Annotated in this window: 107 protein-coding genes and 1 pseudogene (1 of these 108 only partly in view); 66 read left to right on the top strand and 42 right to left on the bottom strand. The window is 66.7% G+C overall.

Features of this window, described 5'->3' with window-relative positions:
- Positions 1–194, bottom strand: a 194-nt coding sequence (locus MKP05_RS07185; RefSeq protein ID WP_240567687.1) for a transposase family protein, incomplete at its 3' end; no start/stop codon positions are given.
- Positions 195–752: 558 nt separating this feature from the next.
- Between MKP05_RS07185 and MKP05_RS07190 the strand changes: the two genes are divergently transcribed.
- Positions 753–1,127, top strand: a complete 375-nt coding sequence (locus MKP05_RS07190; protein WP_240567688.1) for a hypothetical protein — start codon at positions 753–755, stop codon at positions 1,125–1,127.
- 352 nt (positions 1,128–1,479) lie between these two features.
- Here the strand turns inward: MKP05_RS07190 and MKP05_RS07195 are convergent, their stop codons facing one another.
- Positions 1,480–2,859 carry a hypothetical protein gene (locus MKP05_RS07195; RefSeq protein WP_240567689.1) on the bottom strand — a complete coding sequence of 460 codons (1,380 nt, stop codon included), beginning with the start codon at positions 2,857–2,859 and terminating at the stop codon, positions 1,480–1,482.
- A 482-nt stretch (positions 2,860–3,341) separates the two neighbouring features.
- On the opposite strand from MKP05_RS07195, the pseudogene MKP05_RS07200 reads away from it, so the two are divergent.
- Positions 3,342–3,779: pseudogene (locus tag MKP05_RS07200) on the top strand (transposase); the annotation flags it as partial.
- A gap of 60 nt (positions 3,780–3,839) precedes the next feature.
- On the opposite strand, the gene MKP05_RS07205 reads toward MKP05_RS07200, so the two are convergent.
- From MKP05_RS07205 to MKP05_RS07215, 4 genes are all read right to left on the bottom strand, one after another.
- Positions 3,840–5,003 carry a YncE family protein gene (locus tag MKP05_RS07205; protein ID WP_240567690.1) on the bottom strand — a complete coding sequence of 388 codons (1,164 nt, stop codon included), beginning with the start codon at positions 5,001–5,003 and terminating at the stop codon, positions 3,840–3,842.
- Positions 5,004–7,354: 2,351 nt separating this feature from the next.
- Positions 7,355–7,756 carry a 2Fe-2S iron-sulfur cluster-binding protein gene (locus tag MKP05_RS07210; RefSeq protein ID WP_240567691.1) on the bottom strand — a complete coding sequence of 134 codons (402 nt, stop codon included), beginning with the start codon at positions 7,754–7,756 and terminating at the stop codon, positions 7,355–7,357.
- A 60-nt stretch (positions 7,757–7,816) separates the two neighbouring features.
- Entirely contained in the window at positions 7,817–8,182 is a 366-nt protein-coding gene (locus MKP05_RS22115) for an HAD family hydrolase (RefSeq protein WP_439108969.1), read from the bottom strand.
- Positions 8,109–8,630 carry an HAD-IC family P-type ATPase gene (locus tag MKP05_RS07215; RefSeq protein ID WP_439108970.1) on the bottom strand — a complete coding sequence of 174 codons (522 nt, stop codon included), beginning with the start codon at positions 8,628–8,630 and terminating at the stop codon, positions 8,109–8,111. The genes MKP05_RS22115 and MKP05_RS07215 overlap by 74 nt, the downstream gene beginning before the upstream one ends.
- A gap of 65 nt (positions 8,631–8,695) precedes the next feature.
- Here MKP05_RS07215 and MKP05_RS07220 point away from each other — a divergent pair, with 65 nt between their 5' ends.
- From MKP05_RS07220 to MKP05_RS07245, 6 genes are all read left to right on the top strand, one after another.
- Entirely contained in the window at positions 8,696–9,103 is a 408-nt protein-coding gene (locus MKP05_RS07220) for a MerR family DNA-binding protein (protein ID WP_240567692.1), read from the top strand.
- An 84-nt stretch (positions 9,104–9,187) separates the two neighbouring features.
- Complete coding sequence (locus tag MKP05_RS07225) at positions 9,188–9,682, top strand: cupredoxin domain-containing protein (RefSeq protein ID WP_110284318.1); 495 nt, start codon at positions 9,188–9,190, stop codon at positions 9,680–9,682.
- Positions 9,683–9,685: 3 nt separating this feature from the next.
- The gene (locus MKP05_RS07230) at positions 9,686–10,351 is read left to right on the top strand and encodes a response regulator transcription factor (protein ID WP_240567693.1); all 666 of its coding nucleotides are present in this window, start codon (positions 9,686–9,688) and stop codon (positions 10,349–10,351) included.
- Complete coding sequence (locus MKP05_RS07235) at positions 10,338–11,666, top strand: ATP-binding protein (RefSeq protein WP_240567694.1); 1,329 nt, start codon at positions 10,338–10,340, stop codon at positions 11,664–11,666. The genes MKP05_RS07230 and MKP05_RS07235 overlap by 14 nt, the downstream gene beginning before the upstream one ends.
- A gap of 74 nt (positions 11,667–11,740) precedes the next feature.
- Positions 11,741–13,588 carry a copper resistance system multicopper oxidase gene (locus MKP05_RS07240; protein ID WP_240567695.1) on the top strand — a complete coding sequence of 616 codons (1,848 nt, stop codon included), beginning with the start codon at positions 11,741–11,743 and terminating at the stop codon, positions 13,586–13,588.
- A gap of 9 nt (positions 13,589–13,597) precedes the next feature.
- Positions 13,598–14,368, top strand: a complete 771-nt coding sequence (locus MKP05_RS07245) for a copper resistance protein B (protein ID WP_240567696.1) — start codon at positions 13,598–13,600, stop codon at positions 14,366–14,368.
- A 108-nt stretch (positions 14,369–14,476) separates the two neighbouring features.
- Here MKP05_RS07245 and MKP05_RS07250 read toward each other — a convergent pair whose 3' ends face one another.
- From MKP05_RS07250 to MKP05_RS07270, 5 genes are all read right to left on the bottom strand, one after another.
- On the bottom strand, positions 14,477–15,430 hold the full coding sequence (locus MKP05_RS07250) for an NAD-dependent epimerase/dehydratase family protein (RefSeq protein WP_240567697.1): 954 nt from the start codon (positions 15,428–15,430) through the stop codon (positions 14,477–14,479).
- 42 nt (positions 15,431–15,472) lie between these two features.
- A complete protein-coding gene (locus MKP05_RS07255) occupies positions 15,473–16,765 on the bottom strand; it encodes a TRAP transporter large permease (protein WP_240567698.1) in 1,293 nt (430 codons plus the stop codon).
- A gap of 2 nt (positions 16,766–16,767) precedes the next feature.
- Positions 16,768–17,280, bottom strand: coding sequence for a TRAP transporter small permease (locus MKP05_RS07260; RefSeq protein WP_240567699.1), 513 nt, complete (start codon positions 17,278–17,280; stop codon positions 16,768–16,770).
- Positions 17,281–17,352: 72 nt separating this feature from the next.
- A complete protein-coding gene (locus MKP05_RS07265; RefSeq protein ID WP_240567700.1) occupies positions 17,353–18,327 on the bottom strand; it encodes a TRAP transporter substrate-binding protein in 975 nt (324 codons plus the stop codon).
- A 49-nt stretch (positions 18,328–18,376) separates the two neighbouring features.
- The gene (locus MKP05_RS07270) at positions 18,377–19,666 is read right to left on the bottom strand and encodes a ribulose-bisphosphate carboxylase large subunit family protein (protein WP_240567701.1); all 1,290 of its coding nucleotides are present in this window, start codon (positions 19,664–19,666) and stop codon (positions 18,377–18,379) included.
- Between the two features lie 135 nt (positions 19,667–19,801).
- Between MKP05_RS07270 and MKP05_RS07275 the strand changes: the two genes are divergently transcribed.
- The 5 genes from MKP05_RS07275 to MKP05_RS07295 all read left to right on the top strand — a co-directional run bounded on the left by MKP05_RS07275 (position 19,802) and on the right by MKP05_RS07295 (position 26,762).
- Entirely contained in the window at positions 19,802–20,848 is a 1,047-nt protein-coding gene (locus tag MKP05_RS07275; protein ID WP_240567702.1) for a LacI family DNA-binding transcriptional regulator, read from the top strand.
- Between the two features lie 24 nt (positions 20,849–20,872).
- Positions 20,873–22,198 (top strand): four-carbon acid sugar kinase family protein, encoded by a 1,326-nt coding sequence (locus MKP05_RS07280; protein ID WP_240567703.1) that lies wholly within the window; start codon positions 20,873–20,875, stop codon positions 22,196–22,198.
- A gap of 402 nt (positions 22,199–22,600) precedes the next feature.
- A complete protein-coding gene (ahpC, locus tag MKP05_RS07285; RefSeq protein WP_240567704.1) occupies positions 22,601–23,164 on the top strand; it encodes an alkyl hydroperoxide reductase subunit C in 564 nt (187 codons plus the stop codon).
- A 170-nt stretch (positions 23,165–23,334) separates the two neighbouring features.
- A complete protein-coding gene (gene ahpF, locus MKP05_RS07290; protein ID WP_240567705.1) occupies positions 23,335–24,891 on the top strand; it encodes an alkyl hydroperoxide reductase subunit F in 1,557 nt (518 codons plus the stop codon).
- A gap of 176 nt (positions 24,892–25,067) precedes the next feature.
- A complete protein-coding gene (locus MKP05_RS07295; protein ID WP_240567706.1) occupies positions 25,068–26,762 on the top strand; it encodes an EAL domain-containing protein in 1,695 nt (564 codons plus the stop codon).
- Between the two features lie 47 nt (positions 26,763–26,809).
- Here the strand turns inward: MKP05_RS07295 and MKP05_RS07300 are convergent, their stop codons facing one another.
- The 3 genes from MKP05_RS07300 to flgA all read right to left on the bottom strand — a co-directional run bounded on the left by MKP05_RS07300 (position 26,810) and on the right by flgA (position 28,399).
- Positions 26,810–27,259, bottom strand: a complete 450-nt coding sequence (locus MKP05_RS07300; RefSeq protein ID WP_240567707.1) for a flagella synthesis protein FlgN — start codon at positions 27,257–27,259, stop codon at positions 26,810–26,812.
- Entirely contained in the window at positions 27,256–27,543 is a 288-nt protein-coding gene (gene flgM, locus MKP05_RS07305; RefSeq protein WP_110284303.1) for a flagellar biosynthesis anti-sigma factor FlgM, read from the bottom strand. Before flgM ends, MKP05_RS07300 begins: the two co-directional genes overlap by 4 nt.
- 154 nt (positions 27,544–27,697) lie before the next feature.
- Entirely contained in the window at positions 27,698–28,399 is a 702-nt protein-coding gene (flgA, locus tag MKP05_RS07310; RefSeq protein WP_240567708.1) for a flagellar basal body P-ring formation chaperone FlgA, read from the bottom strand.
- 167 nt (positions 28,400–28,566) lie between these two features.
- Between flgA and flgB the strand changes: the two genes are divergently transcribed.
- From flgB to flgL, 11 genes are all read left to right on the top strand, one after another.
- On the top strand, positions 28,567–28,980 hold the full coding sequence (gene flgB / locus MKP05_RS07315) for a flagellar basal body rod protein FlgB (RefSeq protein ID WP_240567709.1): 414 nt from the start codon (positions 28,567–28,569) through the stop codon (positions 28,978–28,980).
- 12 nt (positions 28,981–28,992) lie between these two features.
- Positions 28,993–29,397 (top strand): flagellar basal body rod protein FlgC, encoded by a 405-nt coding sequence (gene flgC / locus MKP05_RS07320; protein ID WP_110284300.1) that lies wholly within the window; start codon positions 28,993–28,995, stop codon positions 29,395–29,397.
- 5 nt (positions 29,398–29,402) lie between these two features.
- Positions 29,403–30,095 carry a flagellar hook assembly protein FlgD gene (gene flgD, locus MKP05_RS07325; protein WP_240567710.1) on the top strand — a complete coding sequence of 231 codons (693 nt, stop codon included), beginning with the start codon at positions 29,403–29,405 and terminating at the stop codon, positions 30,093–30,095.
- A gap of 62 nt (positions 30,096–30,157) precedes the next feature.
- Positions 30,158–31,414 carry a flagellar hook protein FlgE gene (gene flgE, locus MKP05_RS07330; RefSeq protein ID WP_240567711.1) on the top strand — a complete coding sequence of 419 codons (1,257 nt, stop codon included), beginning with the start codon at positions 30,158–30,160 and terminating at the stop codon, positions 31,412–31,414.
- Positions 31,415–31,438: 24 nt separating this feature from the next.
- Positions 31,439–32,194: a flagellar basal body rod protein FlgF gene (locus tag MKP05_RS07335; RefSeq protein WP_240567712.1), complete on the top strand. Its 756-nt coding sequence runs from the start codon at positions 31,439–31,441 to the stop codon at positions 32,192–32,194.
- Between the two features lie 28 nt (positions 32,195–32,222).
- On the top strand, positions 32,223–33,005 hold the full coding sequence (flgG, locus tag MKP05_RS07340) for a flagellar basal-body rod protein FlgG (protein WP_240567713.1): 783 nt from the start codon (positions 32,223–32,225) through the stop codon (positions 33,003–33,005).
- A gap of 25 nt (positions 33,006–33,030) precedes the next feature.
- Positions 33,031–33,714 (top strand): flagellar basal body L-ring protein FlgH, encoded by a 684-nt coding sequence (locus MKP05_RS07345; protein WP_240567714.1) that lies wholly within the window; start codon positions 33,031–33,033, stop codon positions 33,712–33,714.
- Positions 33,715–33,725: 11 nt separating this feature from the next.
- Complete coding sequence (locus MKP05_RS07350; protein WP_240567715.1) at positions 33,726–34,865, top strand: flagellar basal body P-ring protein FlgI; 1,140 nt, start codon at positions 33,726–33,728, stop codon at positions 34,863–34,865.
- The gene (gene flgJ / locus MKP05_RS07355) at positions 34,865–35,989 is read left to right on the top strand and encodes a flagellar assembly peptidoglycan hydrolase FlgJ (protein ID WP_240567716.1); all 1,125 of its coding nucleotides are present in this window, start codon (positions 34,865–34,867) and stop codon (positions 35,987–35,989) included. Before MKP05_RS07350 ends, flgJ begins: the two co-directional genes overlap by 1 nt.
- Positions 35,990–36,072: 83 nt before the next feature.
- Entirely contained in the window at positions 36,073–37,761 is a 1,689-nt protein-coding gene (gene flgK / locus MKP05_RS07360; RefSeq protein ID WP_240567717.1) for a flagellar hook-associated protein FlgK, read from the top strand.
- Between the two features lie 18 nt (positions 37,762–37,779).
- Positions 37,780–38,997, top strand: coding sequence for a flagellar hook-associated protein FlgL (gene flgL / locus MKP05_RS07365; RefSeq protein WP_240567718.1), 1,218 nt, complete (start codon positions 37,780–37,782; stop codon positions 38,995–38,997).
- Positions 38,998–39,090: 93 nt separating this feature from the next.
- On the opposite strand, the gene fliR is transcribed toward flgL, so the two are convergent.
- The 13 genes from fliR to fliF form a co-directional block, all read right to left on the bottom strand.
- Positions 39,091–39,891 carry a flagellar biosynthetic protein FliR gene (gene fliR / locus MKP05_RS07370; RefSeq protein WP_240567719.1) on the bottom strand — a complete coding sequence of 267 codons (801 nt, stop codon included), beginning with the start codon at positions 39,889–39,891 and terminating at the stop codon, positions 39,091–39,093.
- 16 nt (positions 39,892–39,907) lie between these two features.
- Positions 39,908–40,177 carry a flagellar biosynthesis protein FliQ gene (gene fliQ, locus MKP05_RS07375; protein ID WP_240567720.1) on the bottom strand — a complete coding sequence of 90 codons (270 nt, stop codon included), beginning with the start codon at positions 40,175–40,177 and terminating at the stop codon, positions 39,908–39,910.
- A 13-nt stretch (positions 40,178–40,190) separates the two neighbouring features.
- Entirely contained in the window at positions 40,191–40,922 is a 732-nt protein-coding gene (gene fliP / locus MKP05_RS07380; RefSeq protein ID WP_276316557.1) for a flagellar type III secretion system pore protein FliP, read from the bottom strand.
- Between the two features lie 17 nt (positions 40,923–40,939).
- Entirely contained in the window at positions 40,940–41,374 is a 435-nt protein-coding gene (gene fliO / locus MKP05_RS07385; protein WP_240567722.1) for a flagellar biosynthetic protein FliO, read from the bottom strand.
- A 5-nt stretch (positions 41,375–41,379) separates the two neighbouring features.
- A complete protein-coding gene (gene fliN / locus MKP05_RS07390) occupies positions 41,380–41,898 on the bottom strand; it encodes a flagellar motor switch protein FliN (RefSeq protein ID WP_240567723.1) in 519 nt (172 codons plus the stop codon).
- Entirely contained in the window at positions 41,891–42,937 is a 1,047-nt protein-coding gene (gene fliM / locus MKP05_RS07395) for a flagellar motor switch protein FliM (protein WP_240567724.1), read from the bottom strand. The genes fliN and fliM overlap by 8 nt, the downstream gene beginning before the upstream one ends.
- A gap of 21 nt (positions 42,938–42,958) precedes the next feature.
- Positions 42,959–43,432: a flagellar basal body-associated protein FliL gene (gene fliL, locus MKP05_RS07400; RefSeq protein ID WP_240567725.1), complete on the bottom strand. Its 474-nt coding sequence runs from the start codon at positions 43,430–43,432 to the stop codon at positions 42,959–42,961.
- Positions 43,433–43,573: 141 nt separating this feature from the next.
- Entirely contained in the window at positions 43,574–44,881 is a 1,308-nt protein-coding gene (locus MKP05_RS07405; protein ID WP_240567726.1) for a flagellar hook-length control protein FliK, read from the bottom strand.
- An 18-nt stretch (positions 44,882–44,899) separates the two neighbouring features.
- Complete coding sequence (fliJ, locus tag MKP05_RS07410; protein ID WP_240567727.1) at positions 44,900–45,361, bottom strand: flagellar export protein FliJ; 462 nt, start codon at positions 45,359–45,361, stop codon at positions 44,900–44,902.
- Positions 45,358–46,758 carry a flagellar protein export ATPase FliI gene (gene fliI, locus MKP05_RS07415; protein WP_338072342.1) on the bottom strand — a complete coding sequence of 467 codons (1,401 nt, stop codon included), beginning with the start codon at positions 46,756–46,758 and terminating at the stop codon, positions 45,358–45,360. Before fliI ends, fliJ begins: the two co-directional genes overlap by 4 nt.
- Positions 46,755–47,513, bottom strand: coding sequence for a flagellar assembly protein FliH (fliH, locus tag MKP05_RS07420; protein WP_110284280.1), 759 nt, complete (start codon positions 47,511–47,513; stop codon positions 46,755–46,757). Before fliH ends, fliI begins: the two co-directional genes overlap by 4 nt.
- Complete coding sequence (gene fliG, locus MKP05_RS07425; protein WP_240567728.1) at positions 47,506–48,507, bottom strand: flagellar motor switch protein FliG; 1,002 nt, start codon at positions 48,505–48,507, stop codon at positions 47,506–47,508. Before fliG ends, fliH begins: the two co-directional genes overlap by 8 nt.
- Positions 48,500–50,224: a flagellar basal-body MS-ring/collar protein FliF gene (gene fliF / locus MKP05_RS07430; RefSeq protein ID WP_240567729.1), complete on the bottom strand. Its 1,725-nt coding sequence runs from the start codon at positions 50,222–50,224 to the stop codon at positions 48,500–48,502. Before fliF ends, fliG begins: the two co-directional genes overlap by 8 nt.
- A 277-nt stretch (positions 50,225–50,501) precedes the next feature.
- On the opposite strand from fliF, the gene fliE reads away from it, so the two are divergent.
- On the top strand, positions 50,502–50,831 hold the full coding sequence (gene fliE / locus MKP05_RS07435) for a flagellar hook-basal body complex protein FliE (protein WP_110284278.1): 330 nt from the start codon (positions 50,502–50,504) through the stop codon (positions 50,829–50,831).
- 57 nt (positions 50,832–50,888) lie between these two features.
- On the opposite strand, the gene MKP05_RS07440 is transcribed toward fliE, so the two are convergent.
- Entirely contained in the window at positions 50,889–51,257 is a 369-nt protein-coding gene (locus MKP05_RS07440; protein ID WP_110284277.1) for a flagellar protein FlaG, read from the bottom strand.
- A gap of 90 nt (positions 51,258–51,347) precedes the next feature.
- The gene (locus MKP05_RS07445) at positions 51,348–51,872 is read right to left on the bottom strand and encodes a hypothetical protein (protein ID WP_240567730.1); all 525 of its coding nucleotides are present in this window, start codon (positions 51,870–51,872) and stop codon (positions 51,348–51,350) included.
- A 272-nt stretch (positions 51,873–52,144) separates the two neighbouring features.
- Here MKP05_RS07445 and MKP05_RS07450 point away from each other — a divergent pair, with 272 nt between their 5' ends.
- The 33 genes from MKP05_RS07450 to MKP05_RS07610 all read left to right on the top strand — a co-directional run bounded on the left by MKP05_RS07450 (position 52,145) and on the right by MKP05_RS07610 (position 90,304).
- Positions 52,145–53,971 carry an EAL domain-containing protein gene (locus tag MKP05_RS07450; protein WP_240567731.1) on the top strand — a complete coding sequence of 609 codons (1,827 nt, stop codon included), beginning with the start codon at positions 52,145–52,147 and terminating at the stop codon, positions 53,969–53,971.
- A 349-nt stretch (positions 53,972–54,320) separates the two neighbouring features.
- A complete protein-coding gene (gene fliD, locus MKP05_RS07455) occupies positions 54,321–55,679 on the top strand; it encodes a flagellar filament capping protein FliD (RefSeq protein ID WP_240567732.1) in 1,359 nt (452 codons plus the stop codon).
- Between the two features lie 267 nt (positions 55,680–55,946).
- Positions 55,947–56,768, top strand: coding sequence for a flagellin N-terminal helical domain-containing protein (locus tag MKP05_RS07460; protein WP_240567733.1), 822 nt, complete (start codon positions 55,947–55,949; stop codon positions 56,766–56,768).
- A 216-nt stretch (positions 56,769–56,984) separates the two neighbouring features.
- A complete protein-coding gene (locus tag MKP05_RS07465; RefSeq protein WP_240567734.1) occupies positions 56,985–59,888 on the top strand; it encodes an O-linked N-acetylglucosamine transferase family protein in 2,904 nt (967 codons plus the stop codon).
- Positions 59,889–59,910: 22 nt separating this feature from the next.
- A complete protein-coding gene (locus tag MKP05_RS07470) occupies positions 59,911–60,483 on the top strand; it encodes an acyltransferase (protein WP_240567735.1) in 573 nt (190 codons plus the stop codon).
- Entirely contained in the window at positions 60,480–61,301 is an 822-nt protein-coding gene (locus MKP05_RS07475) for a hypothetical protein (RefSeq protein WP_240567736.1), read from the top strand. Before MKP05_RS07470 ends, MKP05_RS07475 begins: the two co-directional genes overlap by 4 nt.
- Positions 61,302–61,336: 35 nt before the next feature.
- Positions 61,337–61,636: a hypothetical protein gene (locus MKP05_RS07480; RefSeq protein ID WP_240567737.1), complete on the top strand. Its 300-nt coding sequence runs from the start codon at positions 61,337–61,339 to the stop codon at positions 61,634–61,636.
- A complete protein-coding gene (cysC, locus tag MKP05_RS07485) occupies positions 61,633–62,259 on the top strand; it encodes an adenylyl-sulfate kinase (protein WP_240567738.1) in 627 nt (208 codons plus the stop codon). The genes MKP05_RS07480 and cysC overlap by 4 nt, the downstream gene beginning before the upstream one ends.
- Positions 62,260–62,435: 176 nt before the next feature.
- Entirely contained in the window at positions 62,436–64,118 is a 1,683-nt protein-coding gene (locus MKP05_RS07490) for an HD domain-containing phosphohydrolase (protein WP_240567739.1), read from the top strand.
- Between the two features lie 285 nt (positions 64,119–64,403).
- A complete protein-coding gene (gene fliS / locus MKP05_RS07495; RefSeq protein WP_110284587.1) occupies positions 64,404–64,823 on the top strand; it encodes a flagellar export chaperone FliS in 420 nt (139 codons plus the stop codon).
- A 2-nt stretch (positions 64,824–64,825) separates the two neighbouring features.
- Positions 64,826–65,224 carry a flagellar protein FliT gene (locus MKP05_RS07500; protein WP_240567740.1) on the top strand — a complete coding sequence of 133 codons (399 nt, stop codon included), beginning with the start codon at positions 64,826–64,828 and terminating at the stop codon, positions 65,222–65,224.
- The gene (fliK, locus tag MKP05_RS21870) at positions 65,221–66,378 is read left to right on the top strand and encodes a flagellar hook-length control protein FliK (RefSeq protein ID WP_240567741.1); all 1,158 of its coding nucleotides are present in this window, start codon (positions 65,221–65,223) and stop codon (positions 66,376–66,378) included. The genes MKP05_RS07500 and fliK overlap by 4 nt, the downstream gene beginning before the upstream one ends.
- Positions 66,375–66,662 (top strand): EscU/YscU/HrcU family type III secretion system export apparatus switch protein, encoded by a 288-nt coding sequence (locus tag MKP05_RS07510; RefSeq protein ID WP_110284586.1) that lies wholly within the window; start codon positions 66,375–66,377, stop codon positions 66,660–66,662. The genes fliK and MKP05_RS07510 overlap by 4 nt, the downstream gene beginning before the upstream one ends.
- A gap of 327 nt (positions 66,663–66,989) precedes the next feature.
- Positions 66,990–67,307 carry a flagellar transcriptional regulator FlhD gene (gene flhD, locus MKP05_RS07515; RefSeq protein ID WP_240567742.1) on the top strand — a complete coding sequence of 106 codons (318 nt, stop codon included), beginning with the start codon at positions 66,990–66,992 and terminating at the stop codon, positions 67,305–67,307.
- 3 nt (positions 67,308–67,310) lie between these two features.
- The gene (gene flhC, locus MKP05_RS07520; RefSeq protein ID WP_110284265.1) at positions 67,311–67,889 is read left to right on the top strand and encodes a flagellar transcriptional regulator FlhC; all 579 of its coding nucleotides are present in this window, start codon (positions 67,311–67,313) and stop codon (positions 67,887–67,889) included.
- 216 nt (positions 67,890–68,105) lie between these two features.
- Positions 68,106–68,978, top strand: coding sequence for a flagellar motor stator protein MotA (gene motA / locus MKP05_RS07525; protein WP_240567743.1), 873 nt, complete (start codon positions 68,106–68,108; stop codon positions 68,976–68,978).
- Complete coding sequence (gene motB / locus MKP05_RS07530; protein ID WP_240567744.1) at positions 68,975–69,934, top strand: flagellar motor protein MotB; 960 nt, start codon at positions 68,975–68,977, stop codon at positions 69,932–69,934. The genes motA and motB overlap by 4 nt, the downstream gene beginning before the upstream one ends.
- A 33-nt stretch (positions 69,935–69,967) precedes the next feature.
- Entirely contained in the window at positions 69,968–72,061 is a 2,094-nt protein-coding gene (cheA, locus tag MKP05_RS07535; protein ID WP_240567745.1) for a chemotaxis protein CheA, read from the top strand.
- Positions 72,058–72,552 (top strand): chemotaxis protein CheW, encoded by a 495-nt coding sequence (locus tag MKP05_RS07540; RefSeq protein WP_240567746.1) that lies wholly within the window; start codon positions 72,058–72,060, stop codon positions 72,550–72,552. Before cheA ends, MKP05_RS07540 begins: the two co-directional genes overlap by 4 nt.
- A 98-nt stretch (positions 72,553–72,650) precedes the next feature.
- Positions 72,651–74,318 (top strand): methyl-accepting chemotaxis protein, encoded by a 1,668-nt coding sequence (locus tag MKP05_RS07545; protein ID WP_240567747.1) that lies wholly within the window; start codon positions 72,651–72,653, stop codon positions 74,316–74,318.
- Positions 74,319–74,451: 133 nt separating this feature from the next.
- On the top strand, positions 74,452–75,825 hold the full coding sequence (locus MKP05_RS07550) for a methyl-accepting chemotaxis protein (RefSeq protein WP_439108971.1): 1,374 nt from the start codon (positions 74,452–74,454) through the stop codon (positions 75,823–75,825).
- Positions 75,815–77,998, top strand: coding sequence for a methyl-accepting chemotaxis protein (locus tag MKP05_RS07555; protein ID WP_240567748.1), 2,184 nt, complete (start codon positions 75,815–75,817; stop codon positions 77,996–77,998). The genes MKP05_RS07550 and MKP05_RS07555 overlap by 11 nt, the downstream gene beginning before the upstream one ends.
- Positions 77,995–78,864 (top strand): CheR family methyltransferase, encoded by an 870-nt coding sequence (locus MKP05_RS07560; protein ID WP_276316548.1) that lies wholly within the window; start codon positions 77,995–77,997, stop codon positions 78,862–78,864. The genes MKP05_RS07555 and MKP05_RS07560 overlap by 4 nt, the downstream gene beginning before the upstream one ends.
- A 122-nt stretch (positions 78,865–78,986) precedes the next feature.
- On the top strand, positions 78,987–80,048 hold the full coding sequence (locus MKP05_RS07565) for a protein-glutamate methylesterase/protein-glutamine glutaminase (RefSeq protein WP_276316549.1): 1,062 nt from the start codon (positions 78,987–78,989) through the stop codon (positions 80,046–80,048).
- 110 nt (positions 80,049–80,158) lie between these two features.
- The gene (locus tag MKP05_RS07570) at positions 80,159–81,862 is read left to right on the top strand and encodes a methyl-accepting chemotaxis protein (RefSeq protein ID WP_240567750.1); all 1,704 of its coding nucleotides are present in this window, start codon (positions 80,159–80,161) and stop codon (positions 81,860–81,862) included.
- A gap of 76 nt (positions 81,863–81,938) precedes the next feature.
- The gene (gene cheY / locus MKP05_RS07575; RefSeq protein ID WP_110284255.1) at positions 81,939–82,328 is read left to right on the top strand and encodes a chemotaxis response regulator CheY; all 390 of its coding nucleotides are present in this window, start codon (positions 81,939–81,941) and stop codon (positions 82,326–82,328) included.
- A gap of 37 nt (positions 82,329–82,365) precedes the next feature.
- Complete coding sequence (gene cheZ / locus MKP05_RS07580; RefSeq protein ID WP_240567751.1) at positions 82,366–83,055, top strand: protein phosphatase CheZ; 690 nt, start codon at positions 82,366–82,368, stop codon at positions 83,053–83,055.
- A 125-nt stretch (positions 83,056–83,180) separates the two neighbouring features.
- Positions 83,181–84,338: a flagellar biosynthesis protein FlhB gene (gene flhB / locus MKP05_RS07585; protein ID WP_240567752.1), complete on the top strand. Its 1,158-nt coding sequence runs from the start codon at positions 83,181–83,183 to the stop codon at positions 84,336–84,338.
- Positions 84,335–86,416: a flagellar biosynthesis protein FlhA gene (gene flhA / locus MKP05_RS07590; RefSeq protein WP_240567753.1), complete on the top strand. Its 2,082-nt coding sequence runs from the start codon at positions 84,335–84,337 to the stop codon at positions 86,414–86,416. Before flhB ends, flhA begins: the two co-directional genes overlap by 4 nt.
- A 22-nt stretch (positions 86,417–86,438) precedes the next feature.
- On the top strand, positions 86,439–88,607 hold the full coding sequence (gene flhF / locus MKP05_RS07595) for a flagellar biosynthesis GTPase FlhF (protein ID WP_240567754.1): 2,169 nt from the start codon (positions 86,439–86,441) through the stop codon (positions 88,605–88,607).
- Positions 88,604–89,152 carry a hypothetical protein gene (locus tag MKP05_RS07600; RefSeq protein ID WP_240567755.1) on the top strand — a complete coding sequence of 183 codons (549 nt, stop codon included), beginning with the start codon at positions 88,604–88,606 and terminating at the stop codon, positions 89,150–89,152. The genes flhF and MKP05_RS07600 overlap by 4 nt, the downstream gene beginning before the upstream one ends.
- A complete protein-coding gene (locus tag MKP05_RS07605; RefSeq protein ID WP_240567756.1) occupies positions 89,149–89,574 on the top strand; it encodes a flagellar protein FlhE in 426 nt (141 codons plus the stop codon). Before MKP05_RS07600 ends, MKP05_RS07605 begins: the two co-directional genes overlap by 4 nt.
- 31 nt (positions 89,575–89,605) lie before the next feature.
- Positions 89,606–90,304 carry an RNA polymerase sigma factor FliA gene (locus MKP05_RS07610; protein WP_240567757.1) on the top strand — a complete coding sequence of 233 codons (699 nt, stop codon included), beginning with the start codon at positions 89,606–89,608 and terminating at the stop codon, positions 90,302–90,304.
- Between the two features lie 59 nt (positions 90,305–90,363).
- On the opposite strand, the gene MKP05_RS07615 is transcribed toward MKP05_RS07610, so the two are convergent.
- A complete protein-coding gene (locus MKP05_RS07615; protein WP_240567758.1) occupies positions 90,364–91,563 on the bottom strand; it encodes an EAL and HDOD domain-containing protein in 1,200 nt (399 codons plus the stop codon).
- A 194-nt stretch (positions 91,564–91,757) separates the two neighbouring features.
- Between MKP05_RS07615 and MKP05_RS07620 the strand changes: the two genes are divergently transcribed.
- Entirely contained in the window at positions 91,758–92,573 is an 816-nt protein-coding gene (locus tag MKP05_RS07620) for a motility protein A (RefSeq protein WP_240567759.1), read from the top strand.
- Positions 92,566–93,270 (top strand): OmpA/MotB family protein, encoded by a 705-nt coding sequence (locus MKP05_RS07625; RefSeq protein ID WP_240567760.1) that lies wholly within the window; start codon positions 92,566–92,568, stop codon positions 93,268–93,270. Before MKP05_RS07620 ends, MKP05_RS07625 begins: the two co-directional genes overlap by 8 nt.
- A 56-nt stretch (positions 93,271–93,326) precedes the next feature.
- Here MKP05_RS07625 and MKP05_RS07630 read toward each other — a convergent pair whose 3' ends face one another.
- Positions 93,327–93,692 carry a DUF6164 family protein gene (locus MKP05_RS07630; protein ID WP_110284244.1) on the bottom strand — a complete coding sequence of 122 codons (366 nt, stop codon included), beginning with the start codon at positions 93,690–93,692 and terminating at the stop codon, positions 93,327–93,329.
- Between the two features lie 37 nt (positions 93,693–93,729).
- On the bottom strand, positions 93,730–94,335 hold the full coding sequence (locus tag MKP05_RS07635) for a histidine phosphatase family protein (RefSeq protein WP_240567761.1): 606 nt from the start codon (positions 94,333–94,335) through the stop codon (positions 93,730–93,732).
- Between the two features lie 385 nt (positions 94,336–94,720).
- On the opposite strand from MKP05_RS07635, the gene MKP05_RS07640 reads away from it, so the two are divergent.
- Positions 94,721–96,541 (top strand): putative bifunctional diguanylate cyclase/phosphodiesterase, encoded by a 1,821-nt coding sequence (locus tag MKP05_RS07640; protein WP_110284243.1) that lies wholly within the window; start codon positions 94,721–94,723, stop codon positions 96,539–96,541.
- Between the two features lie 41 nt (positions 96,542–96,582).
- Here the strand turns inward: MKP05_RS07640 and MKP05_RS07645 are convergent, their stop codons facing one another.
- The 8 genes from MKP05_RS07645 to MKP05_RS07680 all read right to left on the bottom strand — a co-directional run bounded on the left by MKP05_RS07645 (position 96,583) and on the right by MKP05_RS07680 (position 105,710).
- Entirely contained in the window at positions 96,583–97,167 is a 585-nt protein-coding gene (locus tag MKP05_RS07645; RefSeq protein ID WP_240567762.1) for a hypothetical protein, read from the bottom strand.
- Between the two features lie 174 nt (positions 97,168–97,341).
- Positions 97,342–98,166: an ABC transporter permease gene (locus tag MKP05_RS07650; protein WP_240567763.1), complete on the bottom strand. Its 825-nt coding sequence runs from the start codon at positions 98,164–98,166 to the stop codon at positions 97,342–97,344.
- Positions 98,163–99,098 carry an ABC transporter ATP-binding protein gene (locus MKP05_RS07655; protein ID WP_240567764.1) on the bottom strand — a complete coding sequence of 312 codons (936 nt, stop codon included), beginning with the start codon at positions 99,096–99,098 and terminating at the stop codon, positions 98,163–98,165. The genes MKP05_RS07650 and MKP05_RS07655 overlap by 4 nt, the downstream gene beginning before the upstream one ends.
- Positions 99,095–100,408 carry a nitrous oxide reductase family maturation protein NosD gene (locus tag MKP05_RS07660; RefSeq protein ID WP_240567765.1) on the bottom strand — a complete coding sequence of 438 codons (1,314 nt, stop codon included), beginning with the start codon at positions 100,406–100,408 and terminating at the stop codon, positions 99,095–99,097. The genes MKP05_RS07655 and MKP05_RS07660 overlap by 4 nt, the downstream gene beginning before the upstream one ends.
- A gap of 50 nt (positions 100,409–100,458) precedes the next feature.
- Positions 100,459–102,336: a TAT-dependent nitrous-oxide reductase gene (nosZ, locus tag MKP05_RS07665; protein WP_240567766.1), complete on the bottom strand. Its 1,878-nt coding sequence runs from the start codon at positions 102,334–102,336 to the stop codon at positions 100,459–100,461.
- A gap of 3 nt (positions 102,337–102,339) precedes the next feature.
- Entirely contained in the window at positions 102,340–104,484 is a 2,145-nt protein-coding gene (nosR, locus tag MKP05_RS07670; RefSeq protein WP_240567767.1) for a transcriptional regulator NosR, read from the bottom strand.
- Positions 104,485–104,817: 333 nt separating this feature from the next.
- Positions 104,818–105,129, bottom strand: coding sequence for a c-type cytochrome (locus MKP05_RS07675; RefSeq protein ID WP_240567768.1), 312 nt, complete (start codon positions 105,127–105,129; stop codon positions 104,818–104,820).
- A 137-nt stretch (positions 105,130–105,266) separates the two neighbouring features.
- Positions 105,267–105,710 carry an Rrf2 family transcriptional regulator gene (locus tag MKP05_RS07680; RefSeq protein ID WP_240567769.1) on the bottom strand — a complete coding sequence of 148 codons (444 nt, stop codon included), beginning with the start codon at positions 105,708–105,710 and terminating at the stop codon, positions 105,267–105,269.
- Positions 105,711–106,144: 434 nt separating this feature from the next.
- Here MKP05_RS07680 and hemN point away from each other — a divergent pair, with 434 nt between their 5' ends.
- The 5 genes from hemN to MKP05_RS07705 all read left to right on the top strand — a co-directional run bounded on the left by hemN (position 106,145) and on the right by MKP05_RS07705 (position 112,427).
- Positions 106,145–107,530 (top strand): oxygen-independent coproporphyrinogen III oxidase, encoded by a 1,386-nt coding sequence (hemN, locus tag MKP05_RS07685; protein ID WP_240567770.1) that lies wholly within the window; start codon positions 106,145–106,147, stop codon positions 107,528–107,530.
- Positions 107,484–107,651 carry a helix-turn-helix domain-containing protein gene (locus MKP05_RS07690; RefSeq protein ID WP_240567771.1) on the top strand — a complete coding sequence of 56 codons (168 nt, stop codon included), beginning with the start codon at positions 107,484–107,486 and terminating at the stop codon, positions 107,649–107,651. Before hemN ends, MKP05_RS07690 begins: the two co-directional genes overlap by 47 nt.
- A 207-nt stretch (positions 107,652–107,858) precedes the next feature.
- Positions 107,859–108,344, top strand: coding sequence for a ubiquinone anaerobic biosynthesis accessory factor UbiT (gene ubiT / locus MKP05_RS07695; protein WP_240567772.1), 486 nt, complete (start codon positions 107,859–107,861; stop codon positions 108,342–108,344).
- 33 nt (positions 108,345–108,377) lie between these two features.
- Positions 108,378–111,611, top strand: a complete 3,234-nt coding sequence (locus tag MKP05_RS07700; RefSeq protein WP_240567773.1) for a ribonucleotide reductase barrel domain-containing protein — start codon at positions 108,378–108,380, stop codon at positions 111,609–111,611.
- Between the two features lie 75 nt (positions 111,612–111,686).
- Positions 111,687–112,427, top strand: a complete 741-nt coding sequence (locus tag MKP05_RS07705) for a ribonucleoside-diphosphate reductase (protein ID WP_240567774.1) — start codon at positions 111,687–111,689, stop codon at positions 112,425–112,427.
- 21 nt (positions 112,428–112,448) lie between these two features.
- On the opposite strand, the gene MKP05_RS07710 is transcribed toward MKP05_RS07705, so the two are convergent.
- Positions 112,449–113,204 (bottom strand): glutathione S-transferase family protein, encoded by a 756-nt coding sequence (locus MKP05_RS07710; RefSeq protein WP_240567775.1) that lies wholly within the window; start codon positions 113,202–113,204, stop codon positions 112,449–112,451.
- A 27-nt stretch (positions 113,205–113,231) separates the two neighbouring features.
- A protein-coding gene (locus MKP05_RS07715) for a hypothetical protein (RefSeq protein ID WP_240567776.1) crosses the window boundary here: on the bottom strand, positions 113,232–113,418 show its final stretch. The gene runs 296 nt beyond the window's last position; only the last 187 of its 483 coding nucleotides appear in the window; its start codon lies beyond the right edge, outside the window — the gene reads right to left on this strand; its stop codon occupies positions 113,232–113,234.

Consider the following 113,418-nt stretch of genomic DNA (forward strand, 5'->3'; position numbering starts at 1 on the left):
TCAAAATCGCCATACTGACGGAGAAAATCCAGCTTTGCGTGGCCAAAGTCCTCGATCTCGTCCCAACCCTCGGCACCACAGATCACCGCGCAGACGGTCAGAAACAGGATATCCGACAGCTGATGCTGCACTTTCCAGGCCTGGCGGAAGTCGGGAACGATCGATAAATGGTGCATAAGGGACGGTGTCAGCATGAGTCATCCATGAGCAAAAGCCGTTAGATGACCACATTAGCTCCTACTGGTAAAGTGCTACGAAGCCCGTCATAGCGCGGTTTTTCATGCGTTTTCCCTGGCCGCGGAACTGGACAGCACCGTCGAAAAACCCACGGTCACCCCGGGCGCCCTGCTGCCGCCCTACGAGGCGCTGGGCGACCTGCTTCTCGACCTCGACCGCCCGGCGGAGGCCTTGGAAGCGTATCAAGCTTCCGACGCGGTGTGGCCCAGGCGCTACAACACCCTGCTCGGCGCTGCCCGTGCCGCCGCCGCTGCAGGCAAAGCCCAGACCGCGGGCGACCCTACGCTACCTTGCTTGACATCGCTGGAGGCTCGGCGAGGCCAGGTGCCATCGAGGCGCAAGCGTATTTGAAGCGATAGGCTCGCAGTTCCCTGGCCGGCGTCCGGGGGAGCGCCGGGACTGCGCTACCCCTCCGTGCGCGCTCCCGGGGCGACCTGCTGGGGCCTCATGACCCCGGGGCGGGTCGCTTCCATCGTGCTCTCCACAGTCATTGACTCCGTGCGGGGTAAGCAGCGATGCAGGAGTACCAGGACCAGCGTCGGGCGATGGTGTCGTCTTCGCGTGGCCGCGGCATACCGCCGGCCACCGCCGGCGCTGTCATCGCGCTGGTGCTGGCGTTACTGTCGCCGGTGGCCGAGTCCGGGGAAAGCACCGACATCGTCTGGCACGCTGCCCTGGAGGTGGCCACCGGAGAGGCCCACAGGGGCCCCTGGCGCATGAACGAGTCGGATTTCCGCTACGTGGACGACGCTTCGGTAGCATTGCACGAGGACGGCATGGCAGCGGTCGTCTGGGCCGACCAGGCGCCGCAGGAGGAACACAAGTTAATAAAGAAATCACTAAAAGTCAGAAACCGGCCAGGAGCCGACCTTCAGGGTATTCTGATATAGTGCCAGGCATGAGCCGCGCCGCGGCGGTTGCCGTCAAGAACTGCGACCGCGTACCTATGTCGATCGGGCGGGCAAAATCATCCAGCGACATCTCGGTGAGCGGGATTCCCTGAACGTCGTCCATGCTGATGGCGTTGAAGTCCGATTTCAAGCTTACCTCCCGCGCAACGGAGCGCGATGCGTTTTGACGGCTTCTGGTTAACAGGGCCGCCGGGCGTATTTCGCTTCCTGACCCTGGCCGGTTGCGAGAGCGTAGCGGCGCATCCGCGCCGAAGCGTCGCTGAAGGAGACTCACCGAAACAGTCCCGATACTGCTCGGAGAATCATCCTGGAATCGGGGACAGACCACGGTTCAGGACTGTCGCGAGAAACTGTGGCCTGCCCCCTGTTTGGCTATGCGGAACTTGTAAATGCCGGCGGCCACGACGAACGTGATGGCCACAGCTGTCATACTCACGAGATCAAGGCCGCCCCTGTCTGTCCATTTCGCGAGTTGCCAGCTCACGACGCTGATCCACGCGATAGACAGCGCGACCGACCCGAGCGCGTAACCCAGTGGCCACGCCGAACTCTGCGCGGTTAGCAGATCTTCGTCGCCTCGAGTTATCAGATCTGCTCGGCGCGCGAGTGCCGCCGCGCGGAGCAACTCGCGGTGACGTCGTGCGGGCCAGCCGATCGCGGTGCCGAGCAGAATCGCAAGGACGAGCGGGAAGTTACCGACGACGATAGAGAGGTCCAGCGCGACGCCGCTGATCGGCACGAGTAGATTCGCCAGGCGATCTTGCTGTTCGTCAAAGCGTTGTTGCAGACTCTGCAGTTGAGCATTGAGCCCTGCAAGCATCGTGTCTCGATCGCTCAACCAACTTTGCAGCGCTTCGTTCGCCGCATGGAACGATGGCGGGCTGATCAGCGCGACTTCGAGTTCCTTCATTTGGAGCACTGCATCGTCTTTGCCGACGACGGTATGCCACCATTGCGGATCGTCGGGTGGACCGAACTCGACTGCGCGCAAATCGTCGAGGTAGCTATCGGCCTTCTCGCGCATCTCTGCCCAGAGTGGGGCGTTTGGAAACGTGTTGGCCAACTTGGCAAACTGCTCCTTGATCCGCAGAGCCCCTGTTTCCAGTTGCGGAACCTTGGATTGCCAGTTCTCGTTGACGTGCGCGAATTGCGGAGCGATGACGTGACGGTCTATGAGTGGCGTCAGTATCGTTCGCAGATCGGCGCCCGTGGAGGCGGCTCGTACGCGCTCGCTCAACCCTTCCTGCTCGATGCGCTTTGCAAAGAAACGGACCCGAGCCGAATCCTGAAGTCGCGGTGCGGGCTCTTGTACGGCTATCGGAGCCTGAACGGCAAAGTTGGCGCCGCGCTCGCTGCCTGCTTCGTCCTGTTCACCGCTGGTCGATTCACGAATGAATTCAACTGCGCGCTGTAGGGCATCGAAGTCCGCTTTCTTACGAACGAGCATCGCGTCGAGGTCGTCTCGCACCTCCTGCATGGCGGTCTGCTGCGACCTGAGATTGGCGCGGAGCTCGTCTGAGGTCTGTTTCAACGCCTTCGACTCCGCCGCAACCTTGGCACGCTCGACCTGCGCAGCGACGAAGGGGCCGAAAGTCATCACATGGAAGACGAGCATGACCAGGACCGTGACCAATCCCCAACGGCAGGCGCTCTCGTAGCGCGTCACCGCGCTCGTCAAGAGCGATCTTGCCAAATCTTTATCGATGGCCATAAAGGGATTCTCGCAGCAGCTAAATCACTACCGGTAATGACCGATTTGGGTCGTCAACTGCCTCGACCATCTCATCAACATAGCCTAAAGTTCCACATTCGGCCTAGGCTGTGTGAAAACGTTTGAAGCGTCTGCCAGTGGTCAAAAACTGGCCAACATTGGTGCTCTCTCGCAAATTCCGAGGAGGTTGCATGGCAAAACCACTCCAGATTTCGCGTACGAACGCCATCTTCAGTAGGGCCCACGAGTTTTCACACAGCCTCGGCCAGAAGCTGACATTCAACTTAATCTGACATAACGCGCTAGCGCAGCTGCGGCGAAGTCATCGGTGCAGCGCCTCGTTAAGTTATTGGTGAGCGAAAGCCTCTAGAAGCTCCTCGTTTTCATCCTGCAGCTCCTTAATCTTCTCCTGAAGACGTAAGCACTCGTCCGGAGAAAAGCATCTGACAACAGCGGCATCGCGGTGCTTGGTAACCTTTCTCCCCATTGGAAAGTCGCTGGAGATGACTGCCTACTCGCGCAGTCGCCGACTAAACGTACTGAGTTTCCTGAGCCGCCGAGGTAAGCTGGTCTATCAGACCACCACCGAATTGGTGACGACAGAGACGGTCATCGCCGCCTTCGACCACTTCATTACCCAGAAGTCCCCGGACACCTTCGCGATCGTGGTGCTGGACAATGCCAGCATGCATCGTTCTGCGTCATTCAAGCGCAAGCGCCTGGAGTGGCTGGACCAGCGGATCCACGTGGTACATCTGTCGGCCTACTCGCCAGAGTTGAACATGATCGAGATCCTCTGGCGCCAGGTCAAGTATGCCTGGCTGCCGCTGACCGTCTATGAAAGCTTTGCGACGTTGCGCAGCGAGGTAGAACAAATCCTGTCAGGCTACGGAACGGAATACGCAGTTTCATTTGCATAGGAACTTATGACCACGCTCGTTTCAGTGGCCGATTGTCAGATGATTGGCATCACCACACACTCAGCTCTTCCGGGCAGCGTCGGCCGACACCGCCCATACTCCGTGCGGGCCCGGCCCGACCTCAATCGTGGCGACTTTCTCGCGGGTGGCGACGTCGAAGACTACGAGGGTTCCGTTCGTGTGGTCGGCGACCGCGGCGAGCTCCCCATCAGGGGTGAAGTTGACGTGGTGGGGACTCCCCGGGATCCCGAGACGGGCCAGGACCTCGTAGGTGGCGGTGTCAATGACGATCGCCTCGCGGGTGTGATGATCGGTGACCCAGACCTCGCCCCCTTCAGGCGTGAACGCGAGGTGGTGGGCCTCTTCCCCAACCGGCATGGTCTCCAGAAGCTCACCCTCCGCACTGAAGGCGTGCACGAGACCACGCCAGTCCGTAACCCAGAAACGTCCGTCGGGGCCAAACAGGATGTTGTGCGGGGACTGGCCGGTCGGGACGTAGTCGACGACCTCATGCGCGTCGAGGTCGACGATGGCGAGCTCGCCGGTGTGGTTCAGCGTTACCCAGGCGGTCATCCCGCCGGGGGCGATCGCCGTGTCGTGTGGCTGGCCCCGGAGGGGGATGCTGGTAATGTGCTCTCCGTCGAGGGTGACAAGGTCGAGTCGCTCGGCCATCTCGTTCGCGACGACGAACAGGTCGCCGGTTGCTTTCACGTCGTGGGGGGTGTCACCGAGCTCGACGAAGGTGAGTTCCCCGTCACGGACGATAGCGAGCTCGGTTCCCCGGTACAACGTCCCGGCGGCGGTCCCATCCTCAGCGACAGTGACGTTATGCGGACCACTCGGCGTGTTGTACCCTTCTATCACCTCCCGCGCATCGAGGTCGACAAGAACAAACCGCTCGGCGTCCTCGACCCCGACCCAGACTAGCCGCACGCCCGGCTCAGGGGTGGGCGTTGAGGCAGGGGCCAGTTGCCAGCCCGCAAGCACCGCCGCTACGAACGTGACGAAAAGCCACCGCAGGATGCGATACCCTTCCGCAGCCGTGCCCGCCCGACGGTAACCAACTGCTGAGCAGCTACCGTTACCGCCCCTTCTGCAGGTGCGCAGGTGTGCGCCCAGGCTGATCAGCCATTCGCCTCCAGCCCTGGTCTGCTGGGTGGGGGACTCGGTGCCCGAGTCCATGTTGCCAACGATAGGAAGATGGAGGAAAAGTAAAATTGACATGGACGTTCCTGATACCGGTGAACAAGCAGGTTTACGCCGTTTCAATGACTCTCTAGGGTTCCGCTCTTACTACACTAAAGCTACTGCAGGTCCTGGCTGAGGTCCAGCCAGGTTAGGGCAGACTTAACAGTCATGCACCAGCCGCCATTTGGTTCACTTCATGGTTCCCCACACACGAGACCGCAACGGTCAATGTAAACTGCTCGCCATTCAATTCGACATTCAATGCCCGGGTCTTATACTTTAGTTCGATGGACAATTCGCTGACCCGAGACCACGCGAGAAGATCGAGGTGAATGGAGCCGGCAGCTGTCCGAAGCGGGATCGCAAGGCGAAGATCCCAGTTTAGCTCTGACAGATGCAGCTCCCACGCGAACGCATGCTGAAAATCAGCCTCGGAGTGAAACACTGCCCTCTTTCAAGCCAAGGCTTCCATGATTCTCGTTGGTTCCACGAATTTGTCACCGCGCTACCTGGTCCATGAGCTGCATAACTGAGATTAGACAGCATGCTCTATTATTAGGTCATCGTGCCGGCGCGTTCAAGTCAACAAATGCTCTTGCTCAGTCAACATTAACCCACTAGACCTCACTAAAAATTAATAATAACTCGTCAGTATGACACGGACAATCGTCCCCTTAACATTTTCCGGAACGTCCGCATTGGCTAGTAAGTTGCCTTGCCTTTCCATCAGATTATACTAAACCCCCCCCCCCACTTTGCCAGAAGCTGACCCCAACGGACAGCGCCTTTGACGCGTCCGCTGGATAGTTGTTTAGCCTATTATGAATCCGAAAGACTTGTTACAAAGTTGACAGCTTTATTTAGGTGCTCGGCTCCACGAACCCAGCGAGGATGGCTCGTACGCAAGCAGTGAATATTGCCAATCTTGAAGTGCCATAGACGGCGCGGCTCGAACACTTCAACCGTCTTATAGCCAGGGAAGCACTCCTTAAGGTACCTGTCTCGTGTCGGACCAGTTGTAAAGATGACTACCTGCGGTTGGAGGATATCGATCTGTGCTCTCAGCAGATCATATGAAAGCTGCTTGGCAGCACGGAAGACGTCATCTGGGAGTCGGAGGGGACTTCCCGACTCAAAGCTTACGCAAAACTGGTTTGACCAAACCGCTGCATCTCGCGAGCCTGGCGCAACCTGAGACGAAACGTGCCTGTAGAACTGCAAGAACTTGCTTCGCCTAGCTCCATAGGACGCAAACTCCCGGGCACACTGCATTGAAGCATCAACTCCTGCGTCATTCACCAGCCTTGTATTGCGGAGTTCACATGATTCATTCCGCCATCCTCGGGTCTCTTGTCCCACGACTATGACTCGCGGATTGCTGGCGAAGTAGCTCTCAACTGGGCATGGGAGAAAGACACCGGACAGAGCATCCGGGGCAGAAAATAGAGTTTCCAGATCTGCGCGCTTTAGCGCTTCTATATAAGCCGACCTCAGCTCTTCTACCGCTTCAGAGTGCTGTGACAAGCGTTTTACCCTTTCGGCCTCCTCGCGCGCCACCCAGCAAACAGATACATCTCCGTGCTCTATGCGTAGCAGTGCTCCGTCCGCGGGTTCAGCGCAATGGGACCGCCTGTGGGACATTTCCTCATCAACTCGCAGCAGCAGTTTGTGGTGGTACTTCTCTGCGAAAAGCGCATCAGCAACTACATCATCGAAAACGAATCTGGAGTGCCCAACACCGTGCTCATCAGGCCAGCTACAGAAAACGGCCGAGCCGTTCACCTGCGTGCGGGAGACCGATAAGGGGAGCTCTACGGGTAGCGCGGAGTAACCTCGGCTTTGGTCGTCAAAAAGCTTATTCATCAATTATCCTCGTGCTAGCCATATAACACTGACTGACATGCCAGAAGAACTTTCCAGCATGTCAGCTTTGGGGCGAGGCTGTGTGAAAACGCTTGGAGCGTCTCGGGCCGGTCAAAAATTGATCAAAAATGGTGCTCTCTCGCGCATTCTGAGGTAGTTGCAAGGCAAATTCTCTCCAGATTTCGCGTACAAGCACCATCTTCAGGAGAGCCGAGGAGTTTTCACACAGCCTGGGTCGATTGCTGCCCTTTAATCGCGCAGATAATCTTTGCTCCTACGAAATCCGTTACACTGCCAAGCGCGGGTCGCAATTTTCGACCAGGCACGCTACCGCCGGGAAGTACAGCTTACCGCCCCCCTTCCTTGGCGGTCGCAGGCCGCCGGCGTGCCTCCATCGGGATAACATTGGAATCCGATTGGAAACATTCATTAACACTCAGCTTACTAAATGATGCTTCGGCTTGCGTAGCCGAATCCTGAGAAAAAAGTCGTAGGAGGCTGGCACCTTTGGCTGGCTCCACCGCTCAGGGCTTGAAGTGCTCCTCGCCGTTGATGCGCTGGCGCACCCGCTTGATGTCATGGGTGAGATCCTCGAGCTCCTCCACGGTGCAGGTCATTTTCCGCACCGTATGAGCGGCGAGTTCCTCGTCGTCGCCGAGCCAGGCGATGGTGCAGTCGCTGCGTGGCAGGGCGCGACAGGCGAGCACCAGGCCGGCGTCACGCTCCTCCTCGCTAAGGGAGAAGCGAGTTTGGGGGAGCATCTCGATCTCGCCGTCCACCAGCCGCGACTTGCAGGCGCCGCAACGGCCTGCCTGGCAGCTGTGGGGGTAGGCGATGCCCGCCGCCAGGGCGGCATCGAGTACGGTCTCTCCCGCTTCCACGGTGACGGCCGTGCCCGCTGTCTTTATTTGTACGCTGTGGCTCATTTTCTTGTTCTCCGAACGTCATTGGTACGCTTCCTGACCCGGACAGGAGGCGAGTTTCATTCAGGCGGCCTGCGAGACCCGAGGGATTGCCGGGGTGGCCTCATCCGCTTCGATCGCGACCGGTGGCCGGAAGCCCTTGAGGCGCAACGCATTGCTGAGCACACAGATGCTCGAGGCGGCCATGGCCACGGCGGCGAAGATCGGCGAGAGCAGGATCCCGATGGCGGGAAACAGCGCGCCGGCGGCCACCACCTTGTCGGTGCCGAGGCGACGGGCGATGGCCTCGGCGATGGGATGTTCCGACTGGCGCTCCACCGACGCCACCAGGTGCAGGGTGTCGAGTTCGTCGAAGTCAACGGCCACCACCAGGTCGGTGAGCTCGGGCCGGCCCTTGGTCAGGGTGCCGGTCTTGTCCAGCACGATCACAATAGTTGGTGACCTTGTCCACCATGGCCTGGATGAGCAGTTTCGAGCCCTGGGCCTGCTCGACCATGCGTACGATCTGCGCGAGCAGGGTATCGGCGCCGACCTTGGTGGCCTCGAAGGTGAAGCTGCCCACCTTGTTGATGGTGCCGCCCACCACGTCCACACCGGCCTCCTTGCGCACCGGCACGGGTTCGCCGGTGATCATGGACTCGTCCACGAAGGAACTGCCCTCGATGACCGTGCCGTCCACCGGGATCTTCTCGCCGGGACGCACCAGGACGATGTCGCCCTGGCGCACCTCATCGATGCCGATCTCCATTTCCTGGCCGTCGCGGACCACGCGGGCGGTCTTGGCCTGGAGTTTCATCAGGGCCTTGATCGCCTCGAAATAGCGGCCGACAAGAATCAGCGTGATGATCACCGCCGACGCCTCGAAATACACGTTCACCGTGCCGGCCGGCAACACCTGGGGCAGGTAAGGTGGCCACCACCGAATAGCCCCAGGCGGCGGAGGTGCCCAGCATTACCAGGGAGTTCATCTCCGGGTCGCCGCGCATCAGCGCGGGCCTCGCCTTCGCGGTCGCTATAACGCTGCGCTTCATCTTTCGGGCACGCAGCCTGGGGTTCTCAGTGGACCAGGTGGCTGACCTGCTCGCCCTGTGGCAGGATCGCAACCGTGCCAGTTCGGACGTGAAGGCCGTCGCTTACGCCCATATCGAAGAACTGGACAACAAGATCGAGAAGCTGATGTCCATGCGGCGGACCTTGCAGCACCTGGCCGAGCACTGCCAGGGAGACCATCGCCCGGATTGCCCGATCCTCGGGGATCTGGCCGGAGCCACGGATCCGGTCGATGCCTCCCTGTCACTGGATCACCCGGCAATGTCGGTCTCGGTGCGAGACACGGTCAGTCACTCATGACCGATGCGGTGGCAGACATTCAGCTCCTTTTCAGGATCATCGGTTACAACGGGGACTCCCCTGATCGAATCAAGAGGTAGTGACATGCGTAAGAGACTGTTGGTAATGGCCTTTGGAATGTTCTCGACCGCCGCCATGGCAGCAGGCGAACACGCTGGCCAGCACGCTGAGCAAGGCGATGCCCGGGTAGATCGGACCATCAGCTTCGAGGCCGGCGACATGTGGTTCACCCCCGGCAAGCTGGATATCGAGCCGGGCGAGACGGTGAAGTTCGAGATCGCCAACACCGGCAATCTCGAGCACGAGTTCGTGATCGGCGATGCCCAGGCCCAGGAAGCGCACCGCAAGATGATGCAGGAGATGGGGGCGGCCGGGCATGGTGGGCACGGCGACCATCATGGCCACGACATGGCCGAAGGCGAGCACGGTGGCCAGATGCCTTCGGTGACCATCGCGCCGGGTGAAACCACCACCCTGGTATGGACCGCGCCCGCGGAGGTCGATAGCCTGGAGTTCGCCTGCAACCTTCCCGGCCACTACGAGTCGGGCATGTCGGGAATGATCGATATCCAGGGCTGACGCATGAAGCTGTTGCTTCTCGAAGACGATGACCTGCTGGCCGAGAGCCTGGCAGAGACCCTTGAAGACAACGGCTATCGCATCGACTCGGCCACGAGCATCCGTGAGGCCGAGTCCTTGATGGCGACCGAAGACTACGCGCTGGCGATCCTCGACCTCGGCCTGCCCGATGGTTCGGGGCTCGACCTGCTGGAGCGCTGGCGGCATCAGGGGCATGACTTGCCCGTTCTCGTCCTCACGGCCCGGGATACCTGGGAGGACAAGGTCGTCGGGCTGCGGCGTGGCGCGGATGACTATCTGACCAAGCCGTTCCACGAAGCCGAGTTGCTGGCCAGGCTGCACGCGCTGCTGCGGCGCCGCTCCGGCGGCGGGGTCCATGGCCTGACCCTCCACGGCATCCGGCTCGATGAGGACACGCAGCGTGTCAGTACCGATGGGTCGACCTGGCAGGCCCTGACGGCCACCGAGTTCCGGCTGCTGCGGTATCTGATGCATCACCCCGACCGGCTTCACTCCAAGTCGCAACTCCTCGACCAGCTTTATGCGCTTGAGCAGGATGCCGCCGCCCCGAACCTGGTCGAGGTCTATATCGGCCGCTTGCGACGTCGGCTCGGCAAGGATGTCATCCAGACCCGGCGTGGCCAGGGGTACATCTTTGTTTCGCATTGATCGGCGCAGCCTGCGCTTCCACCTGTTCACCTGGTTGTGTGGTGTCGCCCTGGTCGTCGTCGGGACGACCTGGCTGCTGCACGGCTTCCTGTTGCAGGATCTGGCACGGGACTTTCTCGGCGAGCGTCTGCGTCAGGAGGCCAGCCATACCCTGCAGCAGCTTCGCCAGGACCGCTCCTCGGCACCTTCCCTGCTTGATTCGGCGAGCCAGGGGTACCAGGTGTTCCATCACCTCTATGTGCTGCAGCTGAATGGCGAGGTCACCACGTCCCATCCGCGCTGGTTGGCGCCACTCGAGCCCCACCTGGAGGGGGAGGACGATGCCCTCGTCGATGTCGTGTGGCAGGACCGCCAGCTACTGATCCATCGCCGCGCCTTCACGCTGGAGGGGGGGCGGGGGGTGTTGCTGATCGGTGAGGATTTCGCCCCAGTGAAGGCGGGGCTGGCGACGCTGCACTGGTGGGTCGGGGGCATTGCCGGCCTGCTGCTGGTGTTGCTGTTCGCCCTCAACCTGATGGCGGTCAACCGTGGCTTGCGTCCGCTGTCCCGGCTGCAGCGTCAGCTCCACGAGCTGCAGTCGGGCAGTCGGCATCGACTTGACCTCGAGACGCCCTCCGAACTCGATGACCTGGTGGCGCAGCTCAACCGCTTCATGGACGAGATCGACAGGCGCCTCGAGCGCTCCCGCGAATCCGTCGCCAACCTGTCGCATGCGCTGAAGACGCCCCTGGCGGCCGTCACCCAGGTGCTGCGGGGCTCCCGTCCCATCGATGACGAGCGCCGCCACAGGATGCTGCAGCGCCTGGAGGACATGCATGCCCAGCTCGCCGCCGAGTTGCGCCGATCGCAGATCGCCGGGCCCCATGCCGGCCAGGTCACGCATCTGCGACGGGATGGCGAACGACTGATCGAGATGTTCGGCGTCCTCTATCCGGACAAGGACTTCCGCCTCGAGGTCCTTCCCGACGGTGAAGCCTGCGCGCCGATCGAATCCCGGGACTTCTCGGAGATGCTGGGCATCGTGCTCGACAATGCCGGGAAGTGGGCCGAGCGCGCGGTGGTCTGTCGCCTGGAACTGGCGTCATCGCTGAGGATCACCGTCGAGGACGATGGCCCCGGTGTGACGCCGGATGACATTCCGCTGCTGGGCCAGCGGGGGAGGCGTCTCGACGAGAGTCGCCCCGGCCACGGCCTGGGGCTCTCCATCCTTCGGCAGCTGGTCGAGCAGTATGGTGGCCAGCTGCGGTTCGACGTCGGTGCGCGAGGAGGCCTGCGGGTGGTGCTCACCATTGCCCATGGCGAGCCGTGTCCCTGACCGCGCCATTCAGCCTTGTTTCAGCTTGGTGGGTCACTATCGACTCCTGTTTCATCCCCTGACAGGAGACACGCATGGCAAGCTCGAAAGCTGCTGCTTTCCCTCTCTCGCGCCGCCAGATCCTCCAGGGCGGTGCCGCCCTGGGGCTGAGTACGGCGGCTTTGGGCCTGCAGCCGACCTGGGCCAACCCCTGGGGGCAGAGCACGGGCTATCCCAAGGGCGTCGAGGAGGGCCCCGAGGTCGCCCTGGCCATCCGCCGGGAGTCGCTGCCCATCGACGGCAGGGCCACCCGCCCGATCAGCATCAATGGCACCAGCCCCGGCCCCCTGATCCGGCTCAAGGAAGGACAGGATGCCGTCCTCAAGGTCACCAACCTGCTCGAGGAGCCGACGTCCATCCACTGGCACGGCCTGATCCTGCCCGCGGCGATGGACGGCGTGCCGGGGATCAGCTTCGCCGGCATCGAACCGGGCGAGACCTTCACCTACCGTTTTCCGGTCCGCCAGAACGGCACCTACTGGTATCACAGCCACTCGGGGTTGCAGGAGCAGCTCGGCCATGCCGGGCCGCTGATCATCGATGCGGCCGAGCGGGAACCCTTCCGCTACGACCGCGAGCATGTGCTGCTGCTCACCGACTGGACCTTCGAGGATCCGGCCAGGGTGTTCCGTCACTTGAAGATCGGCGAGGGGTACTACAACTTCCAGGAGCGCACCATCGCCGACTTCCTGGCCGATGTACGCGCAGACGGCTTCGCCGACACGGCCAGGAGGCGCGCCATGTGGGCCCGGATGCGCATGAGCTCGCGGGATATCGCCGATGTCACCGGCAGCACCTATACCTACCTGCTCAACGGGCATGCCCCGGGAGAGAACTGGACGGCGCTGTTCAACCCCGGCGAGCGGGTTCGCCTCCGCGTGATCAATGGCTCGGCGATGTCCTACTTCGATGTGCGCATCCCCGGGCTGAAGATGACCGTGGTGGCCGCCGATGGCCAGCCGGTACAGCCGGTGCCCGTCGACGAGTTTCGTATCGGGGTCGCCGAGACCTATGACGTGCTCGTCGCGCCCGAAGCCGATACCGCCTATACCCTGTTCGCCGAGGCCATGGACCGCAGCGGCTACGCCCGCGGCACCCTGGCACCACGCGAGGGCATGACGGCGGCCATCCCGGAGCCTAGAAGGATTGCCGACCGCGGCATGGAAGCGATGGGCGCGCATGGCGGCATGGATCACTCAAGCATGGGCGACATGGATCATTCCACCATGGCGGGCATGGACGACTCCAATATGCCGGGCATGGATCACTCCGATATGCGGGGCATGGACGACGCCACCATGGGCGACATGGAGCCTTCCGCCATGGCGGGCATGGACCACTCCACCATGGGGGGCATGGGCGAAGCCTCGTCGTCGGGAGAGGGGGAGGGCGCCATGCTCCCCGCCGGCGCCGCCCAGCCCGGCTCCCAATACGACCAGGCCGGTATCGGCATCGATCCTGACGAACGCCGCGTGCTGGTATATCGCGACCTCAAGGCCTTCACGCCGTGGCCCGACCGGCGTCCGCCCGGGCGTGAACTGGAGCTCCACCTGACCGGCAACATGGAACGCTATATGTGGTCCTTCGACGGCAAGAAATTCAGCGAGGTCTCTGGCCCCATCCATTTCCGGAAGGACGAGCGCCTGCGCCTGATCCTGGTCAACGACACCATGATGGAGCATCCCATCCACCTCCACGGCATGTGGATGGAACTGGAAAACGGTGCCGGTGAGCTGATCCCCCGCAAGCACACCCTGAACGTCAAGCCGGGGGAGCGGGTGTCCGCCCTGATCACCGCCGATGCCGAAGGCAGTTGGGCGTTCCACTGTCATCTTCTCTACCACATGGATGCCGGCATGTTCCGGGTCGTCAAGGTCTCATAAGGAGCCTGCATGAAAACCAGGACTGCATTGCCCGTTAGCTGCGCCGCCCTTGCCATGCTGACGATGACCGGGGTTCACGCCGAGGATGGCTATGATGCCCCGGCCGACTGGCCATCGCCGATGGAGGAGCACCTCACGGGCGCGGTGCTCGTCGAGCGCCTCGAGTATGTCGTCCCCGACAAGGGAGACGAGGCCTGGGTCTGGGACTTCGATGCCTGGTATGGCGGCGATGTCCATCGCGTCTACCTCAAGGGCGAGGGCGAGAACGTGCAGGGCGATGGCGAGGATGCCGAGTTCGAATCCCTCGACCTGCTCTACAGCCGCCTGATCGACGACTTCTGGGAGCTCCAGGGCGGCATCGGCTATCAAGGCGGCATTGCCTCGGACGATCACCCCGAGCGCTATTTCGGTGTGATCGGCCTGCAGGGCTTGGCCCCCTACCGTATCGAAACCGATCTTGCCCTGAGGGTCAGCGACGAAGGCGATGTTTCGGCGGCCCTCGAGGCCGAGCATGACGTACGCCTGACGCAGCGGCTCTTCCTGCAGCCACGCACCGAGATCGTCGTGGCGGGCAGCGAGGTCGAGGAGTTCGGCGTGGGAGAGGGGCTCAACTCGATACGGGCCGGCCTGCGGTTGCGCTACGAGATCAGCCGCAAGTTCGCCCCTTACCTCGGCGCTTACTGGGAAAAACGCTACGGCGATACCGCCGACCTGGCCCGGGTCCAGGGCGACCCCACGGAAGACACCGGGATCGTGGCCGGTGTCAGGCTGATGTTGTAGCGGTGGTGTCTTCCGGTTCTGATCTGGGGGCTATTCAAGCACCTTGCTGCTTTGAGCTTAAAAAATCGATACACGGACTAGCACTTTTCCCGATGTCAGTACCACCTCTCAAGGAGTGTTGGCCTTCAACCACTGCCAGTAGTCTTGAATACCTGTACGGATATCCGTGTACTGAGGTGTGAAACCGAGCTCTCGTTGGGCCAGCGAGATATCCAGCGGTGCTCCCCTGACCACGAAGGGGCCGGGGCCGAGCTGGACGTTGGACCGCTTGCCGATGATATCCGCCACATGTTCTACGATCTGCAGGTGATCGACGGCGACACCACTGGAGATGTTGAAGTTGCGGTGGGTGACGCTCTCCTTCTCGAACAGCTTGACGATCCCGGCCGCCGTGTCGTGGACATGGGTCCAGTCCAGGGCCTGCTCGGAGCCGTTGGGCGCCTGGATGTCGTCGAGCCCTTCCAGCGGGCCGAACATCGCCTGGTAGACCAGGTGCATGTGCGAGGGGCGCTTGCCCGGGCCGTAGACGAAGAACAGCCGCGCGTTGCGCACGTCCATGCCGTAGGTGTCGCTGTATTGCAGCCCGTAGAGCTCGCCGGCGATCTTGGTGGCGCCGTAGAGATCGGTGGCCTTGTAGGGGGTCGCTTCGCTCTGGGGGCCGGGAGCATCACCGTAGACGGCGCCGGAGCTCATGTTGACGACCTTGTCGATGCCCAGGATCCGGCAGATCTCGAGCACGTTCAGGGTGCCGGTGGCGTTGATCGAGATGTGCTTGAAGGGGCGTTGCTGGAAGTGCGGGCCGGCGATGACCGAGACGCCGTGGATCACCCCTTCGAGGTCGTCGCGATGACGCAGCAGGAGCTCGAACATGCTGTGGTAGTCGAGCACGTCGACGCTTTCCAGCACCAGCTTGTCGCGGACCTCCTCCAGGTAGTCGAGCCCCAGCCGGTCGAAATGGTTCGCGGCCATGTCGCAGAGGATGACCTGCTTGCCTTGCTTGGCCAGTTGGTAGGCCACCCAGGAGCCGACGTGGCCGAGCCCCCCCGTGATCAGAACGGACATGATGTGAATCTCCTTGATTGTCTCGGACAGGCGTTGCCTGCCCTAGTTGAGTACCAGGTCGGGCAGGAACATGACGATTGCCGGAAAACAGATGATGATCAGCAGTACCACGAACAGCGGGATGTAGAACGGCATGGTTTCCCGCACCAGGCCCGCGAAGGACATGCCGGTGATCTTCTGTATCGTGAACAGCACGGTGCCGACCGGCGGCGTGATCAACCCGATCATCAGGGTGAAGATCATCACCACGCCGAAATGCACGGGATCGATACCGTATTGCACCACCACCGGCACCAACAGCGGCGTCAGCAGGAACAGCGCCGGTACCGAATCGATGAACAGCCCGATCAGCAGGATGAAAAGCGCGAGTAGCAGCAGCAGGGCCAGCGGGTCGGTCACGGTGGCCAGCAGGAAGTCGGCCACCAGGGCGGTGACCTGGTAGCGTGCCAGAACCCAGCTGTACAGGGCACTGCCGGCGATGATGAACAGCAGGGCCGCGGTGTCGATGGCGGTGGCACGCAGGATATTCAGGAATTCCCGGAAGCTGATCGAGCGATAGACCAGAAACGAGATGATCATGCAGTAGAGCAGGGCGACCACCGAGGCCTCGGTGGGGGTGAACACGCCCGACAGGATGCCCACGATGATGATCAGGGGCGTCAGCATCGGCAGCAGGCCTCGCGTGATGGCGAGGGTAAACTCGCTCAGGCGCGCCCTGGCTCGGGTGGGGAAGCCGCGGCGATGGGAGATGATGGCGACCATCACCATCAGGCCCAGCCCCATGAACAGCCCGGGAATGATGGAGGCCAGGAAGATCGCGGCAATCGAGGCATTGGCCAGAGCGCCGTAGATGACCGCGGGGATGCTGGGCGGAATGATCGGGCCGATGGTCGCCGAGCTGGCGGTGACCGCGGCACTGAAGCCGGTCGGGTAGCCGTCGTCTTCCATGGCCTTGATCTCGAGCGCCCCCAGCCCCCCGGCATCGGCGACCGCCGAGCCCGACATCCCGGCGAACAGCATGCTGGCGACAACGTTGACGTGCCCCAGGCCCCCCTTGAGGTGGCCGACCATGGTGCGGGCGACGTCGAAGACGCGATCCGAGATGCCGGCGCTGTTCATCAGTCGCCCGATGAACAGGAAGGCGGGAATGGCCAGCAGGGTGAAACTGTTGACCCCGTAGAGGGTGCGCTGGGAGATCATTTCCATGGGAATGGCATCGAAGCCACGGGTGTAGCCCAGCACCAGGGCCGAGGAGGCGATCATGGCGAAGGCCACGGGCACCCCCAGCATCAGCAGGACGATCAGGCCGACGAACATGATGACGAAGACTTCCATGGTCAATCACCCCTGCCTTCTTCGGTGGTTGGGGGGCCGCCAGCGATTCGCCGGTAGAGATCGCCAAGGAGCAGCCCGATCATCAGCAGCGCGGAAATCAGCTGGATGAGGTAGATGTAGGAAAAGCTCATCTGGAATGTGCTGGCCATGATGCCGGCGGTGCGGTCCATCATGTTCCAGGCGCCGACCACCAGCATCAGCAGCACCAGCACGCAGATCACGTCCGCCACGCTGGCGGCGATGTTGCGCAGCGACGGGCTCAGGATGTCGGTGACGATGGTGATGCGGATATGCTCCTGGTAACGCAAGGCGAGCACCGAGCCCAGGAAGATCTCGGCCAGGAACAGGTAGCGCGAGGCTTCGTCGGTCCAGGACACGGCAATGCCCAGGGCGTAGCGCGAGATGACCTGGATGGCCATGATGGCCAGCATCAGGGCGAAGGCGGTCATGACGACACCGGTCAGCAATCGCCAGAACAGGTCGAGGGCACGGGTAATGCGTTCCGCGGTTTTCACGGGCGCCTCCGAGGGATGTGGTTCACAGTGAGGAGGGGGCGATCCGCCGGTGGCGGCGGATCGCCCTGCCGTTCATTCGACCAGTGACAGGACGTAGTCGCGCACCGCGGGGTGGTAGCTTTCGGCGATGTCGCGGATGGCGGGTTCGGCGGCGCTGCGGAAGGCGGCCACGTCCGGCTCGACGACGGTCATGCCGAGTTCCTGGAGCTCCTCATAGAGGTCGGCCTGACCGTTGGCGACCATCTCGTTACCCCAGGTGGTGGCCTCCTCGATGGCGCCGAGGATGATCTCGCGATCGTCGTCGGACAGGCCCTGGTAGAAGTCCTCGTTCATCAGCCAGTGGAAGAAGGAGTAGACGTGCTCGGTGCGATTGATGTGGCTCTGCACCTCGTAGATCTTGCCGGCATGGATCAGGTCGACCGGGTTTTCCTGCATCTCGATCACCCCGGTCTGCAGCGAGGTGTAGACCTCGGGCCAGGCGATGGGGCTGGGCAGGGCGCCGATCTCCTCCCAGATCTGGAGCCAGGGGGCGATCTCGGGAACGCGCATGCGTACGCCCTCGACGTCCTCCGGTGCCTCGACCGCGAAGTTGGAGGTCAGGTTGCGCGGGTTGCGCGCGGAAAGCCCGACCAGGCGCATGTTGCCATTGGTAACCAACTGCTCGTTGAGTAGCTCGCCGGTCTCCCCTTCGTAGACTTCCCTGGCCTCCCCGCTGGAGCCGTAGACGAACGGCAGATCGGCGGCGGAGAACTCCTCGGCATACAGCGTCATGGGCATCGAGCCCCCCAGGGCGATGTCGTATTCGCCGTAGCTGGCGCCTTCGAGGTGGTCGCGTTCGCCACCCACCTCGGTGCCCAGTAGGGTGATCGAGAACTCGCCGTTGGTCTGCTCCTCGATGCTTTCCTTGAGCCGCTCGCCGACCTTGAACATGGCGTGCGAGGGCTCGACGTGGATGGCGATGGCCAGCTCCGCGGCCGAGGCATTCGCCGCGGTGGCGAGGGAGGCGAGGCCGGCGAGGACGATGCCGCTTGCTGTTATTGTCTTCATCTTGAGTACCCCTGTGCGGTTCGAGCTTGGGTGGCGTGTCGTTGCTTCTTCATCCTGAAAACGGGCTTTGATAGGCCCGCAACGCGACGGAGAGGTCGGGTTCCTGTCTGGCATGGTCTTCCAGGGTCACACCGCTGGCGGTGGCCTCCCAGGCGGCGCGAAGGCTGCGGCAGCCGGCGGCCACCCCGTCGGGATGGCCCATGATGCCGCCCCCGCACGTGAAGATGAGGTCGGTCGACTTCAGCGCCGCGAAGGTAGGGGGCGCCTGGTGGACCGTCTGCGCCGAGGAGAACACCGGCAAGGCGCGGTCGTCCCGGCCCGGTGCCTCGAGCAACGGGGTGAGGCAGGCGCGGGCCGAGTCGATCACCGAGGCATCGGCCTCGACGAACTTGCTGCCCAGCCCGTTGACGTGCAGATGGTCGGCCCCCGCTAGGCGCAGCAGGGCCTGGTAGGCGCGATAGTCGATGCCGATCTGCGGATGGCGATAGAACAGCCCCCAGCCGTTGCGGTGGCCATGGATCGGCAGTTCCGCGTGACGACGCAGCGCCACCAGCGAGCTCATGCCGATCCAGTTGACGCTGGCCATGACGCAGGTGCCGCCATGGGCCCGGACCAAGTCGTGGCGCTGGCGCATCTCGTCGATATCACCGGTGATGTTGAAGGCATACATCGGCTTGCGTCCGGTGCGCTGGGCGTGCTCCTCGATGACCCGCATGACCGCCGGGACACGCTCGGCCAGCGGCGAGTAGGGGGGATCGGCGATCAGCTCGTCGTCCTTGATGAAGTCGATGCCTGCCTCGATCAGCTGGCGGACCAGGTCCGCCGTTTCCTCGGGCGACAGGCCCACGCTGGGCTTGATGATGGTGCCGATCAGCGGGCCGTGGTCGACCCCGGCGAGGCGCCGCGTGCCGGCGATGGAGAACTGCGGCCCCGGGAAGGCCTCGATGAAGTCGCGCGGCAGCTCGACGTCCGTCAGGCGGATGCCGGAGAGTTCGCGCAGCTCGGTGAGGTTGCCCAGCACCGTGGCGAGCAGATTGGGCAGGCTGGCGCCGATGTTCTCCTGCGGCCAGGACAGGGTGACATTGGCCCGATGATAGGCATCGCCAGTCAGCGAACCGGGCAGGGATGGCGTGTCCACGGTGGCGAGGAGGGCCACCGACTCGACCCGCGCAGCGTGGCGTTCACGCAATGCATCGGTCTCACCGGCGAGCTTGAGGAAGGTGCCGGAGGACTGCTCGCCGGCCATGGCCGCGGCGGCGCGCTCGGGGTCGAGCGGCGTTTCGATGCGATAGCTGGCGCGGATCCTGGGCAGGCCAGGTCGGGCCTGGGGTGATGCCATTGGTGTGCTCCTGCCGGGTGAAGCCGGTCTGTTGTTGTGGTTAGAAAGCTAGCACGGGTTATTTGGTAGCGCTACCATAAGGTTCATTCTAGGATAGACTGAAAGGAACGCAACCCGGCTGGAGAGGACGAGGGCATGGCGATCGACAAGGCGGGCGTTCGGGAACGTCGCCGTCATCGCGGCGACAACCGCGTGACCATCGAGGACGTGGCCAAACAGGCGGGGGTCGCCCCGATCACGGTGTCGCGCGCCTTGAACACCCCGGAGAAGGTCTCGGCCCGCCTGCGCGAACGCATCGACCAGGCGGTGGAGACGCTGGGCTATGTGCCGAACCTGATCGCCGGCGGGCTGGCCTCGGCGGGCACCCGGGTGATTCCGGTGGTGGTACCGTCGCTGTCGATCCTGACCTTCATCGAGGTGATCCACGGCATCCAGCAGACCCTGGAGGCCGCCGGCTACCAGGTGCTGCTGGGCTCGTCCGATTTCGACCTGGACCGCGAGGCGGCGTTGCTCGACTCGGTGCTGGGCTACTCGCCCTCCGGGGTGATCCTGACCGGGCTTCGACATCACGAGAGCACCGTGCGTCGCCTGAAGGCCTGGGGGCGCCCGGTGGTCGAGATCATGGAACTGGGCGATGCCAGCATCGATATGAACGTGGGTGTGGATAACGCCGAGGTAGGGGCCTGCATGGCGCTGCACCTGTTGGAGCGGGGCTATCGGCGCATCGCCTTCCTGGGGACCGGCATGGTGCGCGACTATCGGGCCCGGGAGCGTTACGAAGGACATCGCGAGGCGCTGGCAGCGGCCGGCGTGGAGAGCGAGCTGTTGTTCCAGCAAGACGAGCCCTCCTCGTATGAAGTGGGCCGGCAGCTGTTCCTCGAGGCGCTGGAGGCGCGTCCCGATCTCGAGGCGATGCACTTCGCCAACGACAACCTGGCCGCCGGGGCGATCCTGGAAGCCAATCGGCGCGGGATGCGGGTACCGGAGGATATCGCCATCGGCGGCTATCTGGGCCTGTCGCTGGGGGAGCACCTGACCCCTCGCCTGACCACCGTGACGGTGCCACGCTTCGAGATGGGCGTCGAAGCGGCCAAGCTGTTGCTGGCCCGCCTGAAGGGCCGGTCGCCCGCCTTGCCGCGGGTCGACATCGGCTATGAACTGACCGTGCGCGAGAGCACCTGAACCCTGGCCGGAAGGAGACAACCAATGACGCGACTGCTGGCGGCCTTCTATGGCGACGATTTCACCGGTTCGACGGAAAACCTGGCACAGTTCAGCCGCCATGGATTGCGGGGCCGGCTGTTCTTCTCCAGTGCCGGGCGCGAGGCGATTCTCGACATGGCGCCGGAGCTGGACGTGGTGGGGCTGGCGGGAACGGCCCGGGGCCTGGCCCCGGAGGCGATGACCCGAGAGGTCGAGCCGGCCCTGGCGCTGATCGAAGCGCTGGATCCCCGGATCAAGCAGTTCAAGGTGTGTTCGACCTTCGATTCGTCGCCGACGGTGGGCAGCATTGGCCATGTCATGGAACTGGCCAGGCGGCGCTGGCCAGGCTGCGCCCTGCCGGTGCTGCCCGCCACCCCGGCCTTCGGGCGTTACACGGCGTTCTCCCACCAATTCACGCGCTACCGGGGCGAGATCTGCCGGCTCGACCAGAACCCGGCCATGGCTCACCACCCCTCGACGCCGATGACCGAGGCAGATCTGCGCCGCCACCTGGCCGCGCAGACGACGATCGCGCCGGCGGCAGTGACGCTGCTCGACTATCGTGCGCCGGACGGTGGCTGGCAGGCGTTGTGGTCGGCCGCCGAGGCGGAGCGCTTCGCGGTCCTCGACGCCACCGACCAGGCCGAACTGCAGCATGCCGCCGAGTTGATCCTGCGCCTGGCCGACCGGCGCCCCACGCTGGCGGTGGCCGCCCAGGGGCTGGCCGATGCCGTGGGGCGCGTGGTGACCCGCGATACGGCGGAGCGGCAGCCGTTGCCGACCACCTACCCCGGCGTGGCCCGGCTGCTGGTGCTGTCCGGTAGTTGTTCGCCGCAGACCCGCGGCCAGTTGACGCACTTCGAGTCCTGGGGCGGGGCGATCCTGTCGCTGCCGCCCGAGGAGGCCCTACGCGATGCCCCGGGCCTGGCCAGGCGGTTGGCCGGCCAGGTGGCGGCGCTGTTCGGCGAGGGCCGTGATGTCGCCGTGGCGACCACGCGCGGTGAGGCGGATGTGGTCGCCGACCTCTCCACCGAGCGCCTGGCGACGGCCGTGGGCGAGGTCTTCGCTCGCCTGACCCGCGAGGTGCGGGATGCCGGCGACCTACACCGGCTGGTCTTCGCCGGTGGCGATACCTCGAGCCATGCCATGCGACAAGTCGGCGCCGAGGCACTGGAGCTGGTGGCCTTCGACGAGGCCCAGGGCGGCCACCTGTGCCGCCTGGTCGCCCCCGGTTCGCCGATCGACGGGCTGGAGGTGGTGCTCAAGGGCGGTCAGATCGGCGGCAAGGATTTCTTTACGCGGGTGAAACGCGGCACACAGGGGCACTGAATAGCTCTCGCTTGCGAGACGCCACTTCCCGTGAATGACACGAGAGGCTGACCTGACGCCCTTGTGGTGGCTGACGATATTGTGCACCAGCCGGTCACGCTGGGTGTTTTCCTTGCCTCCGTCGGGTTGCGGTGTCGCTTGGTTTCTCGAGACGCGGGTCTGGATTTCTGCGCTACCTGCTGATAGCTTCGAGCCCTCCACGAAAGTCGAGAATCCCGGCCCACGCATCTCCAGGGTACCACGATGCGTGCGAGGCCCGTGTGTCGGCTTTTGCCAGGTAATGGCAGCATAGGCGCCTCCTATCGCCCCCATGTCGCCATTCAATTTAGCCAATCGGCCGACAAGGGGTACCATGGCCCCGTATCCAGATTCACCACCCACCCATCAAGGAGTTATCCACGGATGTCCCTGATCAACACCGAAGTCAAGCCGTTCAAAGCCACCGCCTTCCACAATGGCGAGTTCATCGACGTCACCGAAGAGAGCCTGAAGGGCAAGTGGAACGTCTTCTTCTTCTATCCGGCCGACTTCACCTTCGTCTGCCCCACCGAGCTGGGTGACCTGGCAGACAACTACGAGGAGTTCAAGAAGCTGGGCGTCGAGATCTACGGCGTCTCCACCGACACCCACTTCACCCACAAGGCGTGGCACGACAGCTCCGAGACCATCAACAAGATCCAGTACCCGATGCTGGCCGACCCGACCCTGGCCATCTCGCGCAACTTCGAGGTGCTGATCGAGGACGCCGGCCTGGCCGAGCGTGGCACCTTCGTGATCGATCCGGAAGGCAAGATCCAGATCGTCGAGATCAACGCCGGCAACATCGGCCGCAACGCTGAGGAGCTGCTGCGCAAGATCAAGGCCGCCCAGTACGTGGCTGCCAATCCGAACGAAGTCTGCCCCGCCAAGTGGCAGGAAGGCGAAGCCACGCTGGCTCCTTCCCTGGACCTGGTCGGCAAGATCTAAGCGATCGACGCCCGCCGCGAGGCCGTCCCCCGGCCTCGCCCGTCCTTACCCGGGTGGATCCCGCCCGGGTACCCCTTTCGAGTCCCGATGCCGTTTGCGCGACACCCCCGCGGTCGTCGTCATGGGCGGGTCGTGACGCCTGACACCCGAACATGAAGGAACCCGCTGTCATGTTGGACGACAATCTGAAAAGCCAGCTCAAAGGCTATCTGGAAAAGGTCACTCAGCCGTTCGAGATCGTCGCCTCCCTCGATGACGGCGCCAAGTCACAGGAACTGCATGGTCTGCTCACCGACATCGCCGGCCTGTGCGACAAGATCACCCTGCGTACCGACGGCGAGGACGCCCGCAAGCCCTCCTTCGCCCTCAATCGCCCGGGGGAAGATACCGGCCTAGTCTTCGCCGGCCTCCCCATGGGCCACGAGTTCACCTCCCTGGTGCTGGCGCTGCTGCAGGTCGGCGGTCATCCGCCCAAGGCGAGCCGAGAGGTGATCGACCAGATCAAGGGCCTCGAGGGCGAGCTGCGCTTCGAGACCTACTTCTCGCTCTCCTGCCAGAACTGCCCGGACGTGGTGCAGGCGCTGAACCTGATGGCGATCCTCAACCCCAACGTCCACCACGTCGCCATCGACGGCGCCTTGTTCCAGGACGAGGTGGAGGAGCGCCAGGTGATGTCGGTGCCGAGCCTCTACCTCAACGGCGAGCCCTTCGACCAGGGGCGCATGAGTCTCGAGCAGATCCTGGCCAAGGTCGATACCGGTGCCGCCGAGCGCGAGGCGGCCAGGCTCAGCGACAAGGACACCTTCGACGTGCTGGTGGTGGGCGGTGGCCCCGCCGGCGCCGCGTCGGCCATCTACGCCGCCCGCAAGGGCATCCGCACGGGTGTCGCCGCCGAGCGCTTCGGCGGCCAGGTGCTCGACACCCTGGCGATCGAGAACTTCATCTCCGTGCAGGAGACCGAAGGGCCCAAGCTGGCCGCGGCCCTGGAGGAGCACGTCAAGCAGTACGACGTCGACATCATGAACCTGCAGCGGGCCGTCGAGCTGGTCTCGGCCGCCCGGCCCGGCGGCGAGCATGAGGTGCGGTTCGCCTCCGGCGCCAGCCTCAAGAGCAGGACGCTGATCCTGGCCACCGGTGCCCGCTGGCGGCAGATGGGCGTGCCCGGCGAGGAGGAGTACCGCAACCGCGGCGTGGCCTACTGCCCGCACTGCGACGGTCCGCTGTTCAAGGGCAAGCGCGTGGCGGTGATCGGTGGCGGCAACTCCGGCGTCGAGGCGGCCATCGACCTGGCCGGCCTGGTCGCCGAGGTCACCCTGATCGAGTTCATGGACGAGCTGCGTGCCGATGCGGTGCTGCAGAAGAAGTTGGCCAGCCTGCCCAACGTCACCGTGATCAAGGGGGCGAAGACCACCGAGGTCAAGGGCGACGGCACCCGGGTCAACGGCCTGACCTTTGAAGAGCGGGCTACGGGCGAGGCGAGGACGATCGACCTGGAGGGCGTCTTCGTGCAGATCGGCCTGGTGCCCAACACCGAGTGGCTCGAGGGCTCCCCGGTGGAGCTCTCCGGGCGCGGCGAGATCATCACCGACGAGCGCGGCATGACCTCGATACCGGGCGTCTTCGCCGCCGGCGACGTCACCACCGTGCCCTACAAGCAGATCGTCATCGCCATGGGTGAGGGCTCCAGGGCCGCGCTGGGCGCCTTCGACCATCTCATTCGAAGCTGACGCGTCCCGATCCGCTGCCCCGGGGCAGCCAGGCCCCCCGCCGGCCACGCCGGCGGGGGCGCTTGCGTTCCTGGACCGGGCCGAGTCATCAAGAGATGAAATTTACAGTCCAGTTTTCAGTATCGGGGCCAATCTAGGTATAGTTAGGACAAGTCCAGCCGTTTCAGGAGACCACCATGGAGCCGCCATCGGGACCCCCTTCATTCTCTCCCGGCCGGCGCGTGACGGCGCATCCGGCGGGGCAGTCGGCACTGGCCTTCGAACGGGCGCCGGTGGGCCTGGCCGTGGTCGATGGGCGTGGCCTGCTCCAGGCCGCCAACCCGCGGTTCTGCGCCCTGGCCGGCCTGCCGCTGCGGGCTGCCCGCGGGCGGCCGGTGGCCGAGCTGCTGCCGGTGGCCGAGGCACTGGCGGCCGACGAGGCCGATGACGTGGTGCCGACTTGGCATTCGCTCGGGCGCGACGCCCCCGCGGGCGTCTCCCGGGAGCTGCTGGTCGCCGTGCAGCCGGTCGACGAAGGGAATTCGAGATTGCTGACCCTGGTGGCGCTGGACGAGGTCATGGCCGCGGTGCCCGGCCAACATGCCCTCACCGGCCTGGCCAGCGCCTGGCTCTTCCGGGATCGCCTGATCCACGCCATGGAGCGGGCCGACCGCCTCGACCAGGGGCTCGCCCTGCTGTGGATCGAGCTCGATGACCACCAGGCGCTGCCCGGGCGCGTCGGGCCGGCGGTCGCCCGGGAACTGGAGCGCCAGGTGGCCCGTCGCCTCGAGCGGACCTTCCGCAGCGAGGACAGCGTGGCGTTGCTGGGCAGGGCGCTCTGGGGGGTACTGATCGAGCATCCGGTCTCTGTGCTGGGTCTCCAGACCACCGCTCAGCGCTTCCTCGAGGCGATGGATGCCCCCTTCGATGCCGCCGGCCGGCCGCTGCTGCTGACCACCTCCATCGGCATCGCCCGCTACCCCGAGGACGGCGAGAGTGAGGAGGAACTGATGAAGCGGGCCCAGGAGGCGCTATCCCGGGCCGGCAAGGCGGGGCACGGTCGCCACGACTTCGTCGATGCCCGTCTGCGGCGCCGCCTCGAGGAGCAGGAGGCCGTCCGTCGCCAGCTTCAGGAGGCCTTGCTGTCACCGAGCAAGCACTTCCATATCGTCTACCAGCCCCAGGTCGATTCCGTCGATGGAACCTGCCGGGGACTCGAGGCGCTGGTACGCTGGCAGCACCCTCGCTGCGGCCTGCTGGATCCGCGAGACTTCCTGCCCGAGGTCGCCGAGATGGGCCAACTGATCCGGTTGGATCGCTGGGTGCTGGAGCGGGTCATCCTCCAGCATCGGCAGTGGCAGGAGGAGGGCTCGGCGCTGGCGACCCTCGGGATGTCGGTGAACCTCGATGCGGCGATGCTGGAGCAGTCGGTCTTCGACAGCCGCCCCCTGGATCACTTCCTGCGCCAGCAGGCGGAGGATCTCGCCTGGCTCTCGCTGGAGATCGAGGGCGCCGGCCTGGCGGCCAGGGGCAAGGCACATGCCCACCTGCTCAAGCGGCTCGAGCAGTTGGGCGTCGCCCTGGTGGCCGACGAGCTGGGTTGCGACCCCCTCGACCTGCTCCAGCTCTCGGCGCTGCCGGTCACCCGGGCCAAGGTCAGTCGGCGGCTGGTCAGCGGGGTCGGCCGCGGCCCCAATGCCGATCGTACCCTGGCGGCGCTGGCGCCGTGCCTGGCGGCACTGGGGCTGCGGACCGTGGTGGTGGGGGTGGAGACCCACGCTCAGCTGGAAGCGGTTCGCGGGCTGGGCTTCGAGCTGGTGCAGGGCAATCTGTTCTCGCCGCCGCTGGGTGTCGCCGAACTGGCGGCCTGGCACGCAACGTCACAGCAGTGACGGGGCGTGCCGCCGGCCGAGGATGAGTGGTCGGAGGAGCGGGGCGGTCAGGCCGAGGCGTTGAGGCGCCCGGGCTGGCGGCCGGTGCGACCGCGGGGGTCGTAGAGGGTCTTTTCCGACACTTCATGGATGAAGTCGAGCATGCGCTGGTTGTGCGCCAGGCGCATGCCCAGCAGCTGGCCGGCCAGGCGATTGAGGCGGTCGGCCCGCTCGGTCGCGCCCAGGGTGGCCTCCCAGCCCGCCAGGCAATCGGCATCCCGGGCGGCTGCCCGGGCGCCCTCGTGGCCGTCGCGGTAGCCCAGGCGCCGCTGCACCTGGCGGCGCAGCTGCTCCATGCCCTCGAGCTCGACCAGCAGGGCCTGTTTCTCCGTGGCGATCCTCTCGAGCCGGCTGCCGTCGATCTGCCCGGCGGTCAGCGCCTCGAGCTCCTCCTCGAGCAGGGTGACGAGGGCCGCGAGGCGCCCCTGCTGGTCGTTCAGCAGCCGCGCCAGGCTCATGCCTCGTCTTTCCCCAGCATCTCGCGCACATTGGCGATCAGGCCGTCGGCGATCCGGTCGGCGCGGATCTCGAGGCGCCCCTCGCGGATCGCCTCGCGAATCTCCTCGACCCGCGCGGTGTCGATGTCCTGGCTGCCGTCGGCCGCATGCCGGTTCAGGTGGGTCGCTGCCGCCGGACCGGCATCCTGGCCGCTCGCCTGGCTTGCGCTCCTGACCTTCTGGGGCTCGTCGCGCGGCTGGGGCTGGCCGGGGCGGATCAGCGGGTTCTGGTTGTCGATCTTCAAGATGGTTGCCTCGTGACCGGTGCCTTTGTCCAGAAAGTGAGTCCAGAGAGTGAGTCCAGGACGTGAGTGTCTGGGTGCCTGACCGGACTATCGGCCGTCTCGACGGAAACTTTAGGCCTGCCGCGCCGTGGCTGGCAGCCTAGCCAGGGGGGACTCAGAAGTCCACGGCGAGCCGGGCGTCACCGACGACCGTGGCGGTGATCAGGTCGCGGTTGGCGAAGCGCACCCTCACTCGCTCGCCTTCGCCCCCGGGCTCCAGGGCCTCGCCTTCGCGGGTCACGCGAAAACTCGCTCCCTGCGCTTCGACCGTCACCTGCTGGCCGCGTTCGACCAGTGGCCGGGTCTGGAACTGGTGGGCCTGCAGCGGCGAGCCGCTGGCCAGCCGGCGCTGGGCGACCTGGCCGAGGACTTCCGCCTCGTCGAGTACCGCCTGGCGCGGCAGTCGGCTCAGGTCGCCGCGGCGGGTCTCCAGCAGCTCGTCGGTGATCGTGGTGCCCGGCGCGATGTCGCGTGCCGCGACCGGATAGTCGCCGATCACGCCCACTTCCGCCTGCAGGTAGCGCACCTGGCGGCCTTCCTCGCCGCAGCGCACGCCCACCGACACCCGGCCGAGCACCGGCCGGGAGGCATGGGTCAGGAATGGCTGCGGCGCCTCGCAGGGCGGCAGGTGGGCGGACGGCGGATGCACCTCGATGACCACTTCCTCGCCATGCCCCTGCGCCTGCTCATAGAGGAAGGCATGCACTCCGGTCATCAGGGCATCGTCCGCCAGGGTCGGCTGATGGACGAACAGCCACGCCAGCGCCAGGCAGGCGCCGAGGAGCCGGCGTGGGCGGTGGGAAGAGGCATCGGGCATGGCGCGCTCGCGAGGGTCGGATGGGACGCTAGGAGCATTCTAGCGGGGCGGACGAAAGCGAAAGAGTCGAAATGGACGCGGAAAGCGGGACTGTTCGTTCCTTTGGGATGACGCCGGGCTGGCTATTCTCCATCGTCAACGAATTCCGTATTCAGGGGAGCGCCGTCGTGATCGATCAGCTCGAAGCCGCCTTCAACTTCCATCAGCAGGCCCTGGGGCTGCGCCAGCAGCGCCACAAGGTGCTGGCCAGCAACATTGCCAACGCCGACACGCCGGGCTACAAGGCGCGAGGCATGGACTTCGCCAGCGAGCTGAAGAAGGCCGTGGAGCATGGGCGCAGCGGCGGCAAGGGGCTGGCGCTCTCCCGCACCGCCGAGGGGCACATCGCCGGCCAGGGGGTCGCCCCGGCCAGCGGCGGCCTGCTCTACCGCGTGCCCGACCAGCCCAGCCTCGACGGCAACACCGTGGACATGGATCGCGAGCGCACCCAGTTCGCCGACAATGCTGTGCGCTACCAGGCCGGCCTGACCATCCTCAACAGCCGCATCCAGGGCCTCAAGACGGCCATGCAGCCCGAATAAGGAGCCTCACCCATGTCGATGTTTTCCGTGTTCGATATCGCCGGCTCGGCGATGAGCGCCCAGTCGCAGCGCATGAACGTCACCGCCAGCAACCTGGCCAACGCCGACAGCGTGGCCGGGCCGGACGGCGAGGCCTACCGCGCCAAGCAGGTGATGTTCGAGAGCCGTGCCGCCGCCCAGGGGATCGGTGGCGTCGGGGTACGCGAGGTGGTCGAGGATCCCTCGCCGATGCGCATGGAGTACCGCCCCGAGCACCCGCTCGCCGATGACGAGGGCTACGTGGCCATGCCCAATGTCGAGCCGGTGCACGAGATGGTCAACATGATCTCCGCCTCGCGTTCCTACCAGGCCAACGTCGAGGTCATGAACACCAGCAAGCAGATGATGCTGAAGACCCTGACCCTGGGCGAGGGCTGACCGCCATGACCACCACCATCGATTCCAGTGTCATCGGCCGCATGAATGCCGGCGCCTCCGGCAGCGTGGATGCCAGCCAGTCGGCCGAGCTGCGCGACAACTTCATGACCCTGCTGATCACCCAGCTGCAGAACCAGGACCCGCTGAATCCCATGGAGAACAGCGAGATGACCTCCCAGCTGGCCCAGGTCAACACCGTCAGCGGGATCGAGGAGCTCAACGAGACCCTGAGCGGCATCACCAGCCAGATCGATGCCGGCCAGACCCTCCAGGCCACGGGGCTGATCGGCCAGGGCGTGTTGGTGCCGGGCGACCGGGTCCTGCTCGAGACCGATGCCGAAGGGCAGGTGCATACCACGCCCTTCGGCATCGAGCTCGAGGAATCCGCCGACAACGTCCAGGTAACCATCACCAATGCCGATGGTCAGGTGATCAACCGCTACGACATCGGCCCGGCCAAGGCCGGGGTGGAGTCGTTCAGCTGGGACGGCAAGACCAGCGAGGGCGAATCCGCCGTGCCGGGCGCCTACCGGGTCGGCATCGAGGCCACCCGGGGTGACGACAGCCTGGACGTCGAGACCCTCAACTTTGCCGTGGTCAATGGGGTGACGCCGTCCGATGACGACGGCGGCGTGCGCCTCGACCTGGGCGCCGTCTATGGCCAGGTCGCCCTCGACCAGGTCAGGCAGATCCTGTGATTCGCATCCGCCATCGCAACTGCACCACCACCAAGTCAAGCCAGTAGGCAGAGGAACCAGACATGGGCTTTTCACAAGCACTCAGCGGCTTGAATGCCGCGGCGTCGAAACTGGGCGTGTTGGGCAACAACATCGCCAACTCGCAGACCGTTGGCTTCAAGGCCTCCAATTCGCAATTCGCCGATGTCTTCGCCAGCTCCAGGGTTGGTCTAGGCACGCGTGTTTCGGCCACGTTGCAGAACTTCAACGCAGGCAATATCGAGGCCACCAACCGCGAGCTCGATCTGGCGATCAGCGGCCAGGGATTCTATCGCTTCGAGCAGGGCGGCGAGATCGTCTATTCGCGCAACGGCCAGCTCAGCATGACGCCGGATGGCTTCCTCGAGAGCGCCACCGGCGCGCGCATCATGGGCTACGGCCTGAACGCCGCCGGCGAGGTGCAGACCGGCGGCCAGCCCCGGGTGTTGAATGTCTCGGCTGATGAGATGCCGGCGAGTGCCACCACCGACGTGGCGACGGCCCTCAACCTCGATTCCCGCGAGGTAGTGGGGGACGAACTCAGCCAAGTGGAGGTCAATGAGCTAGGTGGTGGTACCCAGACGCTGGACTACCACTATTCCAATAACTTCACCACCTTCGATTCGCTGGGCAATCCGCGCAATATCGCCGTCTATTACGAAAAGACCGGCTCCAATACCTGGGATGCCAAGGTGGTGATGGATGGCGCTTATGACGAAACCCAGGCCAATGACTTTACCGTCGCGTTCAACCAGAACGGTACCTTGGATGCAATAACCGATAGCGGGGGCGCTGCCGTGCCAGGCAATATCCCGCAAATCCTGTTCAACTCCGCCTCCATGGGGGGGGATCCTGAAGACCTGGAGTTCGACCTCGATCTGGCCGGCTCCACCCAGTTCGGCAATGAGTCCACCACCAGTTCCCTGACCCAGAACGGCTACACCTCCGGGGCGTTGGTGGGTATCACCATCCAGGGCGACGGCACCATCATGCGCAACTACGCCAACGAGCAGTCGCGCCCGGCCGGCCAGATCGCCCTGGCCTCCTTCCGCAACCCCGAAGGGCTGAAACCGGCGGGCGACAACGCCTGGACCGCGTCCGCCGCTTCCGGGCAGGAGCTGGTCGGCGCGCCGGGTAGCGGACTGCTGGGTTTGATCGAGTCGAATGCCATCGAGACCTCCAACGTCGACATGGCCAGGGAACTGGTCGACATGATCGTTACCCAACGCGCCTACCAGGCCAATTCCCAGACCATCAAGACCGAGGACGAGGTCCTGCAGACCGCCATCAACCTGCGCTGAGGCGTCTGACCGGGAGCCTGAACCATGGATCGTATTCTCTACACCGCCATGAGCGGCGCCAAGCAGAGCATGGACCAGCAGTCGGTGGTCAGCCACAACCTGGCCAACGTCGACACCGCCGGCTTCCGTGCCCAGCTGCACGCCATGCGCGCGGTGCCGGTGCAGGGCGAGGCGGCGCTGGCCACCCGGACTTCGGTGGTGGCCTCGACCCCGGGGAGCGACTTCACCCCCGGGCCGATGACCACCACCGGTCGCGAGCTCGACGTGGCGCTCGAGGGCAACGGCTGGATCGCCGTGCAGGCGCCGGATGGCGGCGAGGCCTACACCCGCCGTGGCGACCTGCAGGTGGACGGCGATGGCCTGCTGATGATCGCCGGACGCCCGGTGATCGGCGAGGGCGGACCGATCATCGTGCCGCTGGGCTCGAGCGTCTCGGTGGGCGCTGACGGCACCCTCAGCGCCATCGGGCCTGGCGAGGATCCTGACGCCCTGGTGGATGTCGGTCGCCTGAAGCTGGTCACTCCCGACGAGTCGCTGCTGCGCGGCGACGACGGCCTGTTCCGCCCGGCGCCCAACGACGAGGGCGAGGTGGCGGCGCTTCCCGCCGACGAGAATGCCAGGGTCGCCAGTGGCGCCCTGGAGGGCAGCAACGTCAGCGCCATCGAGGCCATGGTGTCGATGATCGACGTGGCCCGCCGCTACGAGATGCAGATGAAGGTCATCGGCACCGCCGACGAGAACGCCCAGCGCGCCAACCACCTGTTGTCGATCCAGGGCTGATGCGCCCCCGGCACGAGGAAATCCCGACATGATCAAGTCACTCTGGACGGCCAAGACCGGCCTGGAATCCCAGCAGGTCAAGCTGGACGTCATCTCCAACAACCTGGCCAACGTCAGCACCAACGGCTTCAAGCGCTCGCGGGCGGTGTTCGAGGACCTGCTCTACCAGAACCTGCGCCAGCCCGGTGCCCAGAACGACGTGCAGAACCGCCTGCCGTCCGGCATGCAGGTCGGCACCGGCGTGCGCCCGGTGGCCACCGAGCGGCTGCATACCCAGGGCGGGCTCGAGCACACCGGCAACTCCCGCGACCTGGCGATCAACGGCAACGGCTTCTTCCAGGTGCTGATGCCCGACGGCTCCACCGCCTACACCCGCGACGGCAGCTTCCAGCTCGACGAGAACGGCCAGATGGTCACCGCCAACGGCTACCCGCTGGAGCCGGCGATCATCATTCCCGACAACGCCCTCTCGGTGTCGGTCGGCGAGGATGGCATCGTCTCGGTGACCCAGCCGGGCACCACCCAGTCGCTGGAGGTGGGGCAGATCTCCATCTCCACCTTCGTCAACCCGACCGGTCTCGAGAGCGTCGGCGGCAACCTCTACCGGGAGACCACCTCCTCGGGCCCGCGCAACGAGACCATGCCGGGCATGAACGGCGCGGGGCGATTGTTCCATGAGTACGCGGAGACCTCCAACGTCAATGTGGTGGAGGAGATGGTCAGCATGATCCAGACCCAGCGGGCCTACGAGATCAACAGCAAGGCGGTGCAGACCAGCGACGAGATGCTGGCACGCCTGGCGCAGCTGTAAGGCCGCCCGGCCGGGAGAGAGTGCGATGAGACGGTGGATTCCCCTGCGTCCGGCGACGCTGCTGCTGGCGCTGGCCATGTTGATGCTGGGCGGCTGCGCCCAGATTCCGCGGGCCTCGGTGGTCGGCGAGCAGGAGCAGATCGCCATCCCCGAGCGCCCGGCATCGCTGGCCAACGGCTCGATCTATCAGGCCCATCGTGGCTACCAGCCACTGTTCGAGGATCGTCGCCCGCGCATGGCCGGTGAAATCCTGACCATCGTGCTCGACGAGCAGGTCAGTGCCAGCAAGAACTCGCAGTCGAACATGAACCGCAACGGCTCGGCCAGTCTCTCCTTCGCCGAGCTGCCCGACGCCATGGAGCGGCTCGCCGAGTTCGGCTTCGACCTCGACGGGGCCAGCGACTTCATCGGCGGCGGTGGTTCCGAGGCCAACAACAGCTTCACCGGCACCATCACCGTCTCGGTGCTCGAGGTGATGCACAACGGCAACCTGCGGGTGCGCGGCGAGAAGCAGATCGCCATCAACCAGGGGGCGGAATTCATCCGCTTCTCCGGGGTGGTTGACCCGCGCACCATTACCGGCCAGAACACCGTGCTCTCCACCTTGGTGGCCGATGCGCGCATCGAGTATGTGGGCGACGGCTACATCAACGAGGCGCAGCACCTGGGCTGGCTGCAACGCTTCTTCCTCAATGTCTCGCCTTTCTGACCGGGGTCAGCATGAGCACGAGTAGAGCCATCAAGACCGCTTCCTCCCTGCGCCTCGTTACGCGGCTGCTCATCCTGCTGCTGGCCGCCCTGCTGGCGCTGCCGGCCCAGGCCGAGCGGATCCGCGAGCTGGCCAACTTCGCCGGCGTGCGCGACAACGTCCTGGTGGGCTACGGCCTGGTGGTGGGGCTCGACGGCACCGGCGACCAGACCATGCAGGCGCCCTTCACCGGCCAGAGCCTGATCAACATGCTCTCCCAGCTCGGCATCACCGTGCCGCCGGGCACCAACATGCAGCTGCGCAACGTGGCGGCGGTGATGGTCACCGCCGACCTGCCGCCCTTCTCGCGGCCCGGCCAGCGGCTCGACGTCAACGTCTCCTCGGTGGGCAACGCCCGCAGCCTGCGCGGCGGCACCCTGCTGATGACCCCGCTGAAGGGCGCCGACAGCGACACCTACGCCATCGCCCAGGGCAACCTGGTGGTGGCCGGTGCGGGGGCCGAGGCTGGCGGCAGCAGCGTGCAGATCAACCAGCAGGCCGGTGGGCGCATCGCCGGCGGTGCCATGGTCGAGCGCGAGGTGCCGGTGGACCTGGGGGCCAACGGCGGCCTGCTCGAGCTGGAGCTCAAGGAGGCCGACTTCGGCACCGCCCAGCGCGTGGTGAGCGCCATCAACAGCGAATTCGGCCGTCCGGTGGCGGCGGCACGCAACGGCCGGGTGATCGCCCTGGACGGGCCGGCCAACGACAATTCGCGGGTCAACTTCATGGCCCGGGTGGAGAACATCCGGGTCACGCCCACCGAGGCGCCGGCCAGGGTGGTGTTCAACTCGCGCACCGGCTCGGTGGTGATGAACAGCGCCGTCACCCTGCATCGCGCCGCGGTGGCCCATGGCAACCTCTCCATCGTCATCGACACCCGCTTCGGCGTCAGCCAGCCGGCGCCCTTCAGCGAGGGCGCGACGGTGGTGATTCCCGACAGCGACATCGAGATCCAGCAGCAGGACGCCTACCTGCGGGTGGTGGAGGGCGCCGACCTGGTCGATGTGGTCAACGCCTTGAATGCGCTCGGCGCCACGCCCGACGACCTGATGGCGATCCTCGAGGCGCTCAAGGCCGCCGGCTCCCTGCGTGCCGACCTGGAGGTCCTGTGATGGGCATGGAGGACGTCGGCAGCCGGTTCGCCCTCGACATGCAGGGCCTGCAGCGGCTCAAGCACAGCGCCCGCCAGGACCCGTCGGCGGGCGTGCGGGGCGCCGCCCAGCAGTTCGAGGCGCTGTTCATCCAGATGATGCTCAAGAGCATGCGCGACGCCGTGCCCACCACCGGGCTGATCGACAGCAAGCAGACCGCATTCTACCAGTCGCTGCTCGACCAGCAGTGGTCCCAGACCATGGCGAGCCGGGGCATCGGCCTGGCCGATAGCCTGGTGGCCCAGCTCGAGGGCAGCGGCATGGTGCCGGCGCGGCAACAGCAGGGCAGCGCCGTCGCCGACTTGATCGCCGGCATCCCCCGTGGTGCGCCGCGACCACTGCAGGACGCCCTGCGCCCCGAGGCGGCCGACGACGAGCCCGAGCCGGTCGAGGCGGCCGATAAGGCCCGGGTGGCCGAGGCGATCGCCAGGCCGGAGAGCTTCCTGGACGAGCTCGAGACGGCCTCCGCCGGCTTTATGGAGCGGCTGGCCGCGGTGCCGTCCGGCGAGCGGGCCGTCGCGGCCGACCGCGACGCCGTCACGGCCACAGGCCAGGCGACCCGTGCCGGCGGCAGCGACGGCACGCCACCCGGCTACGTCCAGGCCTTCCTCGACCGGCTCTCTGGCCCGGCCCGGGCGGCCAGTCGCACCACCGGCGTGCCGGCCGAGCTGATCCTCGCCCAGGCGGCGCTGGAGACCGGCTGGGGGCGCCACGAGATCGCCACCCGCGACGGCCGCAACAGCCACAACCTGTTCGGCATCAAGGCCGGCAGCGGCTGGCGCGGGTCCACCACCGAGGTCACCACCCACGAGTACCTGGATGGCCGGCGCACGAAGGTCACCGACAGCTTCCGCGTCTACGACTCCTTCGAGGCGGCCTTCACCGACCATGCCCGGCTGATCGGCGACAACCCGCGCTACGCCCGGGTGACCACCGCGCCCGATGCCGAGCAGGCGGCCCGGGAACTGCAGGCCGGTGGCTATGCCACCGATCCGGCCTACGCCGACAAGCTGATCGCGGTGATGGACACCCTGGGGGCGGTGGAGCCCCGCGGCGGCGAGTCGCTGGTCTTCTTCAGCTATTGAGCCCGGTCGAGAGGCGCGGCGGTGGCCTCAAGTTCCTCCCGGCATGGCCGATAACGGAAGCATCGGCCTAAGGACACGACAGCATGAGCATCTTTTCCATCGGGCTCAGCGGCCTCAACGCCGCCCAGAACGCCCTGAACACCACCAGCAACAACATCAGCAACGTCTATACGCCGGGCTACAACCGGGAACTGGTGCTCCTGGGGGAGAGCCGTGCCGACGGTGGGGTGCGGGTCAACGACATCCAGCGCCAGTTCAACCGTTACGTGGCCGACCAGCTGAATGCGGCCACCAGCAGCTCCAGTGCGCTGGCCGCCTACCAGGGCCAGGTCAGCCAGATCGACAGCCTGCTGGCCGACCGCGAGGCCGGGCTGGCGCCGCTGATGCAGAACTTCTTCTCGGCGCTGGAGGACCTGGCCGGCGCCCCCTCCGACCCGGCGGCCCGTCAGGGCGTGCTCGGCACCGCCGACACCCTGACCGCCCAGTTCCGGGCCTTCGACGGCTACCTGCAGGACTTGCAGGAAGGCCTCAACGGCCGGATCGCCGACGAGGTCACCCAGATCAACAACACCACCGAGCAGCTCGCCACCCTCAACCGCGAGATCGCCCTGGCGCGTGCCCGTCAGGGCGAGGCGCCCAACGGTCTGCTCAACCAGCGTGACCAGCTGGTCCATGAGCTCAGCGAGCGCATGGACGTGCGGCTCAATATCCAGGACGGCAAGACCTACAACATCAGCCTGCCCAACGGCCAGCCGCTGGTGTCCGGCACCGACCACTACCGCCTCGAGGCGATGGACGCCCCCGGCGATCCGCAGCGCACCGTGCTCGGCTATCGCGACTCGGGCGGCAACCTGGTCGCCCTGCCGGAGAGCACCGTCAAGGGCGGCACCCTGGGCGGGCTGATGGACTTCCGTGCCGAGACCCTGGACAAGACCCAGAGCCAGATCGGCCAGCTGGCGGTGTCGCTGGCGGTGGGGGTCAACGAGCAGCATGCCAGGGGCATGGACCTCAACGGCGAGCAGGGCGGCGACGTCTTCTCCATCGGTACGCCGCGCGCCTACTCCCATGATCGCAATGGCGGCACGGCGGAGATCGGCGCCACCCGCTTCGATACGGGGAATATCGATCGGCTGCGGGCCACCGACTATACGGTGCGTGTGGTCAATGCGCCGGCAGCGGCTCCCGGCGATTTCCAGGTGATCCGCCAGGACAATGGCCAGGCCCTGGATGCCGACGAGGTGAGTTTCGATCCGGCCGAGGGTGAGCTGAGCTTCGGTGGTGTGGTGCTGACCTTCGACGATGCGGCCAACCTGCTGGTCAACGACCGCTTCGAGATCCAGCCGACTCGCCGCGCCGCGGCCGACATGCAGAGCAATATCCGCGACCTGGACAGGATCGCCGCGGCCCAGCCGGCCAATCCCGACGATGATCCGGCGGACTGGGTCTTCACCGGCACCGGCGACAACCGCAATGCCCTGGCGCTTCAGGGCCTCCAGGACGAACTGCTGGTGAGTGGCCGGGCCTCGCTGAGCCAGGCCTATGCCGGCATGGTCAGCGACGTCGGCAATCGGACCAATATCGTGCAGGTCAACCTCGAGGCGCGCCAGGGCCTGACCGACCAGCTCGAGGCCGTTCAGCAGTCCGAGTCCGGGGTCAACCTCGACGAGGAGGCCGCCAACCTGCTGCGTTACCAGCAGTTCTATTCCGCCAATGCCCGGGTGATCGACACCGCCTCCACGGTGTTCGACACCATCCTCGGCCTGCGCAACTGATCCTGAGGGAGTCACACGATGCGTATCAGCACCGTCACCATGTTCGACCAGAGCGTGACCTCCATGAACCGCCAGCAGGGCGACTTCCTCAAGGTGGGCCAGCAGATCGCCAGCGGCCGCCGGGTGGTCAATCCCTCCGACGACCCCCAGGCCGCTTCCCGGGCGGTGGGGGTCTCCCAGGCCCAGGCCGTCACCCAGCAGTACGCCGACGCCCGGGTCAGCGCGCGCAATGCCCTCTCCCAGTCCGAGAGCGTGCTCAACAGCGTCAGCGATGCCATCGCCGGCGGCAAGACGCTGCTGGTCCAGGCCGCCAGCGACACCCTGAGCGACGCCGATCGCCAGTCGGTGGCCTCGGAGCTGCGCGGCATCTACGAGACCCTGATCGGCCAGGCCAATGCCACTGACGGCAACGGCCGCTACCTGTTCGGGGGTTACAAGGACGACAGCCCGCCCTTCATCCGCGATGGCGACGGCAACGTCGAATACATCGGCGACCAGAACACCCGCGCCCAGCGCATCGATGCCTCGCGGCTGATGCCGGTGGCCGACAACGGCGCGAGGATCTTCCAGGGCGTGGCCATCGGAGCGAGGTATATCGCCGAGGCCGGCGACAACGCGGGCAATGTTACCTTCAAGGGGGGGCCCCAGGTCACCGATCCCGCGGATCCCGGCTTCGGTGACACCTATACCCTGGTCTTCGACGAGGACGGCGGCGGCAACCCGATCTTCGAGGTGACGGCCTCCGATGGCAGCGTGGTGGCCGGCGGTGCCTATGTCGACGGCCAGCCGATCGCCTTCGGCGGGCTGAGCATTACCCTGGAAGGCGATCCGGCGGTCGGCGACGAGTTTCGCCTCGGCCAGGCCGAGGCGATGAATACCGACCTGTTCGAGTCCTTCGAGAAGGCCCTGGCGGTGCTGGAGAACCCCGCCGCCACCCCGGCCGAGAAGGCCGAGCTGCGCAATACCCTCAACACCGTGATGCGCGAGCTCGACAACGGCCTCGACAACGTGCTCACCGTGCGCGCCTCGGTGGGGGCACGGCTCAACGAACTCGACGTGGTGGATGCCGTGGGCGGCAACCGCATGATGAACTTCGAGCAGACGCTGTCGGACCTGGTCGACCTGGACTACGCCGAGGCGATCTCCGAGTACAGCCTGCGCCAGGTGGGCCTGCAGGCGGCCCAGAAGGCCTTCGTCGATATCAAGGGGCTGTCGCTCTTCGACTTTCTGCGCTGACCGCGCATTGCTCTCTCCCGGTCGTGGTATCGCTACCTCCCGCCATGACCGCTTGTCCCGCCCTGGTTCCCGTCCCGGGCGGTTTTTTTGCGCTCAGCCGACGCCCGAGAGCGGCGCCAGGGCGTCGAGCAGCTGGTGCAGGAAGTCGATGCCCTGGGCGAACAGCCCCTGCAGGAAGCGGCCGATGTCGATCATCAGCACCATCATCAGCGCCAGGCCGACCGTCAGCGAGGTGGGGAAGCCGATATTGAACACCGTCAACTGGGGCGCCGAGCGGTTGAGGATGCCCAGCGCCAGGTTGATGATCAGCAGCGCGCCCACCAGCGGCAGGGCCAGCAGCATCCCGGAGACGAAGATGGTGCTGCCGTAGCGGGCCAGCATCTCGAAGGCGCCGGGATTGAAGCCACCCAGGCCGATCGGCAGGGTCACGAAGCTGGTCGCCAGGATCTCCAGCACGATCAGGTGGCCGTCGAAGGCCAGGAACATCAGCAGCGTGATCATGTAGAGGAAGCGCGACAGCACCACCATGTTGGTGCCGCTGCCGGGGTCGAAGAAGGTGGCGAAGGCCAGGCCCATCTGCAGGCCGATGAACTCGCCGGTGGCCTGGACCACGGCGAAGGTGACGCGCATCACCAGCCCCATGGCGATGCCGATCAGCACCTGCTCGACCATGATGCCGAGCCCCGCCCAGGAGAGCACCGCGGTGGTGGGCGGCGTCGGCAGGGTGGGGGCGATCACCACGGCCACCAGGGCGGCCAGGCCCACCTTGGCCTGGTTGGGCACGCTGGAGTGCCCCCACAGCGGCGCGGCCGCCAGGAAGGCGGTGAGCCGGGCGAAGGGCCAGAGGAAGGCCACCAGCCAGCCCTGCAGCTGGGCGAAGGTGACGTCCACCATCAGCGGCCCCTCGGCATCACGACACCATCAGCGGGATGTTCAGGAACAGCTCGCGGGTGAAGTCGGTGATCAGCTTGAGCAGCCAGGGGCCGGTGAGCACCAGCACGACGAACACCCCGAGGATCTTGGGGATGAACGACAGGGTCATCTCGTTGATCTGGGTGGCGGCCTGGAACAGGCTGACGATGAGGCCGGTCACCAGGGCGGTGAGCAGCAGCGGGCCGCCGAGGAAGAGGGTCACCTTCATGCCCTGGTAGGCCAGGCCCATCACCGTTTCGGGGGTCATGCGTCGCTCCCGGTCATAGGAAGAAACTCTCCGCCATCGAGCCCACGATCAGCTGCCAGCCGTCGACCAGCACGAACAGCATCAGCTTGAAGGGCAGCGAGATGGTGACCGGGGGCACCATCATCATGCCCAGCGACATCAGGGTGCTGGCCACCACCAGGTCGATGATCAGGAAGGGGATGAAGATGGTGAAGCCGATCTGGAAGGCGGTCTTCAGCTCGCTGGTGACGAAGGCCGGCACCAGGATGCGCAGCGGCACGTCCTCGGGCCCCTGCATCGGGGCGACGTCGGCGAGGCGGGCGAACAGCGCCAGGTCGGGCTCGCGGACCTGGCCCAGCATGAACTCGCGGAAGGGCTCCTGGGCCAGCTGCAGGAACTGCTCGAAATCGATCTGCTCGGCGGTGAGCGGCAGCCAGGCGGTCTCGTACACCAGGTTGAACACCGGCGCCATGACGAAGAAGGTGAGGAACAGCGCCAGCCCCAGCAGCACCTGGTTGGGCGGCGTGGCCTGGGTGCCCATGGCGGTGCGCAGCAGGCTGAGCACGATGATGATGCGGGTGAAGCCGGTCATCATCAGCAGCAGGGCCGGCAGGAAGGCCAGGGAGCTGAGCAGCAGCAGGGTCTGCAGCGAGAGCGACCACTGCTGGCCGCCGTCCACCAGCGGCTGGCTGACGATGCCGGGGAGCTGCTGGGCCAGGGCCGCGTCGGGTAGCGACAGCAGCAGGACCGCGAGTCCCGCCGTCAGGCGAAGAAGGGGGCGGCTCACGATCTGTCTCGCCCCAGCCCGCTGTTGTGTTTCAGCGCCTTGGCGAAGCGCCTGGTGAAGCTGTCGCTCTCGGCGAAGGCCGGCCCGCCGCCGGTCGTCGTCTCGCCGATCGGTCCGGGGGCGGGGAGCTCGTGGAGCTTGCTGACCTGGCCGCCGCCCACGCCGAGCACCAGCCAGGTCTCTTCCACCTGGACGATCACCACCCGCTCGCGATTGCCCACGCTGGTGCCGCCGACCACCCTCAGGCGGCCGCCGTGCGCCTGGCGGTTCACCCCGACGCGCTTCAGCACGGCGCTGGCGACGACAATGATCACCACGATCAGCGCCAAGGCGGCGGCGGTCTTGCCCAGGGTGGCCAGGCCGATCAGGGCGTCGCCGGCGGCCAGGGCGTCGAGGCCGCCGGTGCCGGCGTCGCGGGGGGTATCGTTCATGGCGGTCAACGGTTCAGTTTCTGCACGCGCTCGGAGGGGGTGATGATCTCGGTGATGCGGATGCCGTACTTGTCGTCGACGACCACCACCTCGCCCTGGGCGATCAGGTAGCCGTTGATCAGGATGTCCATGGGCTCGCCGGCCAGGCCGTCGAGCTCGATCACCGAGCCCTGGGCCAGCTCGAGCAGCTGCTTGATGGTGATCCGGGTGCGGCCGAGCTCGACGGCGAGCTTGACCGGAATGTCCATGATCATCTCCAGGTCGCGCGCCGCGGCGCTGCCGCCGCCCTGCTCGAGGGGGCGGAAGACGCTCTCGCCGGCGGCCTTGGCCCTGGCGGGTTCGGGCTCCTCGTCCGGGCCGTCGTCGCCCGACGCCGAGGCGGCCTGTTCGGCCATGGCCGCGGCCCAGGGGTCCTCGTCGTCGCCCTGTCGTTCGGCTTCGTGCTGGTCGGCGTTTTCTTGTTCGAACATGGCATCGGCCCAGGCGTCGTCGATGCTCTGATCGGGCTTCTTGGGATCAGTCATTCTTGGGTTCCTTGGGTGGCGGCGCCGACCCCTTGACGAAGGCGTCGGACGACGCAGCGGTCGGGGCGTGGTCGATCATGCGGATCACCCGCAGGGCCCGTTGATCGTGCTGGCTGCCGTAGTCGCACTCCATCACCGGCACCCCGTCGACCCGGGCGATGATGGCTTCCGGCAGCTCCAGGGGCAGGATGCCCCCCACCTTGAGCGCCATGACGTGGGCGATACGGGTGGGAATGGTGGTGAAGTCGGCGACCAGCTCCACCTCCGAGTGTCGGATCTCGCCGGCCATGCGTTTCGCCCAGTTGCCGTCCGGATCGTGATGGCCGTCGTTGAGCGGGTTGGCCAGCAGGTCGCGCAGCGGCTCGATCATCGAGTAGGGCATGCAGATCTGGAAATTGCTGGCGAGGTTGCCGACTTCCAGGTTGAAGGAGGTGGTCACCACGATCTCGTTGGGCGAGTTGGTGATGTTGGCGAACTTCGACTGCATCTCCGAGCGCAGGTAGCCGATCTCCAGCGGGTAGACCGACTTCCACGACTCGCTGTAGGCGTCGATGGCCAGGTTGAGCAGGCGCATGATGATGCGCTGCTCGGTGTTGGTGAACTCGCGGCCTTCCGACTTGGTCAGGAAGCGACCGTCGCCGCCGAAGAGGTTGTCCACCACCATGAACACCAGGCTCGGCGGAAACACGATCAAGGCCGAGCCGCGTAGTGGCTTCATGGCGATGATGTTGATGTTGGTCGGTACCGGCACGTTGCGCGAGAAGTCGCTGTAACTCTGGTAGCGCACCGCATCCACGGTGATGTCGGCGCTGCGCCGCAGCAGGTTGAACAGCCCCATGCGGAAGTGACGGGCGAAGCGCTCGTTGATGATGTCCAGGGCGTGCAGGCGCTCGCGGATGACCCGGTGCTGGGTGGCCGGGTCATAGGGGCGGATACGCGAGTCGTCGCCGCCGGCGCCGGTGGTGGACTCCTCCTCGCCGCTGACGCCCTTGAGCAGGGCGTCGATCTCTTCCTGCGACAGCAGATCGTCTTGGGACATGAAGGATCGGTTCCCCGAGGGTTATTGCACTATGAACTCGGTAAAGAGCACGTCTTCGATCACCAGTTCGGGCTGATGGTCGGTCATCGGCGGGTCCAGCACCGCCATCACCTGGTCGCCGAGGCGCTGCTTGTTGCCGGGGTCGGTCAGGTCGCCGGCCTGCTTGCCGGCGAACATCATCAGCAGGCGGCTGCGTACCTGGGGCATGTGCTCCTCGAGGATCTCCCGGGTCTCCTCGTCGCCCACCTTCAGCGACAGCCCGGCATAGAGCAGGCGCGAGCCGTAGGCGTCGTCGGCCAGGTTGACCGTGAAGGGGTCGATCTTGACGAAGATCGGCGCCCGCCGTTCCGGGACGGCCTCGGTCGATGCCAGGACGGCGCCATCGCGCTGGTCGAGCACCAGGTAGATCACCGCCGCCGCCACGGAGGAGGAGAGGATCACCAGGATCACCATGAGCCACAGCAGCTTTCTGGAGCCACCCTTCGATGTCGCCATTGCCTTACCTATCCAGAGGGTTGTGGTGCCAGCCTGCCCAGTATGCGGACGCAGGCCGTGGCACCATGAAACGAACAGGCCCCGGGAAAGGGCCTATCTTGGCTTTTTGCGTGGTGCCGGGTGGCGCCGTTCGGGATATCGTCAGGCGTAGAGATCCACCCGGCCGTCGAGAGCGATATCGGCCGCTACGGCCGGGGCTGAGGCGCCGGGGCCCTCGATCTCGTCGCCCGGCTCGACTGCCAGACCGCCGCCGGCCATGCCGCGACCGGCGAAGTCGCGCGCGGCCCCGTCACGCGACTGTTCGCCCACCGACGCCTCGCCGAGGCTGATGCCCTGCTCGGCCAGCGCCTCGCGCAGCTGGGGAATCGCCTGCTCCACGGCGCTCCTCACCGGCGCGTGGGCCGACAGGAACTGGGCCTGGGCGGCCTGCTCGTTCACCTTCAGTGAGACCGTCAGGGGGCCCAGCTCCGCCGGGTTGAGGTGCAGCTCGACGCGCTGCTCGCCGCCGCGTTGGCCGAGCATCACCAGTTGCTGGCCGACCTGCTGCGTGAACTGCTGGGGCCAGGCAGGGCTGGCGAGCGGTGCCGGCAGGGCGACGGGGGCGGCACCGGGCGTGCCGGCAGCGGCGGCGCCGGACGGCTGGCCACCCAGCAGGGCGGCGAAGCTCTCGCCTCTTGGCTCGGCGCTGCGAGACTCGGCGGCCGTCGGCAGGGTGTCACCCCGGGCGGCCTGTGCGGTGGCCTGTGTGGTGGACTGCGCGGAGGGTAACGGCTCGGGACGCGGGGCTGCGCCGCGCTCGCTGGCCGCGCGGATGGTCTCCAGGGCCTGCGGAGCGGCCTGACGTTCGGGACGCGGCGGCTCGCCGGCCATGGGGTCGTGGCGTTCGGTGCGAATCGCCGGCCGCGCTTCGGCCCGGGGGGCGTCGCTCGGCGCGTTCTGCAGGGCCTGGCCGGCCAGGGTCGGCCAGGCGCCGGCGTCGGCCAGAACCGTTTCGGGCGGGTGGCCGGGCGCCGCCTCCGGCGGGACCTCGGCGGCTTCTATGGCGGCTATCCGGACGGCGAGTGCCTCGGTGTCGAGCGCCCGCTCGGCCAGGTCATCGGCCGGCAGCGTTGCGTCGTCGCGGCCGGCACCTTCGATCAGCGCCAGGCGCTCGGCGATCTCGGCCAGCCGGGCATCGCCACCTTCCGCCGGCGTGCCCTCGCCAAGGGCCTGCATCATCACCTCCAGGCTGCCCGGGGCGAGGTCGAATTCGCCGCCGGCCGCCACGCCCAGGTGCCGTTCGGCCGCGGTGGCCGGCTGGTCGCGCGCGGTGAGTGCCTGGGCGTCGGTGCCCGGCTTGCCGGCACGGGTCAGCGCCAGGGCGAAGTCGCCCTTGGCGCCGGGGTTCGACGGACCGGCGGGGGTCGGGCCCTGGCCCGGGGCAGATGCGAGTAACAGCGGAATGTCCATGTCGGTTCTCCGGCGGAATCAGGGGTCGCTCGAGGCGTGGCGTTCGCGGATCAGGCGACCGTTGACCAGGTCGTCGCTGGCGCGCAGCTCCCGGCGCTGCTCCTTCAGGTTCTGCTGCATCGCCCGGCGGGAGACCAGGGTGTCGTAGGAGGAGAGCTTGCGCTGCTCCTGCTGCCACTGGGCCTGGCGCTGGCCGACGCGCTGCTGCTGGGCGGCCAGCGCCTGGCGGGCGCGGGCCAGGGCATCGTCGAGGGAGTCGAGGAAGCGCTGGTAGTTGCGCATGGTGGCCGGGTCGATGCCCTCGCGCATGGCCTGCTGCAGGCGTTGGGCGTACTCCAGCCGATAGCGGCCCAGCGATTCCAGCTGGCCCGCCACCTGCCGTTCGCTTGCGCGTTCGCCGGCGAGCGCCTGGCCGGCCTGGTCGCGGGCCTCCCGGGCCAGGTCGACCAGGGTCTCGAGCGGTGTGGATGCGGTGCTCATCGTGTCCCTCCGAGTGTGCTGGCGAGCCGCCGGTGCGAGGCCTCCAGGGGGGCGCAGTCGTCGATACGCTGTTGCAGGAAGGCCTCCAGCTCCGGGTAGCACTGGACGGCCTCGTCGAGCTGCGGGTCGTGCCCGGGGCTGTAGGCGCCGACGCTGATCAGGTCGCGGTTGCGCTGGTAGCGGGAGAACAGCCGCTTGAAGCGCTGGGCGAGCTGCAACTGACCGTCGTCGACGATGGCGGTCATGGCGCGGCTGATCGAGGTCTCGATGTCGATGGCCGGGTAGTGTCCGGCCTCCGCCAGCTCCCGCGACAGCACGATATGGCCGTCGAGGATCGCGCGGGCGGAATCGGCGATGGGGTCCTGCTGGTCGTCGCCTTCGGTCAGCACGGTGTAGAAGGCGGTGATCGAGCCGCCGCCGCGCTCGGCGTTGCCGGCCCGCTCCACCAGGCTCGGCAGCTTGGCGAACACCGAGGGCGGATAGCCCTTGGTGGCCGGTGGCTCGCCGATGGCCAGGGCGATCTCGCGCTGGGCCATGGCGTAGCGGGTCAGCGAATCCATGATCAGCAGCACGTCTCGGCCCTCGTCGCGGAAGCCTTCCGCCAGCCGCGTGGCATAGGCCGCGCCCTGCAGCCGCTGCAGCGGCGAGGTGTCGGCGGGGGCGGCGACCACCACGGCGCGTCGGCGGCCCTCCGGCCCCAGGATGTTGTCGATGAAGTCCTGTACCTCGCGGCCACGCTCGCCGATCAGCCCCACCACGATGACGTCGGCCCGGGTGAAGCGGGCCATCATGCCGAGCAGCACCGACTTGCCGACGCCGGAGCCGGCGAACAGCCCCATGCGCTGGCCGCGACCGACGGCGAGCAGGGCGTTGATGGCACGGATGCCGACGTCGATCTGGCGCTCGATGGGGGCGCGGGAGAGGGGGTTGAGCGGCGGGGTCTGCAGGGGGGCGTGGGGCACCTCGTCGAGGGGGGGCTGGCCGTCGAGCGGCTCGCCGTTGCCGTCGACCACGCGGCCCAGCAGGGCGTCGCCGAGCGGGAAGCGGCGGGTGCCGTGGCCGTTGCCTCCGCCATCGCCTAGCGGGAAGACCCGGGCGCCGGGCAGCAGGCCGGTGATCTCGGCCAGCGGCATCAGGAACAGGCGCTCGCCGGCGAAACCCACTACCTGGGCCTCGGCATGGCGCGTCGCCTCGTGGCGGTAGGGCGTCGGGAGTTCGATGCGGCAGGCGCTGCCCAGTGGGGCCTGCAGGCCGATGGCTTCGATCACCATGCCGGTGGCGCGCACCACCCGGCCGCTGGCGCGGAAGGGCGGGACCGTCTCGATGCGCGCGCGTACCTTGTGCAGCGACGCCTGCCAGCGCCGATGGTGTGGGTTGGCCGGGGTCGCGGCGCTCACGTGGCGCTCCCGTTGCCGTCGGCGGGACGCCGCCGGCGCACCTGGCCCTTCACCGCCTGCCAGCGGCTCTCCCAGGTGGCGTCGAGCTCGCCGCTGGCGCTGGTGACGCGGCAGCCGCCGCGGCGGAGCTGGTCGTCGGGCTGCAGCGTCCAGCCGGCCGCCTCCAGCTCGTGGCCGAGATGCTCCTCGACCAGCCGGTGGTCCAGCGGGTGCAGCCACAGGCGTGGCTTGCCGGTCATGGCCGGCTCGGAGTGCAGCAGGGCGCGGACGGTCTCCAGGACCTGGCGCGGGCGGGCCTTGAGGGCCTCGCCGGCGAGCTGGCGTCCGGTGGCGAGTGCCAGCTCGACCAGCTCGCCGGCCACCGCCTCGTCGAGCCGGGCCAGGGCCTCGCCGAACTGCTCGGCCAGCGACAGCAGCGGAGCCAGGGTCTCGCGTACCTCGCGCTCGAACTCGGCGCGGGCCTGTTCGCGGCCCTCGGCCAGCCCCTGGGCGAGCCCTTCGGCATGGCCGGCCGTGAAGCCCTCGCGGTGGCCCTGCTCGCGGGCCTCCCGGCTCACCTGCTCGCGCAGGGCGCGCAGTTCGGCCTGTCGCTGGAAGGCCGCCTTGCGCCGGGCGGTCTCGCTCGGCGAGGGGCCATCGTCCCTGGCGGCTTCCTCGCGCCGACCGACCAGCTCGTCCATCTCCCAGCGGCGCCAGGCGACTTCGTCGTCGCGGAGCGGCTGGCGGGCGGTATCGCCGCGGTGCAGATCAGACATAGGTGTCGTCCCCGCCGCGCAGCACGATCTCGCCGCTGTCGGCCAGGCGCCGCACGACCTGCAGGATCGCCTTCTGCTCGGCCTCCACCTGGGAGACGCGGATCGGCCCGCGGGCCTCCATGTCCTCGCGCACCAGGTCGGCGGCGCGTTGGGACATGTTGCGCAGGAACTTGTCCATGAGCGCCTCGGGGGCGCCCTTGAGGGCGACCACCAGGGAGTTGGTGTCGATCTCCTTGAGCACCAGCTGGATGCTGCGATCGTCCAGGTCGAGCAGGTTCTCGAACAGGAACATCTCGTCGATGACCCTCTGTGCCAGGTCCTCGTTGTGGGCACGAACCGTCTCGATGACGGCCTCCTCCTGGCTGGAGTTCATCAGGTTGAGGATCTCGGCCGCGGTCCTCACGCCGCCCATCTTGCTGCGCTTGAGGTTCTGGCCGTCGAGCATCCCCGAGAGCACCTCGGTGAGCTCCTGCAGGGCCGCCGGCTGCACCCCGCTGAAGGTGGCGATGCGCAGCACCACGTCGTTGCGCAGCTTGTCGTCGAACAGCTCGAGCACGGCGGCGGCCTGGTGGCGCTCCAGGTGGATCAGCACGGTGGCGATGATCTGCGGGTGCTCGTCGCGGATCAGCTCGGCCACCAGCGGGGCCTCCATCAGGTTCAGGGCGTCGATGCCCGAGCTGGCGCCGGAGGTCTCGAGGACATCCTCGATCAGGCTGGAGGCGCGCTCGCTGCCCAACGCCTTGGTCAGCACCGAGCGAATGTGCTCGCTGGAGTTGAGGTTCAGCGCGATGAACTCCTCGGTCTCGGCGTGGAACTCCGCGAGCACCTGCTGCATCTCCTCGTGGGAGACCTGGTCGAGGCGGGCCATCTCGGCGCTGATGTCCTGGATCTCGCCGGCCGAGAGGTACTTGAAGACCTCCGCCGCGCTGTCCTCGTCGAGGGCCAGCAGCAGGATGGCGCTGCGTCGTGCGCCGCTCGTCTGGGCCTTAGTCATGCTTGTTCATCCAGCTGCGAACGATCATGGCGACCATGCGCGGGTCTTCATGGGCCATCTCGCGCAGGTCGCTGAGGTTCTGTTCATAGGCCGAGGACTTGCGCTTGCGCCGGCGCGGCGGCGCGTAGGTGTCCTCTTCGTCCCCCGCGGCCGCGGGGTCCTCCTCGTCGCTACCGCCGACCTGGGCCCGCAGGGCGGGGGCCGGCTGAGGCAGGGTCGCCGGTGCCTGGGTGTGGCGCTTGATCAAGGGGCGCAGGATCAGCAGGTAGAGCAGCAGGGCGGCCAGCGCCACCAGCAGGTAGCGTCCCAGGGTGAGCGCCAGCTGGTGGACCTGCGGTGATTGCCACCACTCCGGGGTCTCCCCGCGCTCGTCGACGCGGCTGAAGGGGCTGTTGACCACCTCGACCTCGTCGCCGCGGGCCGCCGAGAAGCCCATGGCCTGGCGCACCAGGCGCTCGATCTGGGCGATCTCCTCGGGGGCGAGGGCCGTGCGGACCGGCTCGCCGTTCTCGTCGAGGTCGTCGCGGAAGTTGACCACCACCGCCGCCGAGAGCCGCTCCACCTGGCCCAGGCGGTGCTCCACGTGGGCCACGCTGCGGTCGACCTCATAGTTGGTGACGTCGTCCCGGCGCAGGTTGTTGAGGGCCTGGAGCCCGGCGGCGTCGCCCTCTTCGCCCTCCTCGCCTTCGGGCAGCTCGATGGGCGACGGCGCCGTGCCGGGCGGGGTGTTGCTCAGGGCCCCGGGAATGCCCCGGGCCAGGTCGTCGCCGCCGTTGTAGGAGAGGCTCGACTGGCGGCTGCGCACCGCGGCCTCGTTGGGGGGCTGGTTGGGGCCGTAGCGCTCCGAGGTCTCCTCGCGACGGGAGAAGTCGATCTGTGCCGCCACTTGGGCGCGGACGTTGTCGCGGCCGAGGATCGGCACCAGGATGTTCTCGATGCGCCGCTGGTAGGAGCGCTCGACCTCGTTGATGTAGTCGAGCTGGGTGCCGTCCAGGTCGCGGCCCTTGGCACCCTGCATCGACAGCAGGCGGCCGTTCTGGTCGACCACCGTGACGTCATCGGCGGCCAGCTCCGGCACGCTGCTGGAGACCATGTGGACGATGGCATTGACCTGGCCCTCGCTCATCACCCGGCCGCCGTGCAGGGTGAGGATCACCGAGGCCTTGGCCGGTTCCCGGTCGCGCACGAACACCGACTGCTTGGCCAGGGCGAGGTGCACCCGGGCGCGCTCCACCGGCCCCAGGGACTCCATGGAGCGTGCCAGCTCACCCTCCAGGCCGCGCTGGAAGTTGACCTGTTCGGCGAACTGGCTGATGCCGAAGGCCTGGCCATCCATCAGCTCGAAACCGACGTTGCCGCCCCGCGGCAGGCCCTGCTCGGCCAGCTGCAGGCGCAGGCCGTGGACCTGGTCGCCGGGCACCAGCAGTGCCTGGCCGCCCTGGCTGAAGCGGTAGGGAACGCCACGGTTGTCCAGCTCACCGATGATGCGGCCGCCATCGGCCTCGGTGAGGTTGCTGTAGAGCACCCGGTACTCGGGGCTGCGCGCCCACATCAGCAGTGCCACCACGATGGCGATCGAGGCGGCCCCGGCGATCATCAACGGGATCAGCGGATTGGCGCGCAGCTGGGCCATCAGGCGCTCGAGGCCCGCCTGGCGGGGAGTGTCCTGCTGCCGGGAGGCGTCCTGGGAGCCGGTGGCCGAGGCACCATTGCTCATGTGCACCACCTCACTGAGGGGGTGCAGTGGATCCCGGGTCCCACGGTCATCGAAGAAGAAGGCATGTCCTGCGTCCATTCATCGCGGTTGGCCGCCCGGTCGAACAGGCGGAACTCTGATGGACGCCATTATCCGTGGCGGCGTCGAGCGCGAACCGCGGAAAAGCCCGTCATTTCGTGCCCATTTGGGGGCATGGTTACCCTGCCCGGGCTGGTAGCCTTGGCAGCACTCCTTTTCCATTACCGTTCTTCATTACCGTCACAGGCGAGGGGTTTCCATGAGTTCACCCGCGATTCAGTCGGCACTGACCCAGATGCAGTCGCTGGCGACCCAGGCCGCCGGTCAGCCGCCCAAGGGCCAGCAGGTAGCCACGGCGGTGGGGGCGGGCGGCTTCGCCGGTGAGCTGCAGGCCTCGATCCAGCGCATCAACCGCCTGCAGCAGGCCTCGGCGGCCAAGGCCGAGGCCTTCCAGGCCGGCGACCCTGATGTCGAGCTCAACGACCTGATGGTCGACATGCAGAAGGCCAGCGTGGCCTTCCAGATGGGGGTTCAGGTGCGCAACCGCCTGGTGACGGCGTACAAGGACGTGATGAACATGCAGGTTTAGTCTTTCCTGCTGCCTCTCATCGCTCGCGACGGAAATACACTCGGGTCGACACCAGTGTCATGCTTCCAGGTCGACCAGCCGGCCCTGGACCTCCTGCAGCCGCTCGGCGATCTTCAGCACCTCCTCGGCGGGAATCTGGCGGATCACCTCGCCGCTCTCGCGGTCGACGATGCGGGTCACCACCCGCGACTCGTGCTCCGCCAGCTCGAACTGCACCCCGTAGTGACGCATCACCTCGTTGATACGCTGGATCGGTTCGACCAGCTCGCCCCTGCCCAGCGCCACGCTGCTGCTCTCGGCCTGGGCCAGGGCGCCGCCGGCGGTAGGCAGGTTGGCGAGTACCCTCTCGACCTGTTGGCGTGGCGTCAGGTCGTTGAAGGGCGAGGTCGAGGGAGCGGATGTCGCGTCGGTCAGCGGTGAGCTCATGGCCGGCTTCCTTTGGTGCTTGCTGTCGTGATAGACCGCGCCGGTACCGGCCGCGGCGACCCTGATAGATTCCGTCACGAGTGACAGTCACTAGAGATTATCGGCACGCCGGGCCGGGGCTTTAATGCCGGTGCCGGTCGAGAGGGCTTCCAGCCGGTGCTCGCCGCGTGCCTCGCCGACGCCGACCTCGATCAACAGGGCATGCCGGCAGCCGAGCCGCGACTGGCACTGGCGAAGCTTCTTGAGCTCCCGGTGGCGTGACTGCTGCAGGGTGCTCTTGTGCAGCTCGATCACCGCCAGGCGCTCGTCGTGGCCACGGCGGTGGATCAGCAGGTCGGGAAAGATGGTGCGCGCCTCGGTGGCGTCGCTGGTGGTGGCGACCACCAGGTGACCCTTGCGCTGCCTGGGGTCGACCCAGCAGTTGAACTCGCAGTCGACGTCCCAGTCGGGGAACAGCGGTTGCAGGTGGCAGGCCAGGCGACAGGCGATACTGCGTTCGCTCGCCTCGTCGTCCAGCAGGGCCGCGTCGCGCTCACCCAGCCGCTTCAGTGCCAGATTGAGCCTGTCGACGACGTTCATGTCCGATGCCGTGGGGAAGGTCTCCATGCGGGTCATCGCTGCGTCCTCACCTGTGGGTTAAGCCATCCGGGGATCGCGTTTGTTATTGGTTCCTTGGCTATCGGCCAGTGGTGCGGCATCTTTAATTCCACCGCTGGTCGAGTGGCATCAAGCTTTGTCCGGTTTGGGCCGACTGACTGTCAGCCGGTGGTCAGGCAAGCGGCCGGCCTGCGAGGGCGACGACGTCGCCGGGCGGCCGCCCAGGCGCTACACTCGGTGCAACCTGTCGTTTCCCTGCCGGGAACGCGACATCCCACGCAGAGAGAGATATGAGCCAGGATCCCGGCAATACACCGATCGGCGAGTGGGCCAGCCGGCCGCGGCTCACGGTGGGCGAGCAGGAGACGCTGATCCACGCACGCGACCGAGCGCTCTCCGAGTCGCGCCAGAACCTGCAGCTCGCCGAGCGGATCATCGACGCCTCGCAGGAGGGGATCGTCATCACCGATGCCGAGACGCGCATCGAGTTCGTCAACCCGGCCTTCACCCGCCTCACCGGCTACCGCCTGGAGGAGGTCGTCGGCCGCACGCCGAGGGTGCTCTCCTCCGGCCGTCAAGATGCCTCCTTCTATCATGACATGTGGCAGGCGCTGCAGGCCGAAGGCTACTGGCGCGGCGAGATCTGGAACCGGCGCAAGGGTGGCCAGCTCTATCTGGAGCAGCTGACCATCACCGCCATCACCGACGACCAGGGCGCGACCCGTCACTATGCGGGGCTGTTCACCGACATCACCCAGCTCCGCGAGAACGAGGAGCGGGTGCGCCGGCAGGCCTACTATGACGCCCTCACCGGCCTGCCCAGCCGCCGCCTGCTGGAGGACCGCCTCGAGCTGGCGATCCGCCACGCCCACCGCCAGGAGCAGCGCCTGGCGGTGGTCTTCATCGACCTCGACCACTTCAAGCAGGTCAACGACACCCTCGGTTACGCCGTGGGCGACGAACTGCTGCTCAAGGTCGCGGAGCGGCTCGGCCATCGCCTGTGCGAGGACGACACCCTGGCGCGGCTGGGCGGCGACGAGTTCCTCGTGCTGCTGCCCGAGTTCGACGCCCTGGATGAGGTGACCCGGGTGGCGCGGCGGCTGATCGAGGAGGTCAGCGAGCCCTTCCAGATGGGTGGCCATGAGTTCCGGGTGGGGTGCAGCCTGGGCATCAGCCTCTACCCGGACGACGGCACCACCCCCGAGGTCCTGGTACGCAACGCCGATGCCGCCAAGTACCGGGCCAAGCAGGAGGGGCGCAACACCTACCGGCTCTACCGCGCCGAGATGCACGTCAAGGACCATCAGCAACTGGCGCTGGAGACTGCCCTGCGCAACACCGTGGAGAGCGGTGAGGGGCTGGAGGTGCACTATCAACCGCTGGTCGAGCGCGACAGCGGCGAGGTGCATGGCGCCGAGGCGCTGCTGCGCTGGAGCCCGCCGGGGTTCGGTGCGGTCTCCCCGGGGGAGTTCATCCCCCTGGCGGAGCGCTCGGGACTGATCATCCCCCTGGGCCAGCGATTGATGCGGCTGGTGGCGGCCCAGCTCCGGGCCTGGCGTGTGGCCGGGCTGGCGCCGCCGCGGGTGGCCATCAACCTCTCGGCGCGGCAGTTCTGGCAGGACGACCTGGTCGAACAGGTGCGAGCGCTGTTCGAGGAGTTCGACCTGCCATCGGGGCTGATCGGCTTCGAACTCACCGAGAGCGTGCTGCTCGACCATCAGCAGCAGGCAGTCGCCATCCTCGAGGCGCTGCGCGGGTTCGGCTGCCACCTGGCCATCGACGACTTCGGCACCGGCTACTCTTCGCTGAGCTACCTGCAGGACCTGCCGTTGACCACCCTCAAGATCGACCGGCGCTTCGTCCAGCGCCTTGTCGGCGAGGACAGCCGCGGCAGTGCCGCCATCGTGGCCGCCGTCACCGGCCTGGCGCGAGAGCTGGGCCTGCGCGTGGTCGCCGAAGGGGTGGAGACCGAAGCCCAGCGCCAGGCACTCTCTCGCTATCCCGTCGATCTGCTCCAGGGCTACCTGACCGGGCGTCCGGTCGACGCCGCCGGGTTCGAGCGGCGATGGCTACGGGCCCTGGTGGCGTGGGAGGGCGCGGCTATCGCCAGGGAATGAGCCCTGCATCCTAAAGTCGTAGGCGAGGCCGCCGATATGGCGTCGGGACGGCGCGTAGCACCCGCGTGCCGCCCCTTGCTCGACTTCCTCTACCCCATGCCTACCTCCCTGCGTCTTCGCATCCTCATCGCCACCGTGGCGGTGATCGCCGTGGCCCTGGGAGAGGAGGCCAATTCACCCGACAGTGCAAGGCGGCATCATATTCGGTATGGGTGAGGATTCTGAGCACCGTGCCACGCCGCGATTTGCCCGCCCAGACATTTGTTCAGCGTTCCCCTAAAGTTGCCTCGGTAGAGGCCGATAGAGTAGGTGACCTTGGTTTACTACCACCGTTCAAGGAGGCGAGCATATGGAAGGTATTTCCGCTCTCGGAGTGGGTTCCGGGCTTGACCTGACAGGCCTGCTGGATCAACTGCGTACGGCCGAGCGTGAGAAGCTGCAGCCGATTGTCGAGCGGCGGACTCAGGAGCAGGCCAAGATCTCGGCCTATGGGCGCCTGCAGACCGGGCTGGACAAGTTTCAGGACGCCGTAGCCAAACTCAACGACACCTCGCTCTACACCGCTCTGAGCGCCAGCGTGCAGGGGGACGGCATCAGCGCCACGGCGAGCGCCGAGGCGACTGCCGGGAGCTATGAGGTCACGGTGACTCAGACTGCCCGTGCCGGCAGCCTGGCCAGTACGCGGGTGACCGATCTGGAAGCCACCCTGACCGATGCCGACGCCAGCATCGACCTTACCTTCGGCGATGGCTCAACCCACAGCGTGGCACTGGCTCAAGACGCTACCCTGGCGGAGATCCGCGATACCATCAACGATGACCCGGATGCCGGCGTCAATGCCTCGATCATCAACGATGGTGAGGGCTACCGTCTGGTGCTGACCTCGAAGGAAGCCGGCGAGGATGCCGGGATTACCGACATGACCTTCACCAACTTCACTGACGCCACCCTGGAAGCGGATGCCAGCACCCAGCAGCTGGGGCGTGACGCCCTGCTGAACATCAACGGCATCGAGATCACCAGCACGTCCAATACCGTGGAAGATGCCATTCAGGGGGTGACCCTCACATTGGATGCCAGTGCCGAAGGCAAAACGGCCACGGTGGTGGTCGAGCAGGACAGTGAGTCCCTCAAGGAAGCCGTCGGCGAGTTCGTTTCTGCCTATAATGAGATGAAGTCCACCATCGGGCGGATGACGGCGGTGACCGGTGACCCGGAGACCGCCGGCGAGCTGGTCGGCGATCGTACCGTGCGCACCATCGAGTCGCGCCTTAGTCGTGATCTTGGCGACCTGGTGGAGGGGGGAGACATCGAGCTCTTCTCTCAACTGGGCATCTCGTTGACCCCCGAGGGGCGCCTGGAGCTCGACGAGACCAAGCTCGATGAGGCGATCGCCAGTAATCCCCAGGCCCTGGCCGACTTCTTCGCCGGCGATAGCGATGAGGCCGGTATGGCAGGACGCCTGGAGGCGACCCTGGGTCAGGTGCTGGACAGTGACGGGATTCTCAAGCGTTCCATCGACAGTTCCGAAGGGCGAGTGGGGCGGCTCGAGGAGCGCTTCGACCGCACCGAGGTGCGCATCGAACGCACCGTCGATCGTTACCGCCAACAGTTTGGGCAGCTGGATGCCATGCTGGCGCAAATGAACTCCATTAACGATTTCCTGACGCAGCAGCTTAGTTCGCTGAATTTTCAGAACGATTCGTAGTCCTTCCTGAGCGATTTCCTTTACACGGGCCCGTCGATTCGGGCCCGCTTTCGTATTGGAGCGAAGGTGACGCGCTTGGTGACAGCAGGGCCTGTACCGGGCTGGGTATCGTCTCTGGGGGATACGAAAATAATTCATCCACCCCCTAAAGTCCTGCCCGGCCTGGCCGTTAACTAGGTTAACGGCCAACGGCGCCGTTGCGGCAGGCCCCGCCGTTGCAAGGCTCGGGGCGGCCAATGGAGCCCTTAACGAAGAAGGAATGACGCTATGTCCGTGATCAATACCAATATCACCGCCCTGATCGGCCAGAACAACCTGAAGTCCTCCCAGTCCATGCTGGCCAAGGCCCAGGAACGCCTTTCCTCCGGTCTGCGTATCAACAGCGCTGCCGACGATGCCGCCGGCCAGGCCATCGCCAACCGCATGACCGCCCAGATCAAGGGCATGCAGCAGGCCGAGCGTAATGCCAATGATGGCATCTCCCTTACGCAGACCATGGAAGGCGGCCTGAACCAGATCAGCGACAACCTGCAGCGTATCCGTGAGCTGGCGGTGCAGGCGGCCAACGATACCAACTCTGCCGAAGACCGGGCTTCCATCCAGCTCGAGATCGATGAGCGTGTCGCAGAAATCGACCGTGTCGCCGGTGCTACCACCTTCAACGGCACCGATCTGCTGAATGCTGCCGCAACGCTGAATATCCAGGTGGGTGCCAATACCACTGCCGGTGTCGATGACATCTCTGTGGAAACTGTCGATGCAACAGCAGCGACTCTGGCTGTTGCTGCACTGGATGTTTCTACTTTCACCAATGCTCAGGCTGCCATCGACTCCGTTGATGCGGCTCTCCAGACCATCGACGACGAGCGCGCAACTCTCGGTGCGACCCTGAACCGCTTCGATTCCGTGATCGAGAACCTGACCACCAATGCCACCAACCTCACCGAGGCCCGCTCGCGGATCGAGGATGCCGACTTCGCGGTCGAGGTCTCCAATATGACCCGCGCGAATATCCTCCAGCAGGCGGGTACTTCGATGCTGGCACAGGCCAACCAGACCCCGCAGACGGTGCTTTCCCTGCTGGGCTAAGACGCAACCGCTTGGCAGCAAGGATTGCGCCGCGCAATCCTTGCCTCGAGGCTGGCCTTCTGGCCAGCCTCGCTTCGTTGTGGGCACGGGTGACTAGGCCACCTCCTAAGAGAAGAAAAGAGGGGTAGTGAGAGGCTATTTGCCACCATCCCCCCACCGCAAGAATCGCTATCCTTGGCAATTATCATCGTATCCGACTGTCAAGGTGCCCTTGCCATGGCCAAGAAACATGCTCGTCGACGCTCCACAACGCGCGCTTCCGAGGCCGGTAACACCTTACCGGCCGCTCAACTCGGTGCCTTCGATATGGCGTTTCAAGGAGGGGATTACTCTCGAGCGCTGCGGTTGGCCGAAGCCATGGTGCAACGCTATCCAGGCGCCGCCCAGGCCCATGAGCTCTATGCCAATGTGCTGGGGCGGTTAGAGCGGTTTGATGAAGCCGGTGATGCCATGGCAAGGGTGGTGGAACTGGTGACGACGCCAGGTGCCGCCCAACTGCTGAAACTGGCCCAGTATCAGGTGCTGGCGGGGAGGGCCGCTGCCGCGGTGACGGCTCTGGAGGAGGTCGTCGAGGCTAAGCCAGCCTATCTAGTGGCCTTAGTATGGTTAAGCCGTGCCTGTCATCAACTGGGTAATAACCGTAAGGCTCTTGAGGTTAACGACCGTGCCCTGGCGCTGGATGCCCGTCATGAAGAGGTGCTGCTATGGAGAGCGCGCATCCTCGACCAGCTCAAGCGCCATGATGATGCCCTGGAGACCTTGGAGCGACTGTTAGCAGTCAACCCGAAGCACATTGGGGTTCACAACCATATCGCAACCCTCTATGTCAAGGAGGGTAGCTATAAGAAAGCCGAGGCACATTTTGCGAAGGAGCTGGAGTTAGACCCCACGAATGGCCAAGTTCATTCGAATCTCCTGATGGCGGCACACTATAATCCGGAATATAGTGCCGAAGATATCTTCGTCAAGGCGCTTGAGTGGGAAAAACGCTTTGCCAAACCTTCTCCCTCGGGCCGCGCCGATACGTTGAAGGATCCCGCGAAGAAGCTGCGCATTGGCTTGCTCTCCGGCGGTTTCAGAATGCACCCGGTGGGGCAGATGATACTTCCGGCACTAGAGAACTTGGCGGCCGAGCAGTTCGAATTGATTGCCTATAGCACCAGTCAGGTAGTCGATGAGCTGACCCGAAAAATTCAGCAGGTGGTACACCGCTGGGAAGTGATCGAAGGACTCAGCGATAGCCAGCTGGATCGGAAGTTGCGCGATGATGGCATCGATATCCTGGTCGATATGAACGGTGCCGGTGAGGGATCGCGTTGCGATACCCTGGCTCGTGAACCTGCTCCACTGATCGTCAAGTGGGTAGGGAGTCTGATAAATACTACTGGGTTAAGCTGCATCGACTATCTGCTTGGCGATAGTATCGAGGCCCCCGATGGCATCGACTCGCTTTATACGGAAAGCTTGATTCGCCTTCCCGATGACTATATCTGTTACCATGTTCCCGAAGATGCCCCCCCAGGGAATTCTCTTCCGGCACTGAGAAACGGTTACATCACTTTTGGTTGCTTGAACAACCCGGCCAAGCTATCGCCGCCGATGTTGGCAGAGTGGGCCGTACTCCTTCATGAGATCCCGGGTAGCAAGCTGTTGCTAAGAGGGGTTCAGTTCGAGAGCAAGCGTTATCGTAATAAGGTTTTCGGTACTCTTGCCGAGCACGGAATAAGTAGCGATCGCCTGATTCTGGAAGGGCCTGCTCAGCATCGAGAATTCATGGCCACCTACCAGCGCATCGATATCGCCCTGGATACCTGGCCCTACTCCGGGGGGCTGACCACCTGCGAGGCCCTGATGATGGGGGTACCGGTAGTGACCCGGGTCGGCCCCACCTTCGCTGGGCGCCATAGCGCCACCCACCTGGTCAATGCCGGGCTTCCCGAATTGGTTACCGATAGCTGGGAAGACTTCCGCAGGCGTGCCAAGGAACTGGCCAGCGACCTGCCCAGCCTGGCGGTCATCCGGGCATCCCTGCGTACCATCCTGATGGACTCCCCCATCTGTGATGGTCCCCGTTTCGCCAATCACCTGACCACGGCGCTCCGCGCCATCTGGCAGCGCCACTGCGAAGGCAAGGTGCCTGAGGCACTGACCTTCAGCAAGAGCGGAGCGGCCCAGTTCGCCGATGAGGAGGCACCGGTCAAGCTGGCCCTGGCGCTACCCAGTGATGGTTTCGATTGGCAGCTGGAGAGCCCGGTACTCGCCGTGGACAATGGCGCCGTTTTGGCCTCACGCCCGGATGCAAGAGAGTTGCTCGGTAGTGGGCGTATCGTGATGCTGAGCTTCGACCCTGGGTGCAAACTGGAGACCGTGGATCATCTGGCCCAGTATGGCGAGATTCAGCACTTCCCCAATACCAGTCTAGGTGATGGCGAGCCTGCAACCTTATATATCGCTGAGGGAGCTGAGCCCACATCCCTTCCGCCACTGGATGGCGACCTAAATATCGAGCAGCACCAGATTCCTACGATCGCCCTCGATAGCATCGAGGGACTTCCCAACATCGACCTACTGGCTCTGGATGCCAATCATGAGGGTCTGAAAGTGCTGGAGCATGCCTCGCAAGCGTTGCGTGATACCCTGCTGATCCAAGCACGTATCGCTTTTCAGCCGACGCATGAACGACAGCCCAATCTTGCCGAAGTTAGCCACTGGATGTCTCGGCATGGCTTTCGTTTCTATCGCTTGAACGATCTGGCCTACCGTAGTTACCTTCCGACACGTGATGATTTGCAACAGTATCAGGCTACCGAGTTGGAGAGTGCCGATGCGTTGTTTCTACCCAGCCATGAGCGTATAGCCGTGCTGAGTGATGATCAGCGGATCAAGCTGGCATTTTTACTGCATACGGTATATGGCGTAAAGGATTTCACCTATTCGGTGATGGCGAGCGTGGAACCCGAAAAAGCAGAACGATATCTGATAGCTGAAGGTATTGCAGGAATAAACGGTTTCGAGAGTGAGCCAATAGAATATCAGTATGCTCAAGGGGAAGATCGGTCGTCATGTGAATTTGACGATACGATCAGTCAAGATATTGATCGGGTGATGAATGGCTACTAATGAATATTCTTGAGGGCTGGCTATGATACCTATTGTCAACTTGAAAAAAGAAAAAGTGGTAAAAAAAGCACCTCCTCTGAAGGAGGAAAAAGTTACAGAGGGGCAGGAAAGCGAATTCTTGAGCTTGTTGAGAACGGCAAAGAAGCAAGAGCTCTCAGTTTTGGCAAAGCTTTTGATGCCCTATATCGCTGAGTATGAGCTCAGGCAGGTTCGTATTTGGGGGGATAAGAGCCGGGTGCATCTGGATAGAGCAACGGTATCTGTTAATGACCTTCTGATAAATACTCGCTCCGGGCACGTAACAGTAGAAGAGGAGTGTTTCTTCGGTCATCGTTGTATGCTTCTTACTGGAACGCATGACTATAAAAAGACAGGGAAAGAGCGACTTGCAGCGGTACCCGACACTGGGCGAGATATCCATGTCAAGAGAGGAGTGTGGATGGGGTCTGGCTCTACCGTACTAGGTCCGGCAGTGATAGGGGAAAATGCTGTTGTTGCAGCGGGTAGCCTTGTTGTGGGAGATGTCCCCGCTAATACTATCGTTGCTGGCCGCCCTGCCAAGCCCGTGAAAGAGATTACTGGAGAGCCGTTATGACTGCTTCCAATAAGAATCTGATTTTTACCGTGACTCATGGAAGAACAGGTACAACATTCTTGACGGAAATCTTCAGGTTATTTGATGATACGCGTTCCCTTCATGAACCAGAGCCAAATTATGCCACCGTGTTCCCTCTGGTCAAAGAGGATCCCGAACGTGCCATTACTTTCTTGGAAAAAAAGATTGATCATATCAATGGTTATCCTGAAGGTCATTATGTAGAGACGAGCAATGTTTTTGGTAAAGGCTTTTTGATCCCATTGCTCCGCCTGGGAATAATGCCTGGGTTGCTACTTTTGAATAGAGATTTCAGAAAAACAGCATCCAGCCTCTTTGAGAGGGGGAGTACACCAATGCGAACGCAAAGGGGAAGGCATTTTTCGGCGGATCCTCGTGTTCCTGGAAGTCTCCCGATTCACGAGCCGGAAAGCTTGACGGATTACCAGCTTTGCTATTGGGGGGTGCTTGATTCTTATGCGAGGCAAATTCAAGCAGCGAGTGTTTACGATAATGAAGGTGGTAAATATCGCTGGCTGACAGCCAATGATTTCCATGATTTTGACAATGTGATGGAAATAGGTGGCTTTTTTGGTTTGAGCGTTTCAGATAGAGAGGTGGCTGAAAAGCATCATAAAGAAATTGCATCCTTGCATCATAATCCTAATAAAGTGAAAGGGCGAGATCCTGAAGCTCTTTCATTTCTTGACGAGGAAGCCGAGGTCTTGAATAGAGTGGCATTTTTCGACCCTGTGTTTGTTAAAAAGGCCCTTGATTCATTATTTTTGGATGATGATGTTAAAAAAGTATTTCGATGATGGCTTCGATATCAATGGGTGCTATTTGTAGGGTCGTGGATGAGTGGGTAGGTTATAGTAACTATTATCTATATATTACCGCCCATGCCCTGATCCACGAGGTTCTTCCGCGCCTTCATACGATAGAGGCATTGGTCAATAATACCTTCGATGCGGTGATTGAGGCGGCCAGCGATCCTCGAGAGCGTGCCCGTCGCGAGGAGCAGCGCGCTGCCCTGGAGCTTGAGCTGTTTACCATTCGCCTGAACGTGGAGCACCTGCCCAAGCGCCACCCTGACACCGGCAGCTTCATCGCCATGACCGCTTCACCAATGTCACGGTGGGCACGTGGATGATCCGAGATGCGGAGGATCCAGCCTCTCGACCGAGCCACCCGGCATGCAAGGCGAACGTGGTTTGGAATCCCGCCAGCGTCAACCAGGCAATGCGAGAGGGGGGCAAGGGGCACAAAGGCAAGTGCGTGTGGTTCACCGGGCTCTCTGGATCAGGGAAGTCCACCCTGGCGAATGAGCTAGAGGTGCGATTGAACCGCTTGGGTTATCACACCATGCTCCTGGATGGCGACAACGTTCGCCACGGCTTGTGCCGTGATCTCGGCATGAGTGCGGCTGATCGCGCCGAGAACATCCGCCGAATCGGTGAGGTGGCGCGTCTTTTCACCGAGGCCGGGTTGATTGTGATTACGGCTTTCATATCGCCGTTTCGTGAAGACCGCCAGAACGCGCGTGACTTGTTTGCCGAAGGTGAGTTTGTTGAAGTGCATGTCGCTACGCCACTTGGAGTATGCGAGCAGCGCGACCCGAAAGGGCTCTATAAAAAGGCCCGGGTGGGAAAGATACAGGACTTTACCGGAATCAATAGCCCTTATGAGCCTCCGTTGAATCCGGACGTCGTCATCGATACCAGCAACTGCTTGAAAGGGCAGCGCGTAGACGAGCTATTGAAGCTGGTGGTGTAGCTGTACCGCGGGCCTGGCCGAGGCGCCAGATCTTCAACCCCAACATCGAGCCCAGCAAACTTACTGGCAGGTGCATCATCCAAGCTCAAGTTCTTGCGGCAATGGCCGATGGTACGTGAAGGCCGATCTCCGTTCGGCAAGGCTGGACTCGTCACATGGGGCAGGTAGAGGCTGGGATGACACGACCGCAGGCAGGATATATCCGGGTGGAGAACCCGGCAGAGATCGAGGCGCTGCTCGAGGCGCTGAGCGAACCGGGCGGCGCCTCCCTGCAGTTCGACGCCTCGGGTGGCAAGCCCCTGCCGGTGCTGGTCGAGGCGCAGCAGCCGGGCGACCACCTGCTGCTCGACATCAGCGCCATCCGCGAGGTCGCCGGGGCGCTCAAACGCGGCCAGCCCTTCCGCCTGTTGGGCCAGGCGCGCGACAAGATGTTGCGTACCCCGCCGCTGGTGATGGGCGAATGCTTCGAGGCGGAGGGGCGCCTGCAGTGCCAGTGCCCCTATCCGCTCAGTCTGGACGTCCTGCAGCGCCGCGAGTCCTTCCGCGCCAGGCTGCGGCTGGGCATGGAGGTGGGGGCCATCCTGCGCGGCGGTGAGGCCGAGGCGCCGATCCAGGGCGATCTCAAGGACCTGTCGCTGGAGGGCTGCCAGCTGGAGCTGCCCCTCGGGGCGGCGAGCCGGCTGGCCTCGGCCCTGCCGCTGGAGGTCGAGCTCTGTTTTCCCAACGGCACCCGCTTCGTGATCCGGGCGAACCCGCGTCATCACGTGGCCGATACCGAGCGCCAGGCGGTGCGGGCCGGTTTCCGGTTCGTCGCGCCCAGCGGGGCGCAGGAGCGCCAGCTGTGGTTCTTCGTGCGCGAGATCGAGCGGGAGGCAACCCGCCTGTCCAAGGAGGCGGATGCCTCGCTGCTGCCGTCGCCGCTGTTCCAGGCCGAGCCTTCGGCCCCGCCGCCAGTGGGTCGGCGCAATGTACAGGCCCATGCCACGCCCATGGCCAGGCGGCTCGCCAAGGTGGCCGGCTATCTGGATGCCCAGCTCCTCGAGCTCCAGCAGGGCCGCGCGCTGGATTCGGTGCAGCTCTCGCGCCATGCCGATCGGCTGCTGGCGCTGCATGACGAGGATCGCGAGGGGTTGCTGTTCGCTCCCCGCTGCATGCTGTATGAAACCGTGATGGTGCGCCATGGCCTCGCCGTGGCGGTGCACCTGCTCGACCTCGCCGCGACCGTCTCCATGCCCCGTGATGTGCGCAAGGCGATGGTCGCCTGTGCCATGGTGCACGATCTGGGCAAGGCGCTGCTGCCGAAGGCGCTGCTCGAGGCGCCCCGGCTCGATCGGGACCAGCGAGCGCAGCTGCACGCACATGTGGCGCTGCTGCGGCCGCGTCTCGAGCACTGTCAGTGGCTCGCCGGCGGCGTGGTGGAGGCCGTGGTGGAGCGCATCAACGAACGCCTCGACGGCAGCGGCTACCCCCGGGGGTTGTCCGGCGAGCGGCTTCACGAGCTGACGCGCCTGGCCATGGTGGTGGACGTCGTGGAGGCCATGCGCCGCAATCGGGCGGATCGCCCCGCCTGGGGCATCGCCGATATCTATCGTCATCTGCTCGGCCATCCCGCTCGTTTCGACCCGCGTTGGGTGAAACGCTACATCCGGCATTTCGGCCTGCTGCCGATCGGCTCGCTGGTGCGTTTCGAGGGCGGCGAGCTGGGCTGGGTGCAGGGCCTGGACGAACGCGGGCAGCCGGCCCGGGTGCAGCTCGCCGGGGAGGCCGCGCCCCCGGGCGCATCGCTCGGCGAGGTGCTGCAGGGCGAGCGGCTGGCGAGGCTGGGGCCTCCGGTGGCCGAAGTGCCGGTTTCCACCTGAGCCTAAAGTCCTGCGGCCACCCGCCGATAGAAGGAAATAACCCTTCGGGCAGGGGCTTTTCGTCGCAATATCCGGCGAAGTGTCTGGCAGACTGGTCTGGATCGTAAAGGATGCGTAATGCGGTCAGCCCGATGCGATGATCGCCAGCATGAACCGGACTAGCGCCTGCCTGACCCAGCAGTTCGACATGATGAATGCCCGGCTCGGGCGCAAGAAGTGATCGGGGCCCCGTCGGTGCCGCCCGCATGAGCCCGACCCGAGGGATACGACAGGAGTGAGATGACCATGAGTGCCATGCGTGGAGCGGCGGGCTACGGCCGCGGAGCCGGTGCCTATGCCCGGGTCGGGGTCGAGAGCGGGGTCATGGCCGCCAGCCCCCACCAGTTGATCGTGATGCTCTTCGACGGGGCCCAGGCCTCGATCCGGGCCGCCCGCCTCCATATGCAGGCCGGCAATGCGGCGGAGAAGGGCAAGACGATCTCCAAGGCCCTGGATATCGTCAACAACGGCCTGATGGCGGCGCTCGACGCCGAGCAGGGCGGCGAGATCGCCGAGCGGCTGGCCTCGCTCTACGACTACATCTCACGGCTGCTGCTGGCCGCCAACCTGCACAACGACGAGCAGAGCCTGACCCAGGCCGAGGCGTTGCTCGACGACGTGGCATCCGCCTGGCGCGAGATCGGCGACCAGGCGGCAGGGGGCTGACGATGAGACATCACCAGAGACCGCCCGGGGGCCCCGATGCCCGGCAGGTCCTGCTCGGCGCCTACGAGGCGTTGCTCGACCGCTCCTCGCGGATGCTCGATTCGGCCCGGGATGCCGACTGGGAGGCGCTTGTCGACCTGGAGACGCAGTACGTGGTGCAGGTCGAGCACATCAGCCGGCTGGATGCCGAGCTGCCCCTCGATGACGAAGGGGGCGAGCGCAAGGCCGAGCTGCTCGAGCGCATCCTCGAGCAGGATCTCGAGATCCGTCAGCGCCTCGTCGCGCGCCGTGACGAGCTCGATCGCCTGATCGGCAGTGGGCGGCGGCAGCTGGCCCTGTCGCGCACCTACGGGCCGCAGACGATAGATGCCGAGCAGCGCTTCACCAAGAAGCCGTCGTGAGTGGGATCAACCTTCTCATCGACACCCTGTTGCACCAGGTGCTCGGCAAGCGGGTCGACACCCCGCCGCCCAAGGCGCTCAACGAGCCGGTCAAGCCGGTCGCCCCGTCCGAGGCTCCCCGGGCCCTGCACAGCGATTCCCGGCTCGATGCCCGGGCCCGGGAGCCGATCACGCCCGAGATTACCCGGACCTCGCGTCAGCCGGGGAGTGCGCCGATCGCCCCCCGGTCAACCGGCGACATTCCACCGCCCTCCACCCAGACGCACTTCAGTCCCTCGGCGCGCTCCATCGCCGATCTGCTGATTCGCTTTCCCGCCCCGCCCTCGGTGGTGCGGCCGCCCGTGCCGCTGATCGCCGCCGGCGACCCCGCCTCGCCGGCCCAGTTAGCCGAGCGCCTGCAGGGCAGTGTGCGTGACAGCGGCCTGTTCTACGAATCCCACCTGACGCGCTGGTTTCGCGGCGAGCTGCCCCGCGGGCAACTGCAGCGCGAGCCGCAGATGTGGCGCACCCAGCGCTTCTCCCCCGCCTCGCCTGCCGTCGCCCGCGAGAGGCTGGCTCCCCTGCAGGTGAATATGCCGCTGCCCGGGACGGGCCGGACGCGGGGAGGCGAAGCACCGGCCGGAACGACCTTCACTGCGACGGCCGCCACGGGCGTCGCCGGGCGCGAACCCAGCGCGCCGGACGCGGGTCAGCCGTTGCCGGACGAGGCGACAAGCCGGCCGGTTCGCGTGGCGCGGGAGCCGTTGCACGAGAGCCTGCAGGGTATCGTGCGCCATCAGTTGGAGATGCTGGCCATGCCGGTGCTGCGCTGGGAAGGCGACATCTGGACGGGCATCTTCATGGCGCTGGTGGTACACCTGCCCCCGGGGGAACGGGAGGACGAGGAGGCGCCGGACGACGAAGCCGGCCGGCAGGAGCACGAATCGCAGGGTTGGCGTTCCGCCATGACGCTGCAGGTGGCCGGCCTGGGAGAGGTGGGCGTCGACCTCTGGCTGCGTGGCGAACGGCTGGATCTCGCTCTCAGGGCCCACGAGACCGGCGTGCTGCGTGAACTCGAACAGGGCATCGCTCGGCTGACGCCTCGTCTCGAGGCCTGCGGCCTGGAGGATGTCAGGGTGTGCGTCAGGCCGGCCGGCCCAGGGGGGGCGCCATGAGCGACAAGCCGCAGGAGCGACGCAAGCGTGCCGTGGCGCTGGCCTACCGTGACGATGACGATGCCCCGCGGGTGGTGGCGAAGGGCTATGGCGAGCTCGCCGAGCGCATCATGGCCGAGGCGCGGCGCCAGGGCATCCATGTGCATGACGCACCGGAGCTGGTGGCGCTGTTGATGCGCCTGGATCTCGACGAGCGGATTCCGCCGAATCTCTACCGGGTCATCGCCGAGTTGCTGGTCTGGGTGCGCGAGATCGCCGATGAAGCGGGGAAAGGGGCTGGATAGCAGTTTGCTTTTGTAAAAAAATGATATTTTTTTGTAAAAAATCAAACTTTACTTTGTTGCAAGATAGACGCTAACTCGATTCCGCTACGCCAGTAGCATGATTTTTCTCATATTTTTTTCCACCCAGTCCCGGCTCGGATTTTTTCGTTTCCTGACTGTAGCATTTCGGACGATTGCAAGCCGGCAATAAATGTTCACAATTTGTCAGCGAACTGACGTCCGCAACGATGACCAAGCCGGAAGAGCATGGCCGGGCGGAAAAAAACAATAACCTTGGGTGTCACCCTCTGCACGCGGGCCCACCTTGGCGCAGGGAATTAGGGAGCCATGAACGATATTCTGGACGAGATCGAGGAACTCAACCTCGCCTACCTTCTGCTCGCGCAGCGCATGCTGCACAGCGACCGTACCTCGGCAATGTTCCGCCTCAAGATCGATGACAAGATGGCGGAGCTACTGCTGTCGCTCAATGCCCGACAGCTGGCGAAGCTGGCGCGGACCAACCAGTTGCTGTGTCACTTCGGCCATGACAGCGCCGAGCGGCTACGCCAGGTGACCCACAATCAGCGCGAACAGGGTCTCTCCCACTTCCACGCGTCCCTGCTGATGGCCTGCCGTCAGGAAGAGCTGGCCGTGGGAGCCTGACCCATGTCACAGAAGAGTCTGGTCGCCGAAATGGAGCAGGTGCAGCTGGCCATCGAGCTGATCGAGCTCGGGGCCCGGCTGCAGGTGCTGGAAACCGAAACCGACATCAGCCGTGCCCGGCTGATCAAGCTCTACAAGGAAGTCCGCGGCATGTCGCCGCCCAAGGGCATGCTGCCGTTCTCCACCGACTGGTTCATCACCTGGTTGCCCAATATCCACTCCTCGCTGTTCTACAACATCTACTCGCGGTTGCGGGAAGATCATGGCTGCGAGCGCATGGAGGCCTTCGTGCGGGCCTTCCGGCTCTACCGGGAACAGGTGCAGATCGACGGCGTCGAGGCAGTGCTGGGGCTGACCCGGGCCTGGACCCTGGTGCGCTTCTTCGAGAGCGACCTGCTGCAGCTCTCGGAGTGCGCCCGCTGTGGCGGTCACTTCGTCGCCCACGCCCACAGCCCCGCGCACGACTATGTGTGCGGCATCTGCCAGCCCCCCTCCCGGGCCGGCAAGACCCGCAAGCGGCAGCAGGCCTCGGCCGTGGCCGCCGACAGTGCCCGGGAACCTGGCGTTCGCCACCAGGCCTGATCTCTGCTGAGTCCACCGGACGCCCCTTCGTGGGGCGTCTGTCGTTCAGGGGCGGCCCCTGCCGATTTTTTCCGCCCTCTTCCTCAAGTCCCTCTCGGTGCTGCCGATAACGGAGATGACGCTCCCGCTGCCGAGCGCGTGCGTCGAGCCGCGGGGACGTCGATGGTGTAACGCCAGCCGTGGGGCGAAAAACGTTGTGAGAAAAGGATACCGGCAGTGCTGATACCCCTTGGATATATCGTCGTCATCCTCTGCGTGTTCGGTGGCTTCGTGCTGGCCGGCGGTAGCCTGGGCCCCCTCTACCAGCCCACCGAGTTCCTGATGATCGGCGGGGCCGGCATCGGCGCCTTCATCGCCTCCAACAACGGCAAGGCGATCAAGGCCACCTTCCGCATCTTCCCGCGACTGCGGCGCTCCAAGAAGTACAACAAGGCGCTCTACATGGAACTGATGGCGCTGCAGTTCAAGCTGCTCTCCAAGATCCGCCGCGAGGGCATGCTGGGGATCGAGCGGGACATCGACAACCCCGCGGAGAGCACGCTGTTCAACGAGCACCCCCAGGTGCTCGCCGACCCCATGATCATGAACTTCCTCACCGACTACCTGCGCCTGATGGTCAGCGGCAGCATGGACCCCATGGAGATCGACGAACTGATGCTGCATGAGATCGAGGCCTTCGAGCAGGAGGCGCATGTGCCTGCCGATGCCATTGCCAAGGTCGGCGACGCCATGCCCGCCTTCGGCATCGTGGCGGCGGTCATGGGGGTGGTGCGGGCCCTGAGCACCGCCGATGCCGCTCCCGACGAGATGGGCGTGATGATCGCCCACGCCCTGGTCGGCACCTTCCTGGGGATCCTGCTGGGCTACGGCTTCATCAATCCGGTGGCCAGCCGTATCGAACGCCAGGCCAAGGAGGCGGAGAAGATGCTGCAGTGCATTCGGGTCACCCTGCTGGCCAGCCTGCACGGCTATGCCCCGCAGTTGGCGGTGGAGTTCGGCCGCAAGGCCCTGCACACCGCCGAACGCCCCGGCTTCAGCGAGCTCGAGGAGTACGTACGCAACGCCAGGTCGGGTGCGGGTAGCGCATGAGTACGGCGGGGGAGCGGCGGCCGATCATCATCCGCCGCAAGAAGGTGGTCAACCACCACCATGGCGGCAGCTGGAAGATCGCCCTGGCCGACTTCATGACGGCGCTGATGGCGCTGTTCCTGGTGATGTGGATCCTCGCCGCGGCGTCGCCGGAGCAGCGCGAGGGGGTCGCCGACTATTTCAGTACTCCGCTGGTCGGTGCCATCACCGGCGGGGAGCGGATCACCGGCAGCACCCGGCCGATCCCCGGCGGCGGGCCGGATCCGGCCCACACCGACGGCGAGCGGGCGCGCATCGACATGCGCACCCAGACCCGCCCCAGCGACGAGCAGCGGCGCTTCTTCATGGACCTGCAGCGGCGCATCGAGACGGTGATCGAGGCCGATCCCGAGCTGCGCCAGCTGAGGCCGCAGCTGCGCTTCGACCTGACCCAGGAGGGGCTGCGGATCCAGCTGCTGGATACCGAGCAGCGGCCGATGTTCGATCTCGGCAGCGACCGGGTGGCGCCCTACATGCGCGACCTGCTGCGCACCATCGCCCCGCTGCTCAACGAGCTGCCCAATGACCTGAGCCTCAGTGGCCATACCGACAGCCTGGCCTATCTCAACGGCTACCGGGGCTACGGCAACTGGGAGCTCGCCAGCGGTCGGGCCAACGCCTCGCGCCGCGAGCTGGTGGCGGGCGGGCTGGAACCGGACAAGCTGCTGCGGGTGTCGGGCTTCGCCGACCGGGTGCCGATGCCGGATACCGCCCCGGTCGACCCGATCAACCGACGCATCGAACTGCTGGTGCTCTTCCCGCAGGTGAGCGAGCGGATCCGCTCGCCCAGCCTGCTGGACGGCCCCGGCATGCCGTCGCTGCTGAGGCGGCGAGACACCAGGCCCATCGACCCGGCGCCGGTGGAGCGATTCACCGACAGCCTGCGCCAGGCCCTCGATGGCGAACAGGGGCGCTGAGCCCCGTCAACAACTCCAGGGTGGAAAACGCGGATGGATATCACCGATTTCTACGACACCTTCTTCGAGGAAGCCGAAGAGCTGCTCGCCGACATGGAGCGCTACCTCCTGGAACTGGATGTCGAGGAGCCGGACGCCGAACAGCTCAATGCGATCTTCCGCGCCGCGCACTCGATCAAGGGTGGCGCCGGCACCTTCGGCTTCGACGTGCTGCAGAAGACGACCCACCTGTTCGAGAACCTGCTCGACCATACCCGCCGCGGGGAGCTCGCCCTGCGGCGTGACATCGTCGACACCTTTCTGGAAACCAAGGACATGCTTCACGACCAGCTGGATGCCTATCGCAACGGCAACGAGCCGGACCAGGAGGCCTTCGAGCGCATCTGCCGGACCCTGCAGCAGCTGGCGCTGGAGGAGATCGGCCAGGACCTCGACGGCGGCGGGGCGCCTGCACCGACGGCGGCCATGGCGCCCGAGCCGACGCCCGTGGTCGAGCCGGAAGCGGGGGCTGCCACCGCCTCCGGCCACCTGATCGTGGCCCTGCTGGGGCTGAGCGACGCGAACCGCCAGTTGCTGGTCGAGGAGCTCGGCCAGCTCGGCGAGGTGCGCGACCAGTCCGGCGACGCGGCCCGCTACGAGGTGACGCTCGAGACCACGGCCAGCGCCGATGACATCGAGGCGGTGATGTGTTTCATCGTCGAGCCGGAGCAGGTCGAGGTGCGCGCGGCCGGCGGTGAGTCCTCGACGACCGCCGCGACCGACCCAGAGCCGCCGGCGGCCGACGCCCCTGCCGAGCCGGCGTCCGGCGGACCGGCAGCCACCGCCGTGACCCGGTCGGCACCGACACAGAAGCCGGCGGCCAAGTCGAAGGCCAAGGGAGCCGGCGAGTCGACCTCGATCCGTGTCTCGGTGGACAAGGTGGACCAGATCATCAACCTGGTGGGCGAGCTGATCATCACCCAGTCGATGCTCGACCAGACCGTCGGCGAACTCGACGGCGTGACCAACGGCTCGCTGGTCAACGGCATGAACCTGCTGCAGCGCAACGCCCGGGACCTGCAGGAAGCGGTGATGTCGATCCGCATGATCCCCATGGACTTCGTCTTCAGTCGCTTTCCCCGTGTCGTGCGCGAGACCTCGAGCAAGCTCGGCAAGGAGATCGAGCTGATCACCGAGGGCGAGTCCACCGAGCTCGACAAGAGCCTCACCGAGCGCATCATCGACCCCCTCACCCACCTGGTGCGCAACAGCCTCGACCACGGCATCGAGCCGCCGGAGGTGCGCGAGGCCGCGGGCAAGCCGCGCACCGGCAAGCTCACGCTCTCGGCCCGGCACCAGGGTGGCAACATCCTCATCGAGGTGATCGACGACGGAGCGGGTCTCAACCGCGACAGGCTGCTGGCCAAGGCCCGCGAGAATGGCCTGAACGTCGCGGACACCATGAGCGACGACGAGGTGTGGCAGCTGATCTTCGCCCCCGGCTTCTCCACCGCCAGGGAGGTCACTGACGTCTCCGGTCGCGGCGTCGGCATGGACGTGGTCAAGCGCAACATCCAGGGCATGGGCGGGCATGTGCAGATCATGTCGACGCCCGGTGAGGGGACGACGATCCGTATCGTGCTGCCGCTGACCCTGGCGATCCTCGACGGCATGTCGATCAAGGTGGGCGACGAGGTGTTCATCCTGCCGCTGTCGGCGGTGCTCGAGTCGCTGCAGCCGGCCAGGGAGGACCTCTACGCCATGGCCGGCGACGACGTGGTGCTCAAGGTGCGCGACGAGTACCTGCCGGTGGTGGCGGTCCACGAGGCCCTGGACGTGCCCGGTGCGAGGACCGAGTTGACCGAGACCATCGCGGTGATCGTGCAGGGCGAGGGACGCCGCTATGCCTTGCTGGTGGACGACCTGGTCGGCCAGCAGCAGGTGGTGGTGAAGAACCTGGAGACCAACTATCGCAAGGTGCCGGGGGTATCGGCGGCGACCATCCTGGGGGACGGCAGCGTGGCCCTGATCCTCGACATCACCGGCCTGCACCGCCTCAGCCGGACCAAGAAGGAGGCTCGTCGTCCCGGGCGTGCCGCCCACTCTCTCGAAGCCTTATCCGACAACGCGCTGGAGACATCATCATGAACCAGATGACCGATGCGGCCCTGACCGCGGCCGACGCCCACCACCGTGAGTTCCTGGTGTTCTCGCTGGGCGAGGAGGAGTACGCCGTCGATATCCTCAAGGTGCAGGAGATCCGCGGCTACGAGAACGTCACGCGGATCGCCAATGCCCCGGACTTCATCAAGGGCGTCACCAACCTGCGCGGCGTGATCGTGCCGATCGTCGACCTGCGCATCAAGTTCCACCTCGACAAGGTCGAGTACGGCGGCCAGACCGTGGTGATCGTGGTCAACGTCCAGGATCGGATCGTGGGCATCGTGGTCGACGGCGTTTCCGACGTCATGACCCTGTCGCCGGACCAGATCAAGCCGGCCCCGGAGTTCGGGGTGACCCTGTCGTCGGACTTCCTCAGCGGCCTGGGCAGCCTCGATGACCGCATGCTGGTGCTGGTGGACATCGACAAGCTGCTGACGAGCGAGGAGATGGCGCTGGTCGAGCACGCCGGCGAGTGAGCCGGCCCCCACCGGCCTCAAGCACCGGCGGCACGGGCCGATATCCAGCCATGAGTGCCGGTGCGAGGCGGGACGCACCGATACCACCACAACACCAGATGAGTACGACCGAGGACGCCATGAAGGGACCGTCGACAACGAAAAGACTGTGGGGACTGCTGGGCATCATCTGGCTGGCCATGCTGCTGCTGGTCGGCTGGGGCGCCTGGGAGAAGCGGCAGACCATGCTCAGCGAGCGCAAGGCGGCGCTCGGCGACACCATCGACATGGCGATGAACGCCATCGCCGGCCAGGCCGAGCGGGTCGAGAGTGGCGAGCTCGACGAGGCCGAGGCCAGGACCCTGGCGGCGGCCATGGTCCGCGACATGACCTATGACCAGGGTCGCGGCTACCTCTATGTCTTCAACGAGGACTACGAGCTGCTGGCCCACCCGCGCCTGCCGGTGGGCACCTCCGTCGGTGACTTCCAGAACGAGGAGGGGCGCTACCTGTTCCGGGAGTTCCTCGAGTCCGTGCGGCACGACGATGGCTTCGTCGACTATCTCTGGGCCCACGAGGCGCAGGGCGGCCTGGCGGAGAAGTCCTCGTTCCACGCCTTCTACGCGCCCTGGGGCTGGGTGGTGGGCACCGGGGTCTACATCGATGACATCGACGCCGCCTTCCTCGCCTCGCTGGTCGGCAACCTGCTCGCGCTGCTGGCGGTGGGCCTGCCGCTGACGGGACTGATGGGGCTCGCGATCCGCGACATCTCCCGGCGTCTCGGCGGCGACCCGCGCTATGCCGCCGAGGTGGTCAGCCATATCGCCGACGGCGATCTGACCCGTGACGTGCGCCTGAGTGCGGGCGACCGGCAGAGCCTGCTCTACGACATCGACCGCATGCGCGCTTCGCTGGCCTCGACCATCGGCGAGATCCACCACAGCGCCGACGAGCTCAACCACGCCGTGGCGGAACTCGCCGCGGGCAACGACGAGCTGGCCACCCGCACCGAGCAGCAGGCGGCGTCGCTCGCCGAGACCGCCTCGAGCATGGAGCAGCTGACCGCCACCGTGAAGCAGAACTCCGAACACGGCGAGCAGGCCCGTGAACTGGCCGGCAGCGCGGCGCAGAGCGCCGAGCGGGGCCGCCAGGCCATGACCAGCGTGATCGACTCCATGTCGGCGATCAACGAGAGCGCCGGCCAGATGACCACCATCGTCGAGACCATCGACGCCATTGCCTTCCAGACCAACATCCTGGCGCTCAACGCCTCCGTCGAGGCCGCCAGGGCCGGCGAGCATGGCCGCGGTTTCGCCGTGGTCGCCGAGGAGGTGCGCAAGCTGGCCAGTCGCAGCGCCGAGGCCGCCCAGGAGATCAAGGGCTTGATCGGGACCTCGGACAACCAGGTCGTCGAGGGCACCCGCCAGGTGGAGGAGACCGGCGGGATCATCGCCGGTATCGCCCGGGAGATCACCCAGTTGAGCACCCTGGTCGACGAGATCTCCGCCGCCTCCCGGGAGCAGAGCCACGGCATCGAGCAGGTCAACGAGGCGGTCTCCCAGATGGATCGCATGACCCAGCAGAACGCCGGCCTGGTCGAGGAGCACACCGTCGCCTCGCAGCGCCTGGCCGACCAGGGCCAGCGCCTGCGTGCACATGTCGAGCGCTTCCGTGTCGCTGCCGGCCAGCGGGCGGCAGCAGGCTCGGACGAGGCCCGGCATCCCGCCCTGGCGGCGCCCGAGACGCACCGCGCGGCGGCGGCGAGCAAGGCACTGGCCGAGGCCTGAACCAGCCGTGTCATGACGCCCCCTGGCGTCGGGGGAGGGGAACCGGCCGCGAGAGCCGGGCCCTCCCCGAATCCGAAGGGTGCCAAGGCTCGACCGTGGCAGAAGCAGGGAATTTCACAGACGGGGTGGCAGCGTGAAGCGATGGGTGAAGCGGGTTCTCGATAACATGACGGTGCGGCTGAGCTGGTTCCTGGTGCTGGGAACCTTCTTCGTCCTGATCCTGGCGCTCAGCGGGTTGGGCCTCTACGTGCTCGAGCAGGGACGTCAGGCGGTCGCCGAGATGGCCCCCCATGCCGGCGAGGCCGGCGCGCTGCAGCAGCAGGCCTTCGCCGCGGCGGCGGACGCCCTGCGCCTGGCCATCGTCGCCGTGCTGCTGCTCGCGGTACTGACCACATTGACCGTGGTCTGGGGCGTCACCGTCAACGTGATCCGGCCGCTCTCGCGGGTGGTGGCACACTTCGACACCATGGCCGGCGGCGACCTCGCGGTGCCGATCGAGCATCTCGGCGACAATGAGATCGGCCGGCTCTACGCTGCGGTGGAAAAGATGCAGCAGAGCCTGTCGCGGACCGTGGGAACGGTGCGCGGAAGCAGCGACGCCATCTACCGCGGCTCGCAGCGCATCGCCCACGGCAACAGCGACCTCTCGGCGCGGACCGAACAGCAGGCCGCCTCCCTGGAGGAGACCGCCTCGAGCATGGAGGAGCTCTCCTCCACGGTGAAGCAGAACGCCGACAATGCCCATCATGCCAACCAGCTGGCCGTGGAGGCCTCGCGTACCGCCTGGGCGGGCGGTGAGGTGGTGGGCGAGGTGGTCACCACCATGCACGAGATCCGCCAGAGCTCGCAGCAGATCACCGAGATCATCAAGGTGATCGATTCCATCGCCTTCCAGACCAATATCCTGGCGCTCAACGCTTCCGTCGAGGCCGCCCGGGCCGGCGAGCAGGGGCGCGGCTTCGCCGTGGTGGCCGGCGAGGTGCGCAATCTGGCCGGGCGTTCGGCCGATGCCGCCCGCGAGATCCGCGGCCTGATCGAGGCCTCGGTGGCCCGGGTCGAGACCGGCACCGCGCGAGCCGACAGGGCCGGCCAGACCATGGGCGAGATCGTCGCCGCGGTGCAGAAGGTGAGCGACATCATGGACGAGATCGCCTCCGCCTCCCAGGAACAGAGCCACGGTATCGACCAGGTCAACCTGGCCGTGGCGCAGATGGACCAGGTGACCCAGCAGAACGCCGCGCTGGTGCAACAGGCCGCCGCCGCGGCCCACCAGGTGGAGGCCGAGGCGGAGCGACTCAAGGGGGCCGTGGCCGGCTTCCGCCTGGCCGGGGGCGGTAGCGACGATACCGGCGACCTGGCCCGCTGGATGCCGTCCCTGATGCCGTCGCGGAGGGACGGGGCACGCCAGGAACCCGCCGGCCGCCTCGGCCACGACCATCCTAACGACAACCCATCGACAAGAGCGGCGCCGACAGCCGCCACCAGGGGAAATGACGATGCGCGATAATCAACCTGTCACCCGGCAGGAGTACCAGCTCGAGGACGATCACTTCCTGATCTCCCGTACCGACCTCAAGGGGCGGATCACCTACGCCAACCCGGCCTTCGCCGAGGTCAGCGGCTTCAGCCACGACGAACTGATCGGGGCGCCCCACAACCTGGTGCGCCACCCGGACATGCCGCCGGAGGCCTTCGCCAACCTCTGGGAGACCCTCGCCGCCGGCGAGAGCTGGCGCGGGCTGGTCAAGAACCGGCGCAAGAACGGCGACCACTACTGGGTCGACGCCAACGTCACCCCCATCGTCGAGGAGGGCGAGGTGGTCGGCTACGCCTCGGTGCGGGTCAAGGCCAGCCGCGAGGCGATCGAGCGGGCCGAGGATGCCTATGCCCGGATCCGCGCCGGCAAGGGCAAGCACCTGCGCCTGGAGCGCGGCCAACTGCGCCGTCGCGGGCTGCGCGGGGCCCTGGCGCGTCTCAATTTTTCCACCATGCGCGCGCGGATCTCCCTGATGGTCGGGGTGGCGGCGCTGCTGCTGCTGGCCAGCGGCGGCATGGGGCTGTTCAGTCTCCAGGTGTCCGGCGAGCGGCTGGCGGAGCTCAATCGCGACGGCCTCGAGGACGTGGTGCGCCTGCAGCAGATCGGTCAATTGGTGGCCGAGGCGCCGCAGAGCCTGTCGCGCCAGGACCGCAGGTCGGTGATGAGCGCGCGCGAGGAGCGCGCCGCCGATCTGCAGCAGACCGTCGAGCGGCTCGAGGCGATCTGGGCCGACTTCATGGCCCGCGAGGTCAACCAGGCGCCCGAGACCCGTGCCTTCGGCGAGGCACTGGATGCCTTCATGCAGGACGGACTGCTGCCGATGGCCGCCTCGCTCACCGGCGAGTCCTTCGATGCGCTGATGGCGCTCAACAAACAGCTGGCGCCGCTGCTGGAGTCGTCGGGGGAGCTGGTGGCGACGGCCAACGAACTCATCGAGCGCAAGCGTCAGGCCGCCGAGGCGATGGCCGCCGCCGCCGAGGCCGGCCAGCGGCAGATGCTGCTGGCCCAGGCCGGGGGGCTGGCCGCCGGCCTGCTGCTGCTGGTCGTGCTGGGCGTCATGACGCTGCGGGCGGTGGCCCGGCCGCTGCGCGACGCCATGGCCTTCACCCTTCAGATCGCCGCCGGCAACCTGGCGGCCCGGGTGCCGGCGCGCCGTCGCGACGAGGTCGGCCGGCTGCTGGGGGCCCTGGACATCATGCGCAAGAGCCTCGGCAGCATCGTCGGCGACGTCCATGGCGGCATCCAGGTGGTGACCCCGGCGGCCCGCGACATCGCCGTCGGCAACGACGACCTCTCCTCGCGCACCGAGCAGCAGGCGGCGTCGCTGCAGCAGACCGCCTCGAGCATGGAGGAGATGACCACCACCGTGGAGCAGAACACCGACAACGCCCGCCAGGCCAGCGGCCTGGCCACCGAGAACGCCGGCCGGGTCCGCGAGACCGGCGAGCTGATGCAGGAGGTGGTGGCGACCATGGGACGCATCACCGAGAGCTCGCGCAGGATGACCGAGATCATCGACGTCATCGACTCCATCGCCTTCCAGACCAACATCCTGGCGCTCAACGCCTCCGTCGAGGCGGCCCGGGCCGGCGAGCAGGGCCGCGGCTTCGCCGTGGTGGCCGGCGAGGTCCGCAACCTGGCCGGGCGCAGTGCCGACGCCGCCAAGGAGATCCGCACGCTGATCGACGACTCCTCCCGGGAGATCGGTACCGGCGCCGAGGTGGTGACGCGGGCGGAGGGAGCCATCGCCGAGGTGGTGTCGGCGACCACCCGGGTCAACGACATCATGGGCGAGATCACCGCGGCCTCCGAGGAGCAGAGCGGCGGCATCGGCCAGATCAACCAGGCCATCACCGAGATGGACCAGGTCACCCAGCAGAACGCCGCACGGGTCCAGGCCAGCGCCCGGGCCGCGGCCGAGCTGGAGCGCCAGGCGCAGCTGCTGTCGATCGCCGTGTCGGCCTTCCGCCTGCGCGGCGCCGGCATGGAGCGGGCGCCGAGCCTCGAGGCGCGGCCCGCCCGGGCCGCCGACAAGGGCGCCGATGGCACCGGCCGGCCGGCCCTGCCCGCATCCGGCCAGGCCGAGTCGCGGCAGCCGGTGCGTCACCAGGCCGCCGACGTTGAGGAGTGGGAGGAGTTTTGATCGAACCACGGGAACCACCGGCTTTCACCGCCGGCGGCTGGTCGTCCTCCGGGGGCCTGGAGCGGGACCTGGAGCTGACCGATGCCGACTTCGCGCGGATTCGCGAGCTGATCTACCGGCGTGCCGGCATCGTGCTGGCCGAGCACAAGCGCGAGATGGTCTATAGCCGGCTCGCCAAGCGCCTGCGCTATCACGGCCTGACCCGCTTTGGCGACTACCTGGCGCGGCTCGAGCGCCAGCCCGAGGCCCGCGAGTGGGAGGCCTTCACCAATGCCCTGACCACCAACCTCACGGCCTTCTTCCGCGAGGCGCACCACTTCCCGCTGCTGGCCGAGCACCTGCGCGGCCGGCCGGGGCCGGTGCGGATCTGGAGCGCGGCGGCCTCCACCGGTGAGGAGCCCTACTCCATCGCCATGACCCTGGCCGAGACCCTGGGCCCCCGACCCCGGGAGGCCACGGTGATCGGTACCGACATCGACAGCGACGCCCTGGCCCGGGCGCGGGCCGGCATCTATCCCCTGGAGCAGGTGCACAAGCTGGAGGAGGCGAGGGTCAAGCGCTTCTTCCAGAAGGGCACGGGGCGCCAGGCGGGACTGGCCAGGGTGCGGCCCGACATCCGGGCCATGGTGGCGTTCGAGTCGCTCAACCTGCTGGCCCCCGGCTGGGCCCTCAAGGGGCCCTTCGACGCCATCTTCTGTCGCAACGTGATGATCTACTTCGACAAGGAGACCCAGGCGCGGATCCTCGAGCGTTTCGCCCCGCTGCTCAAGCCCGACGGCCTGCTGTTCGCCGGCCATTCCGAGAACTTCTCCTATATCAGCCAGGCGTTCCGGCTGCGGGGGCAGACGGTCTACACGCTGGCCTGAAGGGAAAGCCTGGCACGGGCCGCCTAAAGTTCGGGGGCCTGGCGCCGATAGCAGAACATGAAGCCAGAACTCGAGGCGGTGCCATCCAGCGCCGTCGCGCCGAAGGGATGAGGAGGCCTGCCTTGAGTGCAGCCAGGATAAGGGTGCTGTGCGTCGACGACTCGGCGCTGATTCGTGACCTGCTCAGCGAGATCATCAACAGCCAGCCGGACATGGAAGTGGTGGCGGTGGCGCCGGACCCCATCGCCGCCCGGGACCTGATCAAGCGGCACAACCCCGATGTGCTGACCCTGGACGTGGAGATGCCGCGCATGGACGGGCTCGATTTCCTCGAGCGCCTGATGCGGCTGCGCCCGATGCCGGTGCTGATGGTCTCCTCGCTGACCCAGGCCGGCTCCGAGGTGACTCTGCGGGCCCTGGAGCTGGGCGCGCTGGACTTCGTCGCCAAGCCCTCGCTGGGCATCCGCAGTGGCATGCTCGAGTACGCCGAGGAGATCGCCGAGAAGATCCGCGCCGCCTCACGCTCGCGGCCGCGCCAGGCGACCCGCCGCGACGCCCCGCCGCCGGTGCGCCTCGAGGCGCCGCTGGTGTCCAGCGAGAAGCTGGTCATCATCGGCGCCTCCACCGGCGGCACCGAGGCGATCCGTCGGGTGCTGGAGCCGCTGCCGGCCAACAGCCCGGCGATCCTGATCACCCAGCACATGCCGGGGGGCTTCACCCGCTCCTTCGCCGAGCGGCTCGACCGGCTGTGCCAGGTCAGCGTCAAGGAGGCCGAGGACGGCGAACGGGTCCTGCCGGGCCACGCCTACATCGCCCCGGGGGATGCCCACCTGAAGCTGGCGCGCAGCGGCGCCAACTACGTGGCGCGGCTGGACGACGGGCCACCGGTCAACCGGCACCGCCCCTCGGTGGACGTGCTCTTCCACTCGGCGGCGACCCAGGCCGGGCGCAACGCCATCGGCGTGCTGCTCACCGGCATGGGCAAGGACGGCGCCGCGGGCCTGGTCGAGATGCGCCAGGCCGGTGCCCCGACCCTCGCCCAGGACGAGGCCAGCTGCGTGGTGTTCGGCATGCCGCGTGAGGCCATCGCCCTGGGCGGGGCCGGCGAGGTGGTGGCGCTCGACGACATCGCGCCGCGGCTGATGGCGCTGGTGGCGGCCTCCGGCCGTGCCCAGCGTGTGTGAGGCCACCGAGCGAGTAGCGGGGCCGCAGCAGGCACAGGGACGATCCGAGGGGCAGGGAGCCGAGCGGAACCGATGACACTCATGATTTCGATAATGAAGGAAGCGCCGGCATGACACGATTACTGCGCAATATCAGCATTCATGCGGCGACGGTCGCCGTCCTGGCCTGCTTCGTGGCGTTCATCGCGGTGATCGCCGCGCTGGGCTTCATGGCGGAGCGAAATGCCAAGCATACCCTGGACACCCTGAACCATGTCAGTACCGAGCAGCTCAACGAGGTCAACCGCGCCGAGACCCTGCTCAGCCAGGCCCGGTTCAGCCTCGAGGCCGCCGCCAACCTGATCATGATCGGCAGCATGGACGAGGCCAACGCGCAGATCGCCGCGGCGGCGGATCGACTCGAGCGTGCCGAGCGGCGCTTCGAGCACTTCGCGAGCGCGCCCAAGTCCGAGCAGGGCCAGGCCCTGGCCGAGCCCCTCGGCGACGACTTCCATGCCGTGCTCGCCCTGGTCCGCCAGCAGCTCGACAGCCTCGAGCAGCTCGACCCCCCGGTCTTCAACCTGCTGCGAGAGGAGCTCGAGGCGCCCTCGGCGGCACTGGCGGACAGCATGACGGCCTTCGTCAGGTACGGGTTCGCGAGTTCCGAGGCCATGGTGCCCGACTTCCACGACCAGGCCCAACGCTTCGAATGGATCGGGCTGGGGGTGCTGGCGCTGATCGGCCTGCTGGTGGTGCTGATCTACCTGGGGCTGCGTAGTATCGTCATCCGCCCGCTGGATGCGGCGGTGGAGAGCCTCGAGGCCATCGCCCAGGCGGACCTCTCCCGGGAGATCCAGGTGTTCGGCCGCAATGAGATCGGCAAGCTGTTCGCCGCGATGCGCGACATGCAGCAGAGCCTGACGCGGATCGTCAGCGACGTACGCGGCAGCAGCGCTTCGATCCATGTCGGCAGCCGAGAGATCGCCGGCGGCAACGCCGACCTGTCCTCGCGGACCGAGCAGCAGGCGGCCTCGCTCGAGGAGACCGCGGCGAGCATGGAGCAGCTCACCGCCACCGTGAAGCAGAACGCCGACAACGCCCGCCAGGCCAGCGGCCTGGCGCTGGACGCCTCCTCGACCGCCGAGCGCGGCGGCGAGGTGGTCGAGCGCGTGGTCAAGACCATGCACGGCATCTCCACCAGCTCGCAGAAGATCGCCGACATCACCGGGGTCATCGACTCGATCGCCTTCCAGACCAATATCCTGGCGCTCAACGCCTCCGTCGAGGCGGCCCGGGCCGGCGAGCAGGGCCGCGGCTTCGCGGTGGTGGCCGGCGAGGTGCGCAACCTGGCCAGTCGCAGCGCCGATGCCGCCAAGGAGATCAAGGCGCTGATCGAGGGCTCGGTGGCCCAGGTGCAGGAGGGCTCGACGCTGGTCGAGCAGGCCGGCACGACCATGGACGAGGTGGTCACCGCGGTACGGCGGGTCACCGACATCATGGACGAGATATCCGCCGCCTCCCAGGAGCAGAGCGACGGCATCGAGCAGGTCAGCCAGGCGGTGGGACAGATGGACCAGGTGACCCAGCAGAACGCCGCCCTGGTGCAGCAGGCCTCGGCCGCCGCGGCCTCGCTGGAGGAGCAGGCGAGCCGCCTGGAGCAGGCCGTGGCGGTGTTCCGCCTGGCCGGGATGGCGAGCCAGCCCTCGCTGCCGCAGGCCGACCGCTCCCCCGCCGCGCTGCCGCAGGCCAGCCTGCCGCCCGCCGGCCGGCAGGCGCCGGCCCCTCGTCCGGCACGCCGCGAGGCGGTCACCGAGGACGAGTGGGAAGAGTTCTGACGCGATAGCTACCGAACCTGACCGGTGGCCCGGCCGCCGGTCATCCCGAATGCCGTGAATCGATAGAGGAATCCCGATGGCAGACAAGAACATGAGCATCCTGGTGGTGGATGACTTTCCGACCATGCGCCGCATCGTGCGCAGCCTGCTCAAGGAGCTCGGCTTCACCAACGTGGAGGAGGCCGAGGACGGCCAGGACGCCCTGGCCAAGCTCAGGGCCGGCGGCTTCGAGTTCGTGGTTTCCGACTGGAACATGCCCAACCTCGACGGCCTGGAGATGCTCAAGCAGATCCGCGCCGATGACGGCCTCAAGCACCTGCCGGTGCTGATGGTGACCGCCGAGGCCAAGAAGGAGAACATCATCGCCGCGGCCCAGGCCGGTGCCAACGGCTATGTGGTCAAGCCCTTCACCGCCGCCACCCTGGAAGAGAAGCTCAACAAGATCTTCGAAAAACTGGGCATGTGAGGCCGCCGGGGCGACCCGGGGCGAAGGAGACCGAATCATGAGCACGAACGAGCAGCCCGATATCGCCAAGGCGGTGGCCAGCGACGACCTGGTGCAGCGCATCGGGCACCTGACCCGCATGCTGCGCGAGAGCATGCGCGAGCTCGGACTCGACAAGGAGATCGAGCGGGCCGCCGAGGCCATTCCCGATGCCCGGGACCGCCTCAACTACGTAGGCGCCATGACCGAGCAGGCCGCCGAGCGGGCGCTCAATGCCATCGACCGCGCCCAGCCGTTGCAGGACCGTCTCAGCGAGAGGGCCGAGCAGCTGGACAGGCGCTGGGCCGAGTGGTTCGCCGAGCCCAAGGCGCTCGACGAGGCCCGTGAGCTGGTCACCGAGACCCGCGCGTACCTGGCCGAGGTGCCGGAGCAGACCCAGGCCACCAGCAAGGAGCTGCTCGAGATCATGATGGCCCAGGACTTCCAGGACCTGACCGGCCAGGTGATCAAGAAGATGATGGACGTCATCCGCGAGATCGAGACCCAGCTGGTGCAGGTGCTGATCGACAGCGTGCCCGAGGGCGAGAAGCGCAACGACATGCAGCGCCGCGCCGACGGCCAGCGCCAGTCCGACGCCCGCAAGCGCGAGGAGGGCCTGCTCAACGGCCCCCAGATCAAGCCGGAGGCCGCCGACGTGGTGAGCAGCCAGGACCAGGTCGATGACCTGCTCGACCAACTGGGTTTCTGACCGACACCTTCCCTGCCGTCGATAGTCGTGAACAGGACACGATTATCGGCGCTTATCGACGTATCGCCCCTTCCCTCCAGTCACCACAATGGCCAGGGTCCACACGAGTGTCCCGATGACTGGCCATGGCCGACGAGAGCAGCGATCAGGAAAAGACCGAAGAGGCCACGCCACGCCGCCTGGAGAAGGCGCGCGAGGAGGGCCAGGTCGCCCGTTCCCGCGAGTTGACCACCTTCATGCTGCTGCTCGGCGGCGTGGGCGGGCTGTGGGCCATGGGCGCGATGCTCTACGACCAGCTGGGCCTGGTGATGGAGCAGGCCTTCCTGTTCGAGCGGCGCCATGCGATGGAAACCACGCCGATGCTCAGCCACGCCCTGGACCTCGGGGAACGGACGCTGCTGGCGATGCTGCCGCTGTTCCTGCTGCTCACCGTGGTGACGCTGGCGGCCCCGGCGCTGCTCGGCGGCTGGCTGGTCTCGGCCAAGTCATTGAAGCCGCAACTGTCGAAGCTCAACCCGCTGAAGGGGCTCAAGCGCATCTTCGGCGTCCAGGCGCTGGTGGAGCTGGCCAAGGCGATCGCCAAGTCGCTGCTGGTGGGCAGCGTGGCGGGGGCCTTCCTGTGGCTCAACCGCGGTACCTTCATGAGCCTGATGGACCAGCCGATCCAGCAGGCCCTGGCCAGTGCCATGGAGCTGGCGGCCCTGGCCTCCGGGCTGATGGTGTTGACCCTGCTGGTGGTGATCCTGATCGACGTGCCCTACCAGCTCTGGAGCCATGCCAAGAAACTGCGCATGAGCAAGGAGGAGGTCAAGCGCGAGCACAAGGAGTCGGAGGGTGACCCCCACGTGAAGGCGCGGATCCGCCAGCAGCAGCAGGCCATGGCCCGGGGACGGATGATGAGCCAGGTGCCCGAGGCGGACGTGATCATCACCAACCCCACCCACTACGCCGTGGCGCTGAAGTACGAGGAGACCGGCATGGCGGCGCCCCGGGTAGTCGCCAAGGGCGCCGACCAGGTGGCCGCGCGGATCCGCGAACTGGGCGAGGAACACACGGTGCCACGGCTCGAGGCGCCGCCGCTGGCCCGCGCGCTCTACCACCACGTGGACCTCGACGCCGAGGTCCCCGAAGCACTCTATACCGCCGTGGCGGAGGTCCTGGCCTGGGCCTTCCGGCTGCGGCGGGTGTCACAGGAGGGGGGCGAGGTGCCACCGACACCCGAGGACCTGCCGGTACCGGACTCCCTGGCGATGCCGGGCCGCCACCGCGAGGCTGACGCATGAAGGCCTGGGGAGACTATCTGGGACGCCGCGACTGGATGGGCGACGTGCGCATGAAGCTGCTGGCCGGGCCGCTGCTGATCCTGCTGGTCATGTCGATGCTGATCCTGCCGCTGCCGCCCTTCGCGCTGGATCTGTTCTTCACCTTCAACATCGCCCTGGCGGTGATGGTGCTGCTGGTCAGCATGTTCACCCAGAAGCCGCTGGATTTCGCCGCTTTCCCGGCGGTGCTGCTGTTCACCACCCTGCTGCGGCTGTCGCTCAACGTGGCTTCCACCCGGGTCATCCTGATGGAGGGCCACCAGGGCGGCGCTGCCGCCGGCAAGGTGATCGAGGCGTTCGGCCAGTTCCTGGTCGGCGGCAACTTCGCCGTGGGCCTGGTGGTGTTCCTGATCCTGATCGTCATCAACTTCATGGTCATCACCAAGGGCGCCGGGCGCATCGCCGAGGTGGGCGCGCGCTTCATGCTCGACGCCATGCCCGGCAAGCAGATGGCCATCGACGCCGACCTCAACGCCGGGCTGATCGGCGAGGACGACGCCCGGCAGCGCCGTGGCGAGGTGGCCCAGGAGGCCGACTTCTACGGCTCCATGGACGGTGCCAGCAAGTTCGTGCGCGGCGACGCCATGGCCGGCCTGGTGATCATGGTGGTCAACATCATCGGCGGGCTGCTGATCGGCATGCTGCAGCACGGCATGGACTTCGGCAGCGCCGCGCGCACCTACACCCTGATGACCATCGGCGACGGCCTGGTGGCGCAGATCCCGGCGCTGGTGATCTCCACCGCCGCCGGCGTCACCGTCTCCCGGGTCAACACCGACCAGGACGTCGGCCAGCAGATGATCAGCCAGCTGTTCGTCAACCCCCAGGTGATGATACTGGCGGCGGCAGTCATGGGGCTGCTGGGGCTGGTGCCGGGCATGCCCAATGTCGTGTTCCTGATCTTCACCGTGCTGCTCGGCGGCCTGGCCTGGTGGCTGATCCGCCAGAAGGAGCAGCGCCAGGTCCAGGAGGAGCTCTCCGCCGAACCGCTGCCGGCGCCGGAGGCGCCCGAGGCGAGCTGGGACGACGTCCAACTGGTCGATACCCTGGGCCTCGAGGTGGGGCACCGGTTGATCCCGCTGGTCGACCAGCGTCAGGAGGGCGAGCTGCTCGGCCGCATCAAGAGCGTGCGCAAGAAGTTTGCCCAGGAGGTGGGCTTCCTGCCGCCGGTGGTGCATATCCGCGACAACCTGGAACTCGGGCCCAACACCTATGTGATCACCCTCAAGGGTGCCGAGATCGGCCGCGCCGAGGCCTATCCCGGCAAGTGGCTGGCGATCGACCCGGGCCAGGTATCGGGCGAGCTCTCGGGCACCCCGACCCGGGACCCGGCCTTCGGCCTGCCGGCGGTATGGATCGACAGCGGCCAGCGCGAGCACGCCCAGGTCTACGGCTACACGGTGGTGGATGCCAGCACCGTGGTGGCCACCCATCTCAATCACCTGCTGCACCAGCACGCCGCCGAGATGCTGGGGCGTGCGGAGGTGCAGAAGCTGCTCGACAAGCTCGGCGAGGAGCTGAAGAGCCTGGTGGAGGAGGTGGTGCCCAAGGCGATCTCGCTCACCGTGTTCCAGCGCATCCTGCAGAACCTGCTCGACGAGGACGTCTCGATCCGCGACCTGCGCTCCATCCTCGACACCCTGGCCGAGCACGCCGGCCAGCAGCAGGACGCCGGCGAGCTGACCGCCCTGGTGCGGATCGCCCTGGGCCGCAGCATCGTCCAGCAGTGGTTCCCCGGTGACGGCGAGCTCAGGGTGATTGGCCTGGAGGCGCAGCTCGAGCAGGTGCTGATGCAGGCCATGAACGGCAGCGGCGCGCTGGAGCCGGGCCTGGCCGAGACCCTGATGACCCAGGCCGAACAGGCCCTCGAGCGGCAGGAGGCGAGCGGCGAACCACCGGTACTGGTGGTGCCGCACGCCCTGCGCCCGGTGCTGGCGCGCTTCCTGCGCCGACGGCTGCGCCACCTGGTGGTGATGTCCCAGGCCGAGATTCCCGACGACCGGACCCTGCGGGTCACCCAGCTGGTGGGGGGGCGCTGACAGGTGGAAGGAGACTGAGTAGATGAGCGTGATGCGATTCATCGGGGCCAGCAGCCGCGAGGCGATGCGCCAGGTGCGTGCCGCCCTGGGCGATGATGCCCTGATCCTGGCCAACCGCCGCACCGAGACCGGGGTGGAGATCCTCGCCCTGGCCGACCAGGTCGCCGAGGCCATGGCCGGTAGCGCCGCCGATTCCCGGCCCGCCCCGTTGTCCGAGGCCGCTCCGCGGCGACCGGTCTCGCCGCCGGCGAGCGGCGCCGAGGCCTTCCAGGCCACGAGCGCCCAGTTGCTCAGGGAGATGCAGGACATGCGCGCCCTGCTGTCCCGGTCCCGGGCCGAGCAGGCTCCCGAAGCGGGCCGTCGCGAGCAATTGGCGCAATGGCTGGCCGAGGCCGGCTTCGGCCGGGCCATCGGCGACGAGCTCCTCGCCGGCCTGCCGCAGGAGCTGCAGGACGCCGGCGAGGAGCGCCTGCTGGCCTGGCTGGGCCGCCAGCTGAGTGCGCGCCTGGCGGTGCTCGACGACGAGGCGTCGCTGCTCGATCAGGGGGGTATCCTGGCCCTGGTGGGACCGACCGGGGTCGGCAAGACCACCACCACCGCCAAGCTGGCGGCCCGCTACGTGATGCGCCACGGACCCGACCAGGTGGCGCTGGTCACCACCGACAGCTTCCGCATCGGCGCCCATGAGCAGCTGCGCATCTACGCCGGGCTGCTCGACATTCCCATGCATGCCCTGGACGCCGAGCAGCCGCTGGACGAGCTGCTGGCGCAGCTGGCCGACAAGCGCTTCGTGATCATCGATACCGTGGGCATGAGCCAGCGCGACCGGCGCATCATCGAGCAGGTGGCACGGCTGCAGGGCGGACCGGTGGCGGTCCGCCTGGTGCTGCTGCTCAACGCCGCCAGCCAGCCGGAGACCCTGGAGGAGGTGATCACCAACTACCGCCAGGCGGCCCGCGCCGCCGGCGCCTCCCTGGACGACTGCGTGATCAGCAAGCAGGACGAGGCGGGGCGCACGGGGCCGCTGCTCGACGCCCTGATGCGCCACGGCCTGCGGCTGCTGTTCGTGGCCCATGGCCAGCGGGTGCCGGAGGACCTGGCGGTCGCCGACGCCGCGGCGCTGGTGTGCCAGGCGCTGGCGACACGCCGTGCCGCCCCGGCGCCGGAACCGGCCTCCACGGGCGGTGCCCGGGAGCTGCTCGGCCAGGGGCGACGCCTGTCGGCGGTGCTCGCCGGCCTGCGTCGGCACATCACCGGCTTCGCCGCCCTCGAGGCGGCCTGGGCGCTCTCGGCGCTGCCGACGAGCCTGCAGGGCGAGCGGCTCGATGCCCTGTTCGAGGCCGCAGACATGCGTGCCGACGGCATGCTCTGGACGCCGCGTGCCCGGGTGCGCGGCGGCGACTGGTCGCCGCCCGATCTGCCGCTCGACGCCGCAGGCGATTGGTCGGCCCTGCCGCTGCCCCAGCATCGCCAGCCGGCCGGCCAGGCGGCACGGCTCGACTGGGCCGAGCGAACCCATGGGGCTGCCGTCCACCTGTTGCCGACGCCGCCCGACGACGAGGCCCGAGCGTGGCTGGCGGCCCGTGACGGTGTCTGGGTCGCCCAGGCCCGGGCCACCCAGCGGGTGGCCCACGCGGGCGAGCGTCACGCCCTCGGGACCCTGGCCGACCTGGCCGCCCCCTTGGCCGAGCCGATTCGCCGGCTGAAGGGATGCGAGACCAGGATCCGGCTGGCGCGGCTCTCGCTGAGCGATGAGACCACGACGGCGCCACTGCGGGCCTGGTTCGCCGACCTGGAGGAGCGCGAGAGCGGCCGTCGGTTGGGGCGTCGCTGCTGGCTGGCGCCGGAGTGGCTGGGCGACGAGGCGGTGGAGTGGCTGCTCGGCCAGCTCGACGCCGAGGCGCTGCCGCGGCTGACCCGTCGGGCCCACCGGCGGCTCGAGGACGCCTACCCGGCGCTGACGCCGGCGCTGCGGCTGTCGATCGCCGCCGGCCTGGCCGCGGTGGCCGGCCAGCTGGAGCGCAGCGAGGCGGAGTGGGCCATGGACCTGCGCGCCGAGCTGCTGGGCCTGCTCGGTGGCCGTCGCCGACGCAGCGCCGAGACGCTGCTCGAGGCGCTGCTCTATCTCGGCGTGGCGCGTGACGCCATTCGCCAGCTGGGGGCGGCGGGGCTGGAGGGGCTCGACGGATGAGTGCCGATCAGGCCGACGGATTGCGGCAGTGGGCGTCCAGCGCGCCACCGAACGAGGAGGGCTGCCCGCGGCACGTGGCCGAGATGTTGTGCGAGCTGGCGGTGGCCGGGCCGTCAGCACCGATCGCTCGGCCGCCCTCGCCGGCCGTCACGCGGGCTTCGTCGCCGGTCACCCTGATGGTGGTGGGCTTGCCCGACGGCTCCCCGCGGCAGGCCAGGCGGGTCGGCGCCCTGATCGACTACTGGGCCGCCCAGGGGCGTCGCTGGGTGGGGGACCCGGCGGCCTGGCAGGTGGTGCCCGTCGGGGTCACGAGCCCCCACCTGGTGCTGCTGGCCGCCCAGCAACCGCGCTGGGCGCTGTGGGTGGAGGGCGACGCCGAAGCCTTCCGCCGTGCCTGGCGGGTGCTGATTCGGCTCGCCGAGCGCCCCGGCCCGCGGCGTCTGCTGGCGGTGCATCCGCCCGGCATCTCGCGCCATGGGCTGCTCGACAACCTGCAGCAGGCCGCCGCGGCCTATCTGGGCATCGAGTTGGTGGTGCTGGCATGAGCGGCGCGGGGGGGAAACTGGCCAGCCTGGGGGTGGCGCTCGGTCCGGCATTGGCACTGGTCATGGCGCTGACCGTCGGGCCGGCGCTCGCCGCCGGTAGCTGGGTGGCCACGGCGCCGGGGGTGCGGGTGGCGCTGGTCGAACGCGAGGTGGCGTCGTCGCCACTGGCGCCGCCGGCGGCGGTGTCGGGCGGGACGATCGACAGCGTCGGCTGGCGGTTCCGGCTGCCGCCCGGCGAGGCGGTGCGGGCCAGGCTCTGTCACGCCGAGGGGTGCATGGCGCTGGGAGCGGCGCAGGGCCGCAGTCGTGCCCTGGCCGGGCTGCCGGCAGACGCGCCGCTGCACTTCCGCTTCGCCCTGGCGCCTGTCCAGCGACAGGCGGTGGCGGTGCAGGGGTTGCAGGTGATCGTCAACTATCGCTGAAGGAAGGTCCTGACGGGGGTAGTCGAAGGGGATGTATACCGCAAAGGGCAAGATCGACCAGCACGAGCTGCTGACGCAGTACCTGCCGCAGGTGCGGCGTCAGGCGCTGGCGCTGCAGGTCAGGCTGCCGGCGAGCATCGAGCTGGATGACCTGATCCAGGCCGGCACCATGGGCCTGCTGGAGGCCATGGGGCGCTTCGACGCCAGCCAGGGGGCAAGCTTCGCGACCTTCGCCAGCCAGCGCATCCGGGGTGCCATGCTCGACGAGCTGCGCAGTCGCGACTGGCTGCCGCGCAGCGTGCGGCGCAACGCCCGGGCGGTGGACGAGGCGGTGCGGCGTCTCGAGCAGCGCCTGGGGCGGCCGGCCGAGGAGCACGAGATCGCCGCCGAGCTGGAGATGGACCTGGCCGACTACCGCCAGCTGCTCAGCGATACCAACAACGGCCAGCTGCTGCCCTTCGAGGCGCTGGTGGCGGAGGGGGCGGAACCGCGCGGCCCCGACCCGCTGGCGTCGCCCTTCACCGCCCTGGTCGACGGCGAGCAGCGCCGACGCCTGGTCGAGGCGATCGGGGCGCTGCCCGAGCGGGAGAAGCTGCTGATGGCGCTCTACTACCAGGAGGAGCTCAACCTCAAGGAGATCGGCGCCGTGCTGGGGGTGACCGAGTCGCGGGTCTGCCAGCTCCACGGCCAGGCGGTGAGCCGGCTGCGGGCGCGGCTGCGCGACGATTGAGGGGCCCTATGGGGTCAGACCCTTAAATTCCCTTTGGGGTCTGACCCCAAACGAGCTCTTCAGAGGCGGCTCATCAGCGCATCGGTCTGGTCGAGGGCATCCAGGTAGCACTGCTGCAGCCGGTCGGTGCTGGCCGTGGCGCCGCCGTCGGCGACCTGGTGCTCGTGCTCCTCGCAGAGGGTCAGCAGGGCGCCGAGGTGGCCCTCGCGGTCGGTCAGGGCCCGGGCGACGGCGGCGGTCAGCGGCAGCTCCGCGAGCAGGGCGTCCTGGGCCTCGTCGAGCAGCGGGCCCATCATCGAGAAGAGCCCGGTGGTGAAGGCGTTCTCGGGATCGATGTTGCTGAAGGGCGTGGCCAGGTTGCGGCACATGAAGGCGCGGATCAGTGCCATGCGCACCTTGAGCTTCGACGATGGCAGATCGCTGGCCAGCGACAGCGTCATCACCAGCCGGCGCAGCTCGTTGAGGCCGATGACCTGCATGGCCCGCTTGAGATCGCTCTGCCGTGCGCCCTGGCCGAACTGGCTGGAGTTGGCCCGGCGCAGGATCGCCACATGGAGGTGGGGCATCTGGATCAGCAGTTCGAAGAGGCGGTGCAGGTCGGCATCCTCGCGGTAGAGCTCGTTGACCAGGCGCAGCTGGGCCGCGCGGTTGCCGTGACGGCCGCGGGGCCGGGCGGCGTAGAAGGCCGGCTCGGCCAGGTAGCGGCCGTCGAAGTAGTGGCAGTCGAGGGCGCGGAAGTGCTCGAGCCGCTCGGGATCGCGGATCTCCTCGGCCAGCAGCCGGGCGCCGCGCTGTCGGTGGGCACGCAACTGGTCGCCGTCGAGTTCGTCGGGGCGACGCAGGCGGATCAGGTCGATCAGCGGGGCGAACGCCCGACCGTCGCCCTGCAGGCTGGAGGCGGGCATCAGCAACCGGTAGCCGCGCTCGCGCAACTGCTCGAGGGTGCCCACCAGCGCGGGCGTCAGGGACAGGGCGCGCGGCAGGCCGATGATCACCTGCCGGGCCGGCGAGGGCAGCAGGTCGGCGCGCTCCAGCCACTCGGCGGGCAGGTCGATGATCAGCTCCCGGGGGCCGAGCCGCTTGCCCTCGTTCAGCTCGTAGATGATGGTGGCCAGGGCCCGGGCGGTGGCGGCGACAGGGTCGTCGACGCCCTCGCCGTGATGACGATAGACCAACCGGTCGGCGACGTGGTGGTCATCGGCGTCGTGGATGGGCTGTAGCGCGATGGCGAAAGCGTCGGCTTCCCTCTGTCCTGACATGGTATGGCTCCCTGCGACATGATGCCTGCCGTGTGTCGTGATCGTGGCGGGGCTGGCCCGGTGACCGGCAGGCGATGTAACAAAGAGTATCATTGCGCCCCGTCGCTTGTCCGCGGCCGGGCGCCCCGACTAAAGCCCGGCCCGTGGCGGCCGATATCCCTATCAAGCCTTCCCTTACCGGCAAGGAGCCGTGCATGAACCCGTCGACGCTCATCGGCATCTTCGCCAGCTGCGTGCTGCTGGCCAGCGTCCTGCTCTTCACCGCCGAGTCGCCCCAGAGTTTCATCAACCTGCCGGGGCTGGCCATCGTGCTGGCCGGCACCATGGCCGCCACCTTCATCAGCTATCCGCTCAAGGAGGTGGTGCGGGTGGTCCGCCTGGTGGGGCTGGTGTTCCGCCGCGAGAACACCTATACCCGCGACGACATCAAGGAACTGGTGGACATGTCGCGGCTGTGGTTCAAGGGCGACGTGCGCGCCGTAGAGGAGGCCCTGGAGCACACCCGCAACCCCTTCCTGCGTACCGGCATCCAGCTGGTGATCGCCAATACCCGGGAGCAGGAGATCTTCGACCTGCTGCGCTGGCGCATCGCCCGGCTCAAGGCCAGGGAGCAGGCCGAGGCACAGATCTTCCGCACCATGGCCACCTATGCCCCGGCGTTCGGCATGATCGGCACCCTGGTGGGCCTGGTGAACATGCTCGAGGTGATGGAGACCGGGGACCTGCACGTGATCGGCCCGCGCATGGCGGTGGCCCTGCTGACCACCTTCTACGGCATCCTGCTGGCCAACCTGGTGTTCAAGCCCATCGCGGTGAAGCTCGAGCGACGCACCGAGGAGCGGCTGATCGCCATGAACATGGTGCTGGAGGGGATCTCGCTGATCACCAAGCGCCGCCTGCCCTCCTTCATCGAGGAGACCCTCAACTCCTTCGTGGCCAACTACCATGACGAGATCCGCGAGCCCGGCAGGCCGCGGCCAGGTGGCGGCGAGGCCGGCCAGCATGCTTGACCGGCACGCCCGGGAGTCGCTGTTGCCGGAGGCGTCGGGCGGCGACGATGGCGAAGGCTGGCTGGTGAGCTACCTCGACGTGCTCACCCTGCTGATCACGCTGTTCGTGCTGCTGCTGTCGCTGGCCGGCAACGGCCTGAGGGTCACCGGCAGCGAGCACGGCGGCGAGGCGAGGCGACAGGTGTCGCCGATGGCCGAGTCGGCCGCCCTCGCGCTGGCCGGCGGCCCGGGGGCGATGTCGGGGTCGACGGCATCGGGGCTCAAGCCGCGCCACGAGGGCCTTAAGCCGCGTTTCCGTGGCCTCGAGATCGAGGGGGTCAGCGTCGCCGAGGGGAATCGGGGCGTCACCCTGCGCATCGACGACAACCTGCTGTTCTCCAGTGGCCAGGCGGAACTCACCAGTGGTGGCCGCGAGATCCTGCAGGGCCTGGTCGCCACCCTGGCCGGTTTCGATGGCCAGGTCTCGGTGGAGGGGCATACCGACGATATTCCCATCGCCACGGCACGCTTCCCCTCGAACTGGGAGCTCTCCACCGGGCGGGCCATCGCCGTATTGCGCTACCTTGCCGAACAGGGGGTGCCGCCGGCGCGGCTGCGGGCCATCGGCTATGCCGACACCCGGCCGCTCGAAAGCAACGCCAGTGCCGAGGGGCGGGCCGCCAACCGACGGGTGGAGCTGCTACTCAAGCGGGGCTGATGACAGAGACGAGGAGAGAGCATGAGCCACTCTGCCCGGGCCGGGGACAGGGCGGGTCAGTCGATCAGCCCCAGGAAGGGAAGCAGGGAAAGGGCCAGGATGCCCAGGGCCGCGGCGGTGAGCAGCAGCACCCGGAAGGGGTGGTGCAGCAGGCGGCGCCACAGGGTGGGGGCCTGGCCGCGGGCGTCGAGCTCGTGGTGCTCGCGCCGCATCCGTTCCCCCAGCGCCTGCTGGTAGCGGTCGATCACCTCGCGGGCCGCCTCCCGCTGGGCCTCGTCGCGCAGCCAGATCGCCGCGACCCCCAGTCCCCAGAAGCCGGCGCGGGTCTCGTAGGTATCGAAGCCGTGTTCGTCGAGCAGCCGGCGTACCTCCTCGGCCTCCTCGTCGGGCACGTTGTTCAGCCGAAACAGCAGTACCGTCACGATCGCTCTCCCGGCGCCGGTGGAAGCTGGGTGCCCATTATGCCACGGGGGCGTCGCCCAGCGGGGTGATGCTCGCCGGCAGCAACGGCGGGCGGTCCCGGTGCCGGTTCAACGGTCGTCCCTCCAGGGCGGTGAGCAGGATCTGCAACGGATCGCCGTGGCTCACCAGCAGGATCGTCATGCCGGTGACGGTACGCTCCAGCTCCTCGAGCACCGCCTGCATCCGCGCGGCCACCGCGGCCACCGGCTCGACGCCATGGGTCCGGTGGGCCGGGTCCCGCTCGTCCAGCGCCCAGACCTCGAGGTAGCGGTCGGCGGAACGGGACTCGAACTCGCCGAAGTGGCGCTCGCGCAGGCGTGGCTCGGGGCTGGTCGAGAGGCCGAAATGCTCGGCCACCCGGCCAGCGGTCTGGGTGGTGCGCAGGAAGTCCGAGTGGAGGACGAGGGTGGGGGCGGGCCAGGCCCAGTCGTCGACGAGCCGGGCGAGCTGCGCCTCGCCCTCGGCAGAGAGACCGTAGTCGGCCAGGCCGTGACGTGGGTCGCTGATGATCAGGCCCTGCTCGTTGGCCCGACTATGGCCGTGGCGCATCAGCAGGTAGCGGTTGCGCCAGGCCCCGCGAGCGTTGAGGAAATCGGTTGGCATGCTATCGTCACAACACCTGAATTGAGTTCGTTGTATTGTTAATATCTCATGTTGTCCATATGGGATTCGGTTTCGCTCAGTGTTCCTCGCTTCCCATGATAACTGCAAGTCGAAGCGAGACCCGCCATGATCAGGCTCCAGGACCCGGGAAGCACCGCACCGGCAAGGGTCTGACCGCTACCCTGGCCGGTGTGTCGTACCCGGGGGAGGAAATCTCGTTCGTGACAGGCGCTCATGCTGGCATAATGGGAGCCTGCCATGGAGGGATGTCCGCGAGGAAGGGAGGCTCGAGTTTCCGGCCCGGTGGGCCGATACGCCGTGATGCACCAGAGGGCCACCGGGCCCCGTCGTGCAGGGCGAGCACGAATCGGGGGCATGTGCGGCAATGACGACACGGGATGGCGGGGTATCGAGGCAGGGCGCTAGGCGGCGACGCTGGTCCCGCTGGCAGGCCATTGCCAAACGGCAGCGGGAGCTGGCCCGCCGCCAGGGCCAGGAGGCCCAGTTGCGTATCGCCGCCATGGCCTTCGAGACCCACCTGGGCATGTTCATCACCGATGCCGAGGGGCGGATCCTGCAGATCAACGCGACCTTCCGACAGATCACCGGCTACGCCGCCGAGGAGATCGTCGGCCACAGCCCGCGTATCCTCAACTCCGGACGCCATGATGACCTCTTCTACCAGCGCATGTGGCATGCCATCGGCGACAAGGGGAGCTGGCAGGGTGAGGTCTGGAATCGTCGTCGCAACGGCGAGATCCATCCCCAGTGGCTGACCATCAGCGCGGTGAAGGACGAGCAGGGGCGGGTCACCAACTACGTGGCCACCCTGAGCGACATCACCGAGCGCAAGGCCGCCGAGGAGGAGATCCATCAGCTGGCCTTCTATGATCCCCTGACCAGCCTGCCCAATCGACGGCTGCTGGTCGATCGGCTGGAGTCGGCATTGAAGGATAGCCGGCGCAGCGGCGAGTACGGGGCGGTGATGTTCATCGACCTGGACAACTTCAAGACCATCAACGACAGCCTGGGGCATCATCGCGGCGACGAGCTGCTGCTGATCATCGCCGAGCGACTCACCGCCATCACCCGCGAGACCGACACCATCGCCCGCCTGGGCGGCGACGAGTTCGTGGTGATGCTGCACGACCTGGGCCTGGAGGCCGACGAGGCCGCCATGGTGGCCGAGCGGGTGGGCGAGAAGCTGCTGGCGAGCCTGGTGGCGCCCTGCATGCTGGGCGAGATGCGCTGCCAGGTGAGCGGCAGCATCGGCATCACCCTGTTCACCGACGGCCATGCCACGGTGAACGATATCCTCCAGCAGGCCGACCTGGCCATGTACCAGGCCAAGGCGGCGGGGCGACACGCCCTGTGCTTCTTCGACCCGGCCATGCAGGCCAGGGTGATGGAGCGGGCCAGCCTCGAGGCCGACCTGCGACAGGCCCTCGCCGATGGCCTGTTGCGGCTCTTCTATCAGGTCCAGGTCGATGGCGAGGGGCAGATCACCGGCGTCGAGGCGCTGCTGCGCTGGGAGCACCCCGAGCGGGGCCTGGTGTCGCCGGGGGTGTTCATTCCCGTCGCCGAGGAGAACGGCCTGATCGTGCCGATGGGGTTCTGGGTGCTGGAGACCGCCTGCCGGCAGCTCGCCAAGTGGGCCGCGACGCCGGCCACCGAGCACCTGACCATGGCGGTGAACGTCAGCCGCGACCAGTTCCGGGCGCCGGACTTCGTCGACCGGCTCGAGCGGATCCTCGCCGCCACCGGGGCGCGGCCCGAGCGACTCAAGCTGGAGCTGACCGAGACCCTCTTCCTGGAAGACAGCGAGGACACCCGGTACAAGATGCAGCGACTCAAGTCGCTGGGCATCGGCTTCGCCCTGGATGACTTCGGCACCGGCTACTCGTCGCTGGCCTACCTCAAGCGGCTGCCGCTGGACCAGCTGAAGATCGACCAGTCCTTCGTGCGCGACCTGCTCGATGACCCCACCGATGCCACCATCGTCACCACCATCATCACCCTGGCCCGCAGCCTGGAACTCGAGGTGATCGCCGAGGGGGTGGAGAGCGAGGCCCACCGGCACTGGCTGGCCGCGCAGGGCTGCCGGGCCTTCCAGGGCTACCTGTTCGGCCGCCCGGTCTCCGTCGAGGAGCTGTCGTTGACGGCGCACCCTCGGCCGGTGGCTGGCCTCGAGGCCCCTCGGCCCTAGTCCACGCTCCGGCGAGCCGGCCGCCGTCACGGCGGGCAGGGCTAGCCGTCGAGTCCCATCGCGTCGGGGGAGGCAGCCTCGCAGCGGCGCAACATCCGGTCAAGCGCCGCGTCGGCACCGTCCAGGTCGAAGGTCATGAACCAGGGGTCGTCCTCGGCTCGCATCAGGCGCAGGCGCAGGGTCTCGCCGCTGCGCATCTCCTCGAGCAGCAGCGGCTGCTCCTCCAGGAAGAAGTGCACGTAGAAGCCGCTGTCGCCGCGCTCGATGACGAACTCGGCCCGGCCGCTGTGGATGGTCTCGTGATCGACCCGCAGGTCGGCGGGTACCCGGTTGACCGTGCGGTCCTCGGCCTGGTGCTCGTCGAGTTCGACCCGCAGCTCCAGCCAGGGAAGGTCGCAGACCCCCGGCGTCACGTTGACGCTGAGCAGGGAATCGCTGTAGCTCTGCCCTTCCATGGCGCGGAAGTGGCGCTCCTCGCCCAGCGTCAGGGTCAACGAGTGCCAGGCGCCGTGACGTTCGACCTCGCCGGTGTTGAAGGTGGTGGCCTGGGCGGGGGCGGCCAGGCCCAGGGCGAGCAGCAGGGCGAGCAGCAGGGCGGGCAGCAGGCGGGTGACCGGCGATGACATCGGCAGCAGCATCCTGGGTGGCGTGGAGACGAACCCCGGATGCTAGCAGAGCCCGCTGGGGCTGTCCCGATGGGCGCCTCGGTGTGGGGGCGGGCTCAGTGGCGCCCGTGTCCCGACGTGCCCGGCAATGCGCGGCTGCCGAGGTCGGCGAGCAGCGCCCTCGCTGGCCGGGGTTCAGGCCGTGTGGTGACGGAAGCGCAGGATGGCCAGCCCCAGGGGGGCGGCGATCCAGCCGACCAGCACCAGCAGCAGCCAGCCGACCTGGAAGGCGCCGCCCTGGGCGATGGCGGTGACGCCGGTGTGGGCCTGGGCGGCATCGAAGCCGACCATGTTGATCAGCCGGAAGCCGTCGGTGGGGTTGAGCAGCAGCAGCCAGGGCAGCCAGTCGGCGCCGCTGTCCACGCTGACCAGCAGCGCCAGCAGCCCCAGGTCGAAGACCAGTACGAACAGGAACCACACGCCCAGCGCCAGGCCGGCGGCTCGCGCCTTCTCGCCGACCCAGACGCTGATCAGGTAGGCGAAGGCGAGGAACACCCAGCCCAGCAGCACGCTGCTGAGAATCAGCCGGCCCAGGCTGGCGGCGAGCTCGCGGAGATCGACGCCCTCGGCGCCGACGGCGATCACCCCCCCGGCAATGCCGAAGCCCAGCGCCGTGGCCGCGCCGAGGATCAGGCCGTGGCCGAGGAACTTGCCGAGAAGCAGCGCTGTGCGACTCAGCGGGTAGGTGAGCAGCAGCAGCAGGGTGCCGGCCTCCTGTTCGCCGACCACGGCATCAAAGGCCAGCAGCAGGGCGATCAGCGGGATCAGGAACACCGCCAGGGTCGACAGGCTGACCAGGGTGGTGGCCAGCGAGGTGAAGCCCTGGCCGCCGCTGGCGGCGGCGCCGAACCAGGCGATGCCCACCGCCAGGGCGGCCAGGATCAGGGCGATGGCCAGCACCCAGCGGTTGCGCAGGCCGTCCTGGAACTCCTTGCGGGCGACGATCAGGGTGGCGTTCATGGGGCGTCTCCCGATGCCTGGGGGCTGGCCCCCGTGGAGAAGTGGGCGTAGAGATGCTCGAGGGTCGGCGGCAGCACCTCGATATCCTCGACGCCCGGCGTGGCGCTCAGGCGGCGCAGCGCCGTCATCTTGGCAGCGGGGTGCACGCCGAGCTCCAGGGCCCGGCCGTTGAGGTGGCGCGGCGTGACGTCCGCGTCGTCCCAGCCCCGGGACCAGTCGACCCCGGGCCAGCGTCCCCGGGCGCGGATGGTCAGCGGCAGCGCGGCCTCATGGCGCAGCTCGTCGAGGCTACCCAGGGCCAGGCGGCGCCCGGCACCGAGGATCAGGGCGCGGTCGATGTAGGGTTCGACGCCGGGCAGGACGTGGGACGACAGCAGCACCGTGCAGCCGCCCTCGCGCAGCTCGCGCACCGTCTCGTAGAAGTCGCGGGTGGCGGCGGGGTCGAGCCCGGTGGTGGGTTCGTCGAGCAGCAGCAGCCGGGGCTCGCCGAGCAGCGCCTGGGCCAGGCCCAGGCGCTGGCGCATGCCCTTGGAGTATGTCCTGACCCGGCGGCGCGCGGCCTCGGCGAGGCCGACCCGCGCGAGCAGGGCGTCGACCTGGCGCCGGCCGACCCGCTTGAGCCGGGCGAAATAGGTCAGCACCTCGCGGCCGGTCAGCTGCTCGTAGAAGCTGACGTTCTCGGGCAGGTAGCCCAGCCGGCGGCGCAGGGTCTCGGCGTGGGGGCCGTCGGGGGCGCCGCCGAGCACCGAGAGGGTGCCGGCACTGGGCGAGAGCAGCCCCAGGAACAGCTTCATGGTGGTGGTCTTGCCGGCCCCGTTGTGGCCGAGCAGGGCCAGCACCTCACCCTCCTGCACCTGGAGGTCCAGGCCGTCGAGGCGGGTGAGGGGACCGTGGCGCAGGGTCAGGCCGCTGCAGTCGATCACCGGGTTCATGGGCGGAGGCCTCCAAGGTCGGGGTCGCGCATCAGGGGGGCGCTGTCGCGCACGCCCTGGGCGCGGAAGATGGGAAACTGGCGCTGTACCCAGCGCAGTGCCACCACGGCGGGACTGCTCATCAGCAGCCGGGCGGCAGGGTAGCGCCACAGCAGCCGGTCCACGGCATCGTTGGGTTCGAAGGCGGTGTCACCGATGCCGTCACCGGCCAGGTCCCAGCCCAGGTAGTCGCTCCAGTAGTTGCCGCGGCCGTCCGCCGACCACTCCTGGGGGCGGGTGGCCACGTACATCACCTGCTGGCGGTTGGCGACGAAGGCGTTGCCTACCAGCACGTTGTCCTCGGAGCCGGCGGTGAGATGGATGCCGATATCGCTGTCGGTGAAGCGGTTGGCCTCGAAGTGGTTGAACTGCGAGTTGTAGATGAAGATCGCCTTGCCTTCGCCGCCGCTGACCAGGCCCTGGCCCGCGGCATCCAGCGGTTGCCGGATCCCCTCGACGCGGTTGCCGCGCAGCCGTGAGTCGGTGATGTTGTTCATCAGGATGCCGTAGTTCTCGTCGTTCACCGAACGGTTGTCGAGGACCGTGAGCCGCTTGGACTGCATCAGGGCGTAGCCGGTACGGGTGTTGCGGGTGACGTTGCCCTCCAGGCGATTGTCGAAGGCGTACATGTAGTGCACGCCGTAGCGCAGCTCCTCCAGGCGGTTGCCGCGCAGGATGCTGTGGCGACTGGTGTCGATATAGATGCCGTCGCGGGTCCGGCGGATGTCGTTGCCGGCCACCAGGACCTCCTCGACGTTGAAGAGGTGGATGCCGTTGCCGCGATCCTGCGAGCGCCGGCCGGCGTCGCCGCGAATGCGGTTGTCGAGGACCCGCACCCCGCGCACGGCGTCCAGCCGGATGCCGAAACCGGGGCCCTGCAGGTCGTTGTCGCGGATCACGCTGCCGGTGGCGCTGCGGTCGACGAAGATGCCGGCGTCCATGGCGGTGAGGTCATCGCCCCAGTTCTCGATTCGCAGGCCTTCCATCAGGATGTCGGGGGCGGCCAGGGTCACGGCATGCCCCTGGGCGCCGCCATCGATGGTGGCCCCGGGCGTGCCCTCGAGGTGCAGGGGGCGGTCGATCACCACCGGCCCGTCATAGTGGCCGGCCGACAGCCGGAGGCGATCCCCGTCGGCGGCACGCTCGACGAGCGCCTGCAGGGAGTCGCCGGGGCTGGCCGTCCAGTTGGCGGCCAGCAGTGCCCCCGGCGGCCACAGCAGCCAGGCGGCAAGAATCAAGGTCAGGACGCCGAGAATCGGTCGTCGGGTCATGGGTGTCTCCGGATGACGGGGCCGGGCATCCGCCCGGCCCCGGTGGGCGGTCAGGCCTTCTCGACCAGCATGCGGCCGGTCATCTCCATGTGCATGGCATGGCAGAACCAGTTGCAGTAGTACCAGTGCACCCCGGGCTTGTCGGCGATGAAGGTGACGCTGGCGGTCTGCTGGGGGGCGATCTCCATCTGGGCGCCATGGTTGACCATGCAGAAGCCGTGGGTCAGGTCCTCGACCTGGTCGAGGTTGGTGATCACCACGGTGACCTCGTCGCCCTGCTTGACCTTGAACTCGGTGAGCCCGAAGTTCGGTGCCACCGAGGTCATGTAGACGCGGACCCGATTGCCGTCACGGATGACCTTGCTGTCGCGCTCCAGGGTGATGCCGTCGGCCTCGGCCATGGCCACGGTCTCGGCGAAGTAGGGGTCGTCACGGCTCCATATCCGGCTCGGCGAGAGCTGGTCGGCGCGCACCAGGATGCAGTCGTGGGGCTCGGCGTAGGTGGGGCCGTCATGCACCAGGCGCATCTCCTCGCCGGAGATGTCGATCAACTGGTCGTTCTCCGGGTGCAGCGGGCCCACCGGCAGGAAGCGGTCCTTGGAGAACTTGGAGAGGACCACCAGCCACTTGCCGTCGGCATCCCGCGATTCGGTGAGGCTGGCGTGGTTGTGGCCGGGCTGATAGTGGACGTCGAGCTTCTGGCGCAGGTAGTTGACCTCCTCGCCGTTGTAGGCGCGGATGGCGTCCTCGATGTTCCACTTGGCCACCTGGCTGTCGATGAACAGCGTGGTGTAGGCGTTGCCGCGGCCGTCGAAGGTGGTATGCAGCGGCCCGAGGCCCAGTTCCGGCTCGGCGACCACGGCGCCGCGCGGCTCGATGGCGTCGTCGAACAGCTGCGGCAGCCGGTCAATGGCGATCACCGTACAGGTCGGCGAGAGCTTGCCGTTGGCGATGAAGTACTTGCCGTCCGGCGAGGTGTTCAGGCCGTGGGGGTTCTTGGGTACCGGGATGTAGCGAGTCAGCGCCGAGCCCTTGCGCCCGTCGAGCACCGGCACCGGGGCGTCGCCCAGGGCCTCGTACTCGCCGGCGGCCACGGCGGCCTCGATCGCCTCGACATCGAACACCACCACCCAGTCACGCTCGGCGCGCATGGTGTCGGCGAGCGTCATGCCCTTTTCCGAGTTGTAACAGGTGGCGGCGACGAAGCGACCGGTGTAGTCGGCATCGGTGTTGTCCAGGTTGCCGTCGACGATCACCTGCCAGGCCACCTCCATGCTCTCGGCATCCACGGCATTGAACATGGTCCAGTAGTTGTCGGGGTTCTCCAGGTCGCGGCCGTCGTTGATCTGCGGGATCGGCAGTTCGGCGTTGCAGAACACGTACTTGGTGTGGGGGACCTTCTGCAGGCGCAGCCCGTGGATGGCCTGGACGTTGGGAATGGTGGTGATCCTGTCCGTCTTCATGATGTCGAGACGGATGCGCGCCACCCGGGTATTGGCCTTGTCGTTGATGAACAGGTACTTGCCATCGTAGCGGCCGTCGGTCATCGAGATGTGCGGGTGGTGGGAGTCGCCGTTGAGGAAGCGCGCGGAGTCGCCCAGGACGCGCTTCGACTCGTTGCTGATGCCGTAGCCGGTGGCGCTGTCGGTATTGAAGACAGGGATGCGCATCAGCTCGCGCATCGAGGGTACGCCCAGCACGCGGACCTCGCCGGAGTGGCCGCCACTCCAGAAACCGTAGTACTCGTCGAGCTCGCCGGGGGCTATGGCGGCGTCGCCGGTGGCGGCGGCCCGGGCCGGCCGACTGCCGATCAGGGCACCCGCGCCGAAGCCGCCGGCCAGCCCGGCACCGGCGACTCCCGTCACGGCGCTGTTGCGCAGGAAGTGGCGGCGGCCGAGGTTCTGGATCGTGTCCTTCTTGTCACTCATGGTTCATTCCTCGTTGTGAGTGGGAATGCGTTGCAGGCTGGCCTTGCTGCCACGGGCAGCAGTGGCCGGGAAGGTCGCGACGGCCGTGCCTCCCGAGGACACCCGGGCCGCCTTCTCGAAGCGCTTGCGGCGCTTGATCATGGGCGGGCACCGCCGGTCGTCGTGATAGGTCACCTGGCAGTCGAGACAGTAGTGGCACTCGTTGGCATTGATGCGGCCGTCGGGGTGGATGGCGCCCACTTCGCACTCGTTGGCGCAGATCTGGCAGGGCGTGCCGCAGCTGCCGCGGTGACGCTTGAGCCAGTCGAACAGGCGCAGGCGGGCGGGGATGGCCAGGCCGGCCCCCAGTGGGCAGACATAGCGGCAGTAGAACTTGTGGTTGACCGCCGAGATCGCCACCAGCGCCACGGCATAAAGCAAGAAGCCCCAGTCGCGCTGGAAGCGCAGGGTGATGGCGGTCTTGAAGGGCTCCACCTCGGCATAGCGCTCGGCGGTGCCCAACGAGTGCAGCGAGACGGCGAACAGCGCCAGCAGGATGATGTACTTGATCGCCCACAGCCGTTCGTGGAGGCCGAAGGGCACCTCGAGCTGCTTCACGCCGAGCTTGCGCGCGGCCTGGTTGACCAGGTCCTGCAGGGCGCCGAACGGGCACAGCCAGCCGCAGAACACCCCGCGCCCCCACAGCAGCAGGGTCACCGCGACGAACGACCAGAGGATGAACAGCAGCGGGTCGATCAGGAACGACTCCCAGCTGAAGCCGCTGATCAACGAGCTGGTGAAGGTCAGGATATTGACCACCGACAGCTGGGCCAGCGAATACCAGCCGATGAACCCCAGGGTGTAGACCAGAAAGCCCAGCCGAAGCGGACGCAGGATCTTCGGATGACGCGCCAGCACGTCCTGGAACAGCATGATCACCGTCAGCACCAGCAGGCCGGCGGCCAGCACGGCGATCTGGAAGGCCTTGTCGCGCCACACCTGGACCCATAGCGGCTCCTCCACCGGCGGTTCCGGGCGTGTGATGTAGGCCTCCGGTACGCTGTAGTCGGCGCTGAAGCGGGTGAACTCGGTGTCCAGCGGGCCCGAGGCACGGCGCACCAGCAGTTCCAGCTGCCAGGGCCGGCCGGGATCGAAGGCGGCATCGTCGCGAACGATGAAGATGTCGCGCTCGTCGAACGACGGCGCTCCCTCGATACCCAGGCTGCCCAGGCGGCTGTGGTCGCTGTCGTGGAAGCTGACGGTGGTGTTGCCCTGGGACAGCTCGAGGCGGTCGAAGATGCCGCCGCGCACATAGCCCGAGCCCTTGAAGGAGTAGTCGCCGCGAGCCATGACGGCGATGGCGTGCTCGTCCTCGTCGAGCCCGGCCATGAGCTGCTCGTAGGCGGTGTCGCCGAGCAGGTTGCGGCCGGCCGTCGGCGGGTTCAGGTAGGTGTAGAACAGCTCGATGAAGGTCTTGTCGGCCGGTTCGGGCGTGCGCAGGTAGTCCTCGGCGGGCGTGCCGACGAAGGCCTCGTCGACCTCGCCATGGGTCAGGTGCAGGCGGCGAATGGTGCCGTCGTCGGTGAGGGTCTCCCAGTCGGCGGGCTCGAAGACCTTGGGCAGGACCCGGGCCGGCGGCGTGGCCGAGGGATCGGCGATCAGTCCCTGCTCGGCGGCCACCCGGCGAGCGGTACGCATGATGGTCTCGTTGACCACGATGACCGTGACGGTGGCACCGGAGATGGCGTCGAGGTTGTCGCCGATCTTGAGGCGGTCGTTCACATGATGGGGCACATGGGCATCCGCGAAGTCTGCCAGCCGGTGTTCGGGGATGCCGACCAGCATGATCGGCTCCTCGTGGCCGAGGATGCTGGCCAGGCGGATCCTGCCCTCGAGATCGATGCCCACCAGCAGGTTCACGGGCTTGCCGGAGTAGGCGGGGATCGGCGCGATGTCCATCGTCTCGAAGGCATAGCCGAGCAGGCGGTCATCGGCATGAACGGCCATGGCGGGGTGCTCGCCCTCGGCACTGACCAGGCGGGTCGCCTCGGGGAAGCCCGGCCTCACCTGCTCGAGCTCGATGGCCTGCGCGATCGGCATGGCGACGAGCAGCAGCAGGCCGAGCAGCCAGGTGAGGGCCAGGGAGGTGAGGGTGCGCCGGGTGGACATGGGGCGGTCCTTGTTTCCGTACCTGTGGCGTGGTGCCTGCGGGAGGGCAGCGTTTCGTCAACAGGCACATGAAATGAATCTTTTGCAATTGGCTCTATCATGCCAGCTGGCCCATGGGCTCGAATTGACATGGGTCATGTCGCCGGTGACGTGGATCAAGCCTGTGGGAGTAACCCCAATGAGGTAGGAGCGTCGAAATCGAAGACGCGGGGGGAGGGTGTGAGGGTAGGGGGCTTCAAGAGAGAAGAACGACGGGGCGCCATGCCGCGAATGCCGCATGACGCCTCGTCACATCGGCGGTTGGTCCTGCCGGGCCTGCTGGGTGGCTCGGTCTCAGAGGACCGGCTCGAGCATGAAGTCGACCGCCGCCTTGACCTCCTCGTCACTCAGGTTCATCTGCCCACCCTTGGGCGGCATGGCCTGGAAGCCGTTGATGGCGTGGTCGTAGAGGGTCTCCATGCCCTTCTCCAGGCGAGGCGCCCAGGCCTCCTCGTCGTCCTTGATGGGCGCGCCGGCGGCGCCGGTCATGTGGCAGGCCATGCAGGCCTGGTTGTAGATCGCCTCGCCGTCGGGCTCCGCCTGGGCGAAGGCCGAGAATGCCAGGGCGGCGATGCCGGTGAGGGTGGCGGCGGCCAGTCTTTTCATAACCAATCTCCATGATGCGTTCTTGCCGGCTTGAAGAGACCCGGGGTTCCGGGCCGAATGGTCCCATGGTGCCAGTGGGCCGATGGTGGGGTACTGACCTGTGTCAGCATAAGCCCGCCTCAGCGCATCAGCCATGTTCACGACGCCGGTTCGATGCGCAGCAACTGGGCGAGTTGGGGACGCTGTGGCCCCAGCATGTCGGCCAGGGTGTACTGGTCGAGCACGTCGAGAAAGGCCTTCAGGGCCTCGGCCAGTATCGGCTTGAGGCGACACGCCGGAGTGATCAGGCACTCGTTATGGTCGCCGAAGCACTCCACCAGCTGCAGGTCGTGCTCGGTGTCGCGGACCAGGGCGCCGAGGGTGATCGTTTCCGGTGCCTTCTTGAGCAGCAGGCCACCGTTCTTGCCGCGAATGGCCGTGATGTAGCCCTTGTGGCTGAGCTCCTGCACCACCTTCATCAGGTGATTGTGAGAGACCTCGAAGCGCTCGGCGATCTCCTGGATCGTGGAGCGTTCCTCGCCCTTGACGGCCAGGAAGATCAGCACGCGCAGCGAGTAGTCGGTAAAGCGAGTCAGGTGCATGGCAGGATCCGGCGCCTCGTGGCTGGGTAGCGGTCGATAACGATGGGTCAACGTCTGTTCAGTTTACCAGTTCCCGTGTGCCCATGGCGGGCAGGGGTGCGGCATCGGGTCGCATCAGCACGAGGCGCCCACTCCACAGCAGAAGCAGGTCGCGGCCGTCAGGGCCAGCCCGCTCCAGGCGAGTCGTGAAACCACCCTGGTCGGCCGTATGGTGCCCTTCGGGCGATATCATAAAGTGTAATTTACATGAATGTTAAGGGAGGTTGTCAACGCTTGATCTCCTCATGCCCTCCCTCCTTTGACCTGGGTCAGCTACCTCTTGAAGGGTACCGACGCCGCGGATAGCGGATGGCATACTTCCCTCATTCGGCAGGGCCCGCGGGCCCTGCCCCCGTTCTTGCTTGAATACAGGCTTCAAGAGGCCGCTTCACGACATGCCACAGGATCTCCCGTTCGACCGCCCCCTGGTGGAGAAGTACGACCGCCCGGGGCCGCGCTACACCTCCTACCCCACGGCGCCCCAGTTCCATGCGGCCTTCGCCGAGGATGACTACCGCGCGGCAGCGGAGCGCAGCAACCGGGCCGAGTCGCCCAAGCCGCTGTCGGTCTACGTGCACATCCCGTTCTGCAAGAGCCTGTGCTACTACTGCGCCTGCAACAAGATCATCACCCACAACACCGAGCGGGCCGCCGAGTACCTCGAGTGGCTCAAGCAGGAGATCGGGGTCCAGGCCGCGCTGTTCGACGCCTCGCGGCGCATGACCCAGCTGCACCTGGGCGGCGGCACCCCCACCTACCTGAGCAACGCCCAGCTGGGCGAGCTGATGGAGGCACTGGACGCGGCCTTCCACTTCGCCCCGCCGGAGGCGCGCGAGTTCTCCCTGGAGGTCGACCCGCGCACCGTCACCCCCGAGCAGATCCATGAGCTGCGTGCCCTGGGCTTCAACCGGCTCAGCTTCGGCGTGCAGGACTTCGATGCTGACGTCCAGCAGGCCGTCAATCGCATCCAGAGCGAGGAGCAGGTGGTGGCCCTGGTGCAGGCGGCCCGCGAGGCCGGCTTCCAGTCGGTCAGCGTCGACCTGATCTATGGCCTGCCGCTGCAGACGGTGGCGAGCTTTGACGTCACCCTGGACAAGATCATCGCCCTGCGGCCCGACCGCATCGCCGCCTACAGCTATGCCCACCTGCCCGAGCTGTTCAAGGCCCAGCGGCTGATCCGCCCCGAGGACATGCCGCCCCCGGAGCGCAAGCTGGAATTACTGGAGCTGACCATCCGCCGGCTGTCCGCGGCCGGCTATGTCTATATCGGCATGGACCACTTCGCCCTGCCCGAGGACGAGCTCTCCCTGGCGCGCGAGAACGGCACCCTGCAGCGCAACTTCCAGGGCTACTCGACCCACGCCGACTGCGACCTGATTGGCCTGGGCATCACCTCCATCGGCAAGGTCGGTGACAGCTACAGCCAGAACGTCAAGGAGACCGCCCAGTACCAGCACCGGCTGGAGGCCGGCCGGCTGCCGGTGATGCGCGGCTATCGCCTCAACGACGACGACCGCCTGCGTCGCGACGTGATCAACGCCCTGATGTGCCACGGCCGCATCGTCTTCGCCACGATCGAGGCCGCCCACGGCATCGTCTTCCGCGACTACTTCGCCGACGCCCTCGCCGAACTCGAGGAGATGGCCGCCGACGGCCTGCTGGCGATCCGCGAGGGCGAGATCGAGGTGCTGCCCGCCGGGCGACTGATGATGCGCAATGCCGCCATGGCCTTCGATGCCTATCTGGCACGCAGCGAGGGGCGCTATTCCCGCACGGTCTGATCAGGCGATTCACGCTGCCCTGGCCGCCTGCCGGGGCAACTGGGCGGCGGCCGCGCGGCGGCTCGCCATGGACCCGAGCAACCTGCACAAGCTGGCCCGCCGGCCGGGCATCAAGCGCTGACGACAGCGGTAGGCCGTCGCAGCGTTGATGGTCAAGCTCAACGACATCTTGTGCTTTCTGCGGTCGAATGATCTATATATGGTGTCTGGCCGTGCGAGTGGTCGCACCGGCCAGGGCTTGATGCATGTCAGTGCGAACGTCTTTCATGACGCCTAGGATGAGCGGTTCGGCGGCCCCGGCCGCATCGACGTCACCAGGAGAGTTAGCATGTCCCTGCCTTTCCCGTCCCTGTCACTGCCGCGCCCACCCGCCCCGAGCCGCCTGATCCGTGCCCTCGACCCGAGGGTGCCCATCGCCGTCAAGCGTCGCCTGGTGGAGCCGTTGCTCAACCGCACCTTCGCCGAGCCGCTGGCGGAAGGCGAGTTCGATGCCCTCGAGGGGCGCCGGGTCAGCCTGGCCGTCGACGATCTGGGGGTGGTGCTGACCCTGGGGCTCGAGGCGGGCCGCCTGGTGCTCTGCCGCGGGGCCGGCGAGGCGACCATCCACGGCGGCTGGCGCGAGTTCCTCTGCCTGGCCACCCGTCGCGAGGACCCCGACAGCCTGTTCTTCCAGCGTCGCCTGCTGATCGAGGGCGACACCGAGCTGGGCCTGACGGTCAAGAACCTGCTCGATGGCCGCGAGGAGGGCCTGGCCCAGGGTCGCCTGGGCGAATGGCTGCTGCGACTCGAGCGGTTGGCGCATCGCGATCACTGACCCCGTTATCCTAGACTTCTCTGGAGACCCTGAATGAGCACTTCCGCCAAGGCCGTCAAGACATCCAACGAGGTACCGATGCAGGCCCCCTCCCGTGATATCTGGGATTCCAAGTACCGGCTCAAGGATCGCCACGGGCGCCCGGTGGACAAGGACGTGGCGGCCACCTGGGAGCGGGTGGCCCGCGCCCTGGCCGCGGTGGAGGGCGACCAGGCCGACGAGTGGCTGCCGAAGTTCCGCTGGGCGCTGGAGAACGGCGCCATTCCGGCCGGGCGGATCATGTCCAACGCCGGCGCCGACGACTACAAGCCGGCGGTGAGCCTGATCAATTGCACGGTGTCGCGCACCATCCGCGACTCCATGCACGACATCCTCTCCGCGGTGGTGGATGCCGGCATGACGTTAAAAAGCGGAGCGGGAATCGGCTATGACTTTTCCACCCTGCGCCACAGGGGCGCCTTCGTGTTCGGCGCCGGGGCCGGCACCAACGGCCCCCTGGCGTTCATGGATATCTACGACAAGATGTGCTTCACGGTGGCCTCCGCCGGCGGGCGCCGCGGCGCCCAGATGGCCACCTTCGACGTGGGCCATCCCGATGTCCGCCAGTTCATCGAGGCCAAGCGCGAGGCCGGCCGGCTGCGCCAGTTCAACCTGAGCCTGCTGATCACCGACGAGTTCATGGAGGCGGTCAGGAGCGACGCCGACTGGCCGCTGGCCTTCCCGCTGCACCCCGGCGAGAAGGAGGACGTGGGCCCCGACGAGCTCATCTATCGCGACTGGCCGGTGATCGAGGAGGGCTACACCGTCGACGACGAGGGCCGCGTGGCCTGCCGCATCGTCGAGGTGATCAAGGCGCGCGAGCTGTGGGACACCATCATGCGCTCGACCTACGACTTCGCCGAGCCGGGCTTCATCCTGATCGACCAAGTCAACCGCATGAACAACAACTGGTTCTGCGAGGAGATCCGCGCGACCAACCCCTGCGTGACGGCGGATACCCGGTTGCATACCCAGTTCGGTCAGGTGCCCATCGGTGAGCTTTACCAACTGGGTCATGCTCTCGATGTGACGGTCGACAAGCGTGCACTCGAACTTGATGACAGGGGGGTTGAAACCCGCCCGGCTGTGCCTGCCTTCATGACAGCCAGACAAGCCGATGTTTATCGGGTCACCACGCGCGAAGGTTACGAAATCAAGGCGACTGCATGGCATGATTTCTATACCCAGCGAGGCAAGATTCCTCTCAAGGAACTGCAGGTGGGCGATAGCGTATGGGTACAGTCCGGTAAGGGCCAGTTCGGTGACCAGGGTGATGAGCGGCTGGGTACCCTGCTAGGCTTGATTGCCGGCGATGGGCATTTCACGCACCGTGGCAACGGCCATGAGGCCGTGCTCATCAACTTCTGGGGAGAGGACCGTCAGCTGGCCGATATCACAGCCGAGTATGTTAATGAGCTGATTGCTGGTGCGGCCAAAACGGCGCGTCAATATGCGGTGGCGCCTGTAGCGGTGGCCGAGCGCCAGCATGTCTTTGTTCGCTCGGTGATCCTGGCCCGCCTCCTGGAACACTACGGTTTTACCCGGGAGACCAAGCTGCAGGTGCCGGAGGTGGTCTGGCGGGGCACCGAGGCGTGCGTCAAGGGCTATCTGCGCGGGCTGTTTCAGGCAGATGGTACCGTCAATGTGTCCAGCAATAGCCAGAGCTGCTCGGTTCGCCTCGCTTCGAGCGAAGTCAGCTTACTCAAGGATGTCCAGACGCTGCTTGCCAACCTGGGGATTTTCTGTCGTATCCACAAGCGACGTGAGGCCGGCACTCGAGTGCTGCCGGATGGCAAGGGAGGAACTCGGCAGTATGCCTGCCAGGCCGATCATGAGTTGATCATCGACGGCGAATCCCGTGAGCGCTTCATGGAGGAAGTCGGCTTCCTGCTCGGTTACAAGAACGAAAGGTATCAGGAGTGGGTGCAGGGCAAGCTGCTGCGCAAGACTCAATCCTTCATGGCCACGGTGGCAGCCATACAGCATGTGGGTCGTGAAGCCGTCTACGACACCACCCAAGTCGATAACAATACGGTAATTTTCAATGGGTTGGTCACGGGGCAATGCGGAGAGCAGCCATTGCCGCCCGAGGGCGCCTGCCTGCTGGGTTCGGTGAACCTCACCCGCTTCGTCATCGAGCCCTTCGGCAAGACGCCGCGCTTCGACTGGGAGCGCTACCGCAAGGTGGTGGCGATCTTCACCCGCATGCTCGACAACGTGGTGGAGATCAGCAGCCTGCCGCTCGCCGGCCAGCGTCGCGAGATCGAGGCCAAGCGCCGCCACGGCATGGGCTTCCTGGGCCTGGGCTCGACCCTGACCATGCTCAAGATTCCCTACGGCTCCGCCGAGTCGCTGGCCTTCACCGAGGAGGTGAGCCGCACCCTGGCCATCGAGGGCTGGAAGCAGGCCCTCGAGCTCTCCCGCGAGAAGGGCATGGCGCCGATCCTGGCCGAGGACTTCGAGATCACCCCGAAGATGCTGCGCGAACGCCCCGAGCTGGCCAAGGACGGTTACGAGGTGGGCGACAAGGTGCCGGGTCGCCTGTTGCATGCCCGCTACAGCCGCTACATGCAGAAGATCGCCGAGGTGGAGCCGGAACTGGTCGCCGCACTCTCCGAGCACGGCGCACGCTTCACCCACCATTCGTCCATCGCACCGACCGGCACCATATCGCTGTCCCTGGGCAACAACGCCTCCAACGGCATCGAGCCGTCGTTCTCGCACCGTTACTTCCGCAACGTCATCCAGGCGGGCAAGAAGACCAAGGAGCAAGTGGAAGTGTGCTCCTTCGAGTTGGCCGCCTACCGCCACTTCATCGCCGCCGACGCGGTGGAGAGCGACCTGCCCGACTACTTCATCACCGCCGATGCGGTGTCCCCGAAGCAGCACGTGGCGGTGCAGGCGGCGGCCCAGGCCTGGGTCGATTCGGCGATCTCCAAGACGGTGAACGTGCCCACCGACTTCGCCTTCGACGACTTCAAGGGCCTCTACCTCGACGCCTACGACAGCCAGCTCAAGGGCTGCACCACCTTCCGCTTCAACCCCGAGGCCTTCCAGGGCGTGCTGGTACGCGAGGACGACCTCAAGAACACCACCTACGTCTTCGAGCTGGAGAACGGCGAGACCCTGGAGCTCAAGGGCGACGAGAAGGTGATCTACGACGGCGAGGAGCACACCGCGGCGAACCTCTACGATGCGCTGAAGGAAGGCACCTATGGCAAGTGGTAATAATGGCTTGTGCCGGATCAGCTCCGAGCGATGGAAGCATTGCGCCACCCAACAACTTTCCGGAGGAGCCCGCTGATGGCCGTCGAAATCACCTCGAAGATCGTCTCCTACAGCGTCAAGAAGGCGGTGGAAGCGCCGCCGCTCGCCGACGAGAACCCGCTCACGGTGCGCATCCCGTCGCGTCCCGAGGGCACCCTGGAGGCCGTGTCGGAGAAGATCTCCTATGTCGGCGCCGAGGGCCGCAAGAAGGTCTACCTGCTGGTCTCCTTCATGCCGGTGGAGGGCGTGCTGGGCGGCAAGCGGGTGGTGATCGAGCGCCCGGTGGAGTTCTTCTTCCCCTCCGGCCAGCTCTCCAGTGAGCACCAGTGGATCACCGCCACCATGCGCAGCCTGTCGCTGGCCGCCCGTGGCGGTTACGTCACCCAGGCGGTGGCCGACCTGCGCAAGGTGGCCTGGGACAAGGGCCTGGTGCGCTGCGGCATGAACCGCTGGGGCAAGCCGATGTTCCACGACTCCGAGGTCGCGGCCATCGCCTGGTCGATCCAGCAGATCCTCTACCGCCGCGGTTTCCTCGACATCGACGGCAACCAGGTGCCCGTGGAGGAGCTGGTCAGCCGCTATGCCCAGCGGCTGGCCAGCGGCCATGCCTGGCAGCCGCCGACCCCCGAGGAGATCGCCCACGCCGAGCGCGAGGCCCACGACAAGAGCGGCAAGCCCACCGTGGTCGGGTACTGCCCCGAGTGCAACGGCGAGCTGATCATGATGGACGGCTGCCCCACCTGCTACGCCGGCTGCGGCTGGTCGAAGTGCGGCTAAGCGCCTCGGCCAGCGCGTGGCTCAGTCGATTTGGTTCGGGGCGTGACCTACGAGTCGGCACGGGTCACCGCGAGGATAGTCGGGGGTGAGAAACAGGCGTCCCTCGATGCCCTCGGCTGCCGCCGCGCGGCGGATGGCCGGTCGGCCTTCCAGCCGCCTCAACAGGTGAACGAGATGCGGGTACTCGTCCCGGGCGATGCCACCGAGGGGGGCGTCGAGGGGGTAGAGCTGCATCCAGCGAACCAGGCAGGCCAGGTAGGGCTCGAGCACGCTGGGGCCACTCGGCAGCAACCCCGCTCCCTGGCCATGGTCGGCAAGATCTTCGAGCAGTTGCAGATGCTGCTGAATGCGGCGACTCAGCATATCTCTAAGGTGCTGGATCTCCGCCTTGCCTTCGGCATAGCGCCAGGTGTAGAAGCGCAGCCGCAGGTCGGCGTGCAGGGTGTTGGAGAGGAAGAACAGCCAGGCCAGGAAGGCCCCTCGTTGCGCCGGATCCGTGATCGCTAGGCTGGCATGCCGCTCGCACAGGTGCAGCAGGATGGCCCCGGTCTCGAACAGGGGGACCCCGCTGGTCTCGTCCACCAGGACCGGTAGCAGCCCCTGGGGATTCAGGGCACGAAAGGCCGGATCGTCGAGGCCACCCCTGGCGCAGTCGATGCGCACGTCGCGGTAGCGGGCGCCCACCTCCTCCAGCACCATGCGGATCACCAGGTTGGCGCTGTCCGGTGAGTAGAACAGCCGGTAAGACGGGGCCTGTCCTTCGCTGGAATGGGACATGACGGTATCTCCGACGCCTTCTGTTGCTCAGTGTGAATCGAGAGCCGGCAGGTCCAATTTTTCCTCGATTCGACGCAGCAGGTCGATCAGTTCGTCCACTGACCCGATGGCTAGGTTGAGAAGTGCGGCGTTCTTGTCGTGGTCGTCGGGATAGTCGTGAGCGAAGCGATTTCGGATCGCCCGTAACTGCTGCCACTGTTCGGCACTTTCCAGG

Source organism: Halomonas flagellata, assembly GCF_022487945.1.
Lineage (GTDB): Bacteria > Pseudomonadota > Gammaproteobacteria > Pseudomonadales > Halomonadaceae > Halomonas > Halomonas flagellata.

Excerpts from the sequence above, each read along its gene's own strand:
- flhC (WP_110284265.1), top strand. The coding sequence starts at position 67,311 with ATGTCACAGAAGAGTCTGGTCGCCGAAATGGAGCAGGTGCAGCTGGCC.
- MKP05_RS07490 (WP_240567739.1), top strand. The coding sequence starts at position 62,436 with ATGACACGACCGCAGGCAGGATATATCCGGGTGGAGAACCCGGCAGAG.
- fliD (WP_240567732.1), top strand. The coding sequence starts at position 54,321 with ATGGAAGGTATTTCCGCTCTCGGAGTGGGTTCCGGGCTTGACCTGACA.
- MKP05_RS07210 (WP_240567691.1), bottom strand. The coding sequence starts at position 7,756 with ATGAGCCACAGCGTACAAATAAAGACAGCGGGCACGGCCGTCACCGTG.
- fliQ (WP_240567720.1), bottom strand. The coding sequence starts at position 40,177 with ATGACCCCCGAAACGGTGATGGGCCTGGCCTACCAGGGCATGAAGGTG.
- MKP05_RS07620 (WP_240567759.1), top strand. The coding sequence starts at position 91,758 with ATGAACCCGTCGACGCTCATCGGCATCTTCGCCAGCTGCGTGCTGCTG.
- MKP05_RS07250 (WP_240567697.1), bottom strand. The coding sequence starts at position 15,430 with ATGTCCGTTCTGATCACGGGGGGGCTCGGCCACGTCGGCTCCTGGGTG.
- flgA (WP_240567708.1), bottom strand. The coding sequence starts at position 28,399 with ATGCCCGATGCCTCTTCCCACCGCCCACGCCGGCTCCTCGGCGCCTGC.
- MKP05_RS07540 (WP_240567746.1), top strand. The coding sequence starts at position 72,058 with ATGAACCAGATGACCGATGCGGCCCTGACCGCGGCCGACGCCCACCAC.
- MKP05_RS07680 (WP_240567769.1), bottom strand. The coding sequence starts at position 105,710 with ATGCACCTGACTCGCTTTACCGACTACTCGCTGCGCGTGCTGATCTTC.
- MKP05_RS07195 (WP_240567689.1), bottom strand. The coding sequence starts at position 2,859 with ATGGCCATCGATAAAGATTTGGCAAGATCGCTCTTGACGAGCGCGGTG.
- MKP05_RS07600 (WP_240567755.1), top strand. The coding sequence starts at position 88,604 with ATGAGTGCCGATCAGGCCGACGGATTGCGGCAGTGGGCGTCCAGCGCG.
- flgD (WP_240567710.1), top strand. The coding sequence starts at position 29,403 with ATGACCACCACCATCGATTCCAGTGTCATCGGCCGCATGAATGCCGGC.
- MKP05_RS07460 (WP_240567733.1), top strand. The coding sequence starts at position 55,947 with ATGTCCGTGATCAATACCAATATCACCGCCCTGATCGGCCAGAACAAC.
- MKP05_RS07635 (WP_240567761.1), bottom strand. The coding sequence starts at position 94,335 with ATGCCAACCGATTTCCTCAACGCTCGCGGGGCCTGGCGCAACCGCTAC.
- MKP05_RS07705 (WP_240567774.1), top strand. The coding sequence starts at position 111,687 with ATGGCCGTCGAAATCACCTCGAAGATCGTCTCCTACAGCGTCAAGAAG.
- fliM (WP_240567724.1), bottom strand. The coding sequence starts at position 42,937 with ATGTCCCAAGACGATCTGCTGTCGCAGGAAGAGATCGACGCCCTGCTC.
- flgG (WP_240567713.1), top strand. The coding sequence starts at position 32,223 with ATGATCAAGTCACTCTGGACGGCCAAGACCGGCCTGGAATCCCAGCAG.
- MKP05_RS07555 (WP_240567748.1), top strand. The coding sequence starts at position 75,815 with ATGCGCGATAATCAACCTGTCACCCGGCAGGAGTACCAGCTCGAGGAC.
- motB (WP_240567744.1), top strand. The coding sequence starts at position 68,975 with ATGAGTACGGCGGGGGAGCGGCGGCCGATCATCATCCGCCGCAAGAAG.
- MKP05_RS07675 (WP_240567768.1), bottom strand. The coding sequence starts at position 105,129 with ATGAAAAGACTGGCCGCCGCCACCCTCACCGGCATCGCCGCCCTGGCA.
- ahpC (WP_240567704.1), top strand. The coding sequence starts at position 22,601 with ATGTCCCTGATCAACACCGAAGTCAAGCCGTTCAAAGCCACCGCCTTC.
- MKP05_RS07445 (WP_240567730.1), bottom strand. The coding sequence starts at position 51,872 with ATGACCCGCATGGAGACCTTCCCCACGGCATCGGACATGAACGTCGTC.
- cheA (WP_240567745.1), top strand. The coding sequence starts at position 69,968 with ATGGATATCACCGATTTCTACGACACCTTCTTCGAGGAAGCCGAAGAG.
- MKP05_RS07245 (WP_240567696.1), top strand. The coding sequence starts at position 13,598 with ATGAAAACCAGGACTGCATTGCCCGTTAGCTGCGCCGCCCTTGCCATG.
- MKP05_RS07500 (WP_240567740.1), top strand. The coding sequence starts at position 64,826 with ATGAGACATCACCAGAGACCGCCCGGGGGCCCCGATGCCCGGCAGGTC.
- fliL (WP_240567725.1), bottom strand. The coding sequence starts at position 43,432 with ATGGCGACATCGAAGGGTGGCTCCAGAAAGCTGCTGTGGCTCATGGTG.
- MKP05_RS07255 (WP_240567698.1), bottom strand. The coding sequence starts at position 16,765 with ATGGAAGTCTTCGTCATCATGTTCGTCGGCCTGATCGTCCTGCTGATG.
- MKP05_RS07645 (WP_240567762.1), bottom strand. The coding sequence starts at position 97,167 with ATGTCATCGCCGGTCACCCGCCTGCTGCCCGCCCTGCTGCTCGCCCTG.
- MKP05_RS07700 (WP_240567773.1), top strand. The coding sequence starts at position 108,378 with ATGAGCACTTCCGCCAAGGCCGTCAAGACATCCAACGAGGTACCGATG.
- cheY (WP_110284255.1), top strand. The coding sequence starts at position 81,939 with ATGGCAGACAAGAACATGAGCATCCTGGTGGTGGATGACTTTCCGACC.
- MKP05_RS07570 (WP_240567750.1), top strand. The coding sequence starts at position 80,159 with ATGACACGATTACTGCGCAATATCAGCATTCATGCGGCGACGGTCGCC.
- MKP05_RS07405 (WP_240567726.1), bottom strand. The coding sequence starts at position 44,881 with ATGGACATTCCGCTGTTACTCGCATCTGCCCCGGGCCAGGGCCCGACC.
- MKP05_RS07300 (WP_240567707.1), bottom strand. The coding sequence starts at position 27,259 with ATGAGCCTGGCGCGGCTGCTGAACGACCAGCAGGGGCGCCTCGCGGCC.
- MKP05_RS07230 (WP_240567693.1), top strand. The coding sequence starts at position 9,686 with ATGAAGCTGTTGCTTCTCGAAGACGATGACCTGCTGGCCGAGAGCCTG.
- flhA (WP_240567753.1), top strand. The coding sequence starts at position 84,335 with ATGAAGGCCTGGGGAGACTATCTGGGACGCCGCGACTGGATGGGCGAC.
- MKP05_RS07280 (WP_240567703.1), top strand. The coding sequence starts at position 20,873 with ATGACGCGACTGCTGGCGGCCTTCTATGGCGACGATTTCACCGGTTCG.
- MKP05_RS07650 (WP_240567763.1), bottom strand. The coding sequence starts at position 98,166 with ATGAACGCCACCCTGATCGTCGCCCGCAAGGAGTTCCAGGACGGCCTG.
- MKP05_RS07465 (WP_240567734.1), top strand. The coding sequence starts at position 56,985 with ATGGCCAAGAAACATGCTCGTCGACGCTCCACAACGCGCGCTTCCGAG.
- MKP05_RS07470 (WP_240567735.1), top strand. The coding sequence starts at position 59,911 with ATGATACCTATTGTCAACTTGAAAAAAGAAAAAGTGGTAAAAAAAGCA.
- MKP05_RS07660 (WP_240567765.1), bottom strand. The coding sequence starts at position 100,408 with ATGACCCGACGACCGATTCTCGGCGTCCTGACCTTGATTCTTGCCGCC.
- fliO (WP_240567722.1), bottom strand. The coding sequence starts at position 41,374 with ATGAACGATACCCCCCGCGACGCCGGCACCGGCGGCCTCGACGCCCTG.
- MKP05_RS07345 (WP_240567714.1), top strand. The coding sequence starts at position 33,031 with ATGAGACGGTGGATTCCCCTGCGTCCGGCGACGCTGCTGCTGGCGCTG.
- MKP05_RS07545 (WP_240567747.1), top strand. The coding sequence starts at position 72,651 with ATGAGTACGACCGAGGACGCCATGAAGGGACCGTCGACAACGAAAAGA.
- MKP05_RS07475 (WP_240567736.1), top strand. The coding sequence starts at position 60,480 with ATGACTGCTTCCAATAAGAATCTGATTTTTACCGTGACTCATGGAAGA.
- MKP05_RS07295 (WP_240567706.1), top strand. The coding sequence starts at position 25,068 with ATGGAGCCGCCATCGGGACCCCCTTCATTCTCTCCCGGCCGGCGCGTG.
- MKP05_RS07450 (WP_240567731.1), top strand. The coding sequence starts at position 52,145 with ATGAGCCAGGATCCCGGCAATACACCGATCGGCGAGTGGGCCAGCCGG.
- ubiT (WP_240567772.1), top strand. The coding sequence starts at position 107,859 with ATGTCCCTGCCTTTCCCGTCCCTGTCACTGCCGCGCCCACCCGCCCCG.
- fliE (WP_110284278.1), top strand. The coding sequence starts at position 50,502 with ATGAGTTCACCCGCGATTCAGTCGGCACTGACCCAGATGCAGTCGCTG.
- fliG (WP_240567728.1), bottom strand. The coding sequence starts at position 48,507 with ATGACTAAGGCCCAGACGAGCGGCGCACGACGCAGCGCCATCCTGCTG.
- flgJ (WP_240567716.1), top strand. The coding sequence starts at position 34,865 with ATGGGCATGGAGGACGTCGGCAGCCGGTTCGCCCTCGACATGCAGGGC.
- MKP05_RS07335 (WP_240567712.1), top strand. The coding sequence starts at position 31,439 with ATGGATCGTATTCTCTACACCGCCATGAGCGGCGCCAAGCAGAGCATG.
- MKP05_RS07510 (WP_110284586.1), top strand. The coding sequence starts at position 66,375 with ATGAGCGACAAGCCGCAGGAGCGACGCAAGCGTGCCGTGGCGCTGGCC.
- ahpF (WP_240567705.1), top strand. The coding sequence starts at position 23,335 with ATGTTGGACGACAATCTGAAAAGCCAGCTCAAAGGCTATCTGGAAAAG.
- MKP05_RS07190 (WP_240567688.1), top strand. The coding sequence starts at position 753 with ATGCAGGAGTACCAGGACCAGCGTCGGGCGATGGTGTCGTCTTCGCGT.
- MKP05_RS07605 (WP_240567756.1), top strand. The coding sequence starts at position 89,149 with ATGAGCGGCGCGGGGGGGAAACTGGCCAGCCTGGGGGTGGCGCTCGGT.
- hemN (WP_240567770.1), top strand. The coding sequence starts at position 106,145 with ATGCCACAGGATCTCCCGTTCGACCGCCCCCTGGTGGAGAAGTACGAC.
- MKP05_RS07655 (WP_240567764.1), bottom strand. The coding sequence starts at position 99,098 with ATGAACCCGGTGATCGACTGCAGCGGCCTGACCCTGCGCCACGGTCCC.
- cheZ (WP_240567751.1), top strand. The coding sequence starts at position 82,366 with ATGAGCACGAACGAGCAGCCCGATATCGCCAAGGCGGTGGCCAGCGAC.
- nosZ (WP_240567766.1), bottom strand. The coding sequence starts at position 102,336 with ATGAGTGACAAGAAGGACACGATCCAGAACCTCGGCCGCCGCCACTTC.
- MKP05_RS07270 (WP_240567701.1), bottom strand. The coding sequence starts at position 19,666 with ATGGCATCACCCCAGGCCCGACCTGGCCTGCCCAGGATCCGCGCCAGC.
- flhB (WP_240567752.1), top strand. The coding sequence starts at position 83,181 with ATGGCCGACGAGAGCAGCGATCAGGAAAAGACCGAAGAGGCCACGCCA.
- MKP05_RS07225 (WP_110284318.1), top strand. The coding sequence starts at position 9,188 with ATGCGTAAGAGACTGTTGGTAATGGCCTTTGGAATGTTCTCGACCGCC.
- MKP05_RS07615 (WP_240567758.1), bottom strand. The coding sequence starts at position 91,563 with ATGTCAGGACAGAGGGAAGCCGACGCTTTCGCCATCGCGCTACAGCCC.
- MKP05_RS07690 (WP_240567771.1), top strand. The coding sequence starts at position 107,484 with ATGCCTATCTGGCACGCAGCGAGGGGCGCTATTCCCGCACGGTCTGAT.
- MKP05_RS07350 (WP_240567715.1), top strand. The coding sequence starts at position 33,726 with ATGAGCACGAGTAGAGCCATCAAGACCGCTTCCTCCCTGCGCCTCGTT.
- flgL (WP_240567718.1), top strand. The coding sequence starts at position 37,780 with ATGCGTATCAGCACCGTCACCATGTTCGACCAGAGCGTGACCTCCATG.
- flgE (WP_240567711.1), top strand. The coding sequence starts at position 30,158 with ATGGGCTTTTCACAAGCACTCAGCGGCTTGAATGCCGCGGCGTCGAAA.
- fliS (WP_110284587.1), top strand. The coding sequence starts at position 64,404 with ATGAGTGCCATGCGTGGAGCGGCGGGCTACGGCCGCGGAGCCGGTGCC.
- nosR (WP_240567767.1), bottom strand. The coding sequence starts at position 104,484 with ATGTCCACCCGGCGCACCCTCACCTCCCTGGCCCTCACCTGGCTGCTC.
- MKP05_RS07625 (WP_240567760.1), top strand. The coding sequence starts at position 92,566 with ATGCTTGACCGGCACGCCCGGGAGTCGCTGTTGCCGGAGGCGTCGGGC.
- flgC (WP_110284300.1), top strand. The coding sequence starts at position 28,993 with ATGTCGATGTTTTCCGTGTTCGATATCGCCGGCTCGGCGATGAGCGCC.
- MKP05_RS07610 (WP_240567757.1), top strand. The coding sequence starts at position 89,606 with ATGTATACCGCAAAGGGCAAGATCGACCAGCACGAGCTGCTGACGCAG.
- MKP05_RS07265 (WP_240567700.1), bottom strand. The coding sequence starts at position 18,327 with ATGAAGACAATAACAGCAAGCGGCATCGTCCTCGCCGGCCTCGCCTCC.
- fliJ (WP_240567727.1), bottom strand. The coding sequence starts at position 45,361 with ATGAGCACCGCATCCACACCGCTCGAGACCCTGGTCGACCTGGCCCGG.
- MKP05_RS07440 (WP_110284277.1), bottom strand. The coding sequence starts at position 51,257 with ATGAGCTCACCGCTGACCGACGCGACATCCGCTCCCTCGACCTCGCCC.
- flhD (WP_240567742.1), top strand. The coding sequence starts at position 66,990 with ATGAACGATATTCTGGACGAGATCGAGGAACTCAACCTCGCCTACCTT.
- flhF (WP_240567754.1), top strand. The coding sequence starts at position 86,439 with ATGAGCGTGATGCGATTCATCGGGGCCAGCAGCCGCGAGGCGATGCGC.
- fliN (WP_240567723.1), bottom strand. The coding sequence starts at position 41,898 with ATGACTGATCCCAAGAAGCCCGATCAGAGCATCGACGACGCCTGGGCC.
- fliH (WP_110284280.1), bottom strand. The coding sequence starts at position 47,513 with ATGTCTGATCTGCACCGCGGCGATACCGCCCGCCAGCCGCTCCGCGAC.
- MKP05_RS07640 (WP_110284243.1), top strand. The coding sequence starts at position 94,721 with ATGACGACACGGGATGGCGGGGTATCGAGGCAGGGCGCTAGGCGGCGA.
- cysC (WP_240567738.1), top strand. The coding sequence starts at position 61,633 with ATGATCCGAGATGCGGAGGATCCAGCCTCTCGACCGAGCCACCCGGCA.
- fliR (WP_240567719.1), bottom strand. The coding sequence starts at position 39,891 with ATGGTGGACGTCACCTTCGCCCAGCTGCAGGGCTGGCTGGTGGCCTTC.
- MKP05_RS07240 (WP_240567695.1), top strand. The coding sequence starts at position 11,741 with ATGGCAAGCTCGAAAGCTGCTGCTTTCCCTCTCTCGCGCCGCCAGATC.
- MKP05_RS07710 (WP_240567775.1), bottom strand. The coding sequence starts at position 113,204 with ATGTCCCATTCCAGCGAAGGACAGGCCCCGTCTTACCGGCTGTTCTAC.
- MKP05_RS07205 (WP_240567690.1), bottom strand. The coding sequence starts at position 5,003 with ATGTCAATTTTACTTTTCCTCCATCTTCCTATCGTTGGCAACATGGAC.
- flgK (WP_240567717.1), top strand. The coding sequence starts at position 36,073 with ATGAGCATCTTTTCCATCGGGCTCAGCGGCCTCAACGCCGCCCAGAAC.
- MKP05_RS07275 (WP_240567702.1), top strand. The coding sequence starts at position 19,802 with ATGGCGATCGACAAGGCGGGCGTTCGGGAACGTCGCCGTCATCGCGGC.
- fliF (WP_240567729.1), bottom strand. The coding sequence starts at position 50,224 with ATGAGCAATGGTGCCTCGGCCACCGGCTCCCAGGACGCCTCCCGGCAG.